General features: G+C 66.6%; 100 protein-coding genes and 1 pseudogene (1 of these 101 only partly in view). 54 read left to right on the plus strand and 47 right to left on the minus strand.

Annotated elements, in window-relative coordinates; genetic code table 11:
* Positions 1-9: 9 nt before the first annotated feature.
* The 8 genes from JOF57_RS02855 (at position 10) to JOF57_RS02890 (ending at position 10,444) form a co-directional block, all read left to right on the plus strand.
* Positions 10-420, plus strand: coding sequence for a (deoxy)nucleoside triphosphate pyrophosphohydrolase (locus JOF57_RS02855; RefSeq protein WP_209913447.1), 411 nt, complete (start codon positions 10-12; stop codon positions 418-420).
* 205 nt (positions 421-625) lie between these two features.
* Positions 626-1,807: a nitrate/nitrite transporter gene (locus tag JOF57_RS02860; protein ID WP_209915744.1), complete on the plus strand. Its 1,182-nt coding sequence runs from the start codon at positions 626-628 to the stop codon at positions 1,805-1,807.
* The gene (locus JOF57_RS02865; RefSeq protein ID WP_209913449.1) at positions 1,804-5,484 is read left to right on the plus strand and encodes a nitrate reductase subunit alpha; all 3,681 of its coding nucleotides are present in this window, start codon (positions 1,804-1,806) and stop codon (positions 5,482-5,484) included. The genes JOF57_RS02860 and JOF57_RS02865 overlap by 4 nt, the downstream gene beginning before the upstream one ends.
* Positions 5,481-7,124 (plus strand): nitrate reductase subunit beta, encoded by a 1,644-nt coding sequence (narH, locus tag JOF57_RS02870; protein WP_209913451.1) that lies wholly within the window; start codon positions 5,481-5,483, stop codon positions 7,122-7,124. Before JOF57_RS02865 ends, narH begins: the two co-directional genes overlap by 4 nt.
* 108 nt (positions 7,125-7,232) lie before the next feature.
* Entirely contained in the window at positions 7,233-7,802 is a 570-nt protein-coding gene (gene narJ, locus JOF57_RS02875) for a nitrate reductase molybdenum cofactor assembly chaperone (protein WP_209915746.1), read from the plus strand.
* Between the two features lie 13 nt (positions 7,803-7,815).
* Entirely contained in the window at positions 7,816-8,541 is a 726-nt protein-coding gene (gene narI / locus JOF57_RS02880) for a respiratory nitrate reductase subunit gamma (RefSeq protein ID WP_209913452.1), read from the plus strand.
* Positions 8,542-8,615: 74 nt separating this feature from the next.
* Complete coding sequence (locus JOF57_RS02885) at positions 8,616-10,001, plus strand: WS/DGAT/MGAT family O-acyltransferase (RefSeq protein WP_209913454.1); 1,386 nt, start codon at positions 8,616-8,618, stop codon at positions 9,999-10,001.
* Positions 10,002-10,006: 5 nt separating this feature from the next.
* Positions 10,007-10,444, plus strand: a complete 438-nt coding sequence (locus JOF57_RS02890) for a pyridoxamine 5'-phosphate oxidase family protein (protein WP_209913456.1) — start codon at positions 10,007-10,009, stop codon at positions 10,442-10,444.
* Here the strand turns inward: JOF57_RS02890 and JOF57_RS02895 are convergent.
* Positions 10,441-10,707, minus strand: coding sequence for a hypothetical protein (locus tag JOF57_RS02895; protein WP_209913458.1), 267 nt, complete (start codon positions 10,705-10,707; stop codon positions 10,441-10,443). The two genes, JOF57_RS02890 and JOF57_RS02895, sit on opposite strands and share 4 nt — an antisense overlap.
* Positions 10,708-10,994: 287 nt before the next feature.
* Here JOF57_RS02895 and typA point away from each other — a divergent pair, with 287 nt between their 5' ends.
* Complete coding sequence (typA, locus tag JOF57_RS02900) at positions 10,995-12,896, plus strand: translational GTPase TypA (RefSeq protein ID WP_209913461.1); 1,902 nt, start codon at positions 10,995-10,997, stop codon at positions 12,894-12,896.
* A 63-nt stretch (positions 12,897-12,959) separates the two neighbouring features.
* Here typA and JOF57_RS02905 read toward each other — a convergent pair whose 3' ends face one another.
* A complete protein-coding gene (locus JOF57_RS02905) occupies positions 12,960-14,267 on the minus strand; it encodes a hypothetical protein (RefSeq protein ID WP_209913463.1) in 1,308 nt (435 codons plus the stop codon).
* A gap of 536 nt (positions 14,268-14,803) precedes the next feature.
* On the opposite strand from JOF57_RS02905, the gene JOF57_RS02910 reads away from it, so the two are divergent.
* Entirely contained in the window at positions 14,804-16,675 is a 1,872-nt protein-coding gene (locus tag JOF57_RS02910) for an ABC transporter family substrate-binding protein (protein WP_163668516.1), read from the plus strand.
* 75 nt (positions 16,676-16,750) lie between these two features.
* Here the strand turns inward: JOF57_RS02910 and JOF57_RS02915 are convergent, their stop codons facing one another.
* Positions 16,751-18,118: a hypothetical protein gene (locus JOF57_RS02915; RefSeq protein WP_163668518.1), complete on the minus strand. Its 1,368-nt coding sequence runs from the start codon at positions 18,116-18,118 to the stop codon at positions 16,751-16,753.
* Between the two features lie 640 nt (positions 18,119-18,758).
* Between JOF57_RS02915 and mshB the strand changes: the two genes are divergently transcribed.
* Positions 18,759-19,616, plus strand: a complete 858-nt coding sequence (gene mshB / locus JOF57_RS02920) for an N-acetyl-1-D-myo-inositol-2-amino-2-deoxy-alpha-D-glucopyranoside deacetylase (protein WP_163668520.1) — start codon at positions 18,759-18,761, stop codon at positions 19,614-19,616.
* A gap of 112 nt (positions 19,617-19,728) precedes the next feature.
* Positions 19,729-20,151 carry a hypothetical protein gene (locus JOF57_RS02925; protein WP_209913465.1) on the plus strand — a complete coding sequence of 141 codons (423 nt, stop codon included), beginning with the start codon at positions 19,729-19,731 and terminating at the stop codon, positions 20,149-20,151.
* A gap of 1 nt (position 20,152) precedes the next feature.
* Here the strand turns inward: JOF57_RS02925 and JOF57_RS02930 are convergent, their stop codons facing one another.
* On the minus strand, positions 20,153-21,622 hold the full coding sequence (locus JOF57_RS02930) for a hypothetical protein (protein WP_209913467.1): 1,470 nt from the start codon (positions 21,620-21,622) through the stop codon (positions 20,153-20,155).
* 202 nt (positions 21,623-21,824) lie between these two features.
* Between JOF57_RS02930 and JOF57_RS02935 the strand changes: the two genes are divergently transcribed.
* Together JOF57_RS02935 and JOF57_RS02940 are read left to right on the plus strand one after the other, a co-directional pair.
* Positions 21,825-24,413: a bifunctional FO biosynthesis protein CofGH gene (locus JOF57_RS02935; protein WP_209915748.1), complete on the plus strand. Its 2,589-nt coding sequence runs from the start codon at positions 21,825-21,827 to the stop codon at positions 24,411-24,413.
* 137 nt (positions 24,414-24,550) lie between these two features.
* Positions 24,551-25,099 carry a YceI family protein gene (locus tag JOF57_RS02940; protein ID WP_209913469.1) on the plus strand — a complete coding sequence of 183 codons (549 nt, stop codon included), beginning with the start codon at positions 24,551-24,553 and terminating at the stop codon, positions 25,097-25,099.
* 39 nt (positions 25,100-25,138) lie between these two features.
* Here the strand turns inward: JOF57_RS02940 and ctaD are convergent, their stop codons facing one another.
* Entirely contained in the window at positions 25,139-26,836 is a 1,698-nt protein-coding gene (gene ctaD, locus JOF57_RS02945; RefSeq protein WP_209913471.1) for an aa3-type cytochrome oxidase subunit I, read from the minus strand.
* Between the two features lie 47 nt (positions 26,837-26,883).
* Here ctaD and fdxA (JOF57_RS02950) point away from each other — a divergent pair, with 47 nt between their 5' ends.
* A complete protein-coding gene (fdxA, locus tag JOF57_RS02950; protein ID WP_209913473.1) occupies positions 26,884-27,228 on the plus strand; it encodes a ferredoxin in 345 nt (114 codons plus the stop codon).
* The gene (locus JOF57_RS02955; protein ID WP_209913475.1) at positions 27,225-27,848 is read left to right on the plus strand and encodes a helix-turn-helix transcriptional regulator; all 624 of its coding nucleotides are present in this window, start codon (positions 27,225-27,227) and stop codon (positions 27,846-27,848) included. Before fdxA (JOF57_RS02950) ends, JOF57_RS02955 begins: the two co-directional genes overlap by 4 nt.
* Before the next feature lie 7 nt (positions 27,849-27,855).
* Here JOF57_RS02955 and JOF57_RS02960 read toward each other — a convergent pair whose 3' ends face one another.
* The 4 genes from JOF57_RS02960 to JOF57_RS02975 all read right to left on the minus strand — a co-directional run bounded on the left by JOF57_RS02960 (position 27,856) and on the right by JOF57_RS02975 (position 33,782).
* Positions 27,856-28,659 carry a slipin family protein gene (locus JOF57_RS02960; RefSeq protein ID WP_209913477.1) on the minus strand — a complete coding sequence of 268 codons (804 nt, stop codon included), beginning with the start codon at positions 28,657-28,659 and terminating at the stop codon, positions 27,856-27,858.
* Positions 28,656-29,282 (minus strand): hypothetical protein, encoded by a 627-nt coding sequence (locus JOF57_RS02965; protein WP_209913479.1) that lies wholly within the window; start codon positions 29,280-29,282, stop codon positions 28,656-28,658. Before JOF57_RS02965 ends, JOF57_RS02960 begins: the two co-directional genes overlap by 4 nt.
* A complete protein-coding gene (locus tag JOF57_RS02970) occupies positions 29,279-31,612 on the minus strand; it encodes a nitric-oxide reductase large subunit (protein WP_209913481.1) in 2,334 nt (777 codons plus the stop codon). Before JOF57_RS02970 ends, JOF57_RS02965 begins: the two co-directional genes overlap by 4 nt.
* Positions 31,613-31,745: 133 nt before the next feature.
* Positions 31,746-33,782 (minus strand): FAD-dependent oxidoreductase, encoded by a 2,037-nt coding sequence (locus tag JOF57_RS02975; RefSeq protein ID WP_209913483.1) that lies wholly within the window; start codon positions 33,780-33,782, stop codon positions 31,746-31,748.
* Positions 33,783-34,043: 261 nt separating this feature from the next.
* On the opposite strand from JOF57_RS02975, the gene fdxA (JOF57_RS02980) reads away from it, so the two are divergent.
* Together fdxA (JOF57_RS02980) and dapC are read left to right on the plus strand one after the other, a co-directional pair.
* Positions 34,044-34,367 (plus strand): ferredoxin, encoded by a 324-nt coding sequence (gene fdxA / locus JOF57_RS02980; protein WP_163668537.1) that lies wholly within the window; start codon positions 34,044-34,046, stop codon positions 34,365-34,367.
* A gap of 29 nt (positions 34,368-34,396) precedes the next feature.
* Positions 34,397-35,497 (plus strand): succinyldiaminopimelate transaminase, encoded by a 1,101-nt coding sequence (gene dapC / locus JOF57_RS02985; RefSeq protein ID WP_209913485.1) that lies wholly within the window; start codon positions 34,397-34,399, stop codon positions 35,495-35,497.
* Positions 35,498-35,570: 73 nt separating this feature from the next.
* Here dapC and JOF57_RS02990 read toward each other — a convergent pair whose 3' ends face one another.
* The 4 genes from JOF57_RS02990 to JOF57_RS03005 all read right to left on the minus strand — a co-directional run bounded on the left by JOF57_RS02990 (position 35,571) and on the right by JOF57_RS03005 (position 40,571).
* Complete coding sequence (locus JOF57_RS02990; protein WP_209913487.1) at positions 35,571-36,188, minus strand: response regulator; 618 nt, start codon at positions 36,186-36,188, stop codon at positions 35,571-35,573.
* Positions 36,185-37,399, minus strand: coding sequence for a sensor histidine kinase (locus JOF57_RS02995; protein ID WP_234937694.1), 1,215 nt, complete (start codon positions 37,397-37,399; stop codon positions 36,185-36,187). Before JOF57_RS02995 ends, JOF57_RS02990 begins: the two co-directional genes overlap by 4 nt.
* Positions 37,400-37,408: 9 nt before the next feature.
* Positions 37,409-38,905 (minus strand): carotenoid oxygenase family protein, encoded by a 1,497-nt coding sequence (locus JOF57_RS03000; protein ID WP_209913489.1) that lies wholly within the window; start codon positions 38,903-38,905, stop codon positions 37,409-37,411.
* A gap of 94 nt (positions 38,906-38,999) precedes the next feature.
* Entirely contained in the window at positions 39,000-40,571 is a 1,572-nt protein-coding gene (locus JOF57_RS03005) for a helix-turn-helix domain-containing protein (protein WP_209913490.1), read from the minus strand.
* An 83-nt stretch (positions 40,572-40,654) separates the two neighbouring features.
* On the opposite strand from JOF57_RS03005, the gene pruA reads away from it, so the two are divergent.
* Both pruA and JOF57_RS03015 read left to right on the plus strand, forming a co-directional pair.
* Positions 40,655-42,283, plus strand: a complete 1,629-nt coding sequence (gene pruA / locus JOF57_RS03010) for an L-glutamate gamma-semialdehyde dehydrogenase (RefSeq protein ID WP_209913502.1) — start codon at positions 40,655-40,657, stop codon at positions 42,281-42,283.
* Position 42,284: 1 nt separating this feature from the next.
* Positions 42,285-43,244, plus strand: coding sequence for a proline dehydrogenase family protein (locus JOF57_RS03015; protein WP_209913504.1), 960 nt, complete (start codon positions 42,285-42,287; stop codon positions 43,242-43,244).
* 9 nt (positions 43,245-43,253) lie between these two features.
* Here JOF57_RS03015 and JOF57_RS03020 read toward each other — a convergent pair whose 3' ends face one another.
* The 3 genes and pseudogenes from JOF57_RS03020 to JOF57_RS03030 all read right to left on the minus strand — a co-directional run.
* Positions 43,254-44,285 carry an isopenicillin N synthase family dioxygenase gene (locus JOF57_RS03020; RefSeq protein WP_209913506.1) on the minus strand — a complete coding sequence of 344 codons (1,032 nt, stop codon included), beginning with the start codon at positions 44,283-44,285 and terminating at the stop codon, positions 43,254-43,256.
* Positions 44,286-44,319: 34 nt separating this feature from the next.
* Complete coding sequence (locus tag JOF57_RS03025; RefSeq protein ID WP_209915752.1) at positions 44,320-44,877, minus strand: NUDIX domain-containing protein; 558 nt, start codon at positions 44,875-44,877, stop codon at positions 44,320-44,322.
* Positions 44,872-45,345: pseudogene (locus JOF57_RS03030) on the minus strand (DUF309 domain-containing protein); the annotation flags it as partial. The gene JOF57_RS03025 and the pseudogene JOF57_RS03030, both read right to left, overlap by 6 nt.
* 78 nt (positions 45,346-45,423) lie before the next feature.
* On the opposite strand from JOF57_RS03030, the gene JOF57_RS03035 reads away from it, so the two are divergent.
* Together JOF57_RS03035 and JOF57_RS03040 are read left to right on the plus strand one after the other, a co-directional pair.
* Positions 45,424-46,830: an acyl-CoA synthetase gene (locus JOF57_RS03035; RefSeq protein WP_209913508.1), complete on the plus strand. Its 1,407-nt coding sequence runs from the start codon at positions 45,424-45,426 to the stop codon at positions 46,828-46,830.
* Positions 46,821-47,168, plus strand: coding sequence for a VOC family protein (locus tag JOF57_RS03040; protein ID WP_209913510.1), 348 nt, complete (start codon positions 46,821-46,823; stop codon positions 47,166-47,168). The genes JOF57_RS03035 and JOF57_RS03040 overlap by 10 nt, the downstream gene beginning before the upstream one ends.
* Positions 47,169-47,760: 592 nt before the next feature.
* Here the strand turns inward: JOF57_RS03040 and dapD are convergent.
* On the minus strand, positions 47,761-48,705 hold the full coding sequence (gene dapD / locus JOF57_RS03045; protein ID WP_209913512.1) for a 2,3,4,5-tetrahydropyridine-2,6-dicarboxylate N-succinyltransferase: 945 nt from the start codon (positions 48,703-48,705) through the stop codon (positions 47,761-47,763).
* Between the two features lie 34 nt (positions 48,706-48,739).
* On the opposite strand from dapD, the gene dapE reads away from it, so the two are divergent.
* The 3 genes from dapE to JOF57_RS03060 all read left to right on the plus strand — a co-directional run bounded on the left by dapE (position 48,740) and on the right by JOF57_RS03060 (position 51,954).
* Positions 48,740-49,804, plus strand: a complete 1,065-nt coding sequence (gene dapE / locus JOF57_RS03050; protein ID WP_209913514.1) for a succinyl-diaminopimelate desuccinylase — start codon at positions 48,740-48,742, stop codon at positions 49,802-49,804.
* The gene (locus JOF57_RS03055) at positions 49,801-50,166 is read left to right on the plus strand and encodes an Hsp15 family ribosome-associated heat shock protein (protein ID WP_209913516.1); all 366 of its coding nucleotides are present in this window, start codon (positions 49,801-49,803) and stop codon (positions 50,164-50,166) included. The genes dapE and JOF57_RS03055 overlap by 4 nt, the downstream gene beginning before the upstream one ends.
* A gap of 165 nt (positions 50,167-50,331) precedes the next feature.
* The gene (locus JOF57_RS03060; protein WP_209913518.1) at positions 50,332-51,954 is read left to right on the plus strand and encodes an ABC-F family ATP-binding cassette domain-containing protein; all 1,623 of its coding nucleotides are present in this window, start codon (positions 50,332-50,334) and stop codon (positions 51,952-51,954) included.
* Here the strand turns inward: JOF57_RS03060 and JOF57_RS03065 are convergent.
* From JOF57_RS03065 to JOF57_RS03090, 6 genes are all read right to left on the minus strand, one after another.
* Positions 51,935-52,753, minus strand: coding sequence for a type VII secretion target (locus tag JOF57_RS03065; protein ID WP_209913520.1), 819 nt, complete (start codon positions 52,751-52,753; stop codon positions 51,935-51,937). The two genes, JOF57_RS03060 and JOF57_RS03065, sit on opposite strands and share 20 nt — an antisense overlap.
* A gap of 87 nt (positions 52,754-52,840) precedes the next feature.
* A complete protein-coding gene (locus JOF57_RS03070; RefSeq protein WP_209913522.1) occupies positions 52,841-53,458 on the minus strand; it encodes an LppA family lipoprotein in 618 nt (205 codons plus the stop codon).
* Positions 53,452-55,038 (minus strand): alpha/beta hydrolase, encoded by a 1,587-nt coding sequence (locus JOF57_RS03075; RefSeq protein ID WP_307869950.1) that lies wholly within the window; start codon positions 55,036-55,038, stop codon positions 53,452-53,454. The genes JOF57_RS03070 and JOF57_RS03075 overlap by 7 nt, the downstream gene beginning before the upstream one ends.
* Complete coding sequence (locus tag JOF57_RS03080) at positions 55,035-57,107, minus strand: ATP-binding protein (protein WP_209913524.1); 2,073 nt, start codon at positions 57,105-57,107, stop codon at positions 55,035-55,037. The genes JOF57_RS03075 and JOF57_RS03080 overlap by 4 nt, the downstream gene beginning before the upstream one ends.
* Before the next feature lie 19 nt (positions 57,108-57,126).
* Complete coding sequence (locus tag JOF57_RS03085; RefSeq protein WP_209913526.1) at positions 57,127-57,507, minus strand: anti-sigma factor antagonist; 381 nt, start codon at positions 57,505-57,507, stop codon at positions 57,127-57,129.
* A 33-nt stretch (positions 57,508-57,540) separates the two neighbouring features.
* On the minus strand, positions 57,541-58,230 hold the full coding sequence (locus tag JOF57_RS03090) for a TetR/AcrR family transcriptional regulator (protein ID WP_209913528.1): 690 nt from the start codon (positions 58,228-58,230) through the stop codon (positions 57,541-57,543).
* Between the two features lie 119 nt (positions 58,231-58,349).
* On the opposite strand from JOF57_RS03090, the gene JOF57_RS03095 reads away from it, so the two are divergent.
* The 4 genes from JOF57_RS03095 (at position 58,350) to JOF57_RS03110 (ending at position 62,668) form a co-directional block, all read left to right on the plus strand.
* Positions 58,350-58,910 (plus strand): cytokinin riboside 5'-monophosphate phosphoribohydrolase, encoded by a 561-nt coding sequence (locus JOF57_RS03095; RefSeq protein WP_209913531.1) that lies wholly within the window; start codon positions 58,350-58,352, stop codon positions 58,908-58,910.
* 92 nt (positions 58,911-59,002) lie between these two features.
* Complete coding sequence (gene fadD6 / locus JOF57_RS03100; protein ID WP_209913533.1) at positions 59,003-60,781, plus strand: long-chain-acyl-CoA synthetase FadD6; 1,779 nt, start codon at positions 59,003-59,005, stop codon at positions 60,779-60,781.
* Between the two features lie 118 nt (positions 60,782-60,899).
* The gene (folP, locus tag JOF57_RS03105; protein WP_209915756.1) at positions 60,900-61,724 is read left to right on the plus strand and encodes a dihydropteroate synthase; all 825 of its coding nucleotides are present in this window, start codon (positions 60,900-60,902) and stop codon (positions 61,722-61,724) included.
* Positions 61,721-62,668 carry a glucosyl-3-phosphoglycerate synthase gene (locus tag JOF57_RS03110; protein ID WP_209913535.1) on the plus strand — a complete coding sequence of 316 codons (948 nt, stop codon included), beginning with the start codon at positions 61,721-61,723 and terminating at the stop codon, positions 62,666-62,668. Before folP ends, JOF57_RS03110 begins: the two co-directional genes overlap by 4 nt.
* A 10-nt stretch (positions 62,669-62,678) precedes the next feature.
* Here JOF57_RS03110 and JOF57_RS03115 read toward each other — a convergent pair whose 3' ends face one another.
* Entirely contained in the window at positions 62,679-63,287 is a 609-nt protein-coding gene (locus JOF57_RS03115; RefSeq protein WP_209913537.1) for a PepSY domain-containing protein, read from the minus strand.
* Positions 63,288-63,388: 101 nt separating this feature from the next.
* Between JOF57_RS03115 and JOF57_RS03120 the strand changes: the two genes are divergently transcribed.
* The 3 genes from JOF57_RS03120 to JOF57_RS03130 all read left to right on the plus strand — a co-directional run bounded on the left by JOF57_RS03120 (position 63,389) and on the right by JOF57_RS03130 (position 64,682).
* The gene (locus tag JOF57_RS03120) at positions 63,389-63,769 is read left to right on the plus strand and encodes a DivIVA domain-containing protein (protein WP_209913539.1); all 381 of its coding nucleotides are present in this window, start codon (positions 63,389-63,391) and stop codon (positions 63,767-63,769) included.
* Positions 63,766-64,350 carry a DNA-3-methyladenine glycosylase I gene (locus tag JOF57_RS03125; protein WP_209913541.1) on the plus strand — a complete coding sequence of 195 codons (585 nt, stop codon included), beginning with the start codon at positions 63,766-63,768 and terminating at the stop codon, positions 64,348-64,350. The genes JOF57_RS03120 and JOF57_RS03125 overlap by 4 nt, the downstream gene beginning before the upstream one ends.
* 164 nt (positions 64,351-64,514) lie before the next feature.
* Positions 64,515-64,682, plus strand: coding sequence for a DUF3117 domain-containing protein (locus JOF57_RS03130; RefSeq protein WP_011211259.1), 168 nt, complete (start codon positions 64,515-64,517; stop codon positions 64,680-64,682).
* A 21-nt stretch (positions 64,683-64,703) separates the two neighbouring features.
* On the opposite strand, the gene glgA is transcribed toward JOF57_RS03130, so the two are convergent.
* A complete protein-coding gene (gene glgA / locus JOF57_RS03135; RefSeq protein ID WP_209913543.1) occupies positions 64,704-65,867 on the minus strand; it encodes a glycogen synthase in 1,164 nt (387 codons plus the stop codon).
* Positions 65,868-65,968: 101 nt separating this feature from the next.
* On the opposite strand from glgA, the gene glgC reads away from it, so the two are divergent.
* A complete protein-coding gene (gene glgC, locus JOF57_RS03140) occupies positions 65,969-67,183 on the plus strand; it encodes a glucose-1-phosphate adenylyltransferase (RefSeq protein WP_064932053.1) in 1,215 nt (404 codons plus the stop codon).
* A 24-nt stretch (positions 67,184-67,207) separates the two neighbouring features.
* Here the strand turns inward: glgC and JOF57_RS03145 are convergent, their stop codons facing one another.
* The 6 genes from JOF57_RS03145 to JOF57_RS03170 form a co-directional block, all read right to left on the minus strand.
* Positions 67,208-67,852, minus strand: coding sequence for a DUF4126 domain-containing protein (locus JOF57_RS03145; protein WP_209913545.1), 645 nt, complete (start codon positions 67,850-67,852; stop codon positions 67,208-67,210).
* A gap of 70 nt (positions 67,853-67,922) precedes the next feature.
* Positions 67,923-68,597 (minus strand): methyltransferase family protein, encoded by a 675-nt coding sequence (locus JOF57_RS03150; RefSeq protein WP_209913547.1) that lies wholly within the window; start codon positions 68,595-68,597, stop codon positions 67,923-67,925.
* Positions 68,598-68,616: 19 nt separating this feature from the next.
* Positions 68,617-70,233, minus strand: coding sequence for an ABC transporter permease (locus JOF57_RS03155; protein WP_209913549.1), 1,617 nt, complete (start codon positions 70,231-70,233; stop codon positions 68,617-68,619).
* Positions 70,230-71,135 (minus strand): ABC transporter ATP-binding protein, encoded by a 906-nt coding sequence (locus JOF57_RS03160; RefSeq protein WP_209913551.1) that lies wholly within the window; start codon positions 71,133-71,135, stop codon positions 70,230-70,232. Before JOF57_RS03160 ends, JOF57_RS03155 begins: the two co-directional genes overlap by 4 nt.
* Positions 71,132-71,797: a TetR/AcrR family transcriptional regulator gene (locus JOF57_RS03165; RefSeq protein ID WP_209913553.1), complete on the minus strand. Its 666-nt coding sequence runs from the start codon at positions 71,795-71,797 to the stop codon at positions 71,132-71,134. The genes JOF57_RS03160 and JOF57_RS03165 overlap by 4 nt, the downstream gene beginning before the upstream one ends.
* A gap of 72 nt (positions 71,798-71,869) precedes the next feature.
* Positions 71,870-72,514 carry an O-methyltransferase gene (locus JOF57_RS03170; RefSeq protein WP_209913555.1) on the minus strand — a complete coding sequence of 215 codons (645 nt, stop codon included), beginning with the start codon at positions 72,512-72,514 and terminating at the stop codon, positions 71,870-71,872.
* Positions 72,515-72,688: 174 nt separating this feature from the next.
* Here JOF57_RS03170 and sigE point away from each other — a divergent pair, with 174 nt between their 5' ends.
* The 4 genes from sigE (at position 72,689) to tatB (ending at position 75,926) form a co-directional block, all read left to right on the plus strand.
* A complete protein-coding gene (gene sigE / locus JOF57_RS03175) occupies positions 72,689-73,468 on the plus strand; it encodes an RNA polymerase sigma factor SigE (protein ID WP_209913557.1) in 780 nt (259 codons plus the stop codon).
* Between the two features lie 77 nt (positions 73,469-73,545).
* The gene (gene rseA, locus JOF57_RS03180) at positions 73,546-73,944 is read left to right on the plus strand and encodes an anti-sigma E factor RseA (protein ID WP_209913559.1); all 399 of its coding nucleotides are present in this window, start codon (positions 73,546-73,548) and stop codon (positions 73,942-73,944) included.
* Between the two features lie 78 nt (positions 73,945-74,022).
* On the plus strand, positions 74,023-75,519 hold the full coding sequence (htrA, locus tag JOF57_RS03185) for a serine protease HtrA (RefSeq protein ID WP_209913562.1): 1,497 nt from the start codon (positions 74,023-74,025) through the stop codon (positions 75,517-75,519).
* A 2-nt stretch (positions 75,520-75,521) separates the two neighbouring features.
* Entirely contained in the window at positions 75,522-75,926 is a 405-nt protein-coding gene (tatB, locus tag JOF57_RS03190) for a Sec-independent protein translocase protein TatB (RefSeq protein ID WP_209913564.1), read from the plus strand.
* Positions 75,927-75,945: 19 nt separating this feature from the next.
* Here tatB and JOF57_RS03195 read toward each other — a convergent pair whose 3' ends face one another.
* The 4 genes from JOF57_RS03195 to JOF57_RS03210 all read right to left on the minus strand — a co-directional run bounded on the left by JOF57_RS03195 (position 75,946) and on the right by JOF57_RS03210 (position 80,397).
* A complete protein-coding gene (locus tag JOF57_RS03195) occupies positions 75,946-77,088 on the minus strand; it encodes an Mrp/NBP35 family ATP-binding protein (RefSeq protein ID WP_209913566.1) in 1,143 nt (380 codons plus the stop codon).
* Positions 77,089-77,126: 38 nt separating this feature from the next.
* Positions 77,127-78,443 (minus strand): lytic transglycosylase domain-containing protein, encoded by a 1,317-nt coding sequence (locus tag JOF57_RS03200; RefSeq protein WP_209915757.1) that lies wholly within the window; start codon positions 78,441-78,443, stop codon positions 77,127-77,129.
* A 125-nt stretch (positions 78,444-78,568) separates the two neighbouring features.
* Positions 78,569-79,114, minus strand: coding sequence for a DUF1003 domain-containing protein (locus JOF57_RS03205; protein WP_209913569.1), 546 nt, complete (start codon positions 79,112-79,114; stop codon positions 78,569-78,571).
* On the minus strand, positions 79,111-80,397 hold the full coding sequence (locus JOF57_RS03210) for a magnesium transporter MgtE N-terminal domain-containing protein (RefSeq protein ID WP_209913571.1): 1,287 nt from the start codon (positions 80,395-80,397) through the stop codon (positions 79,111-79,113). Before JOF57_RS03210 ends, JOF57_RS03205 begins: the two co-directional genes overlap by 4 nt.
* A 25-nt stretch (positions 80,398-80,422) precedes the next feature.
* Here JOF57_RS03210 and JOF57_RS03215 point away from each other — a divergent pair, with 25 nt between their 5' ends.
* Positions 80,423-81,388: an HpcH/HpaI aldolase/citrate lyase family protein gene (locus JOF57_RS03215; protein ID WP_209913573.1), complete on the plus strand. Its 966-nt coding sequence runs from the start codon at positions 80,423-80,425 to the stop codon at positions 81,386-81,388.
* 46 nt (positions 81,389-81,434) lie between these two features.
* On the opposite strand, the gene JOF57_RS03220 is transcribed toward JOF57_RS03215, so the two are convergent.
* Positions 81,435-82,064: a DUF4190 domain-containing protein gene (locus JOF57_RS03220; protein WP_209913576.1), complete on the minus strand. Its 630-nt coding sequence runs from the start codon at positions 82,062-82,064 to the stop codon at positions 81,435-81,437.
* 126 nt (positions 82,065-82,190) lie between these two features.
* On the opposite strand from JOF57_RS03220, the gene JOF57_RS03225 reads away from it, so the two are divergent.
* The 3 genes from JOF57_RS03225 to JOF57_RS03235 all read left to right on the plus strand — a co-directional run bounded on the left by JOF57_RS03225 (position 82,191) and on the right by JOF57_RS03235 (position 85,126).
* Positions 82,191-82,697: a YflT domain-containing protein gene (locus tag JOF57_RS03225; protein WP_039323611.1), complete on the plus strand. Its 507-nt coding sequence runs from the start codon at positions 82,191-82,193 to the stop codon at positions 82,695-82,697.
* Positions 82,698-82,844: 147 nt separating this feature from the next.
* Positions 82,845-84,242, plus strand: a complete 1,398-nt coding sequence (locus JOF57_RS03230; protein WP_307869951.1) for an ABC transporter substrate-binding protein — start codon at positions 82,845-82,847, stop codon at positions 84,240-84,242.
* The gene (locus JOF57_RS03235; protein WP_209913577.1) at positions 84,239-85,126 is read left to right on the plus strand and encodes a carbohydrate ABC transporter permease; all 888 of its coding nucleotides are present in this window, start codon (positions 84,239-84,241) and stop codon (positions 85,124-85,126) included. Before JOF57_RS03230 ends, JOF57_RS03235 begins: the two co-directional genes overlap by 4 nt.
* 23 nt (positions 85,127-85,149) lie before the next feature.
* Here JOF57_RS03235 and JOF57_RS03240 read toward each other — a convergent pair whose 3' ends face one another.
* Entirely contained in the window at positions 85,150-86,400 is a 1,251-nt protein-coding gene (locus JOF57_RS03240) for an IS110 family RNA-guided transposase (protein ID WP_209913580.1), read from the minus strand.
* Positions 86,401-86,698: 298 nt separating this feature from the next.
* Between JOF57_RS03240 and JOF57_RS03245 the strand changes: the two genes are divergently transcribed.
* Genes JOF57_RS03245 through JOF57_RS03255 form a run of 3 tightly spaced genes read left to right on the plus strand, consistent with a single transcriptional unit; the run spans position 86,699 to position 89,347 of the window.
* Positions 86,699-87,523, plus strand: a complete 825-nt coding sequence (locus JOF57_RS03245; RefSeq protein ID WP_209915761.1) for a carbohydrate ABC transporter permease — start codon at positions 86,699-86,701, stop codon at positions 87,521-87,523.
* Positions 87,524-87,527: 4 nt separating this feature from the next.
* Positions 87,528-88,739: an ABC transporter ATP-binding protein gene (locus JOF57_RS03250; protein ID WP_209913582.1), complete on the plus strand. Its 1,212-nt coding sequence runs from the start codon at positions 87,528-87,530 to the stop codon at positions 88,737-88,739.
* The gene (locus tag JOF57_RS03255; RefSeq protein ID WP_209913583.1) at positions 88,736-89,347 is read left to right on the plus strand and encodes a suppressor of fused domain protein; all 612 of its coding nucleotides are present in this window, start codon (positions 88,736-88,738) and stop codon (positions 89,345-89,347) included. The genes JOF57_RS03250 and JOF57_RS03255 overlap by 4 nt, the downstream gene beginning before the upstream one ends.
* On the opposite strand, the gene corA is transcribed toward JOF57_RS03255, so the two are convergent.
* Positions 89,344-90,447, minus strand: coding sequence for a magnesium/cobalt transporter CorA (gene corA / locus JOF57_RS03260; RefSeq protein WP_209913585.1), 1,104 nt, complete (start codon positions 90,445-90,447; stop codon positions 89,344-89,346). The two genes, JOF57_RS03255 and corA, sit on opposite strands and share 4 nt — an antisense overlap.
* Positions 90,448-90,580: 133 nt before the next feature.
* On the opposite strand from corA, the gene JOF57_RS03265 reads away from it, so the two are divergent.
* Positions 90,581-91,792 carry an NAD(P)-dependent malic enzyme gene (locus JOF57_RS03265; RefSeq protein WP_209913587.1) on the plus strand — a complete coding sequence of 404 codons (1,212 nt, stop codon included), beginning with the start codon at positions 90,581-90,583 and terminating at the stop codon, positions 91,790-91,792.
* 8 nt (positions 91,793-91,800) lie between these two features.
* On the plus strand, positions 91,801-92,652 hold the full coding sequence (locus JOF57_RS03270; protein ID WP_209913589.1) for a glycine betaine ABC transporter substrate-binding protein: 852 nt from the start codon (positions 91,801-91,803) through the stop codon (positions 92,650-92,652).
* Here JOF57_RS03270 and JOF57_RS03275 read toward each other — a convergent pair.
* Entirely contained in the window at positions 92,649-92,996 is a 348-nt protein-coding gene (locus JOF57_RS03275; protein WP_209913591.1) for an ArsR/SmtB family transcription factor, read from the minus strand. The two genes, JOF57_RS03270 and JOF57_RS03275, sit on opposite strands and share 4 nt — an antisense overlap.
* 275 nt (positions 92,997-93,271) lie before the next feature.
* Here JOF57_RS03275 and mgtA point away from each other — a divergent pair, with 275 nt between their 5' ends.
* Genes mgtA through JOF57_RS03295 form a run of 4 tightly spaced genes read left to right on the plus strand, consistent with a single transcriptional unit; the run spans position 93,272 to position 99,766 of the window.
* Entirely contained in the window at positions 93,272-95,911 is a 2,640-nt protein-coding gene (mgtA, locus tag JOF57_RS03280) for a magnesium-translocating P-type ATPase (RefSeq protein WP_209913593.1), read from the plus strand.
* Positions 95,912-95,950: 39 nt separating this feature from the next.
* Positions 95,951-96,667, plus strand: a complete 717-nt coding sequence (locus JOF57_RS03285) for an MgtC/SapB family protein (RefSeq protein WP_209913595.1) — start codon at positions 95,951-95,953, stop codon at positions 96,665-96,667.
* Between the two features lie 7 nt (positions 96,668-96,674).
* The gene (locus JOF57_RS03290) at positions 96,675-98,417 is read left to right on the plus strand and encodes an ABC transporter permease (protein ID WP_209913598.1); all 1,743 of its coding nucleotides are present in this window, start codon (positions 96,675-96,677) and stop codon (positions 98,415-98,417) included.
* 23 nt (positions 98,418-98,440) lie between these two features.
* Positions 98,441-99,766, plus strand: coding sequence for an ABC transporter ATP-binding protein (locus JOF57_RS03295; RefSeq protein ID WP_234937699.1), 1,326 nt, complete (start codon positions 98,441-98,443; stop codon positions 99,764-99,766).
* On the opposite strand, the gene JOF57_RS03300 is transcribed toward JOF57_RS03295, so the two are convergent.
* Together JOF57_RS03300 and JOF57_RS03305 are read right to left on the minus strand one after the other, a co-directional pair.
* Positions 99,734-100,558, minus strand: coding sequence for an SDR family NAD(P)-dependent oxidoreductase (locus JOF57_RS03300; protein WP_209913602.1), 825 nt, complete (start codon positions 100,556-100,558; stop codon positions 99,734-99,736). The genes JOF57_RS03295 and JOF57_RS03300 overlap by 33 nt on opposite strands.
* Positions 100,559-100,626: 68 nt before the next feature.
* Positions 100,627-100,887: a helix-turn-helix domain-containing protein gene (locus JOF57_RS03305; protein WP_209913605.1), complete on the minus strand. Its 261-nt coding sequence runs from the start codon at positions 100,885-100,887 to the stop codon at positions 100,627-100,629.
* A gap of 69 nt (positions 100,888-100,956) precedes the next feature.
* On the opposite strand from JOF57_RS03305, the gene map reads away from it, so the two are divergent.
* Positions 100,957-101,718, plus strand: coding sequence for a type I methionyl aminopeptidase (gene map / locus JOF57_RS03310; protein ID WP_209913607.1), 762 nt, complete (start codon positions 100,957-100,959; stop codon positions 101,716-101,718).
* Between the two features lie 17 nt (positions 101,719-101,735).
* Here the strand turns inward: map and JOF57_RS03315 are convergent, their stop codons facing one another.
* From JOF57_RS03315 to JOF57_RS03325, 3 genes are all read right to left on the minus strand, one after another.
* Positions 101,736-103,046, minus strand: a complete 1,311-nt coding sequence (locus JOF57_RS03315; RefSeq protein ID WP_234937872.1) for an MFS transporter — start codon at positions 103,044-103,046, stop codon at positions 101,736-101,738.
* A gap of 145 nt (positions 103,047-103,191) precedes the next feature.
* Positions 103,192-106,905, minus strand: coding sequence for a multifunctional oxoglutarate decarboxylase/oxoglutarate dehydrogenase thiamine pyrophosphate-binding subunit/dihydrolipoyllysine-residue succinyltransferase subunit (locus tag JOF57_RS03320; RefSeq protein WP_209913609.1), 3,714 nt, complete (start codon positions 106,903-106,905; stop codon positions 103,192-103,194).
* 144 nt (positions 106,906-107,049) lie between these two features.
* The gene (locus tag JOF57_RS03325; protein WP_209913611.1) at positions 107,050-107,817 is read right to left on the minus strand and encodes a hypothetical protein; all 768 of its coding nucleotides are present in this window, start codon (positions 107,815-107,817) and stop codon (positions 107,050-107,052) included.
* Between the two features lie 122 nt (positions 107,818-107,939).
* Between JOF57_RS03325 and JOF57_RS03330 the strand changes: the two genes are divergently transcribed.
* Together JOF57_RS03330 and JOF57_RS03335 are read left to right on the plus strand one after the other, a co-directional pair.
* Complete coding sequence (locus JOF57_RS03330) at positions 107,940-109,226, plus strand: multidrug effflux MFS transporter (protein WP_209913613.1); 1,287 nt, start codon at positions 107,940-107,942, stop codon at positions 109,224-109,226.
* 46 nt (positions 109,227-109,272) lie between these two features.
* On the plus strand, positions 109,273-110,958 hold the full coding sequence (locus JOF57_RS03335; RefSeq protein WP_209913615.1) for a DHA2 family efflux MFS transporter permease subunit: 1,686 nt from the start codon (positions 109,273-109,275) through the stop codon (positions 110,956-110,958).
* Here the strand turns inward: JOF57_RS03335 and JOF57_RS03340 are convergent.
* Together JOF57_RS03340 and JOF57_RS03345 are read right to left on the minus strand one after the other, a co-directional pair.
* Positions 110,936-112,303: an FAD-binding oxidoreductase gene (locus JOF57_RS03340; RefSeq protein ID WP_209913616.1), complete on the minus strand. Its 1,368-nt coding sequence runs from the start codon at positions 112,301-112,303 to the stop codon at positions 110,936-110,938. The two genes, JOF57_RS03335 and JOF57_RS03340, sit on opposite strands and share 23 nt — an antisense overlap.
* A 70-nt stretch (positions 112,304-112,373) precedes the next feature.
* Complete coding sequence (locus tag JOF57_RS03345) at positions 112,374-113,249, minus strand: NAD(P)H-binding protein (protein WP_209913618.1); 876 nt, start codon at positions 113,247-113,249, stop codon at positions 112,374-112,376.
* A gap of 127 nt (positions 113,250-113,376) precedes the next feature.
* Between JOF57_RS03345 and JOF57_RS03350 the strand changes: the two genes are divergently transcribed.
* Entirely contained in the window at positions 113,377-113,673 is a 297-nt protein-coding gene (locus JOF57_RS03350) for an ArsR/SmtB family transcription factor (protein WP_209913620.1), read from the plus strand.
* 23 nt (positions 113,674-113,696) lie between these two features.
* On the opposite strand, the gene JOF57_RS03355 is transcribed toward JOF57_RS03350, so the two are convergent.
* Positions 113,697-115,343: the final stretch of a TM0106 family RecB-like putative nuclease gene (locus JOF57_RS03355; protein ID WP_209913622.1), read on the minus strand. Its footprint extends 1,764 nt past the window's final position; only the last 1,647 of its 3,411 coding nucleotides appear in the window; the start codon falls outside the window, past its right edge — the gene reads right to left on this strand; the stop codon is at positions 113,697-113,699.

Consider the following 115,343-nt stretch of genomic DNA (forward strand, 5'->3'; position numbering starts at 1 on the left):
TCGGGCGCGATGAGTGAGCAGATCGTTGTCGCCGGTGCACTGCTCTGTGCGGGCCGGCTGTTGGTCGCTCAGCGACAGCGGCCGCCGGAGTTGGCCGGGCTGTGGGAGCTGCCCGGTGGGAAGGTGACGACGGGGGAGAGCGACGCGGACGCCTTGGTGCGGGAGCTGAGGGAGGAACTGGGTGTCGGGGTGATCGTCGGTGCCCGCCTCGGTGCCGACGTCGCGCTGCCGACGGGTATGACGCTGCGCGCCTACCGGGCGACGTTGACCGAGGGCAGCCCGCAGCCGCACGATCACCGGGCGCTGCGCTGGGTGACCGCCGACGAACTCCACGACCTGCCATGGGTGCCCGCCGACCGAGCCTGGCTGGCCGACCTGGCCGCAGCGCTTTCTCCGGCGAGCAGACGTGAAAGTACCTGAAACCAAGTCATTTCGGGTACCCGCGTGTCTGTTCGCGCCAAAAGTCGACCGCAGGCCGCACTGAACTAATTTCAGCATGTTGATGTTGCGGATTACATTTCCATGAAACCGCCTGCAACGTTTCCGGGAAAATGACGCAACCGCAGAGACATGATGTTTTGCTGGTCAGGTGAGCACGGCTAGCGCGCCACTCCAGGGCCAGAGTATGAATCTCGTGCTGGCCACATGGGTCTCGGCGATCAATTTCTGGGCCTGGAACATGATCGGCCCGCTTTCCACCACCTACGCCGGCGACATGAGGCTCAGCAGTACGCAGGCTTCGATGCTGGTCGCCACACCGATACTCGTCGGATCGATCGGTCGGATCGCCGTCGGTGCGCTGACCGACAGATTCGGTGGCCGCACAATGTTCCTCGCGGTGACGCTGGCCTCGATCCTGCCGGTACTGGCGGTCGGGGCCGCGGGCGAGGCGAGGTCGTATCCGCTCCTTCTGCTCTGCGGGTTCTTCCTGGGGATCGCCGGCACCATATTCGCCGTCGGCATCCCGTTCGCCAACAACTGGTATGCGCCCGCGCGCCGGGGGTATGCAACCGGCGTGTTCGGCATGGGAATGGTCGGCACGGCACTGTCGGCGTTCTTCACACCGCGGCTTGTGCGCGCGTTCGGATTGTTCACCACCCACGTCATCATCGCGGTGGCCCTGGCGCTCACGGCGGTGCTGTGCTTCGTGGCGATGCGGAACTCGCCGGTGTTCCAACCCAACACCGACCCGGTGTTGCCGAAACTCAAGTCCGCACTGAAACTGCCGGTCACGTGGGAGATGTCGTTCCTGTACGCGGTGGTCTTCGGTGGCTTCGTCGCGTTCACCAACTACCTGCCCACCTACATCAAGACGATCTATGACTTCTCCGCAGTCGAAGCGGGCACCCGCACAGCGGGATTCGCGTTGGCTGCGGTACTGGCCCGGCCCATCGGCGGCGCGATCTCGGATCGGATACCCCCGAAGTACGTGGTGCTCACCTCGTTCGCCGGGACGGCCGTGTTGGCATTCATCGCGATGTTCCAGCCGCCGCCCGACGTGTGGTCAGCGGCCACCTTCATCAGTTTGGCGATCTTCCTGGGTATCGGTACGGGCGGAGTATTCGCCTGGGTGGCCCGCCGGGCACCCGCGAAAGAAGTGGGTTCGGTCACCGGGATCGTCGCTGCCGCAGGTGGTTTGGGTGGCTACTTCCCGCCGCTGGTGATGGGTGCGACCTACGATTCCGTCGACAACGACTACACGGTCGGACTGGTCCTGTTGGTGGCGACGGCGCTGGTCGCGTTGGCCTACACCGCACTCAGATTGCATGCCCACGAGCCCGAGCCGGCCAAGGAGGCCCAACGATGAGCAAGCCCCGCGTCGGCGGATCGATCGAGGAGCTGCTCGAGCGCAGTGGTCGCTTCTTCACGCCCGGCGAGTTCTCCGGCGATCTGCGTACGGTCACCCGCAAGGGAGGCCGCGAGGGCGACGTCTTCTATCGCGACCGGTGGAGCCACGACAAGGTGGTGCGCTCGACGCACGGAGTGAATTGCACCGGATCGTGTTCCTGGAAGATCTATGTCAAGGACGGGATCATCACCTGGGAAACCCAGGAGACCGACTACCCGTCAGTCGGGCCCGACCGCCCCGAGTACGAGCCCCGCGGCTGCCCGCGCGGTGCGGCTTTCTCCTGGTACACCTATTCGCCGACGCGGGTGCGCTACCCGTACGCGCGCGGCGTGCTGGTCGAGATGTACCGGGAAGCCAAGGCCCGCCTGAAGGACCCTGTGTTGGCGTGGGCCGACATCCAGGGAGATCCGGTGCGCCGCAAGCGTTATCACCAGGCCCGTGGTAAGGGCGGTCTGATGCGGGTGACCTGGACCGAGGCCACCGAGATGATCGCCGCCGCGCATGTGCACACCATCAAGACCTATGGACCGGACCGGGTGGCCGGATTCTCGCCGATCCCGGCGATGTCGATGGTGTCGTTCGCGGCGGGTTCAAGGTTCGTCGAGCTCATCGGCGGGGTGATGACGTCGTTCTACGACTGGTACGCCGACCTGCCGGTGGCCTCCCCGCAGGTGTTCGGCGATCAGACCGATGTGCCCGAGTCCGGGGACTGGTGGGATGCGTCCTATCTGATGATGTGGGGCTCCAACGTCCCGGTCACGCGTACGCCCGATGCGCACTGGATGGCCGAGGTCCGCTACCGCGGTACGAAGGTCGTCAGCATCAGCCCGGATTACGCGGACAACACCAAGTTCGCCGACGAATGGATGCCGTGTGCGGCGGGGACCGACGGTGCCCTGGCGATGGCGATGGGTCACGTCATCCTCGACGAATGCTTTGTACAGAACCGGGTTCCGTTCTTCGTCGACTACGTGCGCCAGTTCACCGATCTGCCGTTTCTGGTCAAGCTCGAAGAGCGCGACGGAATGCTGGTTCCCGGGAAGAACCTCACCGCCGCCGATCTCGGCTATGACATGGAGAATGCGGCGTTCAAGCCGGTACTGCTCGACGGAGCCAGCGACAGCGTCGCGGTACCCCAGGGCTCGCTGGGGTTCCGTTTCGGCAACGACGGTGTCGGCAAGTGGAATCTCGATCTGGAGGACCTGTCTCCCGCGCTGACCGTGCTGGGGGACATCTTCGAGACCGCCGAGATCACGCTGCCCCGTTTTGACACCGTGGACGGCAGCGGCGCGACCCTGCAGCGCGGTGTACCGGTGCGGCGGGTCGGCGAGCACCTGGTGTGCACGGTGTTCGATCTGATGCTGGCCCAGTACGGTGTGCACCGGCCGGGCCTGCCCGGCGATTGGCCCACCGGGTACGACGACGCCACCCGGCCCTACACCCCGGCGTGGCAGGAACAGATCACCGGGGTGTCTGCGGGTCAGGCCATTCGGGTGGCGCGCGAATTCGCCCGCAACGCCGAGGAATCCGGCGGCCGGTCGATGATCATCATGGGTGCCGGCATCTGTCAGTGGTTCCACGGCGACGCCACCTACCGGGCGGTGCTGGCGCTGCTGCTGCTCACCGGTTCGATGGGCCGCAACGGCGGCGGGTGGGCACATTACGTGGGCCAGGAGAAGTGCCGACCGGTCACCGGGTGGTCTGCGATGGCGATGGGCACCGACTGGTCACGCCCCCCGCGGCAGATGGCCGGGACGTCGTACTGGTACGCCCACACCGACCAGTGGCGCTACGACGGCTATCGCGCCGATGCGCTGTCCAGCCCGGTGGGCCGGGGCCGGTTCCGCGACAAGCACACCATGGATGTGTTGACTTCGGCGGTGGCCATGGGGTGGACACCGTTCTTCCCGCAGTTCGACCGCTCGAGTTTGGATGTGGTCGACGAGGCCAACGCCGCGGGCCAGGAGGTGCCGGACTATGTGGCCGCCCAATTGGCCAGTGGCGAACTGAAACTGGCGGTCACCGACCCGGACAATCCGGTCAACTGGCCCCGCGTGCTCAGTGTGTGGCGGGCCAACCTGCTGGGTTCGTCCAGCAAGGGCAATGAGTACTTCCTGCGTCATCTGCTGGGCACCACGTCGAATGTGCAGGCCGAGCCCACCGGGGACGACTTGCGGCCCAAGGACGTCGCCTGGACCGAGGACATCCCCGAGGGCAAGCTCGACATGCTGATGTCCATCGACTTCCGCATGACGTCGACGACACTGCTCTCGGACGTGGTGCTTCCCGCGGCGACCTGGTACGAGAAGGCCGACCTGTCCAGCACCGATATGCATCCCTACGTGCACGCGTTCAGTCCGGCTGTCGACCCGCCCTGGGAAACCCGTTCGGACTTCGAGGCGTTCGGTGCGATCGCGCGGACGTTCAGTGCTCTGGCGGCCCGGCACCTGGGTACCCGCACCGATGTGGTGATGGGCACGTTGCAGCACGACACCCCGGGTGCGATGGCCTATCCGGGTGGTACCGAACATGATTGGCGGACCACCGGTGAGACGCCGGTTCCCGGCAAGACGATGGGACCGCTCGTCGTCGTCGAACGTGATTACCCGGCGATAGCGGAAAAGTGGTCGGCGCTCGGGCCGCTGGTCGACAGCTTGGGCCTGACGACCAAGGGCGTCACCACCCATCCCGACCAGGAGGTTCGTGAACTCGGCTCGAAGTTCGGGGTGATGGATTCCGGTGCGGCACAGGGCCGGCCTGCCATCACCACAGCCGAACGGATGGCCGACGTGATCCTCGCGCTGTCGGGCACCTCCAATGGCCGGCTGGCGGTGGAGGGTTTCAAGGAGCTGGAGAAGCGCACCGGTCGCAAGCTGGTGCACCTGGCCGAAGGCAGCGAGGAACGCCGGATCACCTACGCCGACACCCAGGCCAGACCGGTGCCCGTGATTACCAGTCCGGAGTGGTCCGGCAGTGAGACGGGCGGCCGCCGCTACGCGCCGTTCACGGTGAACATCGAGGAGCTCAAACCGTTCCACACGCTCACCGGGCGAATGCATTTCTATGTCGATCACGACTGGTTGGAGGAACTCGGCGAGCAGCTGCCGATTTACCGGCCACCCTTGGACATGGCAAGGCTGTTCGGTGAATCCCAGGTAGGGCATCGGGACGGCATCGGCCTGACGGTGCGCTACCTGACCCCGCATTCCAAGTGGTCGATCCACTCGGAGTACCAGGACAACCTGTTCATGCTCTCGCTGTCCCGCGGTGGTCCCACCATGTGGATGAGCCCCCTGGATGCGGCGAAGATCGAAGTGAAGGACAACGACTGGATCGAGGCGGTGAACCGCAACGGCGTGCTGGTGTGCCGCGCCGTTGTCAGCCACCGGATGCCAGAAGGGGTGGTGTACGTCTACCACGCGCAGGAACGGACCATTGACGTGCCGCTGAGCGAAACCACCGGAACCCGTGGTGGCATTCACAATTCACTGACCCGGCTGTTGGTCAAGCCCAGTCATCTGGCCGGTGGCTACGCGCAGCACTCGTTTGCGTTCAACTACCTCGGCCCCACCGGAAATCAGCGTGACGAGGTGACGGTGGTTCGCCGCCGCTCGCAGGAGGTGCGATACCAGTGAAGGTCATGGCCCAGATGGCGATGGTGATGAACCTCGACAAGTGCATCGGGTGTCATACATGTTCGGTGACCTGTAAGCAGGCCTGGACGAACCGGGCCGGCACCGAATACGTCTGGTTCAACAACGTCGAAACCCGTCCGGGGCAGGGGTATCCACGCACTTATGAGGATCAGGAGAAGTGGCGCGGGGGGTGGAAGCTGGACCGTCGTGGCCGGCTGCGACTGCGCGACGGCGGCCGCCTGGCCAAACTGGCCAGGATCTTCGCGAACCCGAAGTTGCCGTCGATCAACGACTACTACGAGCCGTGGACCTACGACTACGAGAACCTGACCTCGGCACCGCTGGGTGAGCACATCCCGACCGCCCCGCCGCGCAGCCTGATCACCGGAAAACCGATGAAGGTGTCGTGGTCGGGGAACTGGGACGACGACCTGGCCGGCTCACCGGAGATCGTGCCGGGGGACCCGATCCTCAAGCAGGTCAGCGAGGAGATCAAGCTCGAACTCGAGCAGACCTTCATGTTCTACCTGCCCCGGATCTGCGAGCACTGCCTGAACCCGTCGTGTGTCGCATCCTGCCCGTCGGGTGCGATGTACAAGCGTTCTGAAGACGGCATCGTGCTGGTCGATCAGGACCGTTGCCGCGGCTGGCGCATGTGTGTGTCCGGATGCCCTTACAAGAAGGTCTATTTCAACCACAAGACCGGCAAGGCCGAGAAGTGCACGCTGTGTTACCCGCGGATCGAGGTCGGGTTGCCCACGGTGTGTTCGGAGACGTGTGTGGGCCGGTTGCGTTACCTCGGGCTGGTGCTCTACGACGTCGACCGGGTGCTGGAGGTGGCGTCGGTACCGGACGAGAAGGACCTCTACGAGGCGCAGCGGCAGATCCTGCTGGATCCGACCGACCCGGAGGTGATCGCCGGGGCCCGGGCCGAGGGCATCTCCGACGAGTGGATCGAGGCCGCCCAGCGTTCGCCGGTGTACAAGCTCATCCACACCTATGGTGTTGCGCTGCCGCTGCATCCGGAGTTCCGCACGGTGCCGATGGTGTGGTACATCCCGCCGCTGTCGCCGGTGGTCGACGCGGTCAGCCGCGACGGACACGACGGCGAGGACGTCGGTAATCTCTTCGGGGCGCTGGAAGCGTTGCGTATCCCGATCGAGTACCTGGCCGGGTTGTTCACCGCGGGGGACACCGCCGTCGTCGAAGGGGTGCTGCGCCGACTGGCGGCGATGCGTTCCTACATGCGCGACATCAACCTCGGCCGCGAGACCCAACCGCACATACCGGCCGCGGTCGGTATGACCGAGGAACAGATGTACGAGATGTACCGGCTGCTGGCGATCGCGAAATACGAAGATCGCTACGTCATTCCGACCGCATACAGCTCCGAGGCGATACCCGGGGCCGAGGAACCGGGCTGCTCACTGTCCTATGAGGGCGGGCCAGGGATGTACGAGTCGGGTCCCTTCGGCGAGGCCAGCGGCGGGCCGGTGCCGGTGGCGGTGGAGACCTTCCATGCGCTCCGACACCGGCAGACCAGCGACGGCATGGCCGCCAACGCCGAACGGCCATCGCGGGTGAATCTGCTCAACTGGGACGGTAGGGGAACACCGTCGGGCATGTTCCCGCAGGATTAGTCAGGAGAACGAGTGAGGAAGCGTAGAAGCCGCTCCGACAGCGGCCTGATTCGTCGCTCCCGCGACAGCAGCCTGCAGGACCGCTTGGTGTGGCAGGCGGCATCGTTGATGCTCGCCTACCCGGACGACGGCCATGCCGACCGGCTGGAGGCCGCGGCCCGCCTGCTGGATCACGTCACCGGTGAGCCCAGGGCGTTGCTGGGCGAAACGGTTGTCGGGCTGAGCCTTCGGCCCAGCATGGCGTTGGCGCAGGAGTATGTCGAGACCTTCGACCTCCAGAAGCGCTGCACCATGCTCCTGACGTATTGGACGTCGGGGGATACCCGAAACCGCGGCGCGGACATGGTCGAATTCACCCAGGCCTACCGTGCCGCGGGGGTAGAGATACCGAAAGGCGAGGCACCCGATCATCTTCCGGTGGTGCTGGAGTTCGCGGCAACGGTCGACCCCGATGCGGGCCGGCGACTGCTCACCAAGTATCGGGTGCCGATCGGTGTGGTTGCCCGGGCGTTGGCCGACGGGGGATCGCCGTATTCGCCGGTTGTCGCTGCGGTGGCCGCAACCCTTCCGTCCCTGGCTTCCGTCGATGACGTGGCACAACTCATGATGGCCGGTCCGCCAGCTGAATCTGTTGGGCTGCAACCATTTCAACTGACCGTTCCGCCACGTAGGGCGTAAGGAGACCGCGAAGATGAACTGGGAGATCTTCTGGGACGTCGTGCCGTACGTGACCCTGGCGACGGTCGCAGTCGGCACCTGGTGGCGGTACCGTTACGACAAGTTCGGCTGGACCACGCGTTCATCGCAGCTCTACGAGTCGCGATTGTTGCGGATCGCCAGCCCGATGTTTCACTTCGGCATGCTGGTGGTGTTCATCGGGCACGTCATCGGCCTGTTCATCCCCGAGTCGTGGATGAACCTGGTGATGAATGATCACATCTATCACCTCCAGGCAGTGATCCTGGGCGGGGCCGCCGGCATTGCTGCCCTGGTCGGAATCGCCCTGCTGATCTACCGTCGCCGCGTCACCGGCCCGGTCTTCATGGCCACCACGGTCAACGACAAGACGATGTACGTGGTGTTGGTGGCGGCGATGGTGGCGGGCTTCGCCTGCACCGCGATGGGCGTGACACCGGAGGGTGCCGAGCACGACTACCGCGAAACCGTGTCGCCGTGGTTCCGCTCGATCTGGATCTTCCAGCCCCGCGGTGACCTGATGGCACAGGCGCCGGTGTACTTCCACATCCACGTGATGATCGCACTCGCGCTGTTCTGCCTGTGGCCGTTCACCCGGCTGGTGCACGTGTTCAGCGCCCCGATCGGCTACCTGTTCCGTCCCTACGTCGTGTACCGCAGCCGTGATGTCGCCGAGAGCAGTGAGTTGGTCGGATCACGGCCGCATCGTCGGGGCTGGTGAGGCAGCAGGCCGGCGCCCGAAAGTAGGGACCTTTGGCCCTGCCTGGTCAGGGACAGAGGGTGGACGATCGTTCTATGGAGCAGTTGACCGTACTTGACGCAGGGTTCCTGGAAGCGGAGGACTCCGACCGGCACGCGAGCCTGGCGATCGGGGCGATCGCCGTGTTGGACGGCCCGATGCCCCGGCCCGATACCGTCATGGCATCGCTGGCCGAGCGGGCCCTGGCCGCACCGCGCTTGCATCAACTGCTGCACACCCAGCCGCTCGACCTCGGTGCGCCCTGCTGGGTCGATGACGCCAACTTCGATGCGGCGCACCATATTCGGTATGCGGCGTTGCCGCAGCCAGGCGACGATGCGGCGCTGTTCCGGTGGGCCGCCGACATCATGGAACGTCGTCTCGACCGGGACCGCCCGCTGTGGGAGTGCTGGATCGTCGACGGTCTGGAGAGTGACAGGTGGGCGATCCTGCTGAAGGTCCACCACTGCATCGCCGACGGGATCGCGGCCACGCGGCTGCTGAGCCGGCTTTGTGACGACGGTGGCCTGGCCGCACACGGTGCGAAGCGCCAAGCTACCGGGGGGACAGCGGTTTTCGGCCCTGTCGAGTGGATCGGTAAGGCGTGGCGCATTTCGAGCGGGCTGCCCGCTGCTGCGATACAGGCCATGCACGGCGCCCTCGACATCGTCACCGGTCTGCTGCGTCCGGCGGCGGCTACCTCGTTGACCGGTCCGGTGAGCAGCATGCGGCGCTATGCCACCGGCGAGGTGTCGTTGGGCGACGTCGACAGGGTATGCCGGGAATTCGGTGTGACCGTCAATGATGTTGCGCTGGCGGCCATCACCGACACGTTCCGGAACACACTCATCCGCCGCGGTGAAACGCCGACGCGCGACGCACTGCGCACTCTGGTGCCCGTTTCGGTGCGCTCCGAAGATGCCGATGGTCGGACCGACAACCGCGTGTCGGTGATGTTGCCGTACCTTCCGGTCGACAAGGCCGATCCGGTACAGCAGTTGCGCACCGTGCATTCCAGGCTGTCCAGGGCCAAGGCCAGTGGGCAGCGCGAAGCGGGGAACATCCTGGTGTCCGCGGCGAATGCGATTCCGTTCCCGCTCACGGCATGGGCGGTGCGGGCACTGACCCGGTTGCCGCAACGCGGGGTCGTCACCGTGGCCACGAATGTCCCGGGTCCGCGGAATCGGTTGCGTGTCATGGGTTGTGAGATCGTCCGGTTGCTTCCGATTCCACCGCTGGCGATGCAGCTGCGGACCGGCATCGCCATCATGAGCTATGCCGACCGCCTGGCCTTCGGAGTGATCGGCGATTACGACGCGGCACCGGATGTGGCCGAACTGGCCCGTGGTATCGAGCGTGCGGTTGCCCGTCTGGTCGATATCAGTATTGGCCACTGGCGCAGCACCCCGGTGGGTACCCTGCAATTGGTAGAAGGAGGTTGATCGTCATGAAGGGATCTGAACTCGGCGTCCTCACCCGCAGGCAGTGTCTGGATCTGCTGGAGGGGGTACGCGTCGGCAGGTTGGTGTTCACCGAGGACGCGTTGCCGGCCGTGCAGCCCGTCAACTTCCGGGTGTGGCATGACGATGTAGTGATCCGGGTGGCCGGCGGGCCCAAGCTGGTCGCCGCGACCGACCATCAGGTCGTGGCGTTCGAAGCCGACGAGCTCGATGCCGATCTACGCACCGGCTGGAGTGTGACGATCGTCGGGCACGCCGAGCACATCACCGACGTCGACGAACAGGTGCAGGTCGCCGGGACATTCGTGCAGCCGTGGGCCGAGGGGCGCCGCGATCATTTCGTGCGGATCCGGTCCGAGAAGGTCACCGGACGTCAGCTCCGGAACCATGCGATGCCGCACTACGGCACGGTGGGCGGCAGCTAGTACCGGAGCCGGTCGCCGACCACCCGCACGGCGTGGCCCGGGTGCTGCGTCGCGTACAGCGGGTGCATCAGCACCGGGTGACGGCAGTGCGCGCAGGAAGCCTGCGGCTGATTGGCCGACGCGAAGGTCAGATGGTGGCATTCGCTGCACCGGACCATGTAGCAGGCGCCGATCCAGTTGGCCATGCCCACGTAGATCGCGACGGTGGTCCCCGCCGCGAGCACCATGATCAAAGCGACCGTGAGCGCTTCATAAACCGTCATCACCGGCACCTCCAGCCTCGCCTATCGCACTGTGACGGATACCTCAAACGGTACTCGCGGAACCTAGGTCTTTCTGGCTCGTTTGAAGACCTTGTCCAGTTCTTTACCGCGCAATCCGTTGTGCTCAGCCTTGCGCACCTTGTGCAGAACCAGGGGGCAGCGTTTGCAGCGAGGCTTGCTCTTGCAGCACTTTTTCTTGGGCTTCAGGGCGGCGATTTTTGCGGACTTCAACGTGACGGGGCTCTCTCGTTTTCGTGATCGACCGGCCAGCCTGCGAGAATGTCGGGGTGGATTCACGCCCGAGCTTTCGCAATGTCGCCATCGTCGCCCACGTCGACCACGGCAAGACGACCCTAGTCGACGCGATGCTGCGGCAGTCGGGTGCCTTGACGCACCGCGGCGACGACGCGGTCGAGCGCTTGATGGACTCCGGTGACCTGGAGAGGGAAAAGGGCATCACCATCCTGGCCAAGAACACCGCGGTGCATCGGCACCATGCGGACGGCAGCATGACGGTGATCAACGTCATCGACACCCCTGGTCACGCCGATTTCGGTGGCGAGGTGGAGCGTGGCCTGTCCATGGTGGACGGTGTGGTTCTGCTGGTGGACGCCTCGGAGGGCCCGCTCCCGCAGACCCGGTTCGTGCTGCGCAAGGCCCTGGCTGCGCACCTGCCGGTGATTCTGGTGGTCAACAAGACCGACCGGCCCGACGCGCGCATCGCAGAGGTCGTCGAGGAGAGCCACGACCTGCTGCTCGACGTTGCCTCCGACCTTGACGACGAGGCCCAGGCTGCCGCCGAGAAGGCACTGGATCTGCCCACCCTGTACGCCTCGGGCCGGGCCGGTATCGCGTCGACGACGCAGCCCGCCAACGGTGAGAATCCCGACGGCGAGAATCTGGACCCACTGTTCGACGTGCTGATGGAGCACATCCCGGCACCGTCGGGCGACCCGGAGGCGCCGCTGCAGGCCCTGGTCACCAACCTCGACGCGTCGGCCTTCCTGGGTCGTCTCGCGCTGATCCGCATCTACAACGGCCGGCTCAAGAAGGGCCAGCAGGTCGCCTGGATGCGTGAGGTGGACGGGTCCCCGGTGATCACCACCGCCAAGATCACCGAACTGCTGGCCACCGAGGGTGTCGACCGCACTCCGACGGAAGAGGCCGTCGCCGGCGACATCGTCGCCGTCGCGGGTATCCCGGAGATCATGATCGGCGACACCCTGGCCGATCCCGAGAACTCGCACGCTCTGCCGCGCATCACCGTCGACGAACCGGCCATCTCGGTCACGATCGGCACCAACACCTCGCCGCTGGCGGGCCGGGTGTCGGGGCACAAGCTGACCGCCCGCATGGTCAAGAACCGCCTCGACAGCGAACTGGTCGGCAACGTGTCGATCCGGGTCGTCGACATCGGTCGTCCCGACGCCTGGGAGGTGCAGGGCCGCGGTGAGCTGGCGCTGGCCATCCTCGTCGAGCAGATGCGGCGCGAGGGCTTCGAGCTGACCGTCGGCAAGCCGCAGGTGGTCACCAAGAACGTCGACGGCAAGCTGCACGAGCCGTTCGAAGAGCTGACCATCGACTGCCCGGAGGAGTTCGTCGGCTCCATCACCCAGCTGATGGCCAACCGCAAGGGCCGGATGGAACAGATGACCAACCACGCCGCCGGCTGGGTGCGGATGGACTTCGTGGTGCCCAGCCGCGGGCTGATCGGCTTCCGAACCGACTTCCTGACCGAGACGCGTGGCACCGGCATCGCCAACGCCGTGTTCGAGGGCTATCGACCGTGGGCCGGGGAGATCCGGGCCCGCCATACCGGGTCGCTGGTGAGCGACCGGTCCGGCTCGATCACCCCGTTCGCGATGATCCAGCTGGGCGACCGCGGACAGTTCTTCGTCGAGCCGGGTGAGGACACCTATGAGGGTCAGGTGGTGGGTATCAACCCGCGCGCCGAGGATCTCGACATCAATATCACCCGCGAGAAGAAGCTGACGAACATGCGGTCGTCGACCGCCGACGTCATGGAGACGCTGGCGCGGCCACTCGATCTGAGTCTGGAACAGGCCATGGAATTCTGTGCCGAGGACGAGTGCGTCGAGGTGACCCCCGAGGTCGTCCGCGTGCGCAAGGTTGAGCTGACGGCTTCGCTGCGGGCCCGGGCGAAGGCACGCGCGAAGGCCCGCGGATAACTTTCGAGCTGTGCTGCGCCAGTAGCGATATCCCCCGCGGTATCGCTACTGGCGCAACAGTTCTCAGGCCGCGTCGCTCTTGGAGTCGGACTTCTTGCCGGCGCCGTCGTTCGTAGTGGCGGCACCGGTGGAGTTGCCGGCGGTGGTGGTGGCCTTGCCCGGCGTCGGGCTGTCGTTGCCACCCTTCAAGCCGAACTTCTCCTTGAGCTGATTGACGCTGGTTCGGAGATCGGTGGTGTCGGGCTTGGTCGGTGCCGACGTGTCCGAGTCGCCGGACACCTTGGCTCCGGTCTGGTGCGTGCTGAAGTTGAGGCTCTCGCGAAGCTGAGTCCGTGTCCTCGCCAGCGGTGTCGCTTTCTCGACCGCGGGCTTCTTGACCTCCACCTTCTCCGTCGTCACCGTCTCCTTCTCCGTCGTGACCGTCTCCGGTGCCGGCGGTGCCGTTTCGACGTCGAGGGTGACCAACGTCTTCGGAGCGGGAGGTTCGTTCACCTTGCTGGTGACCAATGTGTTCTGCGGATTGTTCGGATTCGCACTCGGGTCCACGCCAAGCGCTTCGCGGACGACTTCACGGACGGAGTTCGTCGCTTTCCACAACACGTCGTTCCGGAAGTCCTGAATACCGTCGGCTCGGTTGGGCAACAGCGCCTTCAGTCCGATGGGGATGGCCTGCTGGGTCGGGCCGGTGCCCATGAAGGAGTCGGCCACCCAAAGTGGAGCGCTGATGTAATCGTTGAGCATGTTGTAGACGGCGACGTTGGGCTCCATGCCGCCGGCGATGTCAAGGATCGCCTTGAGCGGTCCGAACGGGGCCAGGGCGAGGCCTTCCACCAGTCGATACCCGGAGTCGAGGGCGCCCGCAGCGAATCCGGCGAGCGGCGTGAGCACGTCGAGGGGAGTGCTGGTGTCGGCGACCCCGAGGAGGTCGGCGATCGATGACCGGAAATTATCGGTCGCTGCCCACAGCACGTCGTTGCGGAAGGCCTGAATATCGCCGGCCCGGTCGGGGAACAGCGCCGCCAGGCCCTTGCCGGTGAGTGACGTTTGGTTGATTCCCAGGGCGGGGTCGATGGCCCACAGCGGGGCATCGATGACTTGACGGAGCGAGTTGTAGAAGGCCTGGCGGTCGCCGTCGGCGATGGCGAGGGCAGCGGCGATGGCGGCCACCGGTAGCTGTGCGATGCCTTGGACGAAACGCAACCCGGATTCGCTGAAACCCTGGAGTGCCGCAATCGGATCCGGGTTCGCCATGAGGTTGATATCCGCAACATGCGCGGCTCGCAGCGCTTCCGGGGTCTGTGCGCTGACCGGTCCGATTGCCGGGCCGATGGTGATCGCGCCTGCCGCGAGTAGCGCTGTTGCTGTTGTCATCGATTGCTTCACACCAACGTGCATCGTGCTTCCCCCTGTTGATTTGGTTGCTCTGGTCCGAAACTGACGTCCTCGACGATAGAGTCAACTTAAGAATTTCTCAGGTGAATTCGAGATTTTGCATACACAAAGACCATCCGATCGGCCAAGTTTCCTGGCAAGTTGTGTCATGCAACCGAAAGTCACGGATCCCTGTGTCGTTGATTTAGCTGAGGAGTAGGGGAAGGCTGTGCATCGGCATCGCCGCCAAGCAAAGTGGCGCGATCGTCCGTTGTGCCATGTTTGCGGCGTCGCGCCGGGCGCTGGCTCGTGCCGGCGTGCAATGTTGAGCAGCAATCAGATTTGATCTGGGGGTAGGTGTCCCAATCGGTCAGTTTTGGCGCCCAATATGAATCGATTGCGATTTTTTCGCGCGAATTGTCGCGGCGGGTTCACGCTCGCGATGCCTGCCGGCCACCATTTGCGGATCGAGGGGTTGGGACGCCCTGTCGGTGCGTGGCTCAGTGCGCTTCCGGTCAGTCGATACGCTGAGGGACGTGCCGTCACCCCTTCGCCGCGCCCACGGGACGATCGGCATACTCATTTCCGTGCCGACGTTGCTGTTCAGCGGCTGTACGGTCAGCCCCCCGCCGGCACCGCAGAGCACCGAGACGACTGAGACAGCACCGCCGCCCCCGATGAAGGCGACGCAGATCATCATGGCGATCGATTCGATCGGTCCCGGATTCAATCCGCACCTGCTGTCGGATCAGTCGCCGGTGAATGCGGCCGTCGCGGCGATGGTCCTGCCGAGTTCGTTCCGGCCGGTCCCCGACCCGAAGTCCCCGACGGGCTCGCGTTGGGAGCTCGACACCACGCTGCTCGATTCGGCCGAGGTGACCAGTGAGAACCCGTTCACGGTCACCTACAAGATCCGTCCCGAGGCGCAGTGGACCGACAATGCGCCCATCGCCGCCGACGACTACTGGTATCTGTGGCGCCAGATGGTCGGCCAGCCGGGCGTTGTCGATCCGTCCGGCTACGACCTGATCACCGGAGTGCAATCGGTGGAGGGCGGCAAGCAGGCGGTGGTGACCTTCTCCCAGCCGTATCCGGCGTGGCGGGAACTGTTCAACGACATCCTCCCGGCCCACATCATCAAGGACGTTCCCGGCGGTTTCGGCGCAGGTCTGGCCCGCGCGATGCCCGTCACCGGCGGGCAGTTCCGGGTGGACAGCATCGACCCGCAACGGGATGAGATCCTGCTGGCCCGCAACGACCGGTACTGGAGTGTGCCGGCCAAGCCCGACCTGGTGTTGTTCCGCCGGGGCGGGGCACCGGCAGCGCTTGCCGACTCGATCCGCAACGGCGACACCCAGGTAGCCCAGGTGCACGGTGGCGCAGCAACTTTCGCGCAGCTGAGCGCCATCCCGGATGTCCGTACCGCCAGGATCGTCACCCCGCGGGTGATGCAGCTGACCCTGCGCGGCGGGCAGCCCGACCTGGCGCAAGCCCAGGTGCGCAGGGCGATCCTGGGCCTGATCGACGTCGACCTGCTGGCGTCGGTGGGTGCGGGTGATGACAACACGGTGACGCTGGCACAGGCCCAGGTGCGCTCGCCGTCGGACCCCGGTTACGTCCCCACCGCACCGCCGGCCATGTCGCGGGAGGCCGCGCTGGATCTGTTGCGCGGAGCCGGCTATCAGATCGAGCCCGCAGCCGAGCCGCCTGCAGACGGAGCATCGTCGGAACCTGACAACGGCAGGCAGCGCATCACCAAGGACGGCGCGGTACTGTCCTTGGTTCTCGGTGTGGCGTCCAACGATCCGACATCGATCGCCGTCGCCAACACCGCGGCCGATCAACTCCGCAACGTCGGTATCGACGCCTCGGTGCTGGCCCTGGATCCTGTTGCGCTCTACAGCGATGCGTTGACAAACAACCGCGTCGACGCCGTCGTCGGCTGGCGTCAGGCCGGGGGAGACCTGGCCACCAGCCTCGCCTCGCGCTACGGCTGCCGGGCGTTGGAGGCGACAGCCGTCTCTACCACGGTCCCGGGCATCGCGCCGTCGCCGTCGCCGAAGTCCACCACGAGCACCGCGCCCGTCCCGCCGGCCAGCACACCGACACCCACTCAGCCGCTTCCGGCCCCGGAATCGGACGAGCTGGTGCAGGCGCCCAGCAATATCACCGGCATCTGCGACCACAGCATCCAGTCGAAAATCGATGGGGCGCTCGATGGTTCGCAGAACATCGCCGAGGTGATCCAGGCTGTCGAACCTCGACTGTGGAGTATGGCGACGGTTCTTCCGATCCTGCAGGACACCACGATCGTCGCGGCCGGACCGAGTGTGCAGAACGTGAGCCTGTCCGGCGCCGTGCCCGTCGGCATCGTTGGCGATGCGGGCAGTTGGGCAAAGGCGCGGTAGGAAGCAACAGCCAGAAACGAACAGTGGGCCCCCTCCACACCGTGTGAAGGGGGCCCGCCTGGTCGCGCTGTGGGGCTACTTGTCGGCGCCCTTGGCCGAGTCGCTGGAGGACCCGGCCTTCTTCTCCGCGCTCTTCTTGGGGCCGGTCTTGTCCTTCTTGAGGCCGTTGGTCAACTTCTTCGCCGCTGACTTCACCTGGTCGCGGACCGCCTTGGCGGAATTGCTGACCTTGGCCTGCCCCTTGGCAGCCTTGACCGAAGCCTTAGGCGATGCCTTGGTGACGGTCTTCGTGGCGTCGTCGCCCTCGGTGGCAGCTGCATCGGTGTCGGCAGCGGCATCCGTGGCATCGGCCGTCGGAGCCTCGACTGCACTCTCAGCTTCAGTGCTGGAAACGGCGCTGGCGATTGGAGCCGACTCTGTCTTCTCAACCTGCGGTGTCGAGGTCTCCACGGCCGCCGGGGCAGCTACCAGCGCCTTGGCCGGTGTGACATCCAGCGTCACGGTCTTGGTGGTGGAGGCGAGTGTGGAATCCAATACCGCACTCGTCTCGGACGCACCCCCGAGGCCGGGCAGGTTGCCGAGCAGATCGCCGCGATCGGCGCCCGGCGTCTTGATCGAGTTCGCGATGCCGGCAATTGCGGTCAGCACCGTCGAGATGCCTCCGCCGATGCCCCACTGGTCCGGCGGATTCAGCAGACCGCCGGTGGGGGTGCCGAAGACGTCGTATCCGTTGAGCAGGGCGCCGGTGATGGTGGCCGGAGCATTCACCAAGGCGGTCGCGAACTCGGCCGGGTCGCCGCTGCTCGCCGCGCTGACCAGGCTGTCGATGACATGTCCGGTTGCGGCGGCGGTTACCGTCAAGGGGCTCAGCAGTCCGCTCACCAGGATCGCCGGGACCATGTCGTTGACGTGGAGGGCGAACTGTCCCAGATTTACGAACGGCTGCGCAAGCGCGGGCCACGCCATGCCCACACCGATCTGTAGCGGCAGTGCGAGCAGGATGAAGCTCGATACCGCGCTGGCGAGGCCGTTCTCCAGATCCCCGGCCGCGATCAGATCGAGAGCGCCCTGCATTGACGCTGGAAAGCTCGACCAACCGTCGGGGGACAGCGCGGCTTTGAGTCCGTCGGCCGTCGTCTGCGCCGCGGCGCCCAAGACATTTGCGGTGTGCAGCTGGTTGGCGATGATCTGGGTCAGGATCGGGGCCGGGTCCGCCATCCACTGTTCGCCCAGGCCGCCGATGTTCCCGACGGCGGCTCCGATCACCTCGGCCCACAGTTCGAGGGGATTGGCGGCTGCGGTGAGATTCACCGCAGCAGACGAGGAGTCAATTGCGGGGAAGTGAGCGTCCGGAGCGGGCGGGGCCAGGGGGCTGATTGCGATGGCGCTGGCGCCTACGAGCGCGACGCCGGCGGCCAGGTACGACCGAGAAACGAGTTGCATGGGATCTCCTTACGGGGACGTAACTAGGGTCGGCGCAGAAGTTACCCCAAAGTAAGTTCAGTTGTCTGCAAATTCTCTCAGCAGATTTTCAGCCCCCCGGAACCATCGTGCTGTCCGGCAAATGAACTCCGGGTATCTGAAATATTGCTGGTAATGCGAGTTTGTCGCGGTCAAATCGCATTGTTTCGCTACCAGATGTAGCGATATTATCCATAAGTTCGAAGCGTCATAGCAAACATTTGGCGCGCTATGCCACTCGGTTGCCAGCGGGGGTGCTGGCGATAAGTTCGGTTAGGTTACCCAGCGGTAACGTCATCCGGGCGTGGGCCGGGAAGTTAGCGCGCACACATTGGACATATGAGTGTGATCTGTAAAACAGGGGCTGCTCGGATGAGATGCCGGACACTGGTCGGGCCTGCGGTCCCGGTATCCACTCCGTTGCTTGCGTTGGCAACGAAGTGGCAGTCTCAGTCAGTTTCAAAAATTGCGGATTTCGTTGTCGGGGGTTTGCCCGGTCTGTTTAGTCGACCATTACGTTGTTGCGCCGCTAGGCGAGCGATTTCAGGCCGATCATCGGTCTGACGGTCGGCGGTGAGTGTCTTTCTGCGCGGCCCGCAGGGCACGGCTATCGTCGATCACGATGCCCAGCGAAACGCCCCGCCTGCTGTTCGTTCACGCCCATCCGGACGACGAAACCCTCACCACCGGTGCCACGATCGCGCACTACGCGGCGCTCGGCGCCGACGTGCATGTGGTGACCTGCACCCTCGGCGAAGAGGGGGAGGTCATCGGCGATCGCTATGCGAACCTGGCCGTCGACCACGCCGATCAACTCGGCGGATACCGGATCAGCGAGCTGACCAAGGCACTGAGCGCACTCGGCATCGGCGCACCGCAATTCCTCGGCGGCCCCGGTCGATGGCGGGACTCGGGTATGGACGGTTCCTCGGCGCGCAAGCAACAGCGGTTCATCGACGCCGATTTTGATGAAGCGGTAGACGAACTCGTGCGCGTCATCGAGGATCTGCAACCGCACGTCGTCGTCACCTACGACCCCGACGGCGGGTACGGGCACCCCGACCACAAACAGGCCCACCGCGTCACCACCGCGGCCGTCGCGGCCGCCGGCTGGACCGTCCCCAAGTTCTATTGGACGGTCATGGCCAGCACCGCGATGCGGGCCGGCCTCCAAGGCATGAAGGACGTGCCGGAGGACTGGATCCGCATCGACGTCGGGGACGTTCCGTTCGGGTACGCCGACGACCAGATCGATGCCGTCGTCGAGGCCGGCGCCCAACTGCCGGCCAAGGTCGCCGCGATGCGCGCGCACGCCACCCAGGTCACCGTCGCACCCGACGGGAGTGGATTCGCCCTGTCCAACAACCTCGCCCTGCCGATCCTCGGTGAGGAGCATTACCTGCTCGTATCGGGCGACGCGGGCGAGCGCGATACCCGCGGGTGGGAAACCGACCTGCTGGCCGGGCTGAATCTGCAATAGCCGAAACCGCACGCGGTAAGCTCCGGTCAATCAGTGGCGTCGAAGGGACATTCATGGACCCCGATATGGATCCGAACCTGCAGCACTGGCAGGACCGTTTTGACAACTACCAGTGGGTGGTCGGTTCGATGGTCGGTCTGCTCGACAGCATTCCCACCTGAACCCGCCCTCGGACCTTGTGCTGGGCCGCGTCGTCCTGGCACTGCTCGCGGTTGACGGCGTCCTCTCAGCCGTCGTAGGCGCATTACTGCTGCCTTCACACATCGGATCGATCCCGTTTCCGATCAGCGCACTGGCTGCGGGGGCCGTCAATACCGCGCTCGTCTGGGCGGCCATGTACTGGACCGATTCCATGCGGTTGGCGGCGTTGCCGCTGTGGACATGGCTGGCCACCGTGGTGGCGATGACGTTCGGGGGGCCGGGCGGAGACATCATCTTCGCCGGCCCGGGCGTGATGGCCTTCGGATCGCTGATCCTGATCGCCGTCGGCGCGTTACCGCCGCTGGTACTGCTCCGGCGGCATTACCTCCGCTGACTCACTTCTTGTTGTCCGAGTCCGACTTGGCATTGGAATCCTTGGGAGACAAGGACTTTTCCTTCTTTACCCTGGGCTTCGGCGTGACGTTCTTGACGGCGGTCTTGACCGCCTGGCGCGCATCGTCACCGGCCTTCTGCGCGGCATCGACCGCTCCCTGGACCCGGGTCTGAACCCGTGACTGGACATCCGTCGCCTTGTCGACCGTCTTGGCCTTGATGTTGCGGTTGGTGACCGGACTCGTCAGCTTCGGTGCCTCGCCCTTCGCTTGATCGACCGGATCCTGCAACGAGGCGCGCACCGACGTCGGCACCTTCGCCACCTCGTCGGTGTTCGTCTCGGTCGCCGCGGAGCCGGGGGTGAAGTAGTTGATCTGGTCGTCGACGTAGTTCCCGACGGCGTTGACCGCGTTGTTGCCATGCGAGGCGATGCTCTTGCCGACGAACTGGGCTTCGGTGCCGGCGGCCTCGAGGAGCCCTTGGCCGTCGTTCAACACGTCGTCGAGGTAGCGGTCCGGGATCTGGATCAGGTCGGTGGTCAGGCCGACACCCTGGCTCGACAGCGCGCTGACCAGGTTGTAGTTGATGTCGAGCTGGCGGCTGAGGAAGTTCAGGCGCAACGAGTCGAGCACGTTGTCGGCCCCGTTGACCGCGAAGCTGGTCGCATTGTGGACCAGGCCGTAGGCGCCGGTGATGGTGTTCACCGCGGCGTCGGTCACGAAGCCCGAGGGCGGCAGGACAACGTCGCCGACGAGTCCGCGCAGGCCGGGGAAGAGGGCCCCGGGGGTGGCGAGTCCGGCCGACAGACCCTGGGTGGCCAGGGTGTTGAACGGCCAGCCCGGCGGCGGGCCGGGAAGCGGCGGGAGGATCCAGCCGAAGAAGAAATTGAACTCTTGGACACCGAAGTTGACGCCGGCGTTGATCGCGGCTCCCACGGTGCTGACGAAGCCGTTCCACCACACGGCGGGGTTCAGCGGATCGTTGACGACCGGAACCAGCCAGTGGTCGAAGTAGCCGTTGGCGATCGGCTTGATCAGGGCGTTGTAGAAGATGCCGATCTGGTCGCCGATCGCCCAGGCGAACGGAACGCCCCAGCCGCCCAGCCAGTAGGCGATGTCCTGTGCATAGTTCACGCCCCAGTCGATCCAGGATTGGACCCCGTACCAGACCGAACTGAGCCAGTCGCTGGCCGCGTTCTGGACACCGATGTCGCCGGTCGTTGCCGCTGCCGGGGCCACTCCCAGTCCGGGGGCGCCGGGGTGCGAGGGCGCCTTGGGTGCCACGGCGGCGGTCATCCTGCTGGCAGCCGCCAGCAGATCGACCATCGCCTGGGTCAGCTGAGGTTGGGTCGATGCCGGGTGTGCCGGGACGGCGATATCAGCGGGAGCTGCTTGAACGGGGGTGAGGGCGATGGCAGTGGCGGTGGCCGCTGCGGCTCCCGCCACCAGATACGAACGAACACTTGTAGTCATCACGACCCCTCCGGTATCCCCTCCCCGACGGGATCAATTTACGTGGTCGGCCGCCCATTCGTCGGGACTTGACCGTCTGTGTCCGGTAAGGGGCCCGCGCTCCGCTGACAAGCTGGGACTACTGTGGCCGGTATGCCGGGCGCATTGGTTTCAGAATGTGAGACGCGTGGATGATCGTGCACAACGACGGGGTTACACGGAAGTGGCTCTGAACTCCCAGCACGGCGCCGATCTACCCACCCCGGCCGTCCCATCGAAGTCCGCTGCGCCCAGCGGTCCGACCACTTCGGCACTGCGGCGGGTGCTGCGGCGGGCCCGTGACGGCGTGACCCTCAACGTCGACGAGGCCGCGATCGCGATGACGGCCCGTGGCGAGGATCTGGCGGATCTGTGTGTCAGCGCCGCCCGGGTACGCGATGCGGGCCTGGAATCGGCAGGCCGGCACGGGGCCAACGGTCGGCTTCCGGTCAGCTATTCGCGCAAGGTCTTCATCCCCGTCACGCATCTGTGCCGCGACACCTGCCACTACTGCACCTTCGTGACCGTGCCCGGCAAGCTGCGCGCACAGGGCATGGGCATGTATATGGAGCCCGACGAGATTCTCGACGTGGCTCGCCGCGGTGCCGAATTGGGCTGCAAGGAGGCGTTGTTCACCTTGGGTGACCGCCCCGAGGATCGCTGGGACGAGGCCCGCCAGTGGCTCGATGAGCGCGGCTACGACTCCACGCTGGACTACGTGCGGGCCATGGCCATTCGGGTGCTCGAGGAGACCGGCCTGCTGCCGCATCTGAATCCGGGCGTGATGAGTTGGTCGGAGCTGTCTCGGCTGAAGCCCGTCGCACCGTCGATGGGCATGATGCTGGAGACCACCTCCCGGCGTCTGTTCGAGGTCAAGGGTGAGGCTCACTACGGCAGTCCTGACAAGGATCCGGCGGTGCGGCTGCGCACCCTGGACGACGCCGGCCGGCTTTCCATCCCCTTCACCACCGGTCTGCTGGTCGGCATCGGCGAGACGTTGACCGAACGTGCCGAGACCATGCACGCAATCCGCAAGTCCCACAAAGAATTCGGGCACGTTCAGGAAGTGATCGTGCAGAACTTCCGGGCCAAGGCGGACACTGCCATGCGCGCAGTCGCCGATACCGGGATCGACGACTTCATCGCGACGATCGCGGTGACGCGTCTGGTGTTGGGACCGAAGATGCGTATCCAGGCACCGCCGAATCTGGTGTCGCGCGACGAATGCCTGACGCTCATCGGCGCCGGCGTCGACGATTGGGGCGGCGTGTCACCGCTGACCCCCGATCACGTCAACCCCGAACGGCCCTGGCCGGCGCTCGACGATCTGGCCGACGTCACCGCCGAGGCCGGCTACGACCTGGTGCAGCGGCTCACCGCGCAACCGCAGTACGTGCAGGCCGGGGCGGCCTGGATCGATCCGCGGGTGCGTGGGCACGTCGACGCGCTCGCCGATCCCGACACCGGGTTCGCCCTTGACGTCGACCCGGTCGGGCAGCCGTGGCAGGAGCCCGACGAAGCATCGGAATCGTTGGGTCGTATCGATCTACACTCCGCGATCGACTCCGAGGGCAGGCTCACTGAGACCCGCAGCGACCTGGACAGTGCGTTCGGTGACTGGGAGTCGATCCGCGCCAAGGTGCACGAACTGGCCGCCCGCGCCCCCGAACGCGTCGACACCGATGTGCTGGCCGCGTTGCGCTCCGCCGAACGCAATCCGGGCGGCTGCAGCGACGACGAGTACCTCGCATTGGCCACCGCGGATGGTCCCGCACTGGAAGCTGTTGCCGCACTGGCAGATTCGTTGCGTCGCGATGTCGTCGGCGATGACGTCACCTACGTCGTCAACCGCAACATCAACTTCACCAACATCTGCTACACCGGTTGCCGGTTCTGCGCCTTCGCGCAGCGCAAGGGCGACGCCGACGCCTACTCGCTGTCCACCGACGAAGTCGCCGACCGGGCCTGGGAAGCGCACGTCGCCGGTGCCACCGAAGTCTGCATGCAGGGCGGCATCGACCCCGAATTGCCGGTCACCGGCTACGCCGATCTGGTGCGGGCCGTCAAGGCGCGCGTGCCGTCCATGCACGTGCACGCCTTCTCGCCCATGGAGATCGCCAACGGCGTCACCCGCAGCGGTCTGTCCGTGCGGGAATGGCTGACCTCGCTGCGCGAGGCCGGGTTGGGCTCGATCCCCGGCACGGCCGCCGAGATCCTCGACGACGAGGTGCGCTGGGTGCTCACCAAGGGCAAACTGCCGACCTCGGAGTGGATCAATGTCGTGACGACCGCGCATCAGGTAGGCCTGCGCTCGTCGTCGACGATGATGTACGGCCACGTCGACACACCCAAGCACTGGGTGGGCCACCTCAATGTGCTCCGGGGCATCCAGGATCAGACCGGCGGCTTCACCGAATTCGTGCCGCTGCCGTTCGTGCACCAGTCCTCGCCCCTGTATCTGGCCGGCGGGTCCCGTCCCGGGCCGACGCACCGCGACAACCGGGCCGTACATGCATTGGCCCGGATCATGCTGCACGGCCGGATCCCGTCGATTCAGACCAGTTGGGTGAAGCTCGGCGTCGAACGCACCCAGGTGATGCTGCGCGGCGGTGCCAACGATCTGGGCGGCACGTTGATGGAGGAGACGATCTCCCGGATGGCCGGTTCCGAGAACGGGTCGGCCAAAACTGTGGCCGAACTCGTCGCGATCGCCGAGGGTATCGGCCGTCCCGCCCGTCAGCGCAGTACGGACTACTCGCCGCTTGCTGCCTGACATCTTGCGCACGCTCGTGAGGGCGGCCGGCGAGAAAAGGTCGGATAAATCTGAAAATCGGGAATTGAATCGGACTGCGGTCCGGTTGTTTCTGGGGAAGGCGCCGGACCGACCGGCACCAGACCCAAGGAGACACCATGACCGCCGCCATAGCCACCGACCTGACCGCAGGCACCTGGGTCATCGACCCCGTGCACTCGTCCGTCAACTTCTCGGTTCGCCATCTCATGGTCAGCAAGGTGCGGGGTAGTTTCGAGACGTTCAGCGGCGCGGTTGTCCTCGCCGAGGACGGCACCCCGTCGGTCAGCGCCACCATCGACGTCACCTCCATCGACACCCGCAACGAGCAGCGCGACGCGCACGTGCGGTCCGCAGACTTCTTCGACGCCGAGAACTACCCGACCGCGACCTTTGTTTCCACCGGTGTGCAACCCGACGGCGCCGACTACATCGTCGACGGCGACTTCACCCTCAAGGGCGTGACCAAGCCGGTTTCGCTCAAGCTCGAGTACAACGGCGTGAACGCCGGCATGGGTCAGGGCGCAGTGGCCGGTTTCGAGGCTTCGGTGGTGTTGAACCGTAAGGACTTCGGCATCGACATCGACATGCCGTTGGAGACCGGCGGCACCGTCATCGGCGACAAGGTGACCATCACCCTCGAAATCGAGGCGCTCAAGCAAGCCTGACCGACCCCCGATGACGCGCGTCGCTGACGGCGCGCGTTATCAATGCCGACCGACGTGCGACTCGGCGCGCATCCGCTCGGCCATGTGCGGGTAGTGCAACTCGAAGGCCGGTCGCTCGGAACGGATCCGGGGAAGCTCGGTGAAGTTGTGCCGAGGGGGTGGGCAACTGGTGGCCCACTCCAACGAGTTTCCGTAGCCCCACGGGTCGTCGACCGTCACCGGTTCGCCGTAGCGCCAACTCTTGAACACGTTCCACACGAACGGCAGCATCGAAACGCCCAGGGTGAAGGCGCCGATGCTCGAAACGACGTTGAGTGTGGTGAAACCGTCCGCCGGCAGATAGTCGGCATAGCGGCGCGGCATGCCCTCGTTACCCAGCCAGTGCTGCACCAGGAATGTGGTGTGAAAACCGATGAACGTCAACCAGAAATGGATCTTGCCCAGGCGCTCGTCGAGCAACCGGCCGGTCATCTTCGGGAACCAGAAGTACACCCCGCCGAACGAGGCGAACACGATGGTGCCGAACAGCACGTAGTGGAAGTGTGCGACCAGGAAGTAGGTGTCGGTGACGTGGAAATCGATCGGTGGGCTGGCCAGCATGACACCGGATAGTCCGCCGAGCAGGAACGTGACCATGAAGCCCACCGAGAACAGCATCGGTGTTTCAAACGTCAACTGTCCCTTCCACATTGTGCCGATCCAGTTGAAGAATTTGATGCCGGTGGGCACCGCGATGAAATATGACATCAGGGAAAAGAACGGCAGCAGCACGGCTCCCGTTGCGAACATGTGGTGTGCCCAGACCGCCATCGACAGGGCGCCGATGCTGATCGTCGCGTAGATCAGCGTGACGTAGCCGAACAGTGGCTTGCGGGAGAACACCGGGATGATCTCGGTGACGATGCCGAAGAACGGCAACGCCACCACGTAGACCTCGGGGTGGCCGAAGAACCAGAACAGGTGCTGCCACAGGATGGCTCCGCCGTTGGCGGGGTCGTAGATGTGGGCGCCGAGGTGACGATCGGCGGCCAGGCCGAACAGTGCGGCGGTCAACAGCGGGAACACCATCAGCACCAGAACGCTGGTGACGAGGATGTTCCAGGTGAAGATCGGCATCCGGAACATCACCATGCCCGGCGCGCGCATGCACACCACGGTGGTGATCATGTTGACGGCTCCGAGGATGGTGCCGAGACCGGCCACGGCCAGGCCCAGGATCCACAGGTCACCGCCGGCGCCGGGGGAGTGGATGGCATTGCTCAGTGGGGCATAGGCGGTCCAACCGAAGTCTGCAGCGCCACCGGGGGTGATGAACCCGGCAAGGGCGATGGTTGCACCGAACACGAACAGCCAGAACGACAGGGCATTCAGCCTCGGGAACGCTACGTCGGGCGCGCCGATCTGCAGGGGCAGAACCAGGTTGGCGAATCCGAACACGATCGGGGTGGCGTAGAACAGCAGCATCACGGTGCCGTGCATGGTGAACAGTTGGTTGTACTGCTCGGTGGACAGAAACTGCAACCCCGGTTCGGCGAGTTCGGTGCGGATGAACAGCGCCATCAATCCGCCGGTGAAGAAGAACACGTAGCACGCGACCATGTACATGATCCCGATCGTCTTGTGATCGGTGGTCGTGATGAGCTTGTAGACCAGAGTTCCGCGTGGCCCCAGACGCGGCGGGAATGGCCGCGTGCCGGTGAGCTCGGTGCTGATTGATGAGGTTGTGTGTGCCGTCATCGCATTGCTCCAGTTTGTACAAACAAATCTTGTATAAACTATGGGCTATGACATACGTGATCGGCAAGCCCTGTGTGGATGTGAAGGATCGCGCGTGCGTCGAGGAATGTCCGGTCGACTGCATCTACGAGGGTGCGCGCGCGCTCTACATCCATCCCGACGAGTGTGTGGACTGCGGCGCCTGCGAACCGGTCTGCCCGGTCGAGGCCATCTATTACGAGGACGACCTCCCGGACGAGTTCGAGGCGTACAAGGACGACAACGCCGCGTTCTTCTCCGAGACGATGCCAGGACAGGACGGGCCGTTGGGCTCGCCCGGCGGGGCAGCCAAATTGGGGCCGGTGGCTGCGGACGCACCGCTGGTGGCGGGCCTACCGCCGCAACCGTCATGAACGCGCCCCGTGGGCGACGCCGCGACGTCCTGGCGGTGTTGCGCGACGCTGATACGCCGATGAGCATCGCGGCCATCGCGGAACAACTCGATGTGCACGCCAACACCGTGCGCTTCCACCTCGATGCCCTCCTCGAGCAGGAACAGGTCCGCCGGGTCACCGGCGCCCGCGACAAGCCGGGGCGCCCGCCCCAGCTGTTCGCCGCGGTTGGCGGCATGGACCCCGGCGGCCCGCGGCACTACCGGCTGCTCGCCGAGGCATTGGCCGAATCGGTCGGCGTTGAAGCGGCACCCGGTGCGGCTACCAGCGCAGCGGGGCGCAGGATGGGTGCGCGGTTGGCGGCCGAACGATCCGACCCGGCCGACCGAACACCGGTCGAGAAGTTGGTGGACCTGCTCGACGACCTCGGTTTCGCCCCCGAACCCGACGCCGCAGGCACCGAAATCGCGTTGCGGCACTGTCCGTTTCTGGAAATTGCGCGGATACGGCCGGACATCATCTGCCCGGTGCACCTGGGCCTGATGCAGGGGGCGATGACAGCCTGGGATGCGCCGGTCACGGTCGACGGCTTACGCCCGTTTGTCGAATCCGACCGGTGCGTCGCGCAACTCAGCCGCTGAACAGCGACTAGTCCCGATGCTTGGCCAACCCATTGGCCAGTGCCTCACCGAGACTGGCGGGGTTCTTCAAGAACGGTGTGATGATGTCGACCGGCAGCGGGAACACCACCGTCGAATTCTGGTCGGCACCAAGCTCAAGCAGTGTCTGCAGGTACCTGAGCTGAAGCGAGGCGGGATTCTTCGACAGGGTTTCGGCGGCCTGGCTCAGCTCCTCGGAGGCCTGCAGCTCACCGCGGGCGTTGATCACCTTGGCGCGGCGTTCGCGTTCGGCCTCGGCCTCACGGGCCATCGCCCGCTGCATGGACTCGGGGATCTCCACATCTTTGATCTCGACCACACGCACCTCGACACCCCACTGGGTGCTCTGGGTTTCGATGATCCCGCGCAGATCCACGTTCAGATCCTCGCGGTGCGCCAGCAGCGTGTCCAGGTCGGCCCGACCGAGTAGCGACCGCAGCCTGGTCTGGGCGATCTGTGAGGTCGCCACCGCGTAGTTCTCTACCGCCATGATGGCTTTCAGCGGATCGGTCACCTGAAACATCACCACGGCGTTCACCCGCGCCGGCACATTGTCGCGGGTGATCACTTCCTGTGGCGGGATGGTCAGCGTCACTACCCGCTGATCGACACGCACCATCCGGTCGGCCAGCGGCACCAGCGCCACCAGGCCCGGCCCGTACAGCGGACGGGCGCGCCCCATCCGGAACACCACGCCGCGCTCGTACTCACGCAGCACCTTCAACGAGAAGTAGGCCAGCGCGATCAACACGATCACCCCCGCCGCGGCGAGGAACAGCCACAATCCGCTCACTTCTTCTCCTTCCGGTCTGCCCAGCCCCCACCCCACCGGGTGGTGAACCGGTCGGCGGTAACTGCGGTGATGTCCTCCTGGCCCGTGCGGTGCGGCAGGTGCGCGGGCGCGTTGGCAGGGCTGGCCCACAGGTGGCGGGCCAATGGCACGCCGGCGACGATGATCACCACCGCCGTCACCGTCAGCACCACCACGTCACCGGCGCCGTGTTCGCCGATCGCCATCGCCGCCACCATGATGAGCGCCAATGCGGCCACCACGCAGGCGATCCCGCGGTGAAACTGTCCGGCCTCCGAATACGGCCACGGGTCGACTTCCCGACTGATCTCGCGGCCGTGCTCGGAGCTGGTGCAGGTGGACTTCGCCAGGCAGTTGTTGCAGACCGACGGCTTGGCCCGGTAACGCATCACCCGGTTGGCCGGATCGAAGGACGTGGGCCACAACCACTGGTCCTGCGGGCACAACCAGGCATCGTGATCGGCATGGTAGGTGAATTGTCCAGTGCGCCAACGGGCCGCACGCATCGAGGCGCGCCGCGCCATCACGTCGAATCCCCAGGCCACCGCGACCAGTGCCAGGGCGTACCCCGCCATCAGCCATACCGCGGTGCTCGGAGGGCTCATCGCGCCCCCGGGGCGGGTGTGGCGGACAGCTCGGTGTAGAGCGGGTGCTCAGGCAGCTCGAGCGAGGTGGGGCCGGAGCGGAAGTGCCGCAACGCCTGCCAGGACATCCAGACGAAGGGCAGGATCCCGCCGCCGATGAAGATGACGTCACCGGGCATGCGCAGCCACTCCATCACCGCGTTGCCGGGTTCGGTGAGGTAGCCCAGTGAGCGGGCCTCGAAGTAGCCGTCGTTGACCGAGTGATACAGCTGCATGATGCCCAGCGGTAGCAAGCTGGCGAACACCATCCACGCCAGGCCGATGTTGAGGCACCAGAACGAAACCCGCGCCCACTTCTCGGGCCACTTATCGGCGGGGATCACGTAGCGGTAGGCGAACATCGCCAACCCGACCGCCAGCATGCCGTACACACCCATCATCGCGGCGTGCGCATGGTTGGCGGTCAGTGCCGTGCCGATCTGGTAGTACGACACGATCGGCAGATTGATCAGGAAGCCAAAGATCCCGGCCCCCACGAAGTTCCAGAAGCCCACGGCGACCAGGAACATCACCGCCCAACGATGGGGGAACGGCTTGGAATCCCCCGACGATTGTCGGGAACCCAATTGGAGGAACGCCCACGCCTCGACGGTGAGGAAGGTCAGTGGGATGACCTCGGCAGCCGAGAAGAACGCGCCGAGCGCCATGTGTTCGACCGGGGTGCCGGAGAAGTACAGGTGGTGCATGGTGCCGATGACGCCGCCGGCCGAGTACAAGATGATGTCGAGGAAGATCACGCCCAGGGCGATGCGCTGGCTGACGACGCCCAGCATCACGAAGATGTAGGCCACCATCACGGTGGTGAACAACTCGAGGAAATCTTCGACCCACAGGTGCACCACCCAGAATCGCCAGAAGTCCGCGACTGTCAGATGGGTGTCGCTGCCGGCGAGTAGGCCGACCGCGTAGAACATGGGAATCGCCAGGCCGGAGAAGAAGAACACCCACGGCATGTTCATCTTGGACTCGTCCTTGAGCCGCGACCGCATCGCGCGCCAGATCAGGACGATCCACAGGAACAGCCCGACGACCAGGAAGATCTGCCACAGTCGCGGCAGGTCGAGATACTCCCACTGCTGTGAGAGCATCGAACCGGAGGGGATGACGCCGTAGATCGACAATGCCTCGGAGACAAGCGATCCCACCACCACGATGACGATGGCGCCGAGCAGGCCGTAGGAGAGCCACTGCTGGCGTTTGGGTTCGCGCCGGGCGATGAACGGTGCCAGGAAGATGCCACCGGCCAGGAAGGCGGCCGCCGGCCAGAGCAGGGCCAGCTGCAGGTGCCAGGTGCGGGCCAGGTTGTAGGGCAGGATGGCGGCCAGGTCGAAGCCGAAGAAGTTGGACAGTTCGGCACGGTAGTGCTGGACGGCGCCGCCCAGTAATGCCTGCGCCAGGAACAGGACCGAGACGATGGCGAAGAACCAGATCGCCGAGCGTTGGGCGGGGGTGAGCGCCACCTCGCCGGGCTGACGGAACGACAGGGCCGGCGCCTCGGAGCTGTGCCAGCCGATCTTCTGGCTCCAGCGACCGTAGATCGCGAACATGATGCCGGTGCCGCCGAGCAGCATGATCAGTGAGAGCGTGGACCAGACGATCAGTTGGGCGGTGGGCCCGTTGTCGACCCGCGGCTCGGCCGGCCAGTTGTTGGTGTAGCTGTAGTTGTGGCCGGGGCGCTCGGCCGCCGCAGCCCAGGCCGTCCAGGCGAAGAACGCCGTCAGGTCGTGGATCTCGGCCGGATCGGTGATGAGATTGGCCAGCAGACCGTTCTTGGTGGTGCTCTCACCGAAGAATCCCGCGTAGTGCTTCGAGATCCGGTCGAAGGCGCTGGCCTGGTGGTCGGTGAACACCAAGGTGCCGGTCGCCGCGTCGTAGCGGTTGGTGCGGAATTCGTCGACGACGGCGTCATGGGTGTCGCCCATGCCCTCGGCCCGCAACTGGGCGGCGACGTCCTCTGTTGCCCGGCGCAGATAGTCGGCGGTGTAGTCGGGCCCGAGGTAGGCGCCGTGGCCCACGATCGAGCCGTACTCCATTAGTCCGCGGGCCTGGAAGAGCTCCTGGCCGCGGGTGATGTCGTCGCCGGTGAACAGCACGTCACCGGATTGCGTGACGACCTTCTGGGGCATCGGCATCGAGGCCGTGTACGTGCGATAGGCCAGCAGCCCCATCACGAAGAATCCGAAGATCATCACGAGGGCGACGCCCTGGAACCATCCTCGTCCGATCAAGGGCTGGGCCGAGGGCTGATCGGCTTGCCGGGATGGGACGGCCTGACCTGGATCGATCGCCATGCGTGGACTCCCCCCACAGCTGTGTGCGAGCGGACTGGACCCGCACATGCGGAATGGCCAATGCCGTCAAAATACCGATATCCATTAGTGAATTCGGGATATCGAGAAAATTTCAGTGAAACCGAATGCAGCGCTACAGCTGAGCGGCCAACTCCGTGCCCTGTTTGATGGCTCGCTTCGCGTCCAGTTCGGCTGCCACTGCAGCGCCCCCGATGATGTGGGGCTCGATACCGTTGCGTCGTAGGTCCTCTTCGAGATCACGCACCGATTCCTGCCCGGCGCAGATCACCACGCTGTCGACCGGGAGTAGCCGAGGGTCGCTGTGGTCGGATCCGAAGCTGATGTGCAGACCCTCGTCGTCGATGCGCTCGTAGTTCACCCCGGAAAGCTGATGCACCCCTTTGGCTTTCAGTGAGGCTCGATGCACCCAGCCGCTGGTCTTGCCGAGGTTGCGGCCCTGCGGTCCCTTGGTGCGCTGCAGTAGATACACCTCGCGAACGGCCGGGGCGGGCAGTGCAGTGGTGAGCGCGCCGCGGGCCTCCTGGGGGTCGGCCACGCCCCATTCGGCCTTCCACTCCTTGAGGTGTTGTGGTGACCTCTGGCCGTCTGCCGGCTCCGCCGGCGAAGTCGTCAGGAATTCGCCGACATCAAAGCCGATCCCGCCCGCGCCGATCACTGCCACCGACTTGCCCACGGGCGCACCGGTGATGGCCTGGGCGTAGGTGAGAACCTTCGGATGATCGATTCCGGGAATGGCGGGAAGTCGCGGCGTCACCCCGCTGGCGAGCACCACGTCGTCGAAGCCGGTCAGGTCGTCGACTCCGGCCCGAACCTCCAGTCGCACGTCGACCTCGAACTTGTCGAGCATCGTCGTGTAGTACCTGATGGTCTCGTTGAACTCTTCCTTGCCGGGAATCCTTCTGGCCAGGTCGAATTGGCCACCGATCGCCGACCCCGCCTCGAACAGCGTCACCCGGTGGCCGCGCTGGGCGGCGCTGACCGCGGTGGCCAACCCGGCCGGTCCGGCCCCCACGACGGCCACGGATCGGGCCCGACGTGTCGGCCTGAGCACCAGTGTCGTCTCCCGCCCGGCCCTGGGGTTGAGCAGACACGAAACCTTCTTGTGCACAAAGGCATGGTCGAGGCAGGCCTGATTGCAGGCGATGCAGGTGTTGATCTCGTCGGCACGCTCCTCGGCGGCCTTGAGTACCCAGTCCGGATCGCTGAGCAGTGGCCGTGCCATCGAGATCAACTGGACATGGGTGTCGGCCAGGATCTGTTCGGCGGTCTGCGGCATGTTGATCCGGTTGGATGCCACCACCGGGATGGAGACGTGCTCGGCCATGGCACTGCTGATGTCGACGAACGCACTGTTGGGTACCGAGGTGACGATCGTGGGTACTCGGGCCTCGTGCCAGCCGAAGCCCGAGTTGAGGATCGTCGCTCCGGCGGCCTCGACTTCCGTTGCGAGAGCGACGGTTTCCTCCCAGGTCTGACCGTCCTCGACGTAGTCAGCCATCGACAGGCGGTAGCAGATGATGAAGTCGGGGCCCACCGCCTCACGGACCTGTCGCACGATCTCGACCGGGAAGCGGCGGCGTTTCTCGGCTGTCCCGCCCCATGCGTCGGTCCGCTTGTTGGTGCGCGGTGCCAGGAACTGGTTGAGCAGATAGCCCTCGCTGCCCATGATCTCGACGCCGTCGTAACCGGCCTCGCGGGCCAGCAGCGCACAGCGCACGAAATCGTCGATGGTGCCTTGGACATCATGCAGTCGTCGCGGCTTGAACGGGTTGATCGGGGCCTTGATCGACGATGCACTCACCGAAAGTGGGTGATACGCATAGCGTCCGGCGTGCAGGATCTGCAGCAGGATCTTGCCGTCGGCCTCGTGCACGGCGCCGGTGATCCGGCGGTGACGCCGCGCTTCGGTGGCGGACACCAATTGTGAGGCGAACGGCAGCAGCCAACCGGTCTTGTTCGGTGCATAACCACCGGTGATGATCAGCCCGACGCCGCCGCGGGCGCGCTCGGCGAAGTATTCGGCCAGTTTCGCGGTGTCACCGGCGCGGTCTTCGAGGCCGGTGTGCATCGAGCCCATCACCACGCGGTTGCGCAGCGTGGTGAAGCCGAGGTCCAACGGCGACAAAAGGTGCGGATAGGTCAACCCCATATCCGCACAGTAGGTGGGACCGACGGTCCTATGCAACTAATTGACTGAGTTGAGCCGAGTTGAAGTAAACGGTCGGGCGACTGGCCGCGGTGTATCTGCGACGACTAGTATCACTTACCACGCGCCACCCGGAACGGATGTCGCGTGAAGTTAGGACACACTGAGACGAGCGTCCAGGTATCGGCAACGGATACTGTGACCTCGAACTCAACAGAGTCGCTACCACCGAGCCCAGCAGCCCACTGGACAGGAGAGACATCAGTGACGTACGTCATTGCCGAACCCTGCGTCGACGTCAAAGACAAGGCATGTATCGAGGAGTGCCCTGTCGACTGCATCTACGAGGGTGCCCGCATGCTGTACATCCACCCCGACGAGTGTGTGGATTGCGGCGCGTGCGAACCGGTCTGCCCGGTCGAGGCCATCTACTACGAAGATGACGTGCCGGACCAGTGGGGTAGCTACACGCAGGTCAACGCGGACTTCTTCAACGAGCTGGGTTCGCCCGGCGGCGCCTCCAAGGTCGGCCAAACCGACAACGATCCGCAGGTGATCAAGGATCTGCCGGCCAAGGCCGAGGACTGATCACAGTCGGATCCGGCTTCGAGACTGACGTGGTGCGACAGCGTCGTTCGGCGGCACTGCCAGAGTTCCCCTGGGACACCCTGGCTGACGTCACTGCTCTGGCTCGTTCGCACCCCGACGGAATCGTCGACCTTTCGGTAGGCACACCGGTAGATCCGGTCGCGCCGGTGATCCGGGACGCGCTGGCCGCCGCCAGTTCCGCCCCCGGTTATCCGACGACGGCCGGTACCCCGGCCCTCCGCGCGTCGGCCGAAGCGGCACTGCAACGCCGGTACGGCATCACCGGCCTGGCGCCCGATGCGGTGCTGCCGGTGATCGGCACCAAGGAGCTGATCGCCTGGCTGCCGACGCTGCTGGCGATCGGCCCCGGCGATGCCGTCGTGGTCCCCGAGCTGGCTTACCCGACCTACGAGGTCGGCGCACTGCTGGCCGGGGCGCAGGTGCTGCGCGCCGATTCGCTGACCCAGCTGGGTCCGCAGCGTCCCGCGCTGATCTATCTCAACTCGCCCAGCAATCCCACCGGGAAGGTGCTCCCGGTGGATCACCTGCGCAAGGTGGTGTCCTGGGCCCGCGACCGCGGCGTACTCATCGCTTCCGATGAGTGCTATCTGGGGCTCAGCTGGGAAGCCGAGCCGCTCAGCGTCCTGCATCCGTCGGTCTGCGACGGTGACCACACCGGACTGCTGGCCGTGCACTCGTTGTCCAAGACCTCCTCGCTGGCCGGCTACCGCGCGGGCTTCGTCGCCGGTGATCCCGCCGTGGTCGCCGAACTGCTCGCGGTCCGCAAGCATGCCGGGATGATGGTGCCGACGCCGGTGCAAGCCGCGATGGTCGCCGCCCTCGACGACGACGAACACGAAGCCGTACAACGCGAGCGGTACGCGAAGCGTCGTTCGGTTCTGCTGCCCGCTCTCCGGGCGGCCGGGTTCACCGTCGAACACTCCGAAGCCGGCCTGTACCTGTGGGCTACCCGCGGCGAGCCCTGCCGCGACACCGTCCGGTGGTTGGCCGAGCGCGGGATCCTCGTCGCGCCGGGGGAGTTCTACGGTCCGGCCGGGGCGCAGTTTGTGCGGGTCGCGCTGACCACAACCGACGAACGCATCGCCGCGGCCGTCCAGCGCCTGGCCTAACCGCCGAGCAGACACAAAACTGCCCATTTTCAGCGCGAAATAGGCAGTTTTGTGTCTGCTCGCGAGGGAAGCGTCAGCCGAGCAATCCCAGCGACATCGCTGTGGTGACCGCCGCCGTGCGATCGGACACCCCGAGTTTGTGGAACGCCCGCAGCAGATGCGTCTTCACCGTGGCCTCGCTGATGTGCAGGGCGCGGCCGATGTCGGCGTTGGTGGCACCGGTGGACACCAAAGCCAGCACCTCCGCTTCACGCGTCGACAGCGTCACCGACGGCGCCCGGACCGCGTTCACCAGCCGGTCGGCAACCCCGGGGGCCAGCACCGTCTTGCCGCGCGCCGCGTCGCGCACAGCACGGGCGAGTTCGGCACGGGATGCATCCTTGAGCAGATAACCCGTCGCCCCGGCCTCGACGGCGCGCAGGATGTCGGTGTCACTTTCGTAGGTCGTGACGACGACGATGTGGGTCGACGGATTGTCGGCCAGAATCTGCGCAGTGGCGGTGACACCGTCGATGCCGGGCATCCGCAGATCCATCAGGATGACGTCGGGCCGCAGCGTGTGGGCCAGCACGATCGCCTCGGACCCGGAGCCGGCCTCCCCGATCACGGTCAGGTCGTCCTCGACGTCGATCATGCCGCGGAGCCCCTCGCGGACCACCGGATGGTCATCGACCAGCAGGACGGTTGTCATACCGGCACCGCCACGACGACCCGCACACCGCCGCCGTCGGGCACCGACAGCGTCAGGGTGCCCCCGACCTGATCCAGCCGGGCCTGTATACCGCGCAGGCCAAATCCGTCGACGTGATCGGGCTGTAGGCCGACGCCGTTGTCGGACAAGGAAAGTTGTACCCCCTCCGGTGCGGGACCCAGCCGAACCAGGAGTGCGCCGGCCTGTGAATGCCTGCGCACGTTCGCCATAGCCTCCTGTGCACTGCGCAGCAACACCACATCGGCGGCCATGCCGAGCTGCGGTAGGTCGTCGTCGATCTCTACGTCGACGGTGATCCCCGTTTCGGCGGCCAGGCGTTCGCACTGGCGGCGCAGCGCGGCGGGCAGCGAGCCTGCCTCCAACGCGGCCGGCGTCAACCGGGTCACCATCGTGCGGGCCTCGGCGAGGTTGTCCCGTGCGGTGCTGCGGATCAGCTCCACGTGCCGCGCAGCGGCGGCCGGGTCGGTGTGACTCTCCGCCTGCACCGCCTGCGCGAGCGCCACGATGCTGGTGAAACCCTGAGCCAGGGTGTCGTGAATCTCCCGGGCCAGGCGTTCCCGCTCGGCGGCCACCCCGGCCTCCCGTGACAGCTGAGCGGTCTGCGCCCGGCTGGCCGCCAACTCGGCGACCGTCTCGGCCAGCTTCTGCCGCTGGCGCAGTGTCGTCATGATCGTGGTGCCGATGATCGGGGCCGCCACCGCCCCGACCAACGTCACCGCCGCCACGGGCGGCAGGCTCGGCCACCCCAGCCCGTGAATGGCCACGGCGAGGGCCAACGGTGCCAGGGTGACCAGGAAGGTCAGCGTCAAGGCCGCCGCCAGCGGCAGCGCGGCGAAGATGAGCGGGTAGAGCGCCGGAATCGCGGCGACGGCCGGCGCCGCGGCCAGCAGCGCGATCAGCCACAGACCGATCATCACCGCCACGAACGCCGCCGCCCGTGGCCGGACCGGGCCGGTGATCGGGTCGGCACCATGAATCACGTTGCGCCCGAACATCAGAACAATCACAACCATCGCGACGAGTGCGCCGCAGGCCAGCGGCACGTTGCCGCCGAACGTGCGCTGCAGCAGCACCACCGCGACGATCGCCGCGATACACAGCCCACAGACGTAGGTCTCCCACATCCAATGCCAGTCAGTCGGCTCACCGGTGGCGGGCCTCGACATGGTGGGCGGACCGGTTTCGGTCATCTGCCGATGCTAGCGGTCGGACGCGCCTTCGGCGGCCACCCAATTGCCGTGGAAGCCGTGCGGCACCCGGACCGGAATATGCACGGTGGCAACGGGTGCCAGGGTCTGCGCGTCCAGCAGTACCAGGTCGCTGCGGTTCTCGGCGCGGTCGTAGACGAATCCCATCACCACGCCGTCGTTCTCGTCGGCGTCCGGCCCGGACGGGACGAAGACGAATTCGCCGGGTTCGCGCCCGGCCCCGAAGCCGATGCGTTCGGTGGTGGCGTCCCGCAGATCGTGGCGCAGGATGACCGTCGGTGCCGCGTCCGGTTCCGATGGGAGGCTGACGGTATAGCCGTACCGGTGCTGTCGGCCGACGAGACGGTCGTCGATACGGGGGAACTCCTGGGCGTCGTCATGGAGTCGCTCCTGACGTACCTGGCCGGTGTGAAGGTCAATTGTCCACCGGTCCAGCGTGATCGAGTCGGTGAACAGCTGGTCTCCGGTGGTGAAGACCTCGGGGTGGCGGACCACGTCGAGTACGATCTGCTCGCCGTCGGGCCCGGTCTGCTCGTAGCCGTTGAGGGCGTGGAACACGTAGCACGGCGGCACGTCGAACCAGCGGACATCGGCGGCCGAACCCTCCCGCGGCAGCACCCCCACCCGGCCGCCGTGCTCGGGCGCCCACCGGTAAGGCATCCCCGTTGTCGGCAGTGCGGCACGTTCCGATCCGCGCATCGCCGCGCGCAACACGAAGTCCGGTGCCGCGTGCCGGGCCACGAACCTGGTCAGTAGCCGCGCCGCGGCCTGAGCCGGTGCACTCTTGACCATCTTCGACAGGTCCAGCAGTACCGGCAGGTCGTAGAGCACGACGTACTTCTCGGTGAGGGTGAAATCGTGCATCATCGTCTGCGCCGGCAAGGCGATGTCGACTGCGCGACGAACCCTGCCATCGAGCCCGGTCACGGTATAGCGCACCAGGTTACCGCGCATTGGATTGTATGAAACCGCATGTAGTTCACCGGTTTTCGGGTCATGCTTGGGATGCGCGGTGAAACCGCCGAACAGCGTGCCGCAGAAATCGGACGGGCCCACCGTGTCGAGTTCCTCGGTGAGCTCATAGGGCCGCGCACCGGCCTCGGTGATCACCAGGGTCTTGCCGGCGTGACCGATGATGTTGGTGTTGGCCGGGAAATCGAATCCTCCCGCGTGTGCGCCGCCGGCCCACGTCTCACCGAGCTGGCGGGCTACCGAGGCCGAGCGCACCCAGCGGTTGCGGTACCAGGTTGCCGCGCCGTCGCGCAGGCGGATCCCGTGCGCCATACCGTCGCCCAGGAACCAGTGGTGGCGCTGCGGGTCGGGAGCCCGCAGCGGGTTGGGCCCGGTGCGCAGATAGCGCCCGTCGAGATAGTCCGGAATCGTCCCGGTGACCTTGAGGTCGGTGATCGTGACCTCATCGTGCACCGGCGCAAAGTTCCCGCTCAGAAACGGATGTTCGGATTCCTGCTGAATCGCCGCGGTGGTCATACCCCTACGGTGCCCCTCTGGACACCTCCGCGCGACGACTTCCCGGATGATTCGTTCTGTCAACCGAATGGTTGACAAGTCACTTTGAGGGGCATCACGCCGTGGCACGCAGGCTCAACGCGAGCAGCAGCCGGACATCGGCATCGTTGAGCGAGGTGGCCAACAGCTGCTCGACCCGGCGGATCCGGTACCGCACCGTGTTGGGGTGAACGTGCAGATGCTGCGCGGCCGCGGCGACATCGCCGAAGCAGTCCAGGTACACGCCGAGGGTGTCGGCGAGCACCGGCTCGTCGGCGCGCAGCGTCCGTACCCGCGGATCGACCAGTCGCTCGTCGGCGGCGATCGCGGTGATGATCTCGTCGAGCAGCACCGTGGTGCGTGCCTCGGCGAGTGAGGTGACCGCGGCCAGTGTTCCGGGATGGCGCTCGGCGGTGTCGAGTACGCGATCCACGTCGGCGCGGGCACCGGCAGCGCCGGACAGACCGGCCACCGGGCCGGCGACGACAGCGTGCAGTTGGAGCCCCAACTCGGCCCGCAGCGCAGCCACTGTGCCGCGCACCCACGAGGTCACCGCCTTGCCGGTGCTGGGGAACAACACGTAGACGCGGGACCCCGCCGACGCCATCTGTGCGTCATGGCGAAAAGCGCTGGCGCTCAACGCCAGAACATCGGCCAACCGGGTACCTCCGGCGCTGCTGTCGAACCCGATCACCGCGGCCCGGCCATCGGCGGCCACCCCGAGTTCCCGGGCGATCAACTCCACCTCGACCGGAGCGTCGGCCTCGCCCAGCCCCAGCAGTTCCTGCACCCGCACGGCATGCGTCGACGGAGCCGCCGCCAGCCGGGCCATGATGCGCGCGGCCAGTACCGCGGCGCCGCGCAGTACCTCCTCGGCGTCATCGGCGAACGGGCGGCTGCCCTGCTGCACCCAGATCGTGCCGACGAACGCCGGGGCCCGGCGCTCGTCGACCGCGGGGGCGAAGATGCCGATCGCCAGCCGTGGGCGCAACGCCAGTTCGGGGCGCTCGGCCACCCGCACCGCCTCCGGTCGGGAGCGCAGCGCATCGAAGATGCCCCATTGCGCAATCCAGGCCAGATGCTCCGGTGGCCCGGCCCGGCCGAGGATCGACAACCGCCGCAACTCGTCGGCCTCGTCGCTGGAGGCCGAATAGGCCAGCACGTGTGACTGGGCGTCCTCGATGCTGACCATGCCGTGCGTGCGTTCGGCCACGGACTGCGCCAGACCGAACAGGTCGGTGCCCGAATCGTGCAGCGCGCCGTCGCCGTGGTGCTCGAAGACGTGATTGACCAACCTGTAGAGCCGTTCCCAGCGGGCCCGCGGATCCACGGCAACCACCGCGGTGCCGGCCGCCACCGCATGGCTGACCACCGCCGCCGACGGTTCCTTGATGAAGATCGCGGCCGGCGCGCGGCGCACACTCTGCTGTTCGACCCAGCGCAGCGCGTCGTTCTCGGAGACTCCGAGCAGGAAGAACACGTCGGCGGCCCCCGCGGACGGAGCCAGGCCCAGGCGCACATCGTCGGAATCGATCAGTGCGGCCGAGGCCACCGGCAGGTCCAGCCCCCGTGGCGCCTGGATCAGCTGGACCAGCGTGGCATCCAGCGCCAACAGCAGTTGGCCCAGGCTGACACCGGTAGTGGGCATGTTGTCCGATTCTACTGAGGAGTGGGGTAAGACTTGTCGAATCAGACAAGTGTTACGTGGGTCACGTCGGGGATTCTTGACTCATGGATGCCATCACCGACGTGCCCTCGCCGGCCAACGAGCCGGTTCACGACTACGCGCCGGGCTCGGGGGAACGCGCCCGGCTCACCACTGCGCTCGGCGAGCTTGCCGGTGCCCCGATCGACCTGCCGCACGTCATCGGCGGCAAGCACACGATGGGCGGCGGCGCGCGCATCGACGTCGTGCAACCCCATCGCCACAGCGCGAAGCTGGGCACCCTGACCAATGCCGAACACGCCGACGCCAGTGCGGCCATCGACGCCGCCCTGGCCGCCAAGACCGACTGGGCTCGGATGCCGTTCGACGAACGCGCCGCGGTGTTCCTGCGCGCGGCCGACCTGCTGTCCGGACCGTGGCGGGCGAAGATCGCCGCGGCCACCATGCTCGGCCAGTCCAAGACCGCCTACCAGGCCGAGATCGACGCCCCCTGCGAGCTGATCGACTTCTGGCGATTCAACGTCGAGTTCGCCCGCCAGATCCTGGCGCAGCAGCCCGTCAGCAGCCCCGGTGTCTGGAACCGCACCGACCACCGGCCGCTCGAAGGCTTCGTCTACGCCATCACGCCGTTCAACTTCACCGCGATCGCCGGCAACCTGCCCACCGCGCCCGCGCTGATGGGCAACACCGTGGTGTGGAAACCGTCACCCACCCAGACCTTCGCGGCCTACCTGACCATGCAGTTGCTCGAGGCCGCCGGTCTGCCCCCCGGGGTGATCAACCTGGTGACCGGCGACGGGATCGCGGTCTCCGATGTGGCACTGGCAGATCCACGACTGGCCGGCATCCACTTCACCGGATCCACCGCCACCTTCCAGCACCTGTGGCGTGAGGTCGGCACGAACATCGACCGCTACCGCACCTATCCGCGGCTGGTCGGCGAGACCGGCGGCAAGGACTTCGTCGTCGCGCACTCCTCGGCCCGCCCGGATGTGCTGCGCACCGCCCTGATTCGCGGTGCCTTCGACTACCAGGGGCAGAAATGCTCCGCAGCGTCGCGGGCCTTCATCCCGCGTTCGGTGTGGCACCAGATGGGTGACGACTTCCTGTCCGCCACCTCGGACCTCAAATACGGCGACATCACCGATCTGACCAATTACGGCGGCGCGGTGATCGACGAACGCGCCTTCGCCAAGAACGTCGCGGCGATCGAGCGGGCCAAAGGCGCCGCAGGCGTCACCATCGCGGCCGGCGGCGAATACGACGACAGCGAAGGCTATTTCGTGCGGCCGACGGTCCTGCTCTCTGACGACCCGACCGACGAGGCCTTCGCCACCGAGTACTTCGGCCCGATCCTGGCCGTGCACGTCTACCCGGACGCGGACTACGAGCGGATCCTCGACGTCGTCGACACCGGCGCCCGCTACGCCCTGACCGGCGCCGTGATCGCCGACGATCGCGCCGCAGTGCTCACGGCCCAAGACCGGTTACGGAATGCGGCAGGCAACTTCTACGTCAACGACAAGCCGACCGGCGCGGTCGTCGGTCAGCAGCCGTTCGGCGGATCGCGAGCCTCGGGGACCAACGACAAGGCCGGCTCGGCGCTGAACTTGTTGCGCTGGACCTCGGCCCGCTCCATCAAGGAGACGTTCGTGCCGCCCACCGGCCACACCTACCCGCACATGGAGCCCTGAGATGGGAGTGTTTCAGCGGGTTGCCCGCCCCGCCATCCTGGCCGCATCGCACTCGCCGCGGCTACGTCACACGGCCGAACGTCTCCCGATCACCCGCAAGGTGGTCGACCGCTTCGTCGCGGGGGAGACCGTGCCCGATGCGCTTGACACCGTTGGCGCGCTGCGTGATTCGGGCCGTTTCGTCACCGTCGACTACCTCGGCGAAGACACCACGAGTAACGAGGACGCCGAACGCACCGTGCAGGCGTACCTGGCTCTGCTCGAAGGGTTGACCGGCCGCGGCGACGTCGATGCGACAGTGCGACCGCTCGAAGTGTCGCTCAAGCTCTCGGCGCTGGGCCAGGCGCTGCCCCGCGACGGCAAGAAGATCGCCTACGAGAACGCACACACCATCTGCGCCAAGGCCCGCGAGGTAGGGGCCTGGGTGACCGTGGACGCCGAGGACCACACCACCACCGACTCGACCCTCTCTATCGTGCGCGACCTGCGTACCGAATTCGACTGGCTGGGCACGGTTCTGCAGGCCTACCTGCACCGCACCGAGGCCGATTGCCGCGAGTTCGCCGAGGCGGGAGCCCGGATCAGGCTGTGCAAGGGCGCCTACGACGAACCCGCGTCGGTGGCCTACCGTGACGCCGACGAGGTCACCGACTCCTACCTGCGGTGTCTGCGCGTGCTCATGGCCGGATCGGGCTACCCGATGGTGGCCTCACACGACCCGGTGATCATTGAGGCGGTGTCGGCACTGGTCGAGGAATTCGGCCGCGGTGTGGACGGTTTCGAATATCAGATGCTCTACAACATCCGCGATGCGGAACAGCGCCGGCTGGCCGATGCGGGCAACCATGTGCGGGTGTACGTCCCGTTCGGCAACGAGTGGTACGGCTACTTCGTGCGACGGTTGGCCGAGCGCCCGGCCAACCTGATGTTCTTCCTGCGGGCCCTGGCCGAGCGCCACTGAGCCCCAACCTCAGCCGGGGCTCAGGTCGTAGGCGACCTTGAACTTGTTGAGCAGATACGGCCCCGACACCACCGGCTCATACCGCGGTGGGTTGTCGGCGGTCGCACAGGTGGGGATGCACTCGATCACGGCGTCGAAGTTGGGCTGGTGGAAGAACGGGAGACTGAACCGCTCCGCGGTCGGTGCTCCGGTGCTCACGACGCGGTGCACCGTGCTGACCCACCGGTCGTTGGTCCACCGGGCCAACAGGTCACCGATGTTGATGACGAACGAGCCCGGAATCACCGGCACGTCGAGCCACTCGCCGCGATCATTGAGAACCTGCAGCCCGCTCTGGGATTCGTCCTGCAGCAGGATCGTGAGGTTGCCCCAGTCGCTGTGCCGGCTCAGCCGGATGTGGCCTGCCGGCTGATCGTCGGCCGGGTAGTGGTTGGCCATCAGGTTGGAATTGTGCCGGTCGATCAAGGTGTCGAACCAGTCTTCACGCAGGCCCAGGGCCAAGGCGAACAACCGCACCAGCTCGGTCGCCAGCGACGTCATCTCGTCGTAATAGCGTTGGTAGGCCGTGCGGAATCCCGGCACCTCGGGCCACCTTTCGGCGACGAACACGCGTTCGTCGATCCATCCGGGCCCGTCGACCCCCTCTGGATTCCCCAGCGGGAAGTGCACGAATTTCTCGACCTGGTCAGGTGCTTCGTGTTCGGCCGCGGCGTCGGCTCCGTCGTTGGTTGCCGCGAGATTGCCTGCGCTGCTGAACCCGCGGGCCAGCGGATCAGCGGGATCCGCCCTCAGCTGCTCCTTGACTGCCTGCGGCAGCGAGAAGAACTCGCGCAGCGTGCGATTGACATCGTCGATCACCGCGTCGGGTACCCCGTGCCCGGCGAGCAGGAGAAATCCACTGGTCTCGCAGCACCGGCCGATGGCATCGGCCACCGCCTGACGTTGGCGCCTGTCGCCGTTTCGCGCGCTGCTGATATCGATCAATGGGACGAAGCCGTCTCGCAGCACGACTTGGTCGACTATCACCTCTGGTTGGCTCACCCGCTCGACGCTAGAACCTCAACCTAAGTTGATGTCAACGCTGAATTCCGCTCTCGCGCAACAGCAGAAAAGTCAGCGCGGCCAGCGACTGGGCGTCGGTGATCTCACCGTCGCGGATCAACCGCTCAACCTCGGCGCGGGAGAACCACGCGCTGTGCATGTCCTGTTCCTCGTGCTCGCGTTCGTGCTCACCTTCGGTGAGGCCCGTCGCCAGGAACACCCAGCCGCGCTGGCTGCTCATCCCGGCCGCCACATCGAGTTGGCCGAGGCGTTCCATGCGTTCGGCGCGCAGCCCGGTCTCCTCGCGAAGCTCGCGGTGCGCCAAGGCAATCGGGTCGAGGTCGACCGGTTCGGGGGCGGTGCCCTGCGGGAACTCCCAGCGTCGCAGCCCCAGCGGGTAACGGAACTGTTCGACGAGGTGAAACCGATCCTGATCGGGGTCGTACGGAATCACCAGGGCGTAGGTCGATTTGTCCACCACGGCATAGATACCGGTGCTGCCGTCGGGCCGGACGATCTCGTCCTCGCGCAGCGTCAACCAGTTGTTCCGGTACACCTCGCGCGTCGCGGTCTGCCGGATGGCGGCCGTCAGGCGGGTGTGTAACCGCGTCGGCGCGATGTCTTCGGCGTTCTCGATGTCGTCGGCGAGGGTGGCGGCGACGTCGGCCAGACGCACCGCGTCGACGCCGTACGGTGCCGGTTGGTCGACGAGGGCAAGCCGCCCCGACGCACGTCTCAGCAGTGCCGCGGCACCAGGCCGGTTGCCGCGCTGCACATGAGTGAGGCCCACGGCCAGTTGCGCCAATCCCTGCCAGAGCGCACGTTCGTGTTCCGGGCCGTTCTTCCACGCCGCTTCGAGCACTTCGTGCGCGCTGAACGCCTGACCTCGGTCGAGGAGATCCTGGGCGTAGACCAGGGTTTCCTCCGGGGGGAGGTGCAGGTCGTCGGGAATCCGTGCGACACCCTCACTGCCGTACGGCAACGGTCGACCGAGTGGGTCACGTGGGCGAGTGCTGCGGGGCCGGCCGGAGTCGTCGCGGTCGCGTGCAGCTGTGCCCATGGGCACCAGCCTCGCGCCAACTTCGCATCCTGTCGAGTGCGTGGGACCGCCGGACGGCACGCCGGTAGCCTCACAAGGGTGTTGCTGGCCTCCCTGAACCCCGCGGCCGTCGCCGCCGGCGCCGAACTCGACGACGCCGTTTCCATCGACGGTGCCGTTCTGAGCCGCAGTGATCTCGTCGGCGCCGCCACCTCGGTGGCAGAACGGGTGGCCGTGGCGCAACGCGTCGCCGTCCTGGCGACCCCGACCCCGACGACCGTCCTTGCGATCATCGGGTGCCTGATCGCCGGCGTGCCGGTGGTCCCGGTACCCGCCGATGTCGGCACGGCGGAGCGGCGGCACATCCTCGCGGACTCCGGCGCGCAGGCCTGGCTGGGGGAGCGGCCCGAGGAGACCGAGGGGTTGCCGCACATCCCGGTGCGGCTGCACGCCCGGTCCTGGCACCGCTATCAAGAGCCGGCACCGAATTCGACCGCGATCATCATGTACACCTCCGGCACCACCGGAGCGCCCAAGGGCGTGCCGATCAGCCGGCAGGCCATCGCCGACGACATCGACGCGCTGGCCGCGGCGTGGCAGTGGACTGCCGCCGACACCCTGGTGCACGGGCTGCCCTTGTTCCACGTGCACGGCCTGGTGCTGGGCCTGCTCGGCTCGCTGCGGATCGGAAACCGATTCGTACACACCGGAACACCGACACCGGACGCATACGCGCAGGCACAGGGCACGCTGTACTTCGGGGTGCCCACCGTGTGGTCGCGCGTGGTCAAGGATCTGGACTCGGCGCTGGCGCTGTCCACCGCGCGGCTGCTGGTCTCCGGCAGCGCACCACTGCCGGTGCCGGTGTTCGACGAGTTGGTCCGGCTGACCGGGCATGCCCCGGTGGAGCGCTACGGCAGCACCGAATCGCTGATCACCCTTTCCACCCGGGTCGACGGCGAGCGCAGGCCCGGCTGGGTCGGGCTGCCGCTGGCCGGGGTGCAGACGAGGCTCGTCGACGACGACGGCGCACCGGTGCCGCACGACGGCGAGACCATCGGGCGGCTACAGATCAAGGGCCCCATGGTGTTCGGCGGCTACCTCAATCGGCCCGAGGCGACCGCTGACGCCTTCGATCCCGACGGCTGGTACCGCACCGGCGACGTCGCGGTGATCGACGCCGACGGGATGCACCGCATCGTCGGGCGCGAGTCGGTGGACCTGATCAAGTCCGGCGGATACCGCATCGGCGCCGGTGAGATCGAGACCGCGCTGCTGGGTCACGACGGGGTGGACGAGGTGGCGGTGGTCGGGGTGCCCGACGAGGATCTCGGGCAGCGCATCGTCGCGTTCGTTGTCGGCAATGCCGCCCCGGATGCTCTCATCGAATTTGTCGCCCAACAACTTTCAGCACACAAACGGCCCCGCGAAGTCCGGTTGGTAGACAGCCTGCCCCGCAACGCCATGGGCAAGGTGATGAAAAAGGAACTGGCCCAATGGGACTGAGGTTCTCCGAGCTCTGCATCGATGCGAACGACCCCGAGGCGCTGGGGTCGTGGTGGTCGAAGGCGCTCGGGTGGCCCGTTCACACCGACGCCGACGGCGACGTGGTGCTCACCCCGCCGCCCGGTGCCGGGCCCGCCTGGTTGTTCCTGGCGGTGCCCGAGGGCAAGGTCGTCAAGAACCGTCTGCATCTGGACTTCACGCCGGACGACCAGCAGACCGAGGTGGACCGGCTGATCGGCCTCGGTGCCCGCCACATCGACATCGGCCAGGGCGAGCAGTCGTGGGTGGTGCTTGCCGACCCCGAGGGCAACGAATTCTGCGTGCTCGCCGCCGAGTAGGCCCCGCGCCTCTGCGGCGTATCGTGAGACATACACAGGTCGTGAGTTGGTCTGCCGATCGGTAACGGCAGATCGGTTCGCTGAGCACGTCGCCGCCTCTGGCTGAAGTCGAGGTCGTGGAGACGAGCGAGTAGGGAGGAGACGCCACGTGAATCTGAAGAAAATCACGGGAACGGCAATCATCGCCGCTGCGCTCGGTGCTGGATCCCTGGGACTGGGAGCAGCGTCAGCGCAGGCTGATCCTGGTCACGGCCCCAATATTCCGTGGATTCCCGGACCGGGATGGGTCGATGGGAATCCAGGACCCAATTGGGGAGCTCCTGGCCAGGTCAAGAAATGGTGCCCGTGGCAGTCCCCGCCAGGCCACTGGATCGGTGGCCCACACGGGGTGCCCTGCACCTGAGGTCAGTGGTTACTCAGAACCGCACTTGCAGTCAGAACCGCACTGGCAGTTCTCGCACTTACAGTTCGGATTGCCACAGCTCGTGGATTGAGTGTTCGTATCGTTACCCATGCATATGAGGCTAGCCCCGGGTAGGTCCGAGCCGCGACTGGTTGTCGAATGTTGGCTTGTGTGTGACCGTCTCGCGATCTAGTTGGCGTGCAGCGCCTCGTTGAGCGTGATGCCGGTGCCGTCACGCTTGACCACCTCGACCGCGCCCGACAGTGAGTTGCGGCGGAACAGCAGGTTGTTGGCCCCGGACAGTTCGATGGCCTTGATGGTCTGCCCGTCCCCGGTGGCCACCTTGGTGCCGCCGGTGACATAGAGCCCGGCCTCGATCACGCAGTCATCGCCCAGCGAGATACCCAGACCCGAGTTGGCGCCCAGCAGGCAGCGCCTACCCACCGAGATCACCTCTTTGCCGCCACCGGACAGCGTGCCCATGATCGATGCGCCGCCACCCACATCGGAGCCGTCGTCCACCACGACACCGGCCGAGATCCGGCCCTCGACCATCGAGGTACCCAGCGTGCCGGCGTTGAAGTTCACAAAACCCTCGTGCATGACCGTCGTCCCCGAGGCCAGGTGCGCGCCCAGACGGACCCGGTCGGCGTCGGCGATGCGCACACCCGACGGCAGCACATAGTCGACCATCCGGGGGAACTTGTCGACGCCGTAGACCGCGACGGCCCCACGCCGGCGCAACCGCGCCCGCACCGTCTCGAAGCCCTCGACCGCGCACGGTCCGAAGCTCGTCCACACCACATTGGCCAGCAGGCCGAAGATGCCGTCCATGTTGGCCTCGTGCGGCTTGGTCAGCCGGTGCGAGAGCAGGTGCAGCCGAAGGTAGGCGTCATGCGCGTCGGCCGGTTTGTCGTCCAGCGACGCGATCGTGGTGCGCACCGCCACCACCTCGACACCGCGATCGGCATCGGGGCCGGTCAGGCCGGTGAAATCGGCGGGCACCTCGTCACCCGTGAGCCTCACGGTCCCGGCGGCGCCCGAGGCGCTCAGCTCGGGGGCGGGAAACCAGGTGTCCAGGACGGTTCCGTCGGCGGTGATGGTGGCCAGGCCGACGCCAGATGCTGCAGTCACGTTGGCCAAGGCTACTGGACTAGCCTCGGAGCCTATGGGGCTAGACCTGCGTGCCGACCCGATCGAGCTGACCGCCGCGCTGGTGGACATCCCCAGCGAGTCGCGCCACGAAAAGCTCATCGCCGACGAGATCGAAGTCGCGCTGCGCACGCAGGCGCCGTGGTTCGAGGTGGTTCGCAACGGCGACGCGGTGCTGGCCCGCACCAACCTGGGCCGCCCGTCGCGGGTGATGCTGGCCGGGCACATCGACACCGTGCCCGCTGCCGACAACCTGCCCAGCCACATCAAAAACGGCGAGATGTGGGGCTGCGGCACCTCGGACATGAAGGCCGGTGACGCGGTGTTCCTGCACCTGGCCGCCACGATCGCCGAGCCCCGCCACGACATCACCTTGGTGATGTACGACTGCGAGGAGATCGAGTCCAGCGCCAACGGGCTCGGCCGCATCGAACGTGAGCTGCCGGACTGGCTGCAGGCCGACGTCGCGATCCTCGGCGAACCTTCCGGTGGCTACATCGAGGCGGGCTGCCAGGGCACCATCCGTGTCGTCGTCGGCGCCACCGGCACCCGCGCCCACTCAGCCCGATCGTGGCTGGGCGACAACGCAGTTCACAAACTCGGCGCTGTCCTGGACCGGCTCACCAAGTATCAGCCCCGCAACGTCGACATCGACGGCTGCGTATACCGGGAAGGGCTGTCGGCGGTCCGTATCGACGGTGGCATCGCCGGCAACGTCATCCCCGATTCCGCATCGGTGACCGTCAACTTCCGATTCGCCCCCGACCGCAGCGTCGAGCAGGCCGTCGCCCACGTGCATGAGGTGTTCGACGGGCTCGACGTCACCATCGACCTGACCGATGCCGCCGCCGGTGCCCTGCCCGGGCTGGCCAAACCCGCCGCGGCGGCGCTGGTGGATGCCGCCGGAGGGCAGGTTCGCGCCAAGTACGGGTGGACAGACGTGTCGCGGTTCGCGGCGCTGGGGATTCCCGCAGTCAACTACGGGCCCGGTGACCCCAACCTCGCGCACAAGGTCGACGAACGGGTCGACGTCGCCGCGATCACCGCCACCACCGACATGCTGCGGCGCTACCTGACGTGACCACCGTCCGCGTCGACAGCTGGATCTGGGCCGTGCGTATCACCAAGACCCGGTCCGCGGCCGCCGCTGCCTGTCGCGGCGGACACGTCCGGGTCAACAAAGTGCCGGCCAAACCGGCCCAACACGTGAGCCCCGGCGACGAGGTGCGGGTCCGACTGGACGGACGTGAACGGATCGTGGAGGTCATCCGCCCGATCGCCAAACGCGTCGGGCCCTCGGTGGCCTCCGAGTGCCTGATCGACCGCAGCCCGCCACCGCCGCCCAAGGAGATCGTGGCGGCCGTTCCGGTCCGCGATCGAGGTGCCGGGCGGCCGACGAAACGTGAACGGCGCCAACTAGATCAGCTGCGCGGAACATTCTGAAATTAAATCGGTTGCCCGCGTGCGTACGATGGGTATCGCATCTGCTGTCAACCGAGATGGGCTGAAAACATGCTGGGAGACGACATCTCCGGGTAATCCCGAGAGACGATTCGTTCCTGTTCCGCTATGCGGTGCCTGCTGCCCGCATGACCTTGGAGTCCCAGCATGTCTATTGTCTGTTCCCATTTGTCGTTCTCCTGGCCCGATGATGTCGCGCTGTTCTCGGACCTGTCGTTTTCCGTCGGCCCCGGCCGCACTGGGTTGGTGGCCCCCAACGGCGCCGGAAAGAGCACGCTGCTCAAACTGATCGCCGGAGAGTGTCGACCTGTATCGGGCTCGGTGACGGCCGACGACACTGTCGGCTATCTGCCCCAAAGTCTGCCGTTCACAGCCGATCTCACCGTCGCTGCAGTGTTGGGGGCGGCCCCGGTGCTCGATGCGCTGGCAGCCTTGGCTGCCGGTGATGCCAGCGAAGAGGTGTTCACCACCATCGGCGATGACTGGGACGTCGAGGAACGCTCGCGGGCCCAGTTGGACCGGCTCGGCCTGGGCGAGCTGGCTCTGGATCGTCGGCTGGGCACCCTGTCCGGCGGGGAGGTGGTGTCCCTGGGGTTGGCGGCCCAACTGCTCAAGCGGCCCGGCGTGCTGCTGCTCGACGAGCCGACCAACAATCTGGACAGTGAGGCCCGGCGCCGGTTGTACGACGCGCTCGACAGCTACCCGGGCTGCCTGCTGCTGGTCAGCCATGACCGGGTGTTGCTGGACCGGATGGATCAGATCGCCGAACTGCACCGCGGCGAAATCATCTTCTACGGAGGTAATTTCACGGCCTACCAGGAGGCCGGCCGCGCAGCGCAAGAGGTGGCTGAGGGCAATATCCGCAACGCCGAGCAACAGCTCAAGCGCGAGAAGCGGCAGATGCAGGAGGCGCGGGAGCGGGCCGCTCGACGCTCGTCGAACGCGGCGCGCAACGTCAAGGATGCCGGCCTGCCGAAGATCGTGGCAGGCAAGCTCAAACGCGATGCGCAGGAATCGGCGGCCCGCGCCGACGATGTGCACGCCAAGCGGGTCGATGACGCGCGCAATCGGCTCGACGAAGCCGAGCGAATGTTGCGTGATGACAAAGTGATTGCGCTGGACCTTCCCGACACCGTGGTGCCTGCCGGGCGCACGGTGTTCACCGGAGAAGGATTGCAGGTCAGCCGTGGTGGGCAGAAATTCTTCGCCGACAACGGTATCGATCTATCTGTCCGAGGTCCGGAGCGCATCGCCCTGGTCGGTCCCAACGGGGCGGGCAAGTCGACGCTGCTGCGGATCGTCGACGGCACGCTGGAACCCGACTCGGGGACGGTGCAACGGGCCGACGGCCGCATCGCCGCCCTGTCGCAGCGGCTGGATCTACTGGTCGAGGACCGCACGGTGGCCGAGAGTCTGGCCGCCGCCGCCCCGAGCCTGTCGCACACCCGGCGTATGCATCTGTTGGCGCAGTTCCTGTTTCGCGGCGACCGCATCCACCTGCCTGTCGCGGCGTTATCGGGCGGGGAGCGACTGCGCGCGACGCTGGCCTGCGTGCTCTACGCCGAACCCGCACCCCAACTACTGCTGTTGGACGAGCCGACCAACAACCTCGACCTGGTCAGCGTCGGGCAACTGGAGTCTGCGCTGAACGCCTACCAGGGTGCGTTTGTGGTGGTCAGTCACGACGAACGGTTCCTGGCGGCCATCGGTATCGACCGGTGGCTACGACTGGACGGCGGAGAACTGAAAGTTACTGGCGCCGCGGGTTGATGTTGTGGACCTGGGTGGGTACCGGGCCGGCGCCGTTGCCGTTCTCGGACATCACACCGGCTGTGGCACGATCTCCGAGTTGTTCGGTGTGCGCAGCCGACTGAATTCCGGCCCCCGCCTCGGTGTCACCCTTGTTGTCGTCGTTGCTTTCGTCCTTGTCACCGTCAGAGCCGTCTTTGCCGCTCTCCACGTCGGAGGCCAGGACGGCCTCCTCGGCGCCCGCGCCACCGGCGTCGGCCATCATGGCGGTCGCGTCGGCGCCCCCTCCGGCCGCCTGGGTGGCGGCTTCGACAATGCCCTGCACACCCTGCATGACTTGCTGCGGTACCTGTGTCATGGCCTGGGTGAGACCCTGCAACGGCTGGGTGATCGACTGCGCCATCTGTCCGGCCATCTGGCTGAACTGGCCCATCATCTGGCCCGCACTATCGGCACCGCCCGCCCCTGTGGCATTGGCGCCGCCGCCCGCCGACGACGCGCTGGTTCCACCGAGCGCATCGGCCTGGGCCTTGAGCCGCTCGCCGGCAGCCGCGTCCCCGCGCGCATACGCCTGGGAGGCCTGACCGAGCAGTTCGGCCATCCTGCCGGCGGCAACCTGGGTGGCGCCCAAGGCCCCCTCACGGGCGGACGACGCCCCGGTGAACGCGTTCTGCATCGGGAATCCGATGGCACCGTGGCTGGAGGTGAGGTCGGATGGACCGGCGAATGAACTCTTGAAGCTGTTGATGTCACCGCTGACTCCGCCGACGATGCCTTGCAGGCCGGTGATCGCGTCGGTGTTGGCGACGAGCTGGTTCATCGGGCCCCCTGGAATCGTGCGGTCTGACTGACAATTCTACTGGTGGCGTGGGTGGGTGCCAGACGGAAGATTGGCGGCTGCGTCGGTTTATTCAGGCGGTAGTTGGCCGGGCGGCAGGTCGATCACGCTTTGCAGCAGGAAGCAGTCTCCGGTGATAGTGAGCGTCGCGAATTTCATTTGGCCGAGGTTGAACTTGTAGCCGTTGCCTTGCACGTCGAAGTCACGCTTGGCGGGGTCGTTGAACAGCGACGAGTCTCCGGTGGCACCGTATTGGGCGGCCTCTTGACGGACGATGTCGTTGGCGGTGGCGAATTCCTGTTCGCTGAACGTTCTCCCGAATATGACCGAGTCGGTCAAGGGTCGCCGGGCGATATTCATGGTGAGTTTTTCACACCCTTCACCACCCCTCCGCGCTTCCTGCCCGTATGGGTCGTCGCTGAATTTCCAGGTCTGACCTGGAATGGTGGCGGCGATGCGCTCCGCGATAGTTGTCGCGGTGGCGTTGAGGCGTTGGCGGGCATCTTCGTAGGAACCCTTGGCGCGCATGCTGTCGATGAGTTCGACGGCCTCCTCGCCCTTCAGGGTCTTGGATTCGTAGGGATTTTCAGTCAAGGAACAACCTCCTGTCACCATCGCGGTACACACCAGAAACGTGAGGGCGCGCATGCGGCGCCGTGCGCGTCGAGTTCGCCGTTGGATCACCATGTCAAGCGTCCTGTAGGGGGAGTTGCCTTGACTGTTAGGTCCGGGCGGTCCAGCAGTATCGCCGCGAGGTTGTAACCGGTCATTCGATCTCCTGCGTTCTGGGGATACTCGGAGTGTCCGGAAGCCCCGCCCTTGGATTCGTAGTTTGGGATCGGCGTGTCCCCGGCAGCGGTCTGCAAGTGCTCGAACCGGTACCGAAGTTCTCCGTTACCTTCTCGGATGACGTCGTTGGGGTCGGACCCCCACCCGTGCACCGGAGCCAGTGCACCGATGGTGTTGATCGGGTCGTCTGGTGCAGACATCACGAAAAAGTTGTCGTCGTTCATTCCGAGTTCTGCCGGGGTATCGGCCTGGAAACCGGGCGAACCGTAGAGGACAGCGTTGTCCAGGTACTGGCTCGCGCCATCGTGCATGGCTATGCCCGATGTCAACGAGCCGTAGGAGTGTCCGAACAGGGCGGTGGTCTGGCCCGGATTGTGTGAGGCGGCGTCCAACTGGCCCAGGAATGACGTCAGCTTCGGCGCTCCTGCCTGGGCGAGATCGTCACTGAGCATCGATGTCTGGCCGAGGTTGAGCGGGGGCTGGTAGCCGACCCATGCCACGGTCGCAATGTTCTGGCTTTCGCCCACCTTCTCAGCGATCCCCATGGCTTCGGTGCGTAGGTCGCGGGCCTCGCGGGTCATGCCTGCAACGGCGTCGCGAGTTGTGCTTCCTACTCCAGGGACGGTCACCGACACATGGTCCGCCTTGAACGGGTCTCCGACCGACGTGGCCGCGGGGATCATCTGCGAGGGGTCGGAGGGCTTTTCCAGGTAGATCAGGTGTGAGCCCTCTACCGTCAGGGCTTCCTTGATGGCGGCGATGTCGGCAAGCCGATCGGTCTTTATCTGACCATCGGGGAGCTGCTCGTATTCGGCTCGCATCTCGGCCAGCAGGGCCTGGTTCGCGTGGTCGATCGTCTCGATGTCACCCGACGACATATCTGTCTTGGTCCCGTCGCCGCCTTCCTCCTTGTCCTCTTCGGCGCCGAGCATGTGGGTGTCGCCCTTGTCCTCCTTGTCGCCGCCCGGTCCGAGCTTCTGGTTCTGCAGTTCGTCGTACTGGTTCTTGATATCGGTGACGCGGAAGCCGATCTTGAGCATGTCCCCGTTGGCGGTGCTGACGGTGTTGTTGACCTGGGTGATGCCTTCCTTGGCGATCGGGATCAGGCTGTTCTCACGGGCTTGGGCACTGAGTGATTTGGGGAGTGAGTCGACGGCGCTGTCGACCCAGGACTTCGTGGTGTCGAGCTGAGTGCGTCCGTTGGTGACGATGTTGGCCGCGTTCGTGATTTCGGCGGCCATCTTCCTGTCGAGCGCCGCAAGCTTCTCGTATACGGCGGCGTGCTCTTTGTTGGCAGCGGCGTATGCCTGTGACCCCGGACCCTGCCACCGGTCGTCAGGCAGAGCCGAGTCGACCATGCCCTTCATCTTCAGCAGCTGAGAGCTGCCGTCATGCTGAGAGCCATCAGTGGGGGTACCGACGCCGAAGGTTGCCCGTGCCTTGTTCCACGTTGAGTAGAACCCGTCAAGCGCACTCACGTAGTGGCCTGGCGTTCCGCGTCCCCGGCCGCCGCGAGCATCCCGACCTCGCGGTACCGAGCCGAGACGTCTTGCAACGCCTCACTATCCCCAGCCGTCAACGCACGGGCATGGTCGGCCGTCAGCTGCCCGAACACGCAGTCCAGATTCACCCTGGCCAGCACATCGACGGCGCGGGTATCACCCAACCGGACGCCGTCGTGCACGGCCCGGAGCATCACCGCCGATTGTTCCCCGCGTTCGGCGGCCTTGGCGGCCTCGCGGGCCGCGGTCACCGCGCCTACCGAATCCTTGCGGGCAAAGCACGTCCAGGCCCGGGCCAGGGCCAACTCCGGAGCGAACAGCATCGACTTGAGACCGTGCCGGGATTCCGCACGTGACAATGCTTTTCCGGCTTCGACCGGCATGCTCCGCTGCCCGAGCGCCTGGGCCAACAGCATCCAGGCCAGCGGTCCCCAGGAGTACCCGGTGGGTGCCAACGCGGCAGTTGCCTTGCGTAACAAGGAAACTGACGCATCGAACTGACCGCGCACCAGTAAGATGTCGGCTATCAACACCTCGCCGACAGCGCGGCCGGGCTGCAATAGTTGGGTGAAATCGGTGATCCGCTGGGCCAGCTCCTCAGCGCGGTCCAGTTCGCCGGTCATCAGGAGCGCCGTGGTTTGGCCGAACCCGCTGGTGAACCGCAACAGGCCGGGATGTCCGGCCGCCACCGCACGCTGCGCCATCGTTTCCACCCGATCGAAGGCGCCGAGGCGCGCGCAACTCAGCGCCGCCGTCGACCCCGCCCAGCCGACCGCGGTGTCATCGGCCGCGGGGGAGGCCAGCACCTCCAGTGCCAGTCCCAAAGCCCGTTGTGGAGCACCGGCATTCATCGCAAAGGTTGCTGCCAGGGCATCGAGTGTGGTCTGTGCCCTGGGAGTTGATACCCGTCGGCGGGTGGCCTTCAGGAAGGCCGTGGCGCGTTCAGGTTCTGACAGCATCCAGAACTGGTTGGCCGCCTGCGGCAGCGCCCACGCCATCAGTTGGTCCTCGGGCAGGCCGGCCGGATCGATCTGTCCCAGCACGGCATCGGCCTCACGGCCGCGGCCCTGCCAGGCCAACGCGTACGCCAGGGTCAGCAGACCCGTGAAACCGGCACCGGCTGCTGTCGCGGCCCGTGCGAGCCGTTCGCTCAATTCCAGGTCGCCCAACCGCAGTGCCTCGCCGGCCGCGCCGACGAGTTCGTCGACCGGCAGGGACACGTCGCTGTCGAGGGCCAGCACCGCCACCCGAAGCCGGTCCACCACGCCGGGTCTCGGCGCCGTCGACAACCGCTCGACCACGGTGTTGCGCAACCGGCGCAGGCCGGGCCCGCCGATGGTCGCCCGCATCGCGCTCAAGAACAGTGGATGCACACAGTGCACCATGTCGTCGTCGACGCGAACCACACCGCTGTGTTGTGCCGCCGCCACGGCATCGGTGCCGGTCAGTGCTGTCAGATCGGCCAGTGGCAGCGGATCGTGCACGGCCAGCTGTCGCAAGACAAGGGCCACGTCGTCGGGCAGGTCGGCGAGAAACGTGTCGACCTGATCGGCCAGCCTGGCGTCATCGTGGCCCGGTGGTGACATCTCGACCCGGTTCACCAGCCGTTCACCCCACAACGCCGCGACATCATCGGGCGCCCCCGCGGATGCGGTCACGATGAGTTTGGCCGCGCCGCTCACGGCGAGTTGGTACACGAGCGCCGCCGACAACCGGTCCAGCAGGTGCGCGTCATCGACGACCACCAACAACTCGGATCCGAGTTCCTCACGCGCCGCACGCATCACGTCGGCGGTCTTGCCTTCGGCCGGAATGGCGATCAGGTGCGCGACCGCGGCAAAGGGGACTGCCGCAGCCGACACGGTGCCGGTGATCCACAGGACGCGACGGAAATCCGATGCGATGTGTTCGGCCGCAGTCCGGGCCACTGAGGATTTGCCGACCCCGGCGGGACCCAGTAGTGCTGCGCCGCAACGGTCGTACAGGCCCACCTCCAGGCGGTCGAGCACACGGTCGCGCGGTGCGATCACCCAGTCGACAGCCATCCACCGAATCCTATGGTGGTCAGTCGCCTTTCAATGCCGAATCGACATCCGGGTACGCCGAGATCGCGTCCTCCATACCGCATTCAACGATGATTCGCCGAATGCTCGACTGCGCTATGACGAGCCGCACGGTGACTCGTTGCTGACGGCTGTCGACGGACTGCTTGGCCAGGGCGACCAGCGCCCCGCAGCTCATGAAATCCAGGGACCGGCCGTCGACGACGATCGTCGAGTCCTCGGGAGCGGTCGCGGCCGACTCGACGAGCATGCGCTGCCAGGCGGATTCGTTGTGGGCATCGACCTGGCCGAAGGCCTGAACGATGAGGCCTTCGGGTGCTGTCCGAGCCGTCCAGTGCAGCTCGTGATCCTGCCGGTGTGATTCCACTGTGCAACCGAGCATAACCGGCATGGTTTACGTTGTAAACAGGCCTGCTCAGTGCCTGTTCAGCCAGGTTTCCATGCGGTCGAGCAAGGCCTCCAACGCTTCCTCGAACTCGTCGGTGCTGTGATCCTCGGCCAGCATCGGTTGCAACCGTCGCAGGTTCGGGTAGTCGGCCAGCGACGTATCGGGCCGTGGCTCGTCGTCGAGAGCTGCCTCCTCCGGGCTGAGCCTGACCCCGTGTGCCGACACTTCGAGCAGCAACTGTCCCACCAGGAAAGTGGTGTAAGTCCGGTAGGCAGCCACGGCCGCGTCATCGTCGAACCCGTAAGCGATCAGCGTCTCCAGGAAGGTCTCCATCCAGCGCAGGCTGCGCAGCGGCGGCCGCACCCAGGGGGCCTCCGGCGCCTCGGTCGCCACCAGAGGGAACACCTCGGGATGATCAAGGGCGATCTGCCGCACGCCATGACCCAGCCGCAGCAGGAAGTCCTGCCATCCGTCCTCCTGCCGGCGCGCGGCGAGCTGATCGGCGTAAAGGCGGTCCACGATGTGGTTGACCACGCCGGTCAACAGGTCGCCCCGGCTGTGCACATAGCGGTACAGCGCCATGGCTTCGACACCGCAGGCCGTGCCCAGCCGCCGCATGGTCAGCTTGGTCAGGCCCTCACGGTCGATCAGCTCGATCGCCGTGTCCAGGATGAACGCGCGGTTCAACCGCGTCGGTTGATCGTCGTTGTCAGTCATCGCCGTCTTCAGTCATCAGGATCACGTCCAGTCTCCCCGCGGGGGTGGGCTGAGTCCATCACCACCCGACATCGCCCACCCGACATCGGCGATTCACCCGCACCCTCTAGGTTGTGTGCGTGTCCGGTGAAACTGACCGCGAGTTTGCGGTGTGTGTCTATTGCGCCTCGGGTCCCACCCATCCCGAGCTCCTGGCGTTGGCCAGTGAGGTGGGAGTGGCGATCGCCAGGCGCGGATGGACGTTGGTCTCCGGCGGCGGCAATGTCTCGGCCATGGGCGCGATCGCCCGGGCGGCGCGCTCCAGCAACGGTCGCACGGTGGGCGTGATCCCCAAGGCGCTCGTGCATCGCGAACTCGCCGACGTGGACGCCGCTGAACTGGTGGTCACCGACACCATGCGGGAACGCAAGAAGGAGATGGAGGACCGCTCCGACGCGTTCATCGCACTGCCCGGCGGCATCGGCACGCTGGAGGAGTTTTTCGAGGCCTGGACGGCGGGCTACCTCGGGATGCACGAGAAACCAGTGGTGCTGCTCGACCCGTTCGGTCACTTCGACGGCTTGCTGACGTGGTTGCGCGGGCTCGTCGCCTCCGGTTACGTGAGTGAGGCGGCCCTGGATCGGTTGATCGTCGTCGACGAGGTCGCCGCCGCGCTCGAAGCGTGCGAACCGGTTACCTAGAACCGGCGGTAACGGCCGTTACCAGCGCGGCTATGGTGTTGGCCACACGAGAGCCATCTCGAGACCCGTAACAACCCGCAGGGGGACACCGCATGACCGACCAGAAATCGGGCACCAGGAGCAGCGTCGGCCTACTCGACCTGGCCAGCCAGGTACCCGGTCTGCTGATGGACGCGCCGGTCATCGCACGAGGCGTGCTCACCGGAATGATGGCTCGACCGACCGCCAAGACCTCGATCGGCAAGGTGTTCCAGGAGCGGGCCGCCCAGTACGCCGACCGGGTTTTCCTCAAGTTCGGCGACGAGCGCATCACCTACCGCGAGGCCAACGAGACCGTCAACCGGTATGCAGCCGTCCTGGCTGCCAAGGGCGTCGGGCACGGCGACGTGGTCGGCGTGATGCTGCGTAACTCGCCCGACGCGGTGCTGTTGATGCTGGCGGTCGTCAAGTGCGGCGCCGTCGCGGGCATGCTCAACTACCACCAGCGCGGCAAGGTGCTGGCCCACAGCTTCGGACTGCTCGAGGCCACTGCGGTGGTGGCCGAGTCCGACCTGATCGAGCACGTCACCGAGTGCGGGGCCGAGGTCAACGGACTGATCACGGTCGAGGAACTGCGGCGGCTGGCGGCCACCGCGCCCACTGCGAACCCCGCCAGTGCATCGGCCGTCCTGGCCAAGGACAAGGCCTTCTACATCTTCACCTCGGGCACCACCGGCATGCCCAAGGCCAGTGTCATGACCCACTACCGCTGGCTGCGCGCCCTGGCCGGTTTCGGGGGCCTCGGACTGCGGTTGCGCAGCGACGACACCCTGTACTGCTGCCTGCCGCTCTACCACAACAACGCCCTGACCATCTCGGTCGGTTCGGCGCTGAACTCGGGCGCGGCGCTGGCCCTGGGCAAGTCGTTCTCGGCGTCGCGGTTCTGGGACGAGGTCATCGCCTACGACGCGACCGCGTTCGCCTACATCGGCGAGATCTGCGGCTACCTGCTCAACCAGCCGCCCAAGCCGACCGACCGCGCCCACAAGGTGCGCGTCATCGTCGGCAACGGTCTGCGTCCGGCCATCTGGGACGAGTTCACCGAGCGGTTCGGCATCCCCCGGGTGTGCGAGTTCTACGCCGCCAGCGAGGGCAACACCGCCTTCGTCAACGTCTTCAACGTCTCGAAATCCACCGGTATCTGCCCGAGCCCGGTGGCCTTCGTCGAGTTCGACGCCGACAGTGGCGAACCGACGCGTGGCACCGACGGCCGGCTACGCAAGGTCAAGCGCGGCGAGCCCGGCCTGATGCTGTCCAAGATCAACGCGCTGCAGCCGTTCGACGGCTACACCGACAAGGCCGCCAGCGAGAAGAAGCTGGTCCGCGACGCCTTCAAGGAAGGCGACGTCTGGTTCAACACCGGCGACCTGATGCGGTCCCAGGGACTGGGCCACGCCGCATTCGCCGACCGACTCGGTGACACCTTCCGGTGGAAGGGCGAGAACGTGGCCACCACCGAGGTCGAGGCCGCGCTCGCCGGGCACCCGGCCGTCGAAGAGTGCACCGTGTTCGGGGTGGAGGTGCCCGGTGCGGGTGGGCGTGCCGGCATGGCTGCCCTGCAGCTCAAGGCCGGCCACGAGTTCGACGGCAAGGCGATCGCCGACGCGTTCCACGCGCACCTGCCGCCCTATGCGGTGCCGCTGTTCGTCCGCGTCGTCCCCGAACTGGCGCACACCTCGACGTTCAAGAGCCAGAAGGTCGACCTGCGCAAACAGGGCTACGGATCGGACATCAAGGATCCGCTGTACGTGCTGGCCGGCCGCGAGGAGGGCTACGTGCCCTTCTACCCCGAATACCTCGACGAAGTGACGGCCGGTAAGCGGACCAAGTAGCCGGCCGCGGGAGCCGCCGGGCCGCAGTTTGCACGGCACCAGGCACTATGGAGGCGTGTTGTCGACGTGCAATGGCCAGTTCTGCGGTCGCCCGGTCGCGGGCGACCGTGCGCTGATCATGGCGATCGTCAACCGGACACCGGACTCGTTCTATGACCGCGGGGCCACCTTCACCGACGAAGCGGCCAAGGCCGCCGCGCGGCGGGTGATCGAGGAGGGCGCCGACGTCATCGACGTGGGCGGGGTCAAAGCCGGCCCGGGCAGCACGGTCGACGCCGACGAGGAGATCGCCCGCGTCGTCCCGTTCATCGAGTGGCTGCGCAGCACCTATCCCGACCAGTTGATCAGCGTCGACACCTGGCGCGCCGCGGTCGCCAAACAGGCCTGTGCGGCCGGGGCCGACCTGATCAACGACACCTGGGCGGGCGCGGATCCGGGGCTACCCGAGGTGGCGTCCGAGTTCGGCGCCGGCTTGGTGTGCTCACACACCGGCGGAGCGGCACCGCGCACCCGGCCGTTCCGGGTGAACTACGGAATCACCGAACGCGGCGTCGTCGACGACGTCATCGCCGAGGTGACCGCCGCGGCCGAGCGGGCAGTAGCAACGGGTGTGCCACGTGACCGGATCCTGATCGACCCGACCCATGATTTTGGTAAAAACACTCATCACGGTCTTAGTTTGTTGCGCCACGTAAAAGATCTTGTTAAGACCGGATGGCCAGTCCTGATGGCACTGAGCAACAAGGATTTTGTCGGGGAGACTCTGGGTGTGGATCTGACCGAACGCCTGGAGGGCACCCTGGCCGCGACGGCACTGGCCGCCGCGGACGGCGCCGCGATGTTCCGGGTACATGAAGTCGGACCCACGCGGCGCGTGCTGGAAATGGTCGCGTCGATCCAGGGAGTGCGGGCACCCGCACGAACAGTGAGGGGACTGGCATGACCGACCTGCTGCCTGAACTGACCGACGGAGTGGTCGGCCACCGCTGGTTGACCGACCACAGTTGGAACCGGCCGAGCTGGACCATCGCCGAGCTCGAGGCCGCCAAGGCCGGCCGCACCGTCTCCGTGGTGCTGCCCGCCCTCAACGAGGAAGAAACCGTCGCCTCCGTCGTCGAGACCATCACCCCGCTGCTCGGCGGACTGGTCGACGAGCTGATCGTGCTCGATTCGGGCTCCACCGACGACACCGAGATCCGTGCGGTCGCCGCCGGGGCCCGCGTCGTCAGCCGGGAGGTGGCGCTGCCCGAGGTCGCACCGCAACCCGGCAAGGGTGAGGTGCTGTGGCGGTCGCTGGCTGCCACCACGGGCGACATCATCGCCTTCGTCGACTCCGACCTGATCGACCCCGACCCGATGTTCGTGCCCAAGCTCCTGGGCCCGCTGCTCACCGCCGACGGGGTGCACCTGGTCAAGGGGTTCTACCGCCGCCCGCTCAAGGTCAGCGGCGCCGAGGACGCCAACGGCGGTGGCCGGGTCACCGAGCTGGTGGCACGCCCGCTGCTGGCCTCGCTGCGCCCCGAGCTGAACTGCGTGCTGCAACCGCTGGGCGGCGAGTACGCGGGCACCCGCGAGCTGCTGACCTCGGTGCCGTTCGCCCCCGGCTACGGCGTCGAGATCGGGCTGCTGGTCGACACCTACGACCGCCTCGGCCTGGACGCCATCGCGCAGGTGAACCTGGGAGTACGGGCACACCGCAACCGGCCGTTGACCGAGCTGGCCTCGATGAGCCGGCAGGTCATCGCGACCCTGTTGTCCCGCTGCGGGATCACCGATTCCGGGGTGGGGCTGACGCAGTTCTACGCCGACGGCAACGACTTCACCCCGCGGGTGTCGTCGGTCTCCTTGGCCGACCGTCCGCCCATGGTCACCCTGCGCCCGCGCTGAAACCAGACCGTCAGTTCTTGGCGACGACGGCACCTGTCGCGGCGTCGATGCTGACGTCGTGAACCGCGTTCGCTGAGTCGACGACGTCGGCTTCCCACACCACGGTGCCGCCATCGCGGCCATCCAGCCCCAGTTCGGTGATCCGGCCGTCGACGGCCTTTGTCACCGCGTCGACCGCCGCGCGGAAGTCGAGCTTGGCCGCCTCGACGCGGCTGAGGTGTTCGGCGACGTCCTCGGGGTCGTCCGGCTTGGCGACCGGGCCATTGAGAACCGTGGCGCCGTCCGCGGAAACCTCGACTTCGTGCTTTACGCCGTCGGCGGAGATGAGCTGGACCTCCCACTGCGTGTTGTTGCGCTCGCTGTCGACGGCGTAGACCGTGCTGTCGGGCACGGCGCGGTGCGCTGTTTCCGCTGCCGCCAGCAGCGCGGTGTTGCCGTTGGCGGACGGCTGCACGGGGGCCTGGGTAGTCGGAGCTGGCGCCGCCGTGGTCCCACCCTGCGTTTCAGGGCTGGAGGCGGTCGGGGATTGGCCTCCGCCACAAGCGACGACCGCTGCCATCACGGTCGCGGCTCCGGCCGTGCGCAGGATTGCTGTCACCGGCGTGCTGTTGTCAAGCATCGGGGTCCACCCTTCCTGGGAACTGTCGAATGTCCCACCCACGTAACCACCGGTCGACCGGGTCGCGCTAGGTGTCACCTGCGTGAGGCAGTATCGAGGGCGTGACACTGATACTGCTGTACCTGGTGGTGCTGGTTCTGGTGGCCACGGTGCTGTTCGGGCTGGGCAGCGTCATCTTCGGCCGGGGTGAGACGCTGCCGCCGCTTCCACGCGGCACGACCGCCACGGTCCTGCCCGCCTCCGGCGTCACCGGGGCAGATGTCGATGCGATCAAGTTCGCCCAGGTCGTACGTGGCTACAAGACCAGCGAGGTGGACTGGGTGCTGGACCGGCTGGGCCGCGAACTGGACGCGGTGCGCGGGGAGCTGGCAACGGTACGCGCGGCCTACGGTGTGCCGGACGACTTCGACAGCGAGGGCAACGAGGACGACGACGAGGTGTCGGCCACCGCAGGCGAAGTCCGCACCTCGGAGGAGTCATGACCGAGGATGGCCGGATCCGGTGCGGCTGGGCGATCTCCTCCAGTAGCGCCGCCGCGGCCGACACGCGCTACCGCGACTACCACGACACCGAGTGGGGCCAGCCGCTGCGGGATTCCGCTGCGCTGTTCGAGCGGATCAGCCTGGAGGCTTTCCAGAGCGGGTTGAGCTGGCTGATCATTCTGCGCAAGCGGGAGAATTTCCGGGCCGCGTTCGACGGGTTCGACGCGGCCAGGGTCGCGAATTACACCGACGACGACGTCGAGAGGTTGATGGTCGATGCGGGCATCGTGCGTAACCGGGCCAAGATCGTCGCGACCATCGCCAACGCCAGGGCGGTCACCGAGCTCGACGTCGATTTGAGTGAGCTGTTGTGGTCATTCGCCCCGCCGGCCCGGCCGCGGCCCGCTGACCTGTCTCAGGTGCCTGCCGTGACCCCGGAATCGACCGCGATGGCCAAGGAACTCAAGCGCCGAGGCTTCAAGTTCGTCGGCCCCACCACGGCATATGCGTTGATGCAGGCCACTGGGATGGTGGACGACCACATCGCGTCGTGCTGGGTTCCCGTGGTCGATCAAAAGTGACATCGGCCGGTATCCGATGGGTCTTTGCACGCTCACCGCAGCGGATAAGGAACAATAGGGGAAGTTCAGTAGCAGTTCAATGCCGGGTGCCGTCAACGAGTGGGCGGCTTCGGCCCCAACCTGGCCCGCTGTCGCGGGTCCGGCACTGTTGGAGGGAGCACTCGATGGCGGCGATGAAGCCCCGGACTGGTGACGGTCCACTAGAAGCAACCAAAGAGGGGCGAGGGATCGTTATGCGGGTACCGCTGGAAGGCGGTGGGCGCCTGGTTGTCGAACTGACTCCCGACGAGGCCGCTGCGCTCGGCGACGAACTCAAGTCCGTCACCAGCTGATCGTCCTCGCAAGGTGTCCGCTCAGGCGGACACCTTGCGGTATATCTCCAGGGTCTGTTCAGCGATGTGCGCCCAGGAGAACTCCGCGATGCACCGCTGGCGTCCGGCTTCGCCGTACTTTCGGGCGGTCTCCGGCTCGGCCACCAGTGAGTTGACCGCGTCGGCCAGACGCATCTCGAAGAATCGCGGGTCCGTGGCGTCGTAGTGCACGAGCAGCCCGGTCTGTCGGTCGACGATGACCTCGGGGATGCCGCCGACGTCAGACGCGACCACCGCCGTCGAACACGCCATCGCTTCCAGGTTCACGATGCCCAACGGCTCGTATACCGACGGGCACACGAAAACTGTTGCAGCGGAAAGTATTTCCCGAATCTTATTGATCGGCAGCATTTCGCGTACCCAGAACACCCCCGTGCGGGCCCGCGCCAACTCGGCCACCGCGGAGGACACCTCGGCCGCGATCTCCGGGGTATCGGGGGCACCCGCGCACAACACCAGCTGTACCTCGGGACTGAACCGGTGGGCCGCGGCCACCAGGTGAGCCACCCCCTTCTGGCGGGTGATGCGCCCGACGAACGCCACGATCGGGCGGCTCAGGTCGACCCCGAGTTCGGCGAGCACCGAGTCGAAATCGGCAGGTGGAGTCGGATACCAGACGTCGGTGTCGATGCCGTTGCGCACCACGTGGACCCGGCTCGGGTCGAGTGCCGGATACGTGCGCAACACGTCGTGGCGCATACCGGAACTCACCGCGATCACCGCGTCGGCGGCCTCGATCGCGGTGCGCTCGACCCATGACGACACCCGGTAGCCCCCGCCGAGTTGCTCGGCCTTCCACGGGCGCAGCGGCTCCAGGGAGTGTGCGGTCAGCACGTGGGGAATGCCGTAGAGCAGCCCGGTCAGGTGCCCGGCCATCCCGGCGTACCAGGTGTGCGAGTGCACCACCGTGGCGGCCTCCGCCGAGTTGACCATGCTGAGGTCCGCGGACAGCGTCGACAGGGCCGGGTTGGCGCCGCGCAGTGCAGGATCGGGCTGCGCCACGAACACCCCGTCACGCGGTGCGCCCATGCAATGCACGTCGACGTCGCAAAGCTGACGCAACTGTGCGACGAGTTCGGTCACATGCACACCGGCACCGCCGTACACCTCGGGTGGATATTCCCGAGTCATCATGGCCACCCGCATATCCGAGACGGTAGTAGGTCTCGGCGGGTCTAGCTACGCGCCGCGGACTTGAAGTTGCCATTGGCTGGCCGCGGTGCTGGTTGGCGGATAGGTTTGGACGCATGAGGGAGTTGCCACATGTACTGGGCATCGTTCTGGCCGGGGGAGAGGGCAAAAGGCTGTACCCGCTGACCGCCGATCGGGCCAAGCCGGCAGTTCCCTTCGGCGGTGCCTACCGGCTGATCGATTTCGTGCTGTCCAATCTCGTCAACGCCCGCTACCTACGGATCTGCGTTCTGACGCAATACAAGTCGCATTCACTGGACCGCCACATCAGCCAGAATTGGCGCCTTTCGGGTCTGGCTGGTGAGTACATCACGCCGGTGCCGGCCCAGCAGCGGCTCGGGCCGCGTTGGTACACCGGATCGGCGGACGCGATCTACCAGTCGCTCAACCTGATCTACGACGAAGATCCCGACTACATCATCATCTTCGGTGCCGACCACGTGTACCGCATGGATCCCGAGCAGATGCTGCGGTTCCACATCGACAGTGGGGCCGGGGCCACGGTGGCCGGCATCCGGGTGCCGCGCGCGGAGGCCAGCGCGTTCGGCTGCATCGACGCCGACGACTCCGGGCGTATCAAGGATTTCGTCGAGAAGCCCGCGAACCCCCCGGGCACGCCCGACGATCCCGAGCAGACCTTCGTGTCGATGGGCAACTACATCTTCACCACCAAGGTGCTGATCGACGCGATCCGCGCCGATGCCGACGACGACCACTCCGACCACGACATGGGCGGCGACATAATCCCGCGACTGGTGTCCGACGGGATGGCGGCGGTCTACGACTTCAACAACAACGAGGTACCCGGGGCCACCGAACGCGACCACGGCTACTGGCGCGACGTCGGAACCCTGGACGCCTTCTACGACGCACACATGGACCTGGTGTCGGTGCACCCGGTGTTCAACCTCTACAACAAGCGCTGGCCGATCCGAGGCGAGATGGAGATGCTGGCTCCGGCCAAGTTTGTCAACGGGGGCTCGGCACAAGAGTCGGTCGTCGGCGCCGGCAGCATCATTTCCGCCGCGTCCGTGCGCAATTCGGTGTTGTCCTCCAACGTGGTGATCGATGACGGCGCCATCGTGGAGGGCAGTGTGCTGATGCCGGGGGTGCGGATCGGCCGAGGCGCCGTGGTGCGTCACGCGATCCTGGACAAGAATGTGGTGGTGGGCCCGGGCGAGATGGTGGGCGTGGACCTCGACAAGGACCGTGAGCGGTTCGCGATCAGCGCGGGCGGCGTGGTTGCCGTCGGCAAGGGCGTCTGGATCTGACGCGTCCGACACCGTGTTCCGGGGTCACTCCCAGGGATCTACCGCCGCGGGCCGCCTCGGCGCATTGGTACGGGCGTTGACGCCGATCTTGGCCTCTCCTCGCCGCTTGCGCCACCGCCACAGCCGGAAGGCGCCCCAGACCACGGCCACCAGCGCGACCACCACCAGCACCGGTAGCAGGATCGCCACGAAGACCAGGCCGATACTGGTGACGTCCTCGACAGTGGACAGCACCGGGGCGGCGACCCCGGCGGTGGCGACATTGGCGGCCGGACGCACCGTCGATTTGGTCAGCGACACCACCAGTGCGGTGACTGCGCCGATCGCAATCGGAATCCATTGGCCGGACTGGGCGAACGCGCCAGGATCGGCGACCGCGGCGGTCTGGGACGCGGTGCCCGAGCCGAACACGATGCCGCCTGCGGTCGGGCGGACGAAGGTCTGGATGGTGTCGTTGACGGAATCGAGCGCGGGGATCTTGTCGGCGACTACTTCGATGACGAGCAGCACCGCGACGATCGCCATCACCCAGCCGTTCTCCAGCCAGGACCATCCCGCCGGCAACGACACCAGCGCGGTGAAGCGTGACAGCAGGCCCAGGGCCAGCAACGGGATGTAGGCATTGAGCCCCGCCGCGGTGGCCAGGCCAAAGCCAGTCAACAGTTCCATTACTGCAGTATGCGGCGAACTCGGCCCGGGCCCAGGTAGTTCGCCATATTCCGCCGGGCCGGGTCGTGGCTCACCACACGTAGGGCAACAACCGGTAGCGGACCTTCCGGGTGTATTCGTCGTAACCGTCGAGCTCGGTGCGCAGCATCTTCTCCTCGTCGGCGATCCGCACTCCGAAAATCGGTATCGAGGCGATGGACACGAGCAAGGCCCAGTACGAACCGAGTGCCGGCGGGGTGCCGAACATCATCAGCACCGCACCGAAGTACATCGGGTGGCGAACCAGGCCGTAGAGACCCGTCGAGACGAGCGGTTGTTCGTCCTCTACCCGGATGCTGGCCCCGGCGAAGCTGTTCTGGAAGACCACCGCCTGCGCGAGGACGAGCCCGATGGCAACCAGGACGTTGCCCAGGATGACCACTGCGGTCGGCACGCTCGACCAGCCGAACCGGTGGTCGAGGGCGCTGAGGACGAATGCGGCGAAGGCGGAGCCCGTGACCGCCCAGATGACGATCTTCTGCACGATCCGCGTTTCCGCGGTCGGGCCACCGTGCAGGCGTCGTTGCAGGGCCGCGGGGTCTCGAACCGCCAGATAGATACTCGGGACCATGGTGGTGGCCATGAATACGGCGATGAAAACCCAGGCCTGCCAATAGTGGAACGTGCCGGCCGGCCAGAACAACGCCACGGCGAAGAACGCCAGGCCCAACACTCCCGATGCAATTGTCTGAAGTGCGAGTTTCACGGTTGCCTCCTGAGCGGGTTCACACCGCGTCGCGGTTTCGATATATCCAGCCCGCGACCACCGCCAACGCCGTTGCGACGACGAGCATCACCAGCAGTGCGGTGGCGGGGAACTGGCTCGGTACGGTCGTCTGGCCGACCGGGGACAGTTCGATCAGCCAGCGCGGCAGACGTAGCAGCGCGCCGAGGTACAGCGCGGTGATCACGAACGTCACTGTCAGCCAGGCGATCCACGGCGCACGCAGCGCCACGGCCAGCGCGGCAACCGAAGCGACCACGGCGAGCGCGGGCAGAAAGGCAAGTGCGGACAACGTGAGGCGGATGACCGTACCCGGTTCTCCCAGCGTCAGTCCGGCGCCCAGTCCGTTGCCCAGACCGGCGCAGAACAGCAGTACTACGGATCCCGCCAGTGCGCAGCCGACCGCACCCAACAGCCAGCGCCGGCGGGACACCGCCCCGGCCAGCACTGGTTCGCCCAGTCCGTTCTGCTCGTCGGTGTACACCCGCAGCACGACCGAGGAGACATATGCGGTGGCTGCCGCAGCCAGGAACTGGGTCATGGTGGTGTAGATGCCGTCATTGCCTGTCGTGGACAGCAATCGGGCGATCAACTCGTTGGTCTCGGCCGCATCCAACAGCGCCTTCGTCATCGAGCCGAAGACCAATCCGGCCACGAACAATCCCGCCGCCCAGCCGATCGTCTGGCCCCGCTGCAGCGTCAGGTGTAGTCGCAGCGGGCCGGTGATGGTGGGGGCGTCGGGCTTCTCGCCCACCGATGCGATGGTGCCCGCGTCGTATTGTCGACGGCGTTCCAGCACCGCGGCGACTGCCATCGATCCGAGCGCCAGAATTACCAACAACCCGAACGGCCACCAGCGCAGATCGGTGAACGGACGCATCTGCTGGGCCCAGGCGATCGGGGAGAACCAGCTCAGGACGCTGCCCGAGTTGTCGATCACGTCGCCTGCCCCGCGCACCAACGCGGCCACCGCCAGCGTCGCCATCGCCGCGCCCGACGCGGTGCGGGACTGGCGCCAGAGTTGGGCGGTGACGGCGGCGACCGCACCGAACACCATCGCGACCCCGGTGATGCCCAGGCTCATGGCGGCGGTGTCGACGAGTGCGAAGCCGGTGGATGCCATCGCCAGCGTCATCGTGAGTGCCAGGACGGCGTTGAGGCCGCCGACCAGGATCAGCGCCGCGGCGGTGCGGGCGTAGCGGCCCACCACCGACGAGAGCACCAGCTCGGCACTACCGTTCTCCTCCTCGGCCCGGGTATGACGAATCACGGTGAGAATCGCCAGGATCGAGGTTGCGATGGTCAGCGTGAGCGTCAGCTCGTTGGCCATCATCACGCCGAGATCGGTCTCGTTGACGCCGAACATGGGGCCGCCCAGCATCATCCCGGCCGGTGTCTTCAGCAGGTTGACCCTGGCCAGTCTCTGCTCTTCGCCCGGGTAGGCCAACCGAATTGCGTTGGGGGCGTAGACCATCATCAAGGTGATTGCGGCGACCCACACGCTGAGGCGTACCCGGTCACGGCGCAACGCCAGCCCCAACAGCGTTGCGGTGCCGGTGAACGGCGAGGTCGTGTCCGCTGGGCCGGTCGGCCGGGTCGAGGCAACCGCCGCTGTCATCGGGTCGCTCCCTGGTACTCGCGCAGGAACATGTCTTCCAGGGAGGCCGGCGCGACGGTGAGATCTTCGATGCCGAGATCGGTGAGATGCTCGAGGGCGAATTCGAGGTCGTTGCGGTCCACCGAGAAGCTCACGGCCCCGTCGTGGCTGCTGAAATCGTGAACGTAGGGAGTGTTCTGCAGTGCCCGGCCGTCGGAGCGGGTGCGGGCGATCACCTTGGTGCGCATCAGGTGCCGCATCTCGGCCAGGGTCCCGGACCGCACCGTGCGTCCGGACCGGATGATCGTCACGTTGTCGCAGAGCTTTTCCACCTCGGCCAGGATGTGGCTGGACAGCAGGACCGCGGCGCCTTGGCCGGCCACCTCGGCGACACATTGCTGAAATGCCTTTTCCATCAACGGGTCCAACCCGGAGGTGGGCTCGTCGAGAATATAGAGCTCGGAATGGCAGCTGAATGCCGCGATGATGGCGACCTTCTGCCGGTTGCCCTTGGAATAGGTGCGAGCCTTCTTGTGCGGGTCCAGTTCGAACCGCTCGATCAGTTCGTCGCGTCTGCGGATGTCTGGCTGGGTGTCGGCGCCGTTGCCGCGCAACCGGCACAGGAAGTCGATGACCTGCAGACCGGTCAGGTTGGGCCACAACGTGACATCGCCGGGGACGTAGGCGATGCGGCGGTGCAGGGCGACCGCGTCGCGCCACGGGTCGCCGCCCAGGAGCCGGACGGTGCCGCCGTCGGCGCGCAGCAGACCCAGCAGCACCCGGATCGTGGTGGACTTGCCTGCCCCGTTGGGCCCCAGGAAGCCGGTGACGTCGCCGGGGGACACTGTCAGGTTCAAACCATCGAGGGCCTTGGTATGTCCGAAAGACTTTGACAGTCCGTGGATTTCGACGGAGTTCTTCACTCTGGCTCCTTGGTGTCGGAAGCTGTGCTGAATGGGATGCCCTGTTCGCGCTGGTGCAGGAAGGTGTCGTACATGGTCGAGTCGGTCATCAGGCCGTCGGTGTAGAGCTCCAGGGCGGGCAGCATCATGTCCTCGCCGTAATCGCGCAGCACCCGGCGCAGATCGGTGGGGTCGTCATGCATCTGCAGGTACAGCAGAAACCCACCGCCACTGCAGATCGCCATGAACCTTGCCCGGGCCTTCGGGTCGCGGCTGGGTTTGAGCACCCCGGTGCGGACCCCTTCTTGCAGGTACTGCTCGGCGTTGTCGACCATGGTGCGCCAGAACGTCTTCGCCAGATCGCTGCCGGACTGCATGCTGCGGACCAGGTACGCCATCAGCGGGGCGTAGGACTCGATCTCCGCCATCTGGGCCAGCCAGCTCGCGGGATCGCCGTTCTGCATCGACTCGGTCTTCGACTCGCGCACCACCTCGGCGACGTAGGCGTCGCACGCCCTGCGCAGGCCGTCCTTGGAACCGAAGTGGTGGATCACCAGTGCGGCGCTGACGCCGGCCGCCTCGCCGATCGCGCGCAGTCCCACGCTGAATCCGTGCTGCCCGTACAGCTCGATCGCGGCGTCCCGAATCCGGGCCATCGCAGTTCGATCATCGACTGAACGCATGTTTAGGACGCTAAACGTCCGTTCAGTGCGCAGTCAAGGGTCTGGCCCGTCAGGAATCCGTAAAAGAAAAAGTCAGTCGCGGGCGGCGGCCAGCAGGCCGTCACCCAACGGGATCAACACCGGAGTAAGCCGCTCGTCCTCGGCGATCAGCCGGGCCGCTTCACGCACGGCGCTGACCTCGGCATCGTTGGCCGAGGCGTCGCCGGCCCGACCGCCGAGCGCAGCCCGGTGCAGCACGATCGCGCCACCGGAACGCAGGAGGCGCACCCCCTCGGCCACGAACTGCGGCTGGTCGATGGGTTCGGCGTCGATGAACACCAGGTCGTAGGACTCGTCGGCCAGCCGGGTGAGCACCTCCTGGGCGCGACCGCTGATCAGCCGCGTCCGTCCCGGGCCGACCCCGGCCTCGCTGAACCCCTGCTTGGCGATGCGCTGATGCTCGGGTTCGACGTCGATGGTGGTCAGCACGCCGTCGTCGCTCATGCCCGACAGCAGCCACAACCCGCTGACGCCGGCGCCCGTGCCGACTTCGACCACTGCCTTGCCCCCGGTGAGCCGGGTGAGCACGCTCAGCAACGCTCCTACGGCAGGGGTCACCGCACCCGCGCCGAGTTCTTCGGCCCGCTCACGCGCGGCCGCGACGATCTCGTCTTCGGAGATCGACCGTTCGGCATGCGTGACGATCGCCTCGGCGCGACCGGGGTTGGAGCTGACCATGCCCGCAGCGTAGGCCAGAGGCCGGGGGCGTCGTCGCGACACGCCCGCGGGTGGCAGGTATCACCCACGGAAATTCGCTGGTTCGTGCAGGTGACCGGACGTATCGTTGGGTTTCTCAGCAAAAGTTCAGATTGCTCATATGCCTGCCACACCGGGATCAGGAACGGTAGCCGCATGGAACACGGCGCCCGCTGGCGCACCGCCCAGCACAACCAGGACAGCAACCGGAATAGCGAAGTCATGAGTCGTGTTGAGCTGAATGAGAACTGTGATCAGGAGGATCCGACGAGCGCGAACGCTGTTACCTCGAACCCCACCACCCAGGCCGCCCCGGTGACGATGGCACATCTGGAGCAATTCACCGCAGGCGAATGGGTGGAGCCGTCCGATGAGCTGACCGGCACCGCCGTTTTCGACGCCACCGGCGATCAGGCGGCCATGCCGTCATGGGACGAACTGGTGCGCCAACACGCCGACCGGGTCTACCGGCTGGCTTACCGGCTCTCGGGTAACCAGCACGATGCCGAGGACCTGACCCAGGAGACCTTCATCCGGGTTTTCCGGTCGGTGCAGAACTACCAGCCCGGAACTTTCGAGGGCTGGTTGCACCGCATCACCACCAACCTCTTCCTCGACATGGTCCGTCGACGCGGCCGCATCCGCATGGAAGCGTTGCCCGAGGATTACGACCGGGTGCCCGCCGACGACCCGAACCCTGAGCAGATCTACCACGACTCCCGGTTGGGGGCCGACCTTCAGGCTGCCCTGGACTCGCTGGCACCGGAGTTCCGCGCCGCCGTGGTCCTGTGTGACATCGAGGGTCTGTCCTACGAAGAAATCGGCGCCACGCTGGGTGTGAAGCTCGGCACTGTGCGCAGCCGAATTCACCGCGGTCGGCAGGCGTTGCGCGAGTATCTGGCGAAGCACTCGCCGGAAACCGCCAAATCCGTCTAGCGGTGGTCGACGTTCAGCGCGTCAGGTCGCGCTACATTCGGGTCAGGACATTTGGTCGTGGCGAGAGGAGCTGGGCGATGGTCGACCCGGGACATGTGTTCCGTCGGGCATTCTCCTGGTTGCCTGCGCAGTTTGCCTCGCAGAGCAATGCACCGGTAGGCGCACCGCGGCAGTTCGGTTCGACCGAGCACCTCTCCACCGAGGCCATCGCGGCCTTCGTCGACGGAGAGCTGCGGATGAGCGCCCACCTGCGGGCCGCGCACCACCTGTCCCTCTGCGCGGACTGCGCGGCCGAGGTCGATGCCCAGGGCCAGGCCCGGGCGGCACTGCGGGACTCCTGTCCGGTTGCCATTCCGAATTCCCTATTGGGTCTGTTGTCGCAGATACCGCACCACAGTCCGCAGCCCTCGGCTGACGTGGGTGAACAGCCTCAGATTGCTGATGACCCGACGCGGAGTCGGCGCAAGCGCCGGTAGGCTGGACCCCAAGGCGATCAGTGACCGGCGTCGGCCTATCTGGCTGGGGCGGGCGCTCCGATAGAGAGTGATACACCGGTGACCAATCAGGACCAGTCCGACGAGAGCGGCCGTCTGGAACCGCGCCCTGTCGAGCGGCCACCCGTAGACCAGTTGTCGCAGCGCACGTTCGGCCGGCCCGCCGGCGTCGACGGCTCGTTCCTCGGTGCGGAGAAGTACGAAGACCAGGGCGAGTACGCCCCCAAGGACTTACCGCCGGACCCCGTGCTGGCCGAGGCCTTCAGCCGTCCCTCCAGCAGCGGTGAATCCCTGCAGCGTCATCCCACCGATGCCGGCGCGCTCGAGGCCGAGCGGACCGCAGGTGATGACGACGTCGACGATCCCTGGCGCAACCCGGGTGCCGTCCCGGCGCTGGGCACCCCCGCCCAGGCGCCGGTCGCACCGGTGGTCGTACCGGCCCCGATCGGCAAGCTGGGCGCCCGCGAGGTGCTGTTCGGTGGCCGGGTGTCCTGGATGGCACTGGTCGTGTTGCTCCTGATCACGCTCATGGTCGGCGCGATCGGTGGCTGGGTCGGACAGAAGACCGCCAGTACCGTGCAGGCCTTCACCACCTCGAAGGTGACGCTGGAGACCGGTGGCCTCCCGTCCCCGGACGCCGGCCGGTTCGCCACGGTGGCCGCAGCGGTCGAGGATTCGGTGGTGACGATCGAGGCCAAGAGCAAGACCGAGGGCTCGCAGGGCTCCGGCGTCGTGGTCGACGGCAAGGGCTACGTCGTCACCAACAACCACGTGATCTCCGACGCGGCGAGCAAGCCCGCCGATTACAAGATCACCGTCGTGTTCAACGACGGCAAGGAAGTTCCCGCCAATCTGATCGGCCGTGACCCGAAGACCGATCTGGCCGTGCTGAAGGTCGACAACGTCGACAACCTCGTCGTGGCGCGGTTGGGCGACTCCGAGAAGTTGCGCGTCGGCGAGGAAGTCATCGCGGCCGGCGCCCCGCTGGGCCTGCGCAGCACGGTCACGCACGGCATCATCAGCGCGCTGCACCGTCCGGTGCCGCTCTCGGGCGAAGGCTCCGACACCGACACCGTGATCGACGGGGTGCAGACCGATGCCTCCATCAACCACGGCAACTCCGGTGGCCCGCTGATCAACATGTCCTCCGAGGTGATCGGAATCAATACGGCCGGAAAGTCCTTGTCGGACAGCGCTAGTGGCCTCGGATTCGCGATCCCGGTCAACGAGGTCAAGCAGGTCGTCGAGAACCTGATCAAGGACGGCAAGGTCGCGCATCCGACGCTGTTGCTCAGTGCCGTCACGGTGAGCAACAGCGTGGCCTCGGGCGCGCAGGTCCGCAACGTCAACGCCGGGGGCCCGGCCGACAAGGCCGGCATCCTGGAGAACGACGTCGTGGTCAAGGTCGGGGACCGCAAGGTCGCCGACGCCGATGAGATGGTGGTCGCGGTGCGTCAGCTCAAGATCGGGCAGGAATCCCCGATCGAGGTGCTCCGTGACGGTCGGCCCATGACATTCATGGTCACGCCGATCGGCGACGATCAAAAAGCGCAGTAGCGATGTTCGCGAACATCGGGTGGGGAGAGATGCTGGTCCTGGTGATCGCCGGTCTGGTGATCCTGGGGCCCGAGCGCCTGCCCGGTGCCATCCGGTGGACCTCCGGTGCCCTGAAGCAGGCACGCGATTACGTCAGCGGAGCGACCAGCCAGTTGCGCGAGGACCTCGGTCCGGAGTTCGACGATCTGCGCCAACCCCTGGCCGAGCTGCAGAAGCTACGCGGCATGACCCCGCGGGCCGCGATCACCAAGCATCTGCTCGATGGCGATGATTCGTTCCTGACCGGTGCCTTCGACGACGGCAAGAATCAGCAGCCCTCAGTTCCCGGCGACAAGCCCGCCGGCGAGATCGGGGCCACGCCGACAGACAAGTCGGTCGGCTCCACATTCGACCCGGACGCCACCTAGGGCCTTCCAGCGGGGCCTTCTAGCGCCGCGCGGTGTCCAGACCCAGCGACACCCCTGCCAGGCCGCGCTTGCGGGCCGACAATCCCTCGGCGATCTTGCGCAGCTCGGCGCCTGCCGCTGATTCGGGCGCCGACAGCACCAACGGCACGCCGGAGTCACCCGCAGTCACCAACGCCGGATCCAGCGGGACCTGGCCCAGCAGCGGCACCTCGGCGCCCACTGAACGGGTCAGCGACTCGGCGACCTGACGGCCGCCGCCCTCACCGAACAACTGCATGACGGTGCCATCGGGCATCTGCAGGCCCGACATGTTCTCCACCACGCCGGCGATGCGCTGGCGGGTCTGCAGCGCGATCGCGCCGGCACGCTCGGCCACTTCGGCGGCAGCCATCTGCGGAGTGGTCACCACCAGGATCTCGGCACCCGGGATCAACTGGGCCACCGAGATGGCGATATCGCCTGTGCCCGGCGGCAGATCGAGCAGCAGTACGTCCAGATCGCCCCAGTACACATCCGCCAGGAACTGCTGCAGGGCCCGGTGCAACATCGGCCCGCGCCACACCACGGGCGTGTTGCCCTGGGTGAACATCGCGATCGAGATGACCTTCACGTCGTGGGCGATGGGCGGCAGGATCATCGAGTCGACCTGGGTGGGCCGGTCTTTGGTACCCATCATGCGCGGCACCGAATGGCCGTAGATATCGGCGTCCAGCAGGCCGACGGACAGCCCACGGGCGGCCATCGCGGCAGCCAGGTTGACCGTCACACTGGACTTGCCCACGCCGCCTTTCCCGGAGGCCACGGCGTACACCCGGGTGAGGGAGTTGGGCTGGGCGAACGGGATCACCGGTTCGCGGGAATCGCCGCGCAGCAGGGTGCGCAACTCGGCGCGCTGCTCGTCGTTCATCACGTCCAGGCTCACCTTGACGGCGCCGGTGCCGGGCACGTCGGTGACGGCGGCCGTCACCATGTCGGCGATCTCGGTCTTCTTCGGGCAGGCCGCGGTGGTCAGATAGATCTCGACATGTACGCCGTGGTCGGCCTCGATCGAGATGTTCTTGACCATGCCGAGTTCGGTGATCGGCTTCCGCAGTTCGGGGTCGATCACCTTGGCCAGCGCGGCGCGAACCGCGGATTGCAGCTCAGTGGCAGATTCGGACATCACCGCCGAGTCTACGGCGACGGTGTTGCGAGCTGGATTCAGGCCGGTCCCGGGGCGGGGCCGGGCCCCGGCCCAAGCGCCGGAGTCGCGGGCGCGGCCTCGATCGGCGGGCCGATCGGGGCGGCGGGCACCGGTCCCGGCGGCGGAAGTCCGGGCAGCGGAGCCTGCTGCGGTGCCGGTCCGGGGACCGGCGCGGGAGCAGGGGGCGGCCCGAGCGGCGGAACGGGCGCCGGCGGGGGAGCCTGTTCACCCAGGCAGAACACCACGCATGCTGGCTGGCGCGGTTGCTCCCACGGCGGGACCCATGGCGGCGGGGCGGCCGGCGTCTGCGACGGGATGGCCTGTGCCGGACCCGGTAGCGGGCCCAGCACCTGGCCCGGCGCGAATCCGGGGACGTTCTGGGTGCCGGTCTCGTTGCGGTTGAGCAGCGGGATCAGGGCCAGCGGATCACCCGAGGGAAGCCCCGTGGCATCGGCAGGCAAGTTCGGACCGAGGCCTTCGGCATGGTCCAGATGGGAATCACCGATCGGGGGAATGGACCCGGTGATTTCCGGCAGGTTGACCGGCACCACACCCGTGGCGTACGCAGCGGCCCAGCCCAGCACATTTCGGGCGTAGGCCACCGAGTTGTTGTATCGCAGGATGGCCGTCATGACCTGGGACTGGTCGCGCAAGTTGAGATCGCCGCTGCACAGGTAGCGGGCCGCGGCGAGCGCCGAGTCGAACACGTTCTGCACTTCGGCCTTGCCGTCGCCGTCGCCGTCAGAGGCATAGCGGGCCCAGGTTCCAGGCAGGAACTGCATCGGCCCCATGGCCCGGACATAGCTGATCCGTCCGGACTGGGCGCTCTGGACGATGACCTCGTTGCCGGGCAGGGTGCCGTCGAGGGCGGGACCGTAGATCGGGCGGACCGCGGTACCGCGGGCATCGGTGGCGCCGCCGTTGGCGTGCCCCGACTCGATACGTCCGATACCGGCCAGCAGATTCCAGCTGATACCGCAGCCGGGGTAGGCGGCGGCCATCATCCGTTCGGCATTGCGGTATGCCTTCAGCGACGTTCCCGGAATGCCAAGGGCCCCAGGGGTATTGACGACGAAAGCTGGCGGCGGAGCCGAGGTGGCGGTCATCGACTTGATGCGGAAGTTGGTCGGGGGCCTGGCCGCGGCGACCACCGACGGACCCGAGCGGTCGACCTGGGGTGCTACGGCGGCCATGGGCGTGACCGCGGCGGTGGACACGCCGGCTTCCGAGGCGGAAGACCCGGCACCGGCGACCAGAACGATGGGAGCCAGGACGGCTACGCCGAGCGCGGGTGAGCGCACGAGCCGGCTCACACGGCGCCGAGCGGATGCGATCACCGCTCCTCCCCCTACGCGCACTTACCCGTCCTTCGGTCGGCTTTGGCCAAATACCATGTTGTGAACCAAGTCACCATACATAGTCCCGGATTGCGTTGTTACCACAATGGTGGACAGCGAGATCAACCACCGCGTTTGGTCCGGCGCTCAGCCCCGTCGGCTTTGCTCGCGTTCGCCCGGTCGGTATCGGCAGGCACGGTGAGCTCGGTGATCAGGTCACGCAGTTCTTCCAATTCGCGGCGTAGGTAATCGCGGGTGACGACCTCGCCCACCGCCAGCCGCAGCGACGCCAGCTCGCGGGCCAGGTACTCGGTGTCGGCCTTGGTCTGTTCGGCTCGGCGCCGGTCCTCTTCGAGCGAGACCCGGTCCCGGTTCTCCTGCCGGTTCTGGGCCAGCAGGATCAGCGGGGCGGCATAGGCGGCCTGCGTCGAGAAGGCCAGGTTGAGCAGGATGAACGGGTACGGATCCCACTGGAAGGCAAAGACGCCGATGTTGAGGGCGATCCAGACAATCACCAAGATCGTCTGAATGGCCAGGTAGCGCCCGGTGCCGAGGAATCGGGCGATCGACTCGCTGAACGCGCCCACTGCCTCGATGTCGACGTGCAGCCCGAAGCCGCGGGTCCCGCGTGGGGTGTCCAGCCGCTGGCGCGCCGTCAATTCGCTCATGAGCTCGCCGCCGGGAGCTCGGGCTCGTCGCGTTCGCGCCAGTCGTCGGGCAGCATGTGGTCGAGCACGTCGTCGACCGACACCGCACCCAGCAGGTGGTTCTCCTCATCGACCACTGGGCCGCACACCAGGTTGTACGCGGCGAAGTAGCGGGTCACCGCGGCCAGCGAGTCCGCCGGGCTCAGGCTGGGCAGATCCGTGTCGGCGATGCCGCTGACCAGTGCCGCAGGCGGTTCGCGCAGCAGCCGCTGCAGGTGGACGCAGCCCAGGTACTGCCCCGTCGGGGTGGCGGTGGGGGGCCGCGTGACGAAGACCATCGAGGCCAGCGCCGGGGTGAGGTCGGGGTCGCGGATCCGCGCCAGCGCCTCGGCGACGGTGGTGTCGGGCGCCAGTACCACCGGCTCACTGGTCATCAGGCCGCCCGCTGTGTCCGGCGAGTGGGCCAGCAGCCGTCGCACATCCTCGGAATCCTCGGGGTCCATCTTGCGCAGCAGGGTCTCGGCATCGGCCGGGGTCATCGACCCCAGCACGTCGGCGGCGTCGTCGGGGTCCATTGCCTCCAGGACGTCGGCGGCGCGCTCGGTGTTCAGCTGGCGCAACACCGCGGCCTGTTCGTCCTCGGGCAGCTCCTGCAACACGTCGGCCAGCCGCTCGTCGTCGAACGCCCGGTACAACTCGTAGCGCCGCTTGACCGGCAGCTCGCGCAGGGCCTCGGCCACCTCGACCGGTCGTTGTCCCTCGAACTGCTCGAGTAGCGAGGCCACTCCCTGGTCGGGCATCGCCAGACCGGACGGCGTGAGGCCGTGCACGTTCTGCCACTCCACGACATGGATGTTGGAGCGCCGCCCCAGGCGTCGTTGTGGGCGCACCGCCACCCGGGTCACCACCCAGTCGCGGGTCCGGGTCTGTTCGATGCCCAGATCGACTACCACGACGTCGATTCCGGCCAGCTGCTCCAGATCGGGATCGTCGATGCGCACCCGGGTTTCCAGCACCTGGCCCAGAACCAGCACCTCGCCGGGTCGTTGGGCGAAGCGGCGCAGCGACACGCTGCCGGTGGCCAGGGTCACCGAGCCGGGCTCGATCGCGGTGACCCGCAGGATCGGAACGAAAATCCTTCTTCGGGTGAGCAATTCGACCACCAGGCCGAGAACTCGCGGTTGCTGGCGGACGATGCTGATGCTGATCACCACGTCGCGGACACGGCCGATGGACTCCCCGTCGGGGCCCAGCACCACCATCCCTGCAAGCCGGGCCGCGTAGACCCTGTTCACCGCCGCCATGAGTCAAAGGGTAGAGACTGTGGTCGTGGAGAACACGTATCGACCCCGCAGAACGTGCCTCTCGGTGCCGGGCAGCAGCCTGAAGATGATCGAGAAAGCCAGAAGTCTGCCTGCTGACGAGGTGTTCCTCGACCTCGAGGACGCGGTTGCCCCCGAGGCCAAGGCATCGGCCCGCACACAGGTCGCGGCGGCGTTGGCCGCCGACGGCTGGGCGGGCCAGCTGCGTGGGGTACGGGTCAACGACTGGACCACGCCGTGGACGTATGCCGACGTGATCGAGGTGGTGTCCACGGTGGCTTCAGTCGGGGCGTCCATCGATCTCATCGTGTTGCCCAAGGTGACCGAGGTGGCGCACGTCCAGGCGCTCGATCTGCTGCTGTCGCAGCTCGAGAGCACCCACGGCCTGGAACCCGGCCGGATCGGCATCGAGGCACAGATCGAGAACGCGCAGGGACTGACCAATGTCGACGCGATCGCGGCCGGCCCGCGGGTGCAGGCGCTGGTGCTCGGGCCCGGGGACATGGCGGCCAGCCTCAACATGCGCACCCTGGAGGTCGGCGGGCAGCCCGACGGGTATGACATCGGCGATGCCCATCACCACGTGCTGATGCGCATCCTGATCGCCGCGCGCAGTCGCGGCATCAACGCCATCGACGGTCCGTACGTCAAGGTGCGCGATGTGGACGGGTTCCGCCGGGTGGCCGGACGCTCGGCTGCCCTGGGCTATGACGGCAAGTGGGTGCTGCATCCCGACCAGATCGAGGCGGGCAACGAGATCTTCAGCCCGCGCCAAGCCGATTACGATCACGCCGAGCTGATCCTCGACGCCTATGAGTGGCACACCTCGCAGGCCGGTGGGTCCAGGGGAGCGGTGATGCTGGGCGACGAGATGATCGACGAGGCCAGCCGCAAGATGGCACTGGTGATAGCGGGCAAAGGCCGTGCGGCCGGGATGCACCGACTGGCCGAACCGTTCCGGCCGCCGAGCTGACCCGGGTCGGGTAGTGCCGCACTGCACCGTAATTCGGTGCGGTCCGCTACGCGGAGAGCACGCCGATCACAAAGAACAGCAGCCAGCCTCCGTTGATCAGGGTGCCGAACACGCCGAGCGCGATGCCGGCGATCGCCAAGCCTCGGCCCGGCTGTTCGACCTGCGGACCGTAGCCTGACTGCCCGGTCTGCTTGATCTGGTTCAGCGCGACGATCCCGAGACCGATACCGACCAGGGCGGCGACCAGTCCGATCGCGCACGCGAAGAGCAGGAACAGCGACAGACCCGAGGCGACGAGCGATCCGATCGCCATGCTGTTGGTCGGGTTGGCCGGCGGCATCCCGTAACCACCGGGATATCCGGGGTACCCGGACATCCAGTAGCCCGGAGGCGGCGGGGGATACCCGGGCGGCGGCGGGAACGACGGGGGATACGCGGGAGGTGACGGGTAGCCGTACGGAATGTCGGCGGGGTAGTCGATCGCAGGCGGATAGGGCGCGGCGACGTCGGAGTTCGGCGATGGAAATTCGTACGGCGGTTGCGCCGCGCCGGGATCCGGCCGATCCTGGGAGTGCTCGATGGGCGGTGCTTCGTAGCCGCTGGACAACGGTTCAGACGGCTGGGAACCCGGGTCGGATGGCGCCGTTTCGCCCGCGTTGCCGTCCGCGTTTGTCATGCTGATCAACCTAGCGCACGGACGATGACGCCAAGAGGGCGTGACTCCGGCACCAATTTCGGTGTGGGGGCGTTGCTGTAACGAGAGCAGTCGCCGAGCAGGCGGTGCGGAGGAGAGTGAAGTTCGATGACGAGCCCATTTCAGTCCGGTCAGACGCCGGGCGCCGCGCCCGCTGCGCGCGGTGCGTTGCCGACGCCGCCCAAAGGCTGGCCGATCGGGTCCTACCCGACGTACGCGGAGGCCCAGCGTGCCGTCGACTACCTGTCCGACCAACAGTTCCCGGTGCAGCAGGTGACGATCGTCGGGGTGGATCTCATGCAGGTCGAGCGGGTCACCGGCCGGCTGAGCTGGCCCAAGGTGCTCGGTGGTGGTGTGCTGTCGGGTGCCTGGCTGGGCCTGTTCATCGGCCTGATCCTCGGTTTCTTCAGTCCCAACCCGTGGAGTGCGCTGCTCACCGGCCTGATCGCCGGTGTCTTCTTCGGCTTGATCACCTCGGCGATCCCGTATGCGATGGCTCGCGGCACAAGAGATTTCAGTTCGACGATGCAGCTGGTCGCCGGCCGCTACGACGTTCTGTGTGATCCGCAGGGTGCCGAGCAGGGCCGGGATCTGTTGGCACGCTTGACGATCTGAGTCATCACCTCGCACCGGGATCGGGTGCGGTGGCAAAGCGCCGCAGGTCACGATTGTGACGCGTGGCGTGGGAACTGTTGCATATCACGCGGGTGTGGCTCTACGGTTTGCGCGCGGGAGGTTCCCGCGTGAACGGGAGGCAGGGCGGTGCGCGCTCGGCGGCTATGTGCTGCGGCAGTGGCCGCGTTGGCGACAGCCTCGATGGTGTCGGCTTGTGGTAAAGGCGACGACGGGATCGTCATCAATTACTACACCCCGGCCAACGAGATGGCGACCTTCACGGCCGTGGCCAAACGCTGCAACGCCGAACTCGGCGATCGTTTCACCATCAAGCAGGTGAGTTTGCCGAAAGGCGCTGATGACCAACGGTTGCAGCTGGCCCGGCGGCTGACCGGCAACGACAAGACGCTCGACATCATGGCTCTCGACGTGGTCTGGACCGCAGAGTTCGCCGAGGCCGGTTGGGCTGTCCCGCTGTCCGACGATCCGGCAGGCGAAGCCGAGTCCGACGCAGAATCCAACACCTTGCCCGGACCGCTGGAGACTGCCCGCTGGCAGGGCCGGCTGTATGCCTCGCCGATCACCACCAACACCCAATTGCTGTGGTATCGAGCTGATTTGATGGATGAGCCGCCATCGACCTGGGACGGTATGGTCGCCGAGGCGGCGCGTCTGCACGCAGCGGGCAAGCCCAGTTGGATTGCGGTGCAGGCCAAGCAGTACGAGGGCCTGGTCGTGTGGTTCAACACTTTGCTGGCGAGTGCGGGTGGACAGGTGCTCTCCGAGGACGGCAAGACCGTCACGCTGACCGACACCCCGGAGCATCGGGCGGCCACCGTCAAGGCGCTGCAGATCATCTCCTCGGTCGCCACCGCGCCTGGGGCCGATCCATCGGTGACCCAGACCGATGAGGGCACCGCCCGGCTTGCACTCGAGCAGGGTAAGGCCGCGCTCGAGGTCAACTGGCCGTTCGTGCTGCCCTCGCTGTTGGAGAACGCCGTCAAGGGCGGGGTGAACTTCCTGCCGCTGAACGAGCGTGCCGATCTCGCCGATGCCATCAACGATCTGGGCACCTTCTCGCCGACTGACGAGCAGTTTGAGTCGGCCTACGAGGCCAGCAAGGATGTGTTCGGCTTCGCGAACTACCCGGGAGTCTCCGAGGGCGAACCGGCGAAGGTGACCATCGGCGGGCTGAACCTCGCGGTGGCCAAGACCAGCCGGCACAAGGCCGAAGCCTTCGAGGCCATCCGCTGCCTGCGCAACGTCGAGAACCAGCGCTACACCTCGGTCGAGGGCGGGTTGCCCGCGGTGCGCGAGTCGCTCTACGACGATCCGGAATTCCAGGCCAAGTACCCGCAGTACGCGATCATCCGCGAGCAGTTGACCAATGCCGCGGTCCGCCCCGCGACCCCGGTCTATCAGGCGGTGTCCACCCGCATGTCGGCCACCCTGGCCCCGATCACCGACATTGATCCGGAGCGCACTGCCGATGAGCTGACCGAACAGGTGCAGAAGGCCATCGACGGCAAAGGGCTGATTCCATGAGCCGCACTCAGAACAGCACGTCCGAACGGAAGTTGGCGTTCGCGCTGATCGCGCCCGCGGTGATCCTGATGATCGCGGTGACCGCGTACCCGATCGGCTACGCGGTGTGGTTGAGCCTGCAGCGTTACAACCTGGCCGCCCCCGACGACACCGCCTTCGTCGGATTCGCCAACTACCAGACCATCCTCACCGACCGGTACTGGTGGACGGCGTTCGCGGTGACGTTGGCGATCACCGTCGTCTCGGTGACGATCGAGTTCGTCCTCGGTATGGCACTGGCACTGGTCATGCACCGCACCATCTTCGGCAAAGGCGTGGTCCGGACCGCGGTGCTGATCCCGTACGGCATCGTGACGGTGGCGGCCTCCTACAGCTGGTACTACGCCTGGACACCGGGCACCGGCTACCTGGCCAACCTCCTGCCCGACGGCAGCGCCCCGTTGACCGAACAGCTGCCCTCGTTGGCCATCATCGTGCTGGCCGAGGTGTGGAAGACCACGCCGTTCATGGCGCTGCTGCTGCTGGCGGGGCTCGCCCTGGTGCCGCAGGATCTGCTCAATGCCGCCCAGGTCGACGGGGCCGGAGCGTGGACGCGCCTGGTGAGAGTGATTCTGCCGCTGATCAAGCCGGCCATCCTCGTGGCGCTGCTGTTCCGCACTCTGGACGCGTTCCGGATCTTCGACAACATCTATGTGTTGACCGGGGGAGCCAACAGCACCGGGTCGGTGTCGATCCTCGGATATGACAACCTGTTCAAGGCGTTCAACCTCGGATTGGGTTCGGCCATCAGTGTGTTGATCTTTCTGTCGGTGGCGGTCATCGCGTTCATCTTCATCACGTTGTTCGGTGCGTCGGCGCCCGGTGCAGAGGCGGAGGGCCGATGAGTAGCCCTGTGTCAACCCCGGTGTCAGGCTGCAGGCTTTTGGTCGTCGAGGAGGGTTTGGAGGGCCCGGTGTTGAGTGGGGTCGTAGGCGACGCGGTCTTGCCAGCAGTGCCAGATGACGTAGAGCCAGGCGCGGGCCACGATGCGAGTGGCGTGGGAGTGGTCGTGTTTGTTGGCTCGGGCGCGGTTGTAGAGTTCGGCTGCCCAGGGGTTGGCGTGGCGGGAGTCAGCGGCGAAGTCAGTGACAGCGTCGCGCAGGTGTTTGTCGCAGGACCAGCGGAACCCGACCGAGCGCATGGTGCCCGATTGTCGGGTGGAGGGTGCGACGCCGGCCAGGCAAGCCAGGGATTCGGGAGTTGGGAAGCGTCCGCGGCAGTCTCCGATTTCGGCGAGAAGCTTTGCCGCTCTGATCTTTCCGGAACGGGGCAGGCTGGTGAAGATGTGCGCGTCGGCATGGGCGGCGAGCTGGTCGGCGATCTCGTCGGACAAGGTTTTGATCTGCTCGACGAGGGTCTTGAGGGTGGCCACGAGTGCGCCGGTGATGTGGGCGTGGGCCACGCCTTCCTCGCCGGTGGCGCCTCGGGGTGCAGCGACCAGGCGGGCGTGCAGGACGGCGGGGTCCATGCCGCCGGTGTAGCTCACCGAGGCCAGCCAGGCGCCCAGGCGTTTCGGGGTCAGCCAGTCGGCTCGGTCTTGGCAGTCGAAACGGGTCAGGAAGCTGAGGCTGATCATCGAGTCGATGTCGGCGAACAGTCCCACCGCACCCGGGAAGGCGCGGTTGAGGTGTTCGCGCAGCTGGTTGGCCAGCGCGACGCGGTGTCCGATGAGGTCCTTGCGGGCTCGGCAGGCGGCTCGCAGCGCGGTGGTGGCCGGGGAGTCGGGGACCAGGGGGCGCAGCCGGGTTCGGTCGGTGCGCAAGGTGTCAGCCAACACGAAGGCGTCGAAGCGGTCGTCCTTGTTGCCGGCCGAGCCGTAACGGCCACGCAGGTTTTTGAGTTGGTTGGGGCTGATCACGACCACAGTGATGCCGGCGGCAAGCAGCCCGTCGACCAGCGGGCCGTCGGGGCGTTCGATGGCCACCTCGCTGATGCCCATTCGGGCGAGTTGTGCGGGCAGGGTTCGCAGTCCCGCGGCACTGTGCTCGATGGTATTTCGGTGGACTTCGCGGCCTCTCGCGTCGACGATCGATACCGCGTGGTCGTCACGGGCCCAATCGATTCCGCAGGTCAGTCCGTTGGCGGGTTCCGTCGCCAAGACGGTTGGGGCATACTTCATCACAGCCTCCTCGCTGCTAGACCCAGTGGGGAGGCACCCAAACTTCGGTGCCGGGGTGCGGCTGCCGGTTCGCTCACTGTTCGGCGCTCGGTGGCGCTCAGCCCTGTCGACGGTCGGCACACCCCGGGTAACCGTCGAGTCCCGCGAAACTCATCATGGACGTCAAGACGTCAAGCGCTTGTGGCGGTGACTCGACGGCACCTCGGGTGCATCGGCGACCCATCCAGAATCACCGACACAAGGATGGTGCACCAGTGAGCGCTTGCGCGAAGAGCAGGGGACACCGATGAGCCAGCAGGTGGGTGCACGGCGGGCGACCGGGTGGACGGTCGTGAATATCCTGGTGGTGCTCTACGCACTGATCCCGGTGTTGTGGATCCTGTCGCTGTCGTTGAAGCCGTCGTCGAGTGTCAAGGACGGCAAGCTGATTCCGTCGCAGATCACGTTCGACAACTACAAGGGCATCTTCACCGGGGACATCTTCACCTCGGCGTTGATCAACTCGATCGGCATCGGCCTGATCACCACGGTGATTGCCGTGGCCATCGGCGGCATGGCCGCCTATGCGGTCGCGCGGCTGGACTTCCCCGGCAAGAAGTTGCTGGTGGGGGTGGCGCTGCTGATCGCGATGTTCCCGCAGATCTCGTTGGTGACACCACTTTTCAATCTGTGGCGCAGTATCGGCCTGTTCGACACCTGGCCCGGACTGATCATCCCCTACATCACCTTCGCGCTGCCGCTGGCGATCTACACGCTTTCGGCATTCTTCCGGGAGATCCCGTGGGATCTGGAGAAGGCCGCGAAGATGGACGGCGCGACCCCGGCGCAGGCCTTCCGCAAGGTGATCGCTCCGTTGGCCGCCCCGGGCATCGTCACCGCGGCCATCCTGGTGTTCATCTTCGCGTGGAACGACCTGCTGCTCGCGCTGTCGCTGACCGCGACCCAGCACGCGATCACCGCGCCGGTGGCGATCGCGAACTTCACCGGTAGCTCCCAATTCGAGGAACCGACCGGGTCGATAGCGGCCGGCGCGATGGTCATCACCATCCCGATCATCATTTTTGTTCTCATCTTCCAGCGGCGCATCGTCGCTGGCCTGACATCTGGTGCGGTAAAGGGGTAATTGGATGGCCGAAATCGTGTTGGACCGGGTCACCAAGAGTTACCCCGATGGTGCGGGCGGCACCAGGGAGGCCGTCAAAGAGTTCTCGATGACGATCGCCGACGGCGAGTTCATCATCCTGGTGGGGCCGTCGGGCTGCGGTAAGTCGACCACCCTGAACATGATTGCCGGGCTTGAGGACATCTCGTCGGGCGAGCTGCGTATCGGCGGTGAGTTGGTCAACGAGAAGGCGCCCAAGGACCGCGATATCGCCATGGTGTTCCAGTCCTACGCGCTCTACCCGCACATGACCGTGCGCCAGAACATCGCCTTCCCGCTGACCCTGGCCAAGCTCAAGAAGGACGAGATCGAGGCCAAGGTCGTCGAGACCGCCAAGATCCTGGACCTGACTGAACTGCTCGACCGCAAGCCGGCGCAGTTGTCCGGCGGGCAGCGTCAGCGGGTCGCGATGGGCCGGGCAATCGTGCGCCGCCCCAAGGCATTCCTGATGGATGAGCCGCTGAGCAACCTGGACGCCAAGCTGCGCGTGCAGATGCGCGCCGAGATCTCGCGGCTGCAGAGCCGGCTGGGCACCACCACGGTGTACGTCACCCACGATCAGACCGAGGCGATGACCCTGGGTGATCGGGTTGTGGTGTTGCTGGCCGGGGAGATTCAGCAGATCGGCACGCCTGACGAGTTGTACAACAACCCGACGAACCTGTTCGTGGCCGGCTTCATCGGATCACCGGCGATGAATTTCTTCCCGGCCACGTTCACCGATGTCGGGGTGCGGCTGCCGTTCGGCGACGTCACCCTGACCCAGCAGGTGCATGACCTGTTGGCGCGTCACCCCAGGCCCGACAACATCATTGTCGGGATCCGTCCCGAGCACCTCGAAGACGCCGCACTGCTCGACGGGTACGCGCGGATCCGGGCGCTGAGCTTCCCGGTGCGCGCCGACATCGTCGAGTCGCTCGGTGCCGACAAGTACGTTCACTTCACCATCGAGGGCGGCGGCGCCGAGGCGGCCCAGCTTGCCGAGTTGGCTGCCGATTCGGGTGCCGGTGCCAATGAGTTCGTGGCCCGGGTGTCCGCCGAGTCCACCGCGGCGGGCGGTCAGCAGATCCAATTGGCTTTCGACACCTCGAAGTTGGCGATCTTCGACGCCGAGACCGGGGTGAACCTGACCCGCACCGAGCCGGCCGAGGCGGCCGGAGAACCGGCAGCAGAGTGATCGACGTCCTGGCTGCCGTCCGCGCCCATGTGGGCGCGTACTTCGGTTCCGCGGGCATTACCGCGGAACCTGTCAGCGCGAGCGTCACCTTCCTGGGTACCGAGCGCATCGACGTCCTGCGGTTCGGCCCGGATCTTCGCGCGGGTGGTAGCGGGCAGGATCTGTATCACTATGTGACGCTGGGTTGTTCGCGTCACCCGATGTTCGACCCGACCGAGTTGGTCTCCGATCCGATCCACGGTCCCCGGGCCGAGGTGGTGCTGTCACTGCGGGGACCGACACCGGGCGGGCTGGCTCGATCGTTGGCCGTCCTGGCCGCTGCACCCGCAGTGGAGGGGCTGGTCCTGGAGGCCGACGCGCTCGTCGACCTGGAGACACCGTTGTTCGACTCCGGACCGTTCAGTGCATTTCTGTTGGGTGCCAGCGATATCGGCGAGGTGGCCCTGCCCGATCCGTTGTCCGCGGTGAGCGTGCTCACGGCCACCCCGATCACCGCCACCGAAGCGGCCTGGGTGCGTCTGAAAGGTGCGGATGCGATGCGCGAGGCATGGCAGACCGACGCGGTGGACGTGCTGGATCCCACCAGGAGGGCCGCCAGCCCCAGCTAGAGCCAATCGTTGTGGCGGAACGTGCGGTACAGCACGAAGCAGATGGTGGCCATCGCGAGCAGGACGGCGGGATAACCCCACGTCCACTGCAATTCGGGCATGTGCTCGAAGTTCATGCCGTAGATGCCGGCCATCGCGGTCGGCACCGCGGCGATCGCCACCCACGCCGAGATCTTGCGCATGTCCACGTTCTGCTGCATGGCGACCTTGCCGAGTGCTGCCTGCACCAACGAGCTGAGCATCTCGTCGTAGCTCGTGACGCGGTCGGAGGCCTGCACATTGTGGTCGTGCACGTCGCGCATGTACCTGCGTACCTCGACCGAGATCAAGTCGTTGTGGTCGGTGAGCAACCGGGCCAGGGCAAGAGTCAACGGCGCCACCGCACGGCGCATTTCGACGACTTCCCGCTTGAGCAGGTAGATACATTCGATGTTGGTGTGGGTGCCGGGGGAGAAGATGTCCTCCTCCATGGTGTCGATGTCGGTCTCCATCAGATCCGTCACGTCGAGGTAGCTGTCCACCACGTGGTCGGCGATCGCGTGCATGACCGCGAACGGTCCGAGTTTGAGGACGGCAGGCGAGGATTCGAGCCGTTTCCGTACGCCGGCCAGCCCGCCGTGTTCGCCGTGACGGACGGTGACCACGAAGTCCGGCCCGACGAAGATCATGATCTCGCCGGTCTCGACGATTTCGCGGGCCAGTGCCACCGACTCGTGCTCCACGTAGTTGATGGTCTTGAGCACCAGGAACAGGGTTTTGTCGTAGCGCTCGAGCTTGGGACGCTGGTGGGCGTGCACCGCATCCTCGACGGCCAGCTCGTGTAATCCGAAAACATCTGCCACCGACTGCATCTGGAACTCATCGGGTTCGTGAAGCCCGATCCAGACGAACGCCTTCTGGCCGGCCTCCTGCAACTCGCGGACCTTGGTCAACGCAGCGGCATGGGTGTACTTGCCGGGTAACCGGTCACCACCGCTGTAGACACCGCAATCGACCATCGCCCGGGCGACCGGAACGTGGATCGTCCTGGCGTCGGGGTCGGCGGGACGGGTCCTCGTAGTGGCGCGCAGGGCCGGTGGCAAGGCGCGGAATGAGGGCATGATCTGCGACCTTCCTGCGCGGTGTGCAGCAACCTGACCAGCACATCGAATGCTACGCGTAGTTACTGTTAAGTAACGCTCACCAGCGGGGAACGGGGCCATGTGAGATTTGGCCTTGAAGTACCCTTGCGCGGTGTCCGAAAGTACAGTCGCGTCCTCGCCAGAGCGCCCTTCAGCGGAGCGCACCCCGCAAGTTGTCATCGACGATGCCGAGATCTTCGATGCTCATGAAGGCGGAAAGCTCTCGGTCGAGTTGAAGTCGCCGTTGGATACCCAGCGGGCGTTGTCGATCGCCTACACCCCCGGCGTTGCCCAGGTCAGCCGGGCGATCGCCACGGATCACACGCTCGCGGCCAAGTACACCTGGGCCAACCGACTGGTCGCCGTGGTCAGCGACGGCACGGCGGTGCTGGGTCTCGGCGATATCGGCCCCGCGGCGTCGCTGCCGGTGATGGAGGGCAAGAGCGCGCTGTTCAAGACCTTCGGCGGGCTGAACTCGATCCCGATCGTGCTCGCCACCAAGGATCCCGACGAAATCGTCGAAACCCTGATCCGGCTGCGGCCGACGTTCGGTGCGGTGAACCTGGAGGACATCTCGGCGCCGCGGTGCTTCGAGATCGAGCGCCGGGTCATCGAGGCATTGGATTGCCCGGTCATGCATGATGACCAGCACGGCACGGCGATCGTGGTGCTGGCTGCGCTGCTGGGTGCCACGAAGGCGCTCGAGCGCGACATCCATACTCTGCGCGTGGTCATCTCGGGTGCCGGCGCTGCGGGTGTGGCCTGCGCCAACATCCTGCTGAACAAGGGCATCGACGATGTCGTCGTGCTCGATTCGCAGGGCATCGTGCACTCCGGCCGCGACAACCTCAACAGCTTCAAGGCCGAACTTGCCGAGCGCACCAACCCGCGCAAGCTCACCGGTGGTGTGGCCGAGGCACTCGAGGGCGCCGACGTCTTTCTCGGGGTGTCGGCCGGCATCGTGCCCGAGGAGCTCATCGCGACGATGGCTCCCGACTGCATCGTGTTTGCGTTGTCCAATCCGGATCCCGAGATCCACCCGGACGCCGCCCGCAAGTACGCGGCGGTCGTGGCGACCGGTCGCAGCGACTTCCCGAACCAGATCAACAACGTGCTGGCCTTCCCCGGCGTGTTCCGCGGCGCGCTCGACGCCGGAGCGCGGCGCATCACCGAGAAGATGAAGGTGGCCGCTGCCGAGGCGATCTTCTCGGTCGTCGGTGACGATCTCGCGGTCGACCACATCGTGCCCAGCGCCCTGGATCCGCGGGTCGGCCCTGCGGTCGCGGCTGCGGTCGCGGCGGCGGTTGATCACTCAGAGTCCTGAGTTCAGGAATGCGCCGCACCCTGGCGTTGGCGCTGTTGACAATGTCGACGCTGCTGGCACCGGTGTTGGCGGGATGCGCGGCTGACACCGCCCCGGCCCCTCTCGCGGTCGGGGCGGGACCGGCGCCCGAGTCGGAGTTGCTCGGTCATCTGTATGCGGCGGCGCTGCGCTACTACGGCACGCCGGCCGCGGTCACCGAGACCGACGGCGTCCCCGGCGTGCTGGATTCCGGGTCGGTGACCGTGCAGCCGGGGTTCACCGGCCGGTTCCTGACCGACCTTGATCCGACTGCCACGGCCCGCGCCGACGAACAGGTCTACCGGGACCTGGTGTCGGCGCTGCCCGAAGGTGTCGCGGCCGGTGACTACACGATGTCGGCGCAGGACAAGCCCGCGCTGCTGGTCACCGAGGGCACGACCACGACGTGGGGCGGGACCGATCTGAGTGCACTGCGCCGCAACTGTGCGCAGGCGCGGCCCGGTGTGGTGGCTTCGTCGCGGGTTCCCGCGGCGGTCGGTTCGTGCACGCTGCCCAAGGCCCTCGTGTTCCCAGACGCCAAGAGTCTGTTCGCAGCACTGCGCGCCGGCAAGATCAATGTGGCCTGGTCGACGACGGCGGATCCGGCCATTCCGTCGGACCTGACCGTGCTGGCCGACAAGACGTCCCTGATCCGCGGCGAGAATGTGGTGCCGCTCTATCGTCGAAATACGCTCGACGAGCGTCAGATCCTGGCGCTCAACGAGATCGCCGGCGTCCTGGACACCGGGTCGCTGGCAGACATGCGCAGGCAGGTCGCCGAGGGAGCGGATCCCGGTGCGGTGGCCGATGCGTTCCTTCAGGCCAACCCGCTCGGGCACTAGTTCACGACGCGGCGGATGTGTCGCGGCAGGTCTGGGTCGGCCTGCCCGCCGATCGCCTCCCGGATGACGGCGAGCACGCGAGGATCAGTCGCGACGTACACCTGGCGCTTGCCGTGCCGTTGCGCCCGCACCAGGCCGGCCAACTTGAGTTTGCTGAGGTGGTGGCTCACGGTGGCCAGGCTCTGTCCGGTCTTGTCGGCCAGGGTGCCGACGTCGTGCTCGCCGCCGGAGAGCAGCCACAGGATGTGTAGACGCACGGGTGCGGACAGCAACCCGAAGATGGCCGCGGTGTCTTGCAACAACCGCGGCGGTAGCTCGCCGTCAACCGGCGTGGGGTCGGGCACGGAACTCCTCTCGATGGCATCTGCCAGGCTGACTTATTTCTAACACTTGTGCAACCGTTTGACTGTTTGAGTGTCTTGGGTTCTACTGGATTGCGGCGCCGCACCCGCGGCGACGGCGTACGGCGGCTTGGAGGTGGACCACATGGTCGAGGGAAGTAGTACCCGCCTCCGCGTGCGGACGCAGCGCAGCCCGCTGCAGTCCGGCTAGTCGGCCTCGGTCCGCGCGGAGCACACACCCCACCCAAAGGAGCCTCCGACGCGATAAGGACCGAATCATGACCTCACCCGGGATTCACCGCCGTGCGGGCCGTGTTGATGCGGCCGACAATGTCACGCCGCTGCGCGAGCTTGCCGAGGCGCCGGCCTTCGCGGTGTTCCAGCAGATGGCCGCGACGCCGCGCGGCCTCACCGAGGCCGAGGCGGCCGAACGGCTCCACCGGCACGGCGACAACGTGCCGCAGGCGTTGTCCGAGGACGGATTCTTCACACGACTGGCTGCGGCGTTGCGCAGCCCGTTCGTCGCGCTTCTGAGCGTTCTTGCGGCGGTCTTTGTGGCCGTCGGTGACCCGCGCGGATCGACCATCGTCGTGGTGATGGTGGTCCTCGCGGTCGGGCTGCGGCTGTGGCAGCTGACGAGGACGGTGCGTGCGACGCGGCAGCTGCGCACCCTGACATCGGCCACCGCGACGGTGCGCCGCCGAGCCGACGAACTCGAGGCGCCTCTGGAGCGCGAGGTGCCGGTGAGTGACCTTGTGCCCGGCGACGTCGTGTCGCTCCGCGCCGGCGATGTGGTGGCAGCCGATCTGCGGCTGCTCTCCTGCACCGACCTCCTCGTCGACCAGTCGGTGCTCAGCGGTGAAGCGCTGCCGGTGCGCAAGAGCGCCTCGGTGGCCGATGGCGTGGTGACCGGCACCGGGATCATCGACTCGGCGAGCCTGTGCTTCGCGGGATCAGCTGTGGTGGCGGGTAGCGCCACCGCGGTGGTGGTGGCCACCGGAAGCCAGACCTACGGCGGGTCTCTCGCCCGCGATGCCGCTCGCCTGCGCCCGGAGTCCAGCTTCGACGTCGGGGTCCGAACGGTGGGCTGGACCCTGATCCGGTTCATGTTGGTGCTGGTCCCGATCGTCTTCGCGGTCAGCGGGGCGGTGTCCGGAATCTGGCCCCAGGCGGCGATGTTCGCGGTCGCGGTGGCGGTCGGCCTTACCCCGGAGATGCTCCCCGTCATCGTCACCTCCAACCTGGCACGAGGTGCTGCGCGACTGGCTCGCGACCGGGTGGTGGTGAGCCGGCTCAATGCCATCCAGGATCTCGGTGCCGTGGAAGTGCTGTGCGTCGACAAGACCGGAACGCTCACCGAGGACCGAGTGGTCTATGCCAACAGCATCGATATCACCGGCCGGATCGATCACGGAGTTGCCGAGTTCGCCTATCTTGCATCATTTTTCGCCGATGAGTCACATGACCGGCTGGACGCCGCGATGTGCGAGACGCTGGCCGAGCACGGTATGCCTCTGCTGGCCGAGGCGGCTTTCGAGAAGGTCGACGAGATCGCCTTCGACTCCGCGCGCCGCCGCGCGAGTGTGGTGGTGCAGCGCCAGCCGGGTGAACACGTACTGATCTGCAAGGGCGATCCGGACCGGGTGCTGCCCCGCTGCTCGCGGGTGTGGCTGGAGCAGGCGGACGCCGAGCTGAGCGACGACATCCGACTGGAGGCCGATGACCTCGTTCAGGCCTACCGCAAGCAAGGCATGCGGGTTCTGGCCGTGGCGGTCAAGCCGGGTCCGGCCCGTCTGGAGCACTGCTGCGCGGACGACGAAACCGACCTGATCCTGGCAGGATTCGTGGGATTCGTGGATCCGGTGCGGGCCAGCGCGGCTCCCGCTGTCGGTGAGCTCGCCGATTGCGGTGTCGATGTCAAGATCCTCACCGGCGACAGTGCGATCGTTGCGCGGCAGGTAGCCGGCCAGGTCGGAGTCCACCCTGACCGGGTGTTGGTCGGTACCCAGATCGACCGGATCGGTGAGCACAGGTTGCCCGCGGTAGTGGCTGGGACATCGGTCTTCGCCGAGCTTGGGCCGGGGCACAAGGTCCGGATCGTGGCCGCGCTGCGCCAACATGGTTGTGCTGTGGGTTTTCTCGGCGACGGGGTGAACGATGTGGCGGCGTTGCGTATCGCCGATGCCGGCATCGCTGCCGACACCGCCACCGATGCGGCCAAGGACGCCGCAGACGTCATCCTGCTGGACAAGGATCTCGAAGTGGTGGCCCGCGCGGTGGTCGAGGGCCGGCGCACGCTGGCCAACACCATGAAGTACGTCAAGATCACCGCCGCGTCGAACTTCGGCAACGTTTTGTCGGTCGTCGCCGCAAGTGTGTTCCTGCCGTTCCTGCCGATGCTGCCCGTTCAGTTGATGGTGCAGAACCTGCTGTATGACACCGCCCAGCTGGCTCTGCCGTGGGACCGGGTCGATCGTGAATATCTGCAGGCACCCCGACGCTGGCGATCGGGCGGACTGGTCGGATTCATGGTGGTGTTCGGGGCACTGAGCTCGATATTCGACCTCGCCACGTTCGCGATGCTGTGGTGGGTGTTCGGGGCGGGCCAGAACCCGGCGATGTTCCACGCTGGGTGGTTCGTCGAGGGTCTGCTCACTCAGCTTGCGGTGGTCCTCGTGCTGCGCACGAAGAACGCTCCGTGGCGCGGTGATCGACCGGCGCGCGTCGTGGTGACGGTATCGGCCGCGGTAGCGAGCATCGGTCTGGTCCTGGGCTTCACGCCGCTGGCGGGCCTGCTCGACATGAGCCCGCTGCCGATGGCTTACGCGTTGTGGCTGATCGCGGTCCTCGCGGCGTACGGACTCGCCGCGCACCTGGCCAAGCGCTGGTATCTGCGCCGGCAGCGTAGCTGGCTCTGAATTCCCTGATTTTCAACAATTTTCGAAAGCGAGCGCAGGATGACGACTGCGGAGATGTTGCTGCGCCTGGGCGCCGGAGTGGGCCTGGGTGCGTTGATCGGACTGGAGCGCCAGTACCGGGCGCGCATGGCGGGGCTACGCACCAATGCGCTGGTGGCGGCCGGGGCGACGCTTTTCGTGTTGCTCTCGGCGCACGGCTTCGCCGGCGCGACCGCGGACCCGACCCGGGTGGCGGCCCAGATCGTTTCCGGTATCGGTTTTCTCGGCGGCGGGGTGATCCTGCGTGAGGGATTGACTGTGCGTGGGCTGAACACCGCGGCCACCCTGTGGTGTTCAGCTGCCGTCGGGGCACTCGCCGGTGCCGGGATGTACGCCGTGGCGGCCGTCGGTGCCGGTGTGGTGGTTGCCGTGCATGTGATCCTGCGGCCGGTAGGGACTTTCGTCGACCGTCAGCCTGATACCGGAACCGAAACTCCGACCACCTACACGTTCCGCGCGCTGGCCGATGACAGCGCCGAGGCACATGTACGCACCGTTCTGGTCGATGCGTTGTCCCGCACTGATTTTGCCCTGCAGTCGGTGCAGAGCTCTCACATGGCCGACGGTGGCCGTGTCGAGGTGTGCGCGACCCTGAGGGCTCCCGAGCGTGACGACAAGGGGATGGAGACCGCGGTCAGCCGGCTGTCGTTCGAGCCCTCGGTGATCAGTGTGCGCTGGCAGATCGACGAAGCCGGAACCAACGAGGGTCAGGACTGAGGGCGATATGGCTGTGACGCAGACTTTTCCGACTCCGGGCGCGCTGTCGCGGCCCGCTCGCAGCATGGCGGCCGACGTGCTGGTCTTCGTCGGAGCGGCCGCCGTGCTGTGGGCAGTCGTGCGGTTGGCGCAGAGCGCCGCGGGGCCATGGGAAGTGGCCTCGGCACCGTCCTCGGTGTCTACCGAGCTGGCGGATCTGCCTTACTACGCCGGCCGGTCATTGCTGCGCATGTTCTCCGCGCTCGGGCTCTCGCTCGTGTTCACCTTCGTCTATGCCACCGCTGCGGCGCGGTTGCGGCGGGCTGAGAAGGTGCTGATCCCACTACTGGACATCCTGCAATCGGTACCGATCCTGGGTTTCCTGTCGATCACCATCACTGGTTTCATCGCGTTGTTCCCCGGCTCGGAACTCGGGTTGGAGTTCGCGGCGATCTTCGCGATCTTCACGTCGCAGGCCTGGAACATGACGTTCTCGTTCTACTACTCGCTCAAATCGCAGCCGCGTGAACTGGATGAGGCCTGCCGTCTGCTGAGACTTTCCCGGTGGCAACGGTTCTGGCGGGTCGATCTGCCCGGCGGCATGATCCCGCTGGTATGGAACGGCATGATGAGTTTCGGAGGCGGCTGGTTCTTTCTCACCGCGGCCGAGGCGCTCAGCGTCAACAACCACAATTTCGCTCTGCCGGGGATCGGTGCATACGTCGCCGCCGCGAGCGACGCGGGTGAACTGAACAAGGTAATGGCGGCGGTCGCGGTGATGATCGCGTTGGTCATCGGGGTGAACGTGCTGTTCTGGCGCCCGCTGACAGCCTGGGCCGAACGATTCCGGATGGAAGACTCCGAGGCGGCGCAGGCTCCACGCAGCCTCACCCTCGATGTGTTGCGCCGCTCGAATATCTCGCGCCTGGTGGGGCGTCCGCTCGGGATACTGGTTTACCCGATGGACCGGGTGATGGCGGTATTCGGTATCGCCGAGCGCCCGTTGCGGACAGCGGTAGGCCGGCGCCGGTTGGGGGACTGGGTGTTCGGGGCCGTGCTGGCCGTATTGGTCGGGTACGGGTGCTACCGCGCGATCGGCTACATCTCGACGACTGTCGGGCTGAGCGAGGTGGGTCATGCGCTGCTGCTCGGCCTGGCCACCTTCGCCCGGGTGGTGGTGTTGGTGGCGGTCGCGACCGTGATCTGGGTTCCGGTGGGGGTGTGGATCGGATTGAACCCCAAGGTGTCCCGGTTGGCGCAACCGATTGTTCAGGTGCTGGCGTCGTTTCCGGCGAACTTTCTGTTCCCACTGGTCACCGCGGTACTGCTGTTCACCGGGGTGAGTCTGAACATCGGCGGCATCCTGTTGATGGCACTCGGTGCGCAGTGGTACATCTTGTTCAACGTCATCGCCGGCGCCAGTGCAATCCCCAACGATCTTCGCGAGGCTGCCGCCAATCTTCGGTTGCCACGAATGCTGTGGTGGCGCAAGCTGATTCTGCCTGCGATCTTCCCCAGCTATGTCACGGGCGGTATCACCGCCGCGGGCGGGGCCTGGAACGCCTCGATCGTCGCCGAAGTGGTCAGCTTCAACGGCACCACGCTGACCGCAACGGGACTGGGCGCCTACATCACCGAGGCGACGGGGGCAGGGGACGGCGGCCGGATCCTGGTCGGTGTGATGGTCATGAGCATGTACGTGGTGGCGACCAATCGGCTGTTCTGGCGACGTCTGTACGCATTGTCCGAACGTCGATTCTCCTTGTCCTGAAATGAAATCCGATGGAGGTTCCCATGACTGACAACGTTTTGGTCAGCGTCGACGGCGTGAGTAAGAGCTTCACGGGTTCGGCCGGTGACTCCCTGCAGGTACTCGACGACATCAAACTGGACCTACGGTCCCGTGAGATCGTGGCGCTGCTGGGCCGGTCCGGCTCGGGCAAGTCGACGCTGTTGCGCACGATCGCCGGTCTGATCGCGCCGACCAGTGGTTCGGTGCGCTACCGCGGCACCGAACTCAACGGGGCAAATCCGGGTACGGCGATGGTGTTTCAGACGTTCGCGCTGATGCCGTGGCTGACCGTGCAAGACAATGTCGAACTCGGCCTGGCCGCCCGTGGCGTGCCGCCTTCGCGGCGGCGGGCGCAGGCATTGGCCGCGATCGACATGATCGGTCTCGACGGGTTCGAATCGGCCTACCCCAAGGAGCTTTCCGGCGGTATGCGGCAACGGGTCGGTTTCGCCCGGGCACTGGTACTCGAACCCGACCTGCTGTTGATGGACGAACCGTTCTCTGCGCTGGACGTTCTGACCGCTGAGAACCTGCGTACCGAGCTGATGGCGCTGTGGACCGGGGGCCAGTTCCCGACCCAGGCGATCTGTCTCGTGACCCACAACATCGAGGAGGCGGTGCTGCTCGCCGATCGGGTCATCGTGCTGGGCGCCAACCCCGGCCGCATCCGCGCCGAGGTCAGCGTGGACCTGGCCCGGCCCCGGGACCGTCGCGCGCCGGCATTCGAGGCCTTGGTCGACAAGCTCTACGAGCTGTTGACCGGCACCGAATCCGGAGCGGCGCCGCCCGAGCCAACCGAGGCCACCCCGACGAGCGCCCCACTGCCGGACGCCACGGTCGGCGGCCTGGCCGGGCTGGTGGAGATCGTCTACGCCAGGGGCGGAAAAGCCGATCTGCCCGACATCGCCACCGAACTCAACTTCGAGATCGACGACCTGTTGCCGCTCGTGGACGCCGCGGCCATGCTCGGATTTCTCCACGTGCGACACGGTGACCTCGAATTGACGGCAACCGGAGGCGAATTCACCACCGCCGACATCCAGTCCAGTAAGCGGATCTTCGCCGAGCAGGCGCGCACTCGCGCGCCACTCGTCCGCACCATCTCTACGGCGCTGGGCAGGAGCTCCGACGGAAATCTGCGTGCCGGGTTCTTCCTGGATCTGCTCCGGCGTGGGTTCGGGCCCCAAGACGCGCAGCGTCAGCTCGACATCGCGATCGACTGGGGCCGCTATGCCGAGCTGTTCGACTACGACACCGACACCGACCAGATCTCGGCCGATCCGGTCGGGGCAGTGTCAGCGCGGTATGGCCCGCGCGGCCGCGGCTGAGAACAGCCGCTGGTAGCCCGAGCCGGTGATCCGCACGATGATGTCGAGGATCTTGGCGTCGGGCCCGACGAGCACGCGTGCCTTGTCCTTGCGCACCGCCTCGAGGATGATCGTGGCGGCCTTCTGCGGGCTGGTTTTGGCCAGCTTCTGGTCGAAGGCCTGGGCGAGTTCCTTGGTATCGATCCCCTCGACCGCGGTGGCGTTGCGCGCGATGGCGGTCTTGATGCCGCCCGGATGCACGCATGTCACCTTGACCGGGTGCTTGGCCACGATCATTTCCTGACGCAGGGCCTCGGTGAAGCCGCGGACCGCGAACTTGGCCGAGTTGTAGGCCGCCTGGCCCGGAACCGAGAAGATGCCGAACAAGCTCGAGACGTTGACGACGTGTCCGTCGCCCGACGCGATCAGGTGCGGCAGGAACGCCTTGGTGCCGTTGACGACGCCCCAGTAGTCGACGTCCATCACCCGCTCGATGTCCTTGAACCCGCTGACCTCGACGTCACCGGTGAAGGCGATACCCGCGTTGTTGTAGATCTGGTTGACCTTGCCGAAGTGCTCCTTGACCGCGTCGGCGTACAGCAGGAACGCCTCACGCTCGGTGACGTCGAGCCGGTCGGACTTCACCTCTGCACCGATCGCCTTGAGCCGTTCCTCCGTGACAGCCAGACCTTCGGTGTCGACGTCGCTGATCGCCAACTTGGCCCCGGACCGTCCGAGTTCGATGGCCAACGCCTGTCCGATGCCTGATCCGGCGCCGGTGACGACGGCGACCTTTCCGGCGAAGCCCTCCATAGAACACTCCCTTGTGTTGTTTGACTTGAGTCGAGATTACCCGGTACCCGCGGTCCTGTCGGGGTCGGCTAGGACGCTGCCGCGGCCACCGGCCGCCATACCTCGGCCAGCGTCTCCAGCGGGACTCCGAGGGCGTCGCTCAGTCCGATGATGGTGCCGAATGCCGGGGAGGGGAGACGGCCGGTTTCGATCTTGCGCAGGGTCTCGGGGGATATGCCCGCGGATCGGGCGACCTCTTCGAGGGTGCGACTGCCGCGCGCGGTGCGCAACGCGGCGCCGAGCCGGCGGCCTGCGGCGACTTGCTCGGGACTCAGCGGGGTGCGGACCACGCCACCACGGTAGCGCCGGTATTTGTATACCGCTAGTGTCGGTATTTAAATACCGAGGAGGCTCCGGACATGATCGAGTTGAAGACCGCCGACGAGATCGAGCGAATGCGGGTCACCGGGCGCTTCGTGGCCGAGGTGCTCGCCGAGCTGAGTGGGCTCGCCGATGTCGGGGTCAACCTCCTCGACCTCGAACTTCACGCCCGCGACATGGTCACACGCCGCGGTGCCGAGTCGTGTTACTGGGACTACGACCCGTCATTCGGCCGTGGCCCGTTTCGCAACGTCATCTGCCTGTCGGTCAACGATGCTGTGCTGCACGGACTTCCACACGATTACCGGCTGACTGACGGCGACTTGCTCACCCTGGACTTCGCGGTGTCCATTGACGGCTGGGTTGCCGACGCGGCCCGCACCGTGATCGTCGGGACACCAGCGGACGCAGACGTGCGGCTGGTGCGGGCCACCGAGGAAGCGTTGGCCGCAGGCACTGCCGCCGCGCTCCCCGGCAACCGGCTCGGTGACATCTCGGCCGCCATCGGCGCGGTCGCCGCCGATTACGGCTACCCGGTCAACGTCGAATTCGGCGGGCACGGCCTGGGCCGGACCATGCACGAGGATCCGCATGTACCGAATCGCGGCAAGGCCGGCCGCGGCATGATGCTGCGGGCGGGGATGACGTTGGCGCTGGAACCGTGGTTCGCCGCGGGCACCCACCGCATCGTTCTCGATCGCGACGGCTGGACCATCCGATCCGCCGATGGCTCCCGCTCCGCCCACACCGAGAACACCGTCGCGATCACCGAATCGGGCCCGCTCGTATTAACTTGCTAGCCCAGCTGACCGGCCTCTTAGTGCTCGGGGCGTAGCAACAGCGTGGCGACGACGCTGATCACCGCGGTCGCCACCAAATATCCACAGGCCAACCACGGCGTGCCGCCGCCCACGGCAATCAGTGCTGTGAGGATCATCGGGGTCAGACCCGAGGCGTACACGCCGGACAGCTGGTACACCGTCGACAGCCCGGTGTAGCGGATGCGGGTCGGGAACAGTGATGCGTACAGCGTGCCCTGCGCGCCGTAGAACCAGGCGTGAATGACACCGAACGCCAACAACATTCCCACCGCATACGCCGCGATACTGCCGGTGTCGAACAATGCGAATGCCGGGAAGACCACGAGGGCGTAGGCGGCGATGCCCGACGCGTAGACCGCCTTCGGGCTGAACCGGTCGGCCAGCAGACCTGACACCGGCAGCAGGACGGCCATGAGCAGCGCCGCCGCGGTCACCACCGCCAGGACTGGAACCTTGCCCAGATGCAGCGTGGTGGTGGCGTAGGCGATGGTGAACACGCCCCAGGTGTTGAACGCGGCGCCCTCGCCCCAGCGCGACAGCAGACCGAGCAATGTGGAGCGCAGCGCCGGGGCCCGGAAGATCTCCTTCACGGGTACCGCCGCGCGTTCGTCGACGTCGCGCAGGTGCTCGAACTCCGGGGTCTCGGCCACCCGGAATCGCACCACGACCCCGAAGGCCACCAGGACAACGCTGAGAAGGAACGCGATCCGCCACCCGTAGCTCTGGAATGCCTCGGTCGGCAACCACAGCTGCAGCAGCACGAACACCCCGGTGCCAAGGGCCAGGCCCAGGGCAAGCCCGACCTGAGGGATGCTGCCGAACAATCCGCGGCGATGACGGGGGCTGTGCTCGACGGCCAGCAGTACCGCGCCGGCCCATTCGCCGCCGAGGGCGAATCCCTGCACCACCCGCAACACCAGAAGCAGGATCGGGGCCAGCACGCCGATCTGTGCCGCGGTGGGCAGCACACCCATCAGCGCGGTGGCCGTGCCCATCAACAGCATGGTCAGTGCAAGCGTCTTCTTGCGGCCGATCCGGTCTCCGATGTGGCCGAAGACGAATCCGCCGATGGGCCGGACCAGGAACCCGACCGCGAAGGTGGCGAACGCCAGCATCGTGCCGACGAATGAGCTCTGGTCCGGAAAGAAGGTGTGGTTGAACACCAGGCTTGCGGCCGTGGCGTACAGGAAGAAGTCGTACCACTCGATCGTCGTCCCGAGCACGCTCGCCAGCACCGCGGTGCGCACGGTTCTCGGGTCGGTGGGTGCTGCTGGGCTGGCCTGGACGGGTACCGCGACCGGGGTCAAAGTCACCCTAATTGTCTAGTCACCGCTGCTCTGCGCGCCCACCGTTGTGCACACCGTGATCGAAACCCGAGTCGAAACAAGCGAAATGGTCGCTGCCGGAGTACGGCAGCGACCATTTCGCTTATGGGGATGAAGTTAACGGTTTCTAGCCGAACGCCAGGTCGATGATCTCCTGCTGCTCGACGGCGTGCACCTTTGACGACCCTGAAGACGGAGCCGACATCGCGCGCCGCGAGATGCGCTTCATCGGGGTGAAGTAGTCCGGCAGCACCTCGGGCAGCGTCAGGCCGAGCGACGGCCAGGCGCCCTGGTTGGCCGGCTCCTCCTGCACCCAGAACTTCTCGGTGGCATTCGGATACCGGTCCAGCGTCTCGGCCAACCGGCGCCGCGGCAGCGGGGCGAGCTGCTCGAGACGCACGATCGCGACGTCGTCGCGGTTGTCCTTGGCCTTGCGGGCGGCAAGGTCGTAGTAGATCTTGCCGCAGCACAACAGGACCCGGGTGACCTTGCTGCGGTCGCCCTCACCGTCGGTGTAGGCGGGCTCCTCGAGCACCGAGCGGAACTTCTGCTCGGTGAAATCGCGGATGTCGCTGACCGCAGCCTTGTTGCGCAGCATCGACTTCGGGGTGAAGACGATCAGCGGGCGCTGGATGCCGTCCATACCGTGCCGGCGCAACAGGTGGAAATAGTTCGCCGGGGTCGACGGGACCGAGATGGTCATCGAACCCTCGGCCCACAGCTGCAGGAAGCGCTCGATACGGCCCGAGGTGTGGTCGGGACCCTGGCCCTCGTGGCCGTGCGGCAACAGCAGCACAACATCGGAGAGCTGGCCCCACTTGGCCTCGCCGGAGGAGATGAACTCGTCGATGATCGACTGAGCGCCGTTGACGAAGTCGCCGAACTGCGCCTCCCACAAAACCATTGCGTCGGGGTTGCCCACCGAGTAGCCGTACTCGAAACCGACTGCAGCGTATTCGGACAGCGCCGAGTTGTAGACCAGGAACTTGCCGCCGGTCGGCGTGCCGTCGATGTTGGTGGCCAGCAGTTGCAGCGGGGTGAACTCTTCGCCGGTCTTGCGGTCGACGATCACCGAGTGGCGCTGGGTGAAGGTGCCGCGCTGGGTGTCCTGGCCCGACAACCGGATCAGCTTGCCGTCCGCGATGAGCGAACCGAGTGCGAGCAACTCGGCGAACGCCCAGTCGACCTTGCCCTCGTAGGCCATCTCGCGGCGCTTCTCGAGCACCGGCTTGACCCGCGGGTGCACGGTGAACCCGTCCGGCAGGGCCAGATGCGCGTCGCCGATGCGGGCGAGCAGCGACTTGTCCACCGCGGTCGCGAGGCGTTGCGGGATCTGCTGGTCGGACTCGACCGATTCGCTGGGCTCGGCCGCGTGCTTCTCCAACTCGCGGACCTCGTTGAACACCCGCTCCAGCTGACCCTGGTAGTCGCGCAGGGCGTCCTCGGCCTCTTTCATCGAGATATCGCCGCGGCCGATCAGTGATTCGGTGTAGGCCTTGCGGGAGCCACGCTTGGTGTCGATGACGTCGTACATGTACGGCTGGGTCATCGACGGATCGTCGCCCTCGTTGTGTCCGCGGCGGCGGTAGCACAGCATGTCGATGACGACGTCCTTCTTGAACGCCTGACGGAAGTCGACTGCCAGCCGCGCCACCCAGGCGCAGGCCTCCGGGTCGTCGCCGTTGACGTGGAAGATCGGTGCGCCGATCATCTTGGCGACGTCGGTGCAGTACTCGCTGGAGCGCGAATCCGTTGGTGCCGTGGTGAACCCGATCTGGTTGTTGACCACGATGTGGATCGTGCCGCCGGTGGTGTAACCGTCCAGCAGCGCCAGGTTCAGCGTCTCGGCGACCACGCCCTGGCCGGCGAACGCCGCGTCACCGTGCAACATCAGCGGGACTACCGGGTACTCGCCGGACACGTCGGCGTCCTGGCCGGGATCCAGCAGATCCTGCTTGGCCCGTACCAGGCCTTCGAGCACCGGGTCGACGGCCTCGAGGTGGCTCGGGTTGGCGGTCAGCGACACCTCGATGTCGTTTTCGCCGAACATCTGAATGTAGGTGCCGGTGGCGCCGAGGTGGTACTTCACGTCGCCCGAGCCGTGGGCCTGGCTCGGGTTGAGGTTGCCCTCGAACTCGGTGAAGATCTGGCTGTAGGGCTTGCCGACGATGTTGGCCAGCACGTTGAGCCTGCCGCGGTGCGGCATGCCGATGACGACCTCGTCGAGCGCGTGCTCGGCGCACTGGTCGATCGCGGCGTCCATCATCGGGATGACGGTCTCTGCGCCTTCAAGTGAGAACCGCTTCTGGCCGACGTATTTGGTCTGCAGGAAGGTCTCGAATGCCTCGGCCGCGTTGAGCTTGCTCAGGATGTACTTCTGCTCGGCGACGGTCGGCTTGTCGTGCTTGATCTCGACGCGCTCCTGCAGCCAGCGTTGCTGCTCCGGCTCGAGGATGTGGGTGTACTCGACACCGATGTGACGGCAGTAGGCGTCGCGCAGCACCGAGAGCACGTCGCGCAGTTTCATGTACTGCTTGCCGGAGAACCCGTCGACCTTGAACTCGCGGTCGAGGTCCCACAGCGTCAGCCCGTGGGTGTTGACGTCGAGGTCGGGGTGGCTGCGGAACCGGGTGTTGTCCAGGCGCAGCGGGTCGATGTCGGCCATCAGGTGGCCGCGGTTGCGGTATGCCGCGATCAGCTCGATGACGCGGGCATTCTTGTCGCCGATGGAGTCCGGGTTGTCGGTGCGCCAGCGCACCGGCTCGTAAGGGATGCCGAGTTCGCGGAAGATCTCGTCGAAGAATTCATCGTCGAGCAGGAACTGGTGGATGGTGCGCAGGAAGTCGCCCGATTCCGCACCCTGGATGATGCGGTGGTCGTAGGTCGAGGTCAGGGTGATCAGCTTGCCGATGCCCAGGTCGGCGATGCGTTCGTCGCTGGCCCCCTGGAACTCGGCGGGGTACTCCATGGCCCCGGCGCCGATGATGGCGCCCTGGCCCTGCATGAGCCGCGGTACCGAGTGCACGGTGCCGATGGTGCCGGGGTTGGTCAGGGAGATGGTCACGCCTGAGAAGTCCTCGGCGGTCAGCTTGCCGTCGCGGGCGCGGCGCACGATATCCTCGTAGGCCGCGATGAACTGGCCGAAATGCATTGTCTCGCAACGCTTGATGGCGGCGACGACGAGCGACCGGTTGCCGTCCTTGCCGGGCAGGTCGATGGCCAGGCCCAGGTTGGTATGCGCCGGGGTGATCGCGGCGGGTTTGCCGTTGGCCTCGGCGAAGTGCCGGTTCATGTTGGGGAACTTCTTGACCGCCTGCACGATCGCGTAGCCGAGCAGGTGGGTGAAGCTGACCTTGCCGCCGCGGGTGCGCTTGAGATGGTTGTTGATGACGACGCGGTTGTCGATCATCGCCTTGGCCGGGATGGCCCGGACGCTGGTCGCGGTGGGCACCTCCAGCGAGGCGTTCATGTTCTTGACGACGGCCGCTGCGGCGCCGCGCAGTATCTGTGTCTCGTCACCCTCGGCAGGGGCGGGGGCGGGGGCGGGGGCGGGGGCCGGCTTGGCGGGCGCAGCCGGCTTGGCCGGTGCGGCCTTGGCGGGCGCAGCCGCTTTGGCGGGCGCAGCGGGAGTTGCTGCCGGTGCGGCGGCGGGCGCGGCAGGTGCTGCCGGTGCGGTCATCTGACCGTTGGCGACGGTGTTGTCGGTGGTGGGTTCAGGGGAGTAGTCGACCAGAAATTCGTGCCAACTCGGATCCACCGAAGAGGGATCCTCGCGGAACTTGCGATACATCTCCTCGACCAACCACTCGTTCTGCCCGAATGGTGAAGGTGAACTGCTCACGGCAGACACTCGCCTCAATTCTTGTGTCCGGCTCGCCGTCACAAGGAGGCTTGCCGCTTGTGTTCTTCTGTGGACAGTCGACCCCGCTGTAACCGCCGCATAAAGGCTATCGCCTTTATGCGCCTTCTGAGGTCACCATAGGGCTCAGGAGTTAGCGGACGGCAGCACATGCAGCGTTGCGGGCCACCGCGGCGGGGGCGCGCCGAACGCCTGGCGGGCGTTGGCAACGATCTTCTTACCCATCAGCCGGTTGCCGACACCGCCGATGACAGCGCCGATGCCCACCGGCAGCATCTTGCCGAAAGCCATCGCACCGCGCTTGAGGGTATACCGCTTGACGAAGTACTTGACCAGCCGGGAGTTGAGCTGCGAGACCGCGGGCAACGGCAGCGTTGCTGCACCGTCGGACAGCCACGCACCGCTGGTGCGTCCGGTGCCAAGCAGGTCGGCGACGGCCTGCTTGCTGTCCTCGCCGACGAGGACCGAAAGCACCAGTGCGCGGCGTCGCTCGCGGTGGTCGGCGGGGATGCCGTACACCTCGGCGACCGCGAGCACGAACACCGAGGTGGCCTCGAGGAACACCACGGTCTCGCCGGCCACGGCCGACAGTGCGGCCAGGGTTCCGATGCCCGGGAACGCGGCGGCCGACCCGACGGCGGCGCCGCTGGCCATCACCGCGGCCAGGTAGTGCTTCTCCAGCCGGGTGACGATCTCGGCCGGGGTGGCATCGGGTTGGTGGCTGCGCAACCGGTCCACATACGCCCTGACCGCGGGGGCCTGGACGCGCGAGCTGCGCTCGATGATGTTCGAGAGCACCTTTGCAGCGGTGCTCGGATCTTCGGTCTCTTCGACCTTCGCCGGCAGGGCTTTGGACCGCGCTCGCACTTCGGGGCCTCCCAGGTGTGAACCCATCGTTGACTGCCAGGCTATCGCGTGACCTGACGGACCGAGAACGAACGGCGACCCGTTGCCGGTGCCCGAGCGTGACAGCCGTCACGGGAACAAAAAACCGACGTGCGGGGCTGTTCTGGTTCATGGCATCATCGCCCGACGTGGGCCAGACGACATCGGTAGTGCCACCGGGCCGGATCCGGATGATCCTGGTGCTGGGTGCGCTCGTCGCACTGGGTCCGCTCACCATCGACATGTATCTGCCGGCGTTGCCGCGGATCGCCGACGAGCTCTCGGTCTCGTCCTCGGTATCTCAGTTGACGCTCACCGGCACGCTGGCCGGCCTGGCCCTGGGGCAGCTGATCGTCGGCCCGTTGTCCGATTCGCTGGGACGCAGGCGCCCCTTGATGGTCGGCATCGTGTTGCACATGGTGGCGTCGGTGCTGTGTGTGTTGGCGCCCGACATCGTCACCCTCGGGGTGGCGCGCGGTCTGCAGGGCATGGGTGCGGCGGCGGCCTCGGTCGTGGCCATCGCCGTGGTGGGTGACCTGTTCAGCGGCACGGTGGCGGCCACCGTGATGTCCCGGTTGATGCTGGTGCTGGGGGTGGCCCCGGTGCTGGCCCCGTCGTTGGGGGCGGCCGTGCTGTTGCACGGGTCCTGGCACTGGGTGTTCGTCGTGCTCGTGGTGCTGGCCGGTGGATTGTTGGCGATGGCCGCGCTCGCGCTGCCCGAGACGCTGCCGGTCGCCCACCGGCGCCCGCTCGCCGTGAGCGGCATCATCGGCACCTACATCGAGCTGTTGCGTGACTCCCGATTCGTGATCCTGGTGTTGGTCGCCGCGCTGGGCATGTCCGGGCTGTTCGCCTACATCTCGGCGGCGCCGTTCGTCCTGCAGGGCCACTACGGTCTCGACCAGCAGGCGTTCGCGCTGGTGTTCGCCGCGGGGGCGATCGCGCTGATCGGCGCCACACAGTTCAACGTCGTGCTGCTGCGCCGGTTCTCTCCGCAGGCCATCACGGTGGCAGCGCTGAGTTGGTCGGCATTGGCCGGAGCGGTGTTCGTCAGCGTGACCGTCGCGCAGGTGGGCGGGCTGTCCGCGTTCGTGGCGCCGGTGCTGGCGATCCTGGCCGGGATGGGCCTGGTGCTGCCCAACGCCCCGGCGGTCGCTCTGTCGCGTCATCCCGACGCCGCCGGTACGGCAGCCGCGCTGCTGGGCGCGGCGCAGTTCGGGCTCGGCGCCGCGGTCGCCCCGGCGATCGGGGCCCTTGGCAACGGTGCGCTGGCGCTGTCGTGGGTGATGACGGCCGGCATGGTGATCGCCCTGGCCGCGTTGCTGTTGGTCGGTCGGCGTAACGGCGAGGACGACCCCGACGAATACTCAGGCGACTCATTCGACGCCACTCCGGAAGCGGTTGCCGAGCCGGCCTGAGTGGTCGCGGGTAGCGTCGGCTGAGCCCGCCGACACCCGAGAAGACATGTCCCAAGCGTTGAACGCCCGCAACCCGAGCCCGCGGGGCAGTGTGCCCGCGCGTCCGGACAATCCGTGGAACGCGCTGTGGGCCATGATGGTCGGCTTCTTCATGATCCTGGTCGACGCGACGATCGTCGCGGTCGCGAACCCGACCATCATGGAGCAGCTCGGCGCGGACTACGACGGCGTGATCTGGGTGACCAGTGCCTACCTCCTGGCGTACGCGGTGCCGCTGCTCGTCGCGGGCCGGTTGGGCGATGTGTACGGGCCCAAGAATCTCTACCTGGCCGGGCTGGCCGTGTTCACCGCTGCTTCGCTGTGGTGCGGCCTGGCGGGCAGCATCGAGATGCTGATCGCGGCCCGCGTGGTGCAGGGCATCGGGGCGGCCCTGCTCACCCCGCAGACGTTGTCCACGATCACCCGCATCTTCCCGCCCGAGCGGCGCGGGGTGGCGATGAGCGTGTGGGGCGCGACGGCGGGGGTGGCCACCCTGGTCGGTCCGCTGGCCGGCGGCGTGCTGGTCGGGGGTCTGGGCTGGCAGTGGATCTTCTTCGTCAACGTGCCGATCGGGATTGTCGGCCTCGGCCTGGCTGTCCGGTTGGTGCCGGTGCTGCCCACTCAACCCCACCGGTTCGACGTACTGGGCGTGGTGCTGTCCGGTGTCGGCATGTTCCTGATCGTGTTCGCGCTGCAGGAGGGGCAGTCGCGGGACTGGGCGGGCTGGGTCTGGGCCACCGGAGCGGTCGGTATTGCGGTCATGGTGGCGTTCGTGTGCTGGCAGGCGGTCAACACCCATGAGCCGCTGATTCCGCTGCGGATCTTCAAAGATCGCGACTTCAGCGTGGCCAATATCGGCGTTGCGACGATCGGGTTCGCAGTGACCGCGATGATCCTGCCGTTGATGTTCTACGCCCAGATGGTGTGCGGGCTGTCGCCGATTCGCTCGGCCCTGTTGACCGCCCCGACGGCCATCGCCAGCGGCGTGTTGGCGCCGGTGGTGGGCCGGATCGTCGACCGGGCACATCCGACGCCGGTGGTCGGCTTCGGCTTTTCGGCCATGGCGATCGGGTTGACCTGGTTGGCGTTGGAGATGACGCCGACGACGCCGATCTGGCGGCTGTTGCTGCCGCAGTTGGTGATGGGCATCGGCATGGCGTTCATCTGGTCCCCGTTGGCGGCGACCGCGACGCGCAACCTGCCGCCGGACCTGGCCGGCGCCGGATCTGGTGTGTACAACGCCACCCGCCAGGTCGGGTCGGTGCTCGGCAGTGCCGGGATCGCGGCGTACATGACGTCGCGCATCGGCGCCGAGATGCCGGGGGCGGCAGGTGCGGCGCCGCGCGGTGAGGGCGCGGTCGCCGAGTTGCCGGAGTTCCTGCACGCGCCGTTCGCCGCGGCGATGTCGCAGTCCATGCTCCTGCCTTCGTTCATCGCGCTGTTCGGAGTGGTGGCGGCGTTGTTCCTGATCGGTTTCGGTGCCGAACCCGCGGTCGCGGCGAACCCGGACCCCTACCTCGACCCCCGCGACGACGATGACGATGACTATGTCGAGTTCACCGTGAACCACGACCGTGCCGAGCGTGACGCCGACGACGCGGTCACCGATTCGTTCCGGTCGCTGCCGCTGGCTGAGGACCCCGAGAAGTGGGAGGACATCTACGCCAGGTTCATGGCCGAGCGTGACGGGTGAACAGCACCGCGCGATTGAGGTAGTCGCCCGGATCGAACGCGGTCTTGACCGTGCGCATCGCCGCGATGTCGGCCTCGGTGCGCGACATCGCCACATAGTCGCGCTTGCGTGAACCCACGCCGTGTTCGGAGCTGACGTTGCCGCCGCAATCGGCGATCAGCGGCATCATCGCGGCGTACAGCGCCGGTTCGGCGTCGGTGGAGCAGCGCAGCACGTTCAGATGCAGGTTGCCCTCACCGATGTGGCCGAACAGCACCGGGATGGCCTCGGGGGCGTGCACGGCGATCAATTCGGCGGCTGCGACGGCGAAGCCCTGGATCGCCGAAAGTGGCAGCGAAACATCGAATTTCAGTGGCGGGCCGAACAATCCGAGCACCTCGGCCACCGACTCACGCACCTGCCACAACCGTTGCTGGGCTCCGGCGTCGACGCCGACGGCCGGCTCGCCGCAGATGTCAGCACCCTCCAGTGCATCGGCCAGACGTTCGGTCTGGTCGCTGTCGCCGGCCAGTTCGATCAGCAACTGCCAGGCCCCCTCGACCGGGGCGGGCACCCCGAGATGCTCGGTGGTCAGCGCGCTGGCCCGGGCGTCGATCAGTTCCAGAGCGGCGATGCCCTCGAGGTCACGGAAGATCCGGCCGGTGTCGACCAGCGCTTCGAGGTCGGCGAATCCGCAGATCGCGGTGACCCGGTGGGTGGGCGTGGGGTGCAGGCGCAGGTCGAGGGCGGTGATCACGCCGAGGGTGCCTTCGGCGCCGACGAACAGTGCAGCCAGGTCGTAGCCGGTGTTGTCGCGGCGCACCTGGCTGTGCCGGTGAATCACCGACCCGTCGGGCAGCGCGACGTCCAGGCCCAGCACCTGCTCACCCATGTTGCCGTAGCGGACGGTGCGCAGACCGCCGGCATTGGTGGAGGCCATCCCTCCGACGGTGGCCGAATCACGTGCGGCCAGGTCCACGCCGAACACGAGCCCGGCCGCCGTTGCGGCTCGCTGCACGGCGGCCAGCGGTGTCCCGGAGCCGACGCTGACCCGTCGCTCGGCGGTGTCGACCGTGCCGATCTCGTTGAGTCGCTCGGTGGACAGCAGGATGTCGTCGTTTTCCGGCACCGTCCCGGCTACCAGCGAGGTTCGGCCGCCCTGCACCGTTACACACGCTCCCGCGTCGCGGCAGGCACGCAGCACCGCGGCCACTTCGTCGGCGGTGCCGGGCCGGACCAGGGCCGCCGCTTGTCCGCGGTAACGCCCGGTGTGGTCGACGCAGCGGCTGTCCAGCACGTCGGGATCGGTGGTGACGTAGGAAGCGCCGACGATCCCCGCAAGCTGCTCAAGCAGCGTTACATTCATCGCCATCTGTGTATCACAACATCCACCTGCTCGATATCGCCCACTCTTTGCTGCGCCACGCGGTCGAAGCTCAGTACGACGTATTCGGTTCGGGCCACCAGTCGGAACTCTCGATCGGTGTGGCCGGGTGGCCGGTCACGGTCTCGACGACATCGGTCAGGGACGCGAGGTCGCCGCGGGCGATGGCCTGATACCAGGAGATCCAGGCTTCGATCTGGTTTCCGCCGATGCCCTGCTTCCAGCGCCGGCTGAACGCTTCCTCCAGCGTCTCCGGGTGATAGCGGTACGGCCGCCCGGTGGCCGCGGCGATCTTGGCCACCGCCTGTTCCAAGGTGAGCAGTTCCGGTCCGGTGACCTCGAGGGTCGCGTTGTCGTGTTCGGTACCCGGATTCGCTGCGACGGTGGCGACCACCTCGGCGATATCGGCGTGCGTGACGAACGCGGCCTGCCCGGTGCCGCCCGGTCCGCTGATGACGAGATCGTCGTCGGCCAATGCGGCGGGTGTCGCACCGTAGAAGCCGGCACGGAAGATGGTGTGGCGTACCCCTGTTCCGGCGATGAACTGCTCGGTGAGCCAGTGGTCGCGAGCGTTGCGGTAGGTGGCCACGGGACCCGCTCCCAGCAGCGAGACGTACAAGACGCGTTCCACTCCGACGTCGAGGCCGGCCTCGACGACGCTCGCGTGTTCTTCCAGGCGCCGGCCGGTGGGATGTCCGGAAATCAGGATCAAGGTCGACGCGCCGTCGAGCGCGCGACGCATGGCCGCGGCGTCGGCATATTCAGCCGGCCCTCGGCGCTGTGCCCCGGCGAGTTCGGGCAGGGCAGTGGGGTTACGTGCCACCAGGAGCTGTGGAATCCCGCGCTTGGCGAGTTCGGCCGCGATTCTGCTGCCCAACGCGCCGGTGACGCCGGTGGTGGCGACGGTTCCACTGTTGTTCTGGCTCATTGGGACTCCTGACCGCTTGTGTCCGGCACTCAAAGGTACGATGTAGTTCGTACACGAGGTTAGCGATGCCTGAGGTACGACGCAAGTCGTACATGGGGGTGGGGGGTTTGCAGCAGTGCAGTCCGAGATGACGCTGGGGGTTGTGCTGGCGGCACTGGCCGACCCGCACCGGCGGCGCGTTGTCACAGAGTTGGCCGCGGCGAGCGCCGACGTCGAACGCACGTGCTCGTCATTTACCTTGCAAGTCACCAAATCCACTGCAACCCACCACTTTCGGGTGCTCAGTGAGAGCGGACTGATCCAGCTGACTGATTACGGCAATCGCAAAGGGGTGCTACTTCGGCGTGAGGAGATCGACCGGCGGTTTCCGGGGCTGCTGTCCCTGCTGGTCGCAGAACGCGGGCAGCAGGTTTCAGGTCCGTAGGTCGGTACGAGCACGTCAGTCCGTCAGTCGGTCAGGGCCAGGAACGCCCCGAGCGCGATCAGGCTGTCCGGCTGGCCGGGCAGATAGTCGGTGAGCTGCGGGGAACGCACGATGTACGCGACGTACTTGGCCCGGCTGATCGCCACGTTGAGCCGGTTGCGGTTCAACAGGAATCCGATCCCGCGGGGCACATCGGCGGCCGCGGACGCCGTCATCGAGACGAACACCACGGGCGCCTGCCTGCCCTGGAACTTGTCCACCGTGCCGGCCTGCACCTCGGTCAGTCCCGCCGCGTCGAGCGCTCGACGCACCGTGGTCACCTGGGCGTTGTAGGGGGTCACCACCAGGATGTGGTCCTGCCCCAGCGGTGTGCTGCCCTTTTCGTCGGTCCAGGTGGTGCCGAGCAGGCCGGTGATGGCGGTGACGATCGCCTCGGCCTCCTCCGGACTGTCGGTCGAGTTGCCCAGGTGCGGCACCGAGAGCACCCGAACACCCGGTTCGACACCGTCGAGTGTCCTTGCCGCACTGACCTGTTCGTGTGACCGCAGCCGACCGTCATAGGACAGACGCGACACCGGGCCGCACACCGCCGGGTGCATCCGGAACGAGCAGTCCAGGAAGTAGCCTCGCTCGGCCGGCAGCGTGTGCGCACCTTCGACCAGCCAGCCCAGCGCTGAATCATCGACCGGTGCCGGGTGGGTGCCCTGGCTGACCTGGGGGAGTTGCTGCGGGTCGCCGAGCAGCAGCAGGTTGCGCGCCGCGGGGGCTACCGCGATGGTGTTGGCGAGGTTGAACTGGCCGGCCTCTTCAAGCACCAGCAGATCGAGGCATTGTCGCGGCACTCGCGTCTCATTCGCGAAATCCCATGCGGTGCCCCCGATCACACAGCCGGAATGGTCGGCGATGAACGAGGCGTACTGATTCTGGTCGATCTCAGTCCACCGTGGGTCGGCACCCTTGCGTTTCTTGGCGACCCGCGATGCATCCACCCCGGCGTCGAGCACCTGATCCAGCAGGTGCTCGATCACCGCGTGTGACTGGGCGACGATGCCGATCCGCCAACGGTGTTCGTTGGCCAGGCGGGCGATGATCTGCGCCGAGGTGTGGGTCTTGCCGGTGCCGGGTGGCCCGTGCACCGCGATATAGGAGCAGTCCAGATCCAGCAGGGCGGCGGTGATGTCGGCGGCGGTTTCCCCGCCGCGGGGCAGTGTCCGGCCGCTGACGGTGCGCGGTGGGCGGCGCAGCAGCACATCGGTCACCGCGTCGGCGGGTAGCTTCGGCAGACCGGCGGCGACGGTGGTTGCCGTGCCGTCGATGGATGCCTGCAGGGGCTTGGTGTTGATCGGCGGACCGGGGGTCAGCGCGAACGGTACCTGGGCGAAGGCGTCGCCGCCGGTGGGTTGGCGTTCGGTGATCATCACCTCGGTGGGTGCGTCCGGGTTGTCGCAGCCGATGACGGCGGCGCTGCCGAAGCCGCGACGGTCCGGGTCGTCGGACAGGCCTGCCGGTGCCGGCGGCGCGTAGAGCGCGTACACCTCGGTGCCCAGCTCTCCGGCATCGATGGCGCCGGTGAGCAGGACCTGCCGCTGTGGTTTGCGGGCCCGCGGCGGGGTGTGCCAGTCGTTGACCACCCGGGCCTGTTCCGCGACGAAAACGCCTGTGCCGTCCGC

Source organism: Mycolicibacterium lutetiense (assembly GCF_017876775.1).
Lineage (GTDB): Bacteria > Actinomycetota > Actinomycetes > Mycobacteriales > Mycobacteriaceae > Mycobacterium > Mycobacterium lutetiense.

What these genes read in the sequence shown, in the direction of transcription:
- JOF57_RS02855 (WP_209913447.1), top strand. Translation starts at nt 10, where the DNA reads ATGAGTGAGCAGATCGTTGTCGCCGGTGCACTGCTCTGTGCGGGCCGG.
- JOF57_RS02860 (WP_209915744.1), top strand. Translation starts at nt 626, where the DNA reads ATGAATCTCGTGCTGGCCACATGGGTCTCGGCGATCAATTTCTGGGCC.
- JOF57_RS02865 (WP_209913449.1), top strand. Translation starts at nt 1,804, where the DNA reads ATGAGCAAGCCCCGCGTCGGCGGATCGATCGAGGAGCTGCTCGAGCGC.
- narJ (WP_209915746.1), top strand. Translation starts at nt 7,233, where the DNA reads ATGCTCGCCTACCCGGACGACGGCCATGCCGACCGGCTGGAGGCCGCG.
- narI (WP_209913452.1), top strand. Translation starts at nt 7,816, where the DNA reads ATGAACTGGGAGATCTTCTGGGACGTCGTGCCGTACGTGACCCTGGCG.
- JOF57_RS02885 (WP_209913454.1), top strand. Translation starts at nt 8,616, where the DNA reads ATGGAGCAGTTGACCGTACTTGACGCAGGGTTCCTGGAAGCGGAGGAC.
- JOF57_RS02890 (WP_209913456.1), top strand. Translation starts at nt 10,007, where the DNA reads ATGAAGGGATCTGAACTCGGCGTCCTCACCCGCAGGCAGTGTCTGGAT.
- JOF57_RS02895 (WP_209913458.1), bottom strand. Translation starts at nt 10,707, where the DNA reads ATGACGGTTTATGAAGCGCTCACGGTCGCTTTGATCATGGTGCTCGCG.
- JOF57_RS02905 (WP_209913463.1), bottom strand. Translation starts at nt 14,267, where the DNA reads ATGACAACAGCAACAGCGCTACTCGCGGCAGGCGCGATCACCATCGGC.
- JOF57_RS02915 (WP_163668518.1), bottom strand. Translation starts at nt 18,118, where the DNA reads ATGCAACTCGTTTCTCGGTCGTACCTGGCCGCCGGCGTCGCGCTCGTA.
- mshB (WP_163668520.1), top strand. Translation starts at nt 18,759, where the DNA reads ATGCCCAGCGAAACGCCCCGCCTGCTGTTCGTTCACGCCCATCCGGAC.
- JOF57_RS02930 (WP_209913467.1), bottom strand. Translation starts at nt 21,622, where the DNA reads ATGACTACAAGTGTTCGTTCGTATCTGGTGGCGGGAGCCGCAGCGGCC.
- JOF57_RS02940 (WP_209913469.1), top strand. Translation starts at nt 24,551, where the DNA reads ATGACCGCCGCCATAGCCACCGACCTGACCGCAGGCACCTGGGTCATC.
- ctaD (WP_209913471.1), bottom strand. Translation starts at nt 26,836, where the DNA reads ATGACGGCACACACAACCTCATCAATCAGCACCGAGCTCACCGGCACG.
- fdxA (WP_209913473.1), top strand. Translation starts at nt 26,884, where the DNA reads ATGACATACGTGATCGGCAAGCCCTGTGTGGATGTGAAGGATCGCGCG.
- JOF57_RS02955 (WP_209913475.1), top strand. Translation starts at nt 27,225, where the DNA reads ATGAACGCGCCCCGTGGGCGACGCCGCGACGTCCTGGCGGTGTTGCGC.
- JOF57_RS02965 (WP_209913479.1), bottom strand. Translation starts at nt 29,282, where the DNA reads ATGAGCCCTCCGAGCACCGCGGTATGGCTGATGGCGGGGTACGCCCTG.
- JOF57_RS02970 (WP_209913481.1), bottom strand. Translation starts at nt 31,612, where the DNA reads ATGGCGATCGATCCAGGTCAGGCCGTCCCATCCCGGCAAGCCGATCAG.
- JOF57_RS02975 (WP_209913483.1), bottom strand. Translation starts at nt 33,782, where the DNA reads ATGGGGTTGACCTATCCGCACCTTTTGTCGCCGTTGGACCTCGGCTTC.
- JOF57_RS02990 (WP_209913487.1), bottom strand. Translation starts at nt 36,188, where the DNA reads ATGACAACCGTCCTGCTGGTCGATGACCATCCGGTGGTCCGCGAGGGG.
- JOF57_RS02995 (WP_234937694.1), bottom strand. Translation starts at nt 37,399, where the DNA reads ATGACCGAAACCGGTCCGCCCACCATGTCGAGGCCCGCCACCGGTGAG.
- JOF57_RS03000 (WP_209913489.1), bottom strand. Translation starts at nt 38,905, where the DNA reads ATGACCACCGCGGCGATTCAGCAGGAATCCGAACATCCGTTTCTGAGC.
- JOF57_RS03005 (WP_209913490.1), bottom strand. Translation starts at nt 40,571, where the DNA reads ATGCCCACTACCGGTGTCAGCCTGGGCCAACTGCTGTTGGCGCTGGAT.
- pruA (WP_209913502.1), top strand. Translation starts at nt 40,655, where the DNA reads ATGGATGCCATCACCGACGTGCCCTCGCCGGCCAACGAGCCGGTTCAC.
- JOF57_RS03015 (WP_209913504.1), top strand. Translation starts at nt 42,285, where the DNA reads ATGGGAGTGTTTCAGCGGGTTGCCCGCCCCGCCATCCTGGCCGCATCG.
- JOF57_RS03040 (WP_209913510.1), top strand. Translation starts at nt 46,821, where the DNA reads ATGGGACTGAGGTTCTCCGAGCTCTGCATCGATGCGAACGACCCCGAG.
- dapE (WP_209913514.1), top strand. Translation starts at nt 48,740, where the DNA reads ATGGGGCTAGACCTGCGTGCCGACCCGATCGAGCTGACCGCCGCGCTG.
- JOF57_RS03060 (WP_209913518.1), top strand. Translation starts at nt 50,332, where the DNA reads ATGTCTATTGTCTGTTCCCATTTGTCGTTCTCCTGGCCCGATGATGTC.
- JOF57_RS03065 (WP_209913520.1), bottom strand. Translation starts at nt 52,753, where the DNA reads ATGAACCAGCTCGTCGCCAACACCGACGCGATCACCGGCCTGCAAGGC.
- JOF57_RS03070 (WP_209913522.1), bottom strand. Translation starts at nt 53,458, where the DNA reads ATGGTGATCCAACGGCGAACTCGACGCGCACGGCGCCGCATGCGCGCC.
- JOF57_RS03080 (WP_209913524.1), bottom strand. Translation starts at nt 57,107, where the DNA reads ATGGCTGTCGACTGGGTGATCGCACCGCGCGACCGTGTGCTCGACCGC.
- JOF57_RS03085 (WP_209913526.1), bottom strand. Translation starts at nt 57,507, where the DNA reads ATGCTCGGTTGCACAGTGGAATCACACCGGCAGGATCACGAGCTGCAC.
- JOF57_RS03090 (WP_209913528.1), bottom strand. Translation starts at nt 58,230, where the DNA reads ATGACTGACAACGACGATCAACCGACGCGGTTGAACCGCGCGTTCATC.
- fadD6 (WP_209913533.1), top strand. Translation starts at nt 59,003, where the DNA reads ATGACCGACCAGAAATCGGGCACCAGGAGCAGCGTCGGCCTACTCGAC.
- folP (WP_209915756.1), top strand. Translation starts at nt 60,900, where the DNA reads ATGGCGATCGTCAACCGGACACCGGACTCGTTCTATGACCGCGGGGCC.
- JOF57_RS03110 (WP_209913535.1), top strand. Translation starts at nt 61,721, where the DNA reads ATGACCGACCTGCTGCCTGAACTGACCGACGGAGTGGTCGGCCACCGC.
- JOF57_RS03115 (WP_209913537.1), bottom strand. Translation starts at nt 63,287, where the DNA reads ATGCTTGACAACAGCACGCCGGTGACAGCAATCCTGCGCACGGCCGGA.
- JOF57_RS03125 (WP_209913541.1), top strand. Translation starts at nt 63,766, where the DNA reads ATGACCGAGGATGGCCGGATCCGGTGCGGCTGGGCGATCTCCTCCAGT.
- JOF57_RS03130 (WP_011211259.1), top strand. Translation starts at nt 64,515, where the DNA reads ATGGCGGCGATGAAGCCCCGGACTGGTGACGGTCCACTAGAAGCAACC.
- glgA (WP_209913543.1), bottom strand. Translation starts at nt 65,867, where the DNA reads ATGCGGGTGGCCATGATGACTCGGGAATATCCACCCGAGGTGTACGGC.
- glgC (WP_064932053.1), top strand. Translation starts at nt 65,969, where the DNA reads ATGAGGGAGTTGCCACATGTACTGGGCATCGTTCTGGCCGGGGGAGAG.
- JOF57_RS03145 (WP_209913545.1), bottom strand. Translation starts at nt 67,852, where the DNA reads ATGGAACTGTTGACTGGCTTTGGCCTGGCCACCGCGGCGGGGCTCAAT.
- JOF57_RS03155 (WP_209913549.1), bottom strand. Translation starts at nt 70,233, where the DNA reads ATGACAGCGGCGGTTGCCTCGACCCGGCCGACCGGCCCAGCGGACACG.
- JOF57_RS03165 (WP_209913553.1), bottom strand. Translation starts at nt 71,797, where the DNA reads ATGCGTTCAGTCGATGATCGAACTGCGATGGCCCGGATTCGGGACGCC.
- JOF57_RS03170 (WP_209913555.1), bottom strand. Translation starts at nt 72,514, where the DNA reads ATGGTCAGCTCCAACCCCGGTCGCGCCGAGGCGATCGTCACGCATGCC.
- sigE (WP_209913557.1), top strand. Translation starts at nt 72,689, where the DNA reads ATGGAACACGGCGCCCGCTGGCGCACCGCCCAGCACAACCAGGACAGC.
- rseA (WP_209913559.1), top strand. Translation starts at nt 73,546, where the DNA reads ATGGTCGACCCGGGACATGTGTTCCGTCGGGCATTCTCCTGGTTGCCT.
- tatB (WP_209913564.1), top strand. Translation starts at nt 75,522, where the DNA reads ATGTTCGCGAACATCGGGTGGGGAGAGATGCTGGTCCTGGTGATCGCC.
- JOF57_RS03195 (WP_209913566.1), bottom strand. Translation starts at nt 77,088, where the DNA reads ATGTCCGAATCTGCCACTGAGCTGCAATCCGCGGTTCGCGCCGCGCTG.
- JOF57_RS03205 (WP_209913569.1), bottom strand. Translation starts at nt 79,114, where the DNA reads ATGAGCGAATTGACGGCGCGCCAGCGGCTGGACACCCCACGCGGGACC.
- JOF57_RS03210 (WP_209913571.1), bottom strand. Translation starts at nt 80,397, where the DNA reads ATGGCGGCGGTGAACAGGGTCTACGCGGCCCGGCTTGCAGGGATGGTG.
- JOF57_RS03220 (WP_209913576.1), bottom strand. Translation starts at nt 82,064, where the DNA reads ATGACAAACGCGGACGGCAACGCGGGCGAAACGGCGCCATCCGACCCG.
- JOF57_RS03225 (WP_039323611.1), top strand. Translation starts at nt 82,191, where the DNA reads ATGACGAGCCCATTTCAGTCCGGTCAGACGCCGGGCGCCGCGCCCGCT.
- JOF57_RS03235 (WP_209913577.1), top strand. Translation starts at nt 84,239, where the DNA reads ATGAGCCGCACTCAGAACAGCACGTCCGAACGGAAGTTGGCGTTCGCG.
- JOF57_RS03240 (WP_209913580.1), bottom strand. Translation starts at nt 86,400, where the DNA reads ATGAAGTATGCCCCAACCGTCTTGGCGACGGAACCCGCCAACGGACTG.
- JOF57_RS03250 (WP_209913582.1), top strand. Translation starts at nt 87,528, where the DNA reads ATGGCCGAAATCGTGTTGGACCGGGTCACCAAGAGTTACCCCGATGGT.
- corA (WP_209913585.1), bottom strand. Translation starts at nt 90,447, where the DNA reads ATGCCCTCATTCCGCGCCTTGCCACCGGCCCTGCGCGCCACTACGAGG.
- JOF57_RS03270 (WP_209913589.1), top strand. Translation starts at nt 91,801, where the DNA reads ATGCGCCGCACCCTGGCGTTGGCGCTGTTGACAATGTCGACGCTGCTG.
- mgtA (WP_209913593.1), top strand. Translation starts at nt 93,272, where the DNA reads ATGACCTCACCCGGGATTCACCGCCGTGCGGGCCGTGTTGATGCGGCC.
- JOF57_RS03285 (WP_209913595.1), top strand. Translation starts at nt 95,951, where the DNA reads ATGACGACTGCGGAGATGTTGCTGCGCCTGGGCGCCGGAGTGGGCCTG.
- JOF57_RS03290 (WP_209913598.1), top strand. Translation starts at nt 96,675, where the DNA reads ATGGCTGTGACGCAGACTTTTCCGACTCCGGGCGCGCTGTCGCGGCCC.
- JOF57_RS03295 (WP_234937699.1), top strand. Translation starts at nt 98,441, where the DNA reads ATGACTGACAACGTTTTGGTCAGCGTCGACGGCGTGAGTAAGAGCTTC.
- JOF57_RS03300 (WP_209913602.1), bottom strand. Translation starts at nt 100,558, where the DNA reads ATGGAGGGCTTCGCCGGAAAGGTCGCCGTCGTCACCGGCGCCGGATCA.
- map (WP_209913607.1), top strand. Translation starts at nt 100,957, where the DNA reads ATGATCGAGTTGAAGACCGCCGACGAGATCGAGCGAATGCGGGTCACC.
- JOF57_RS03325 (WP_209913611.1), bottom strand. Translation starts at nt 107,817, where the DNA reads ATGGGTTCACACCTGGGAGGCCCCGAAGTGCGAGCGCGGTCCAAAGCC.
- JOF57_RS03330 (WP_209913613.1), top strand. Translation starts at nt 107,940, where the DNA reads ATGGCATCATCGCCCGACGTGGGCCAGACGACATCGGTAGTGCCACCG.
- JOF57_RS03335 (WP_209913615.1), top strand. Translation starts at nt 109,273, where the DNA reads ATGTCCCAAGCGTTGAACGCCCGCAACCCGAGCCCGCGGGGCAGTGTG.
- JOF57_RS03340 (WP_209913616.1), bottom strand. Translation starts at nt 112,303, where the DNA reads ATGAATGTAACGCTGCTTGAGCAGCTTGCGGGGATCGTCGGCGCTTCC.
- JOF57_RS03345 (WP_209913618.1), bottom strand. Translation starts at nt 113,249, where the DNA reads ATGAGCCAGAACAACAGTGGAACCGTCGCCACCACCGGCGTCACCGGC.
- JOF57_RS03350 (WP_209913620.1), top strand. Translation starts at nt 113,377, where the DNA reads ATGACGCTGGGGGTTGTGCTGGCGGCACTGGCCGACCCGCACCGGCGG.